This is a genomic window from Alcanivorax sediminis (assembly GCF_009601165.1).
Taxonomy (GTDB): domain Bacteria; phylum Pseudomonadota; class Gammaproteobacteria; order Pseudomonadales; family Alcanivoracaceae; genus Alcanivorax; species Alcanivorax sediminis.
The window spans coordinates 2,752,249-2,867,591 of sequence record NZ_WIRE01000001.1 but is presented as its reverse complement, the minus strand read 5'-3'; the positions used below and the strand labels follow the sequence as shown (position 1 = coordinate 2,867,591).

100 protein-coding genes and 4 tRNA genes (1 of these 104 running past the window's edge) are annotated in these 115,343 nt (G+C 57.1%); 66 read left to right on the top strand and 38 right to left on the bottom strand.

Annotated elements, in window-relative coordinates:
* From tsaB to GFN93_RS13075, 5 genes are all read left to right on the top strand, one after another.
* Positions 1-256: the end of a tRNA (adenosine(37)-N6)-threonylcarbamoyltransferase complex dimerization subunit type 1 TsaB gene (gene tsaB / locus GFN93_RS13095; RefSeq protein ID WP_153501486.1), read on the top strand. 431 nt of this gene lie to the left of the window's left edge; the window shows 256 of its 687 coding nt (coding positions 432-687); its start codon lies beyond the left edge, outside the window; it ends in the stop codon at positions 254-256.
* Positions 253-687: an acyl-CoA thioesterase gene (locus GFN93_RS13090; protein ID WP_153501485.1), complete on the top strand. Its 435-nt coding sequence runs from the start codon at positions 253-255 to the stop codon at positions 685-687. Before tsaB ends, GFN93_RS13090 begins: the two co-directional genes overlap by 4 nt.
* A 32-nt stretch (positions 688-719) precedes the next feature.
* The gene (locus GFN93_RS13085) at positions 720-1,517 is read left to right on the top strand and encodes an undecaprenyl-diphosphate phosphatase (protein ID WP_153501484.1); all 798 of its coding nucleotides are present in this window, start codon (positions 720-722) and stop codon (positions 1,515-1,517) included.
* 3 nt (positions 1,518-1,520) lie between these two features.
* Positions 1,521-2,246: a class I SAM-dependent methyltransferase gene (locus GFN93_RS13080; RefSeq protein ID WP_153501483.1), complete on the top strand. Its 726-nt coding sequence runs from the start codon at positions 1,521-1,523 to the stop codon at positions 2,244-2,246.
* A gap of 115 nt (positions 2,247-2,361) precedes the next feature.
* Entirely contained in the window at positions 2,362-3,057 is a 696-nt protein-coding gene (locus GFN93_RS13075) for an outer membrane protein (RefSeq protein WP_153501482.1), read from the top strand.
* Between the two features lie 36 nt (positions 3,058-3,093).
* Here the strand turns inward: GFN93_RS13075 and plsB are convergent, their stop codons facing one another.
* Positions 3,094-5,565: a glycerol-3-phosphate 1-O-acyltransferase PlsB gene (gene plsB, locus GFN93_RS13070; protein ID WP_153501481.1), complete on the bottom strand. Its 2,472-nt coding sequence runs from the start codon at positions 5,563-5,565 to the stop codon at positions 3,094-3,096.
* A 212-nt stretch (positions 5,566-5,777) separates the two neighbouring features.
* On the opposite strand from plsB, the gene GFN93_RS13065 reads away from it, so the two are divergent.
* Positions 5,778-6,647, top strand: coding sequence for a Dyp-type peroxidase (locus tag GFN93_RS13065; RefSeq protein ID WP_328594639.1), 870 nt, complete (start codon positions 5,778-5,780; stop codon positions 6,645-6,647).
* 111 nt (positions 6,648-6,758) lie between these two features.
* Here the strand turns inward: GFN93_RS13065 and ccoM are convergent, their stop codons facing one another.
* From ccoM to map, 11 genes are all read right to left on the bottom strand, one after another.
* A complete protein-coding gene (ccoM, locus tag GFN93_RS17630; protein ID WP_407921796.1) occupies positions 6,759-6,887 on the bottom strand; it encodes a cytochrome c oxidase subunit CcoM in 129 nt (42 codons plus the stop codon).
* Positions 6,888-7,113: 226 nt separating this feature from the next.
* Positions 7,114-8,709 (bottom strand): aldehyde dehydrogenase family protein, encoded by a 1,596-nt coding sequence (locus GFN93_RS13060; RefSeq protein WP_153501479.1) that lies wholly within the window; start codon positions 8,707-8,709, stop codon positions 7,114-7,116.
* Between the two features lie 318 nt (positions 8,710-9,027).
* Positions 9,028-11,124 (bottom strand): FUSC family protein, encoded by a 2,097-nt coding sequence (locus tag GFN93_RS13055; protein WP_153501478.1) that lies wholly within the window; start codon positions 11,122-11,124, stop codon positions 9,028-9,030.
* Positions 11,114-11,947, bottom strand: coding sequence for an HlyD family efflux transporter periplasmic adaptor subunit (locus GFN93_RS13050; RefSeq protein ID WP_153501477.1), 834 nt, complete (start codon positions 11,945-11,947; stop codon positions 11,114-11,116). Before GFN93_RS13050 ends, GFN93_RS13055 begins: the two co-directional genes overlap by 11 nt.
* 15 nt (positions 11,948-11,962) lie before the next feature.
* A complete protein-coding gene (locus GFN93_RS13045; RefSeq protein WP_153501476.1) occupies positions 11,963-12,163 on the bottom strand; it encodes a DUF1656 domain-containing protein in 201 nt (66 codons plus the stop codon).
* Positions 12,164-12,479: 316 nt separating this feature from the next.
* Entirely contained in the window at positions 12,480-13,619 is a 1,140-nt protein-coding gene (gene dapE, locus GFN93_RS13040) for a succinyl-diaminopimelate desuccinylase (RefSeq protein ID WP_153501475.1), read from the bottom strand.
* Between the two features lie 197 nt (positions 13,620-13,816).
* Positions 13,817-14,851 (bottom strand): 2,3,4,5-tetrahydropyridine-2,6-dicarboxylate N-succinyltransferase, encoded by a 1,035-nt coding sequence (gene dapD / locus GFN93_RS13035; protein WP_153501474.1) that lies wholly within the window; start codon positions 14,849-14,851, stop codon positions 13,817-13,819.
* Positions 14,852-14,886: 35 nt separating this feature from the next.
* Positions 14,887-15,234 (bottom strand): ArsC family reductase, encoded by a 348-nt coding sequence (locus GFN93_RS13030; protein ID WP_153501473.1) that lies wholly within the window; start codon positions 15,232-15,234, stop codon positions 14,887-14,889.
* A gap of 150 nt (positions 15,235-15,384) precedes the next feature.
* Complete coding sequence (gene dapC / locus GFN93_RS13025; RefSeq protein ID WP_153501472.1) at positions 15,385-16,566, bottom strand: succinyldiaminopimelate transaminase; 1,182 nt, start codon at positions 16,564-16,566, stop codon at positions 15,385-15,387.
* 3 nt (positions 16,567-16,569) lie between these two features.
* Positions 16,570-19,242, bottom strand: coding sequence for a [protein-PII] uridylyltransferase (locus GFN93_RS13020; RefSeq protein WP_153501471.1), 2,673 nt, complete (start codon positions 19,240-19,242; stop codon positions 16,570-16,572).
* Between the two features lie 80 nt (positions 19,243-19,322).
* Positions 19,323-20,099: a type I methionyl aminopeptidase gene (gene map / locus GFN93_RS13015; protein WP_153501470.1), complete on the bottom strand. Its 777-nt coding sequence runs from the start codon at positions 20,097-20,099 to the stop codon at positions 19,323-19,325.
* Between the two features lie 297 nt (positions 20,100-20,396).
* Here map and rpsB point away from each other — a divergent pair, with 297 nt between their 5' ends.
* The 36 genes from rpsB (at position 20,397) to GFN93_RS12835 (ending at position 59,727) form a co-directional block, all read left to right on the top strand.
* Entirely contained in the window at positions 20,397-21,155 is a 759-nt protein-coding gene (gene rpsB, locus GFN93_RS13010) for a 30S ribosomal protein S2 (protein WP_153501469.1), read from the top strand.
* Positions 21,156-21,217: 62 nt separating this feature from the next.
* Positions 21,218-22,096, top strand: coding sequence for a translation elongation factor Ts (tsf, locus tag GFN93_RS13005; RefSeq protein WP_153501468.1), 879 nt, complete (start codon positions 21,218-21,220; stop codon positions 22,094-22,096).
* 211 nt (positions 22,097-22,307) lie between these two features.
* Positions 22,308-23,045 carry a UMP kinase gene (gene pyrH / locus GFN93_RS13000; RefSeq protein ID WP_194285800.1) on the top strand — a complete coding sequence of 246 codons (738 nt, stop codon included), beginning with the start codon at positions 22,308-22,310 and terminating at the stop codon, positions 23,043-23,045.
* 31 nt (positions 23,046-23,076) lie between these two features.
* On the top strand, positions 23,077-23,634 hold the full coding sequence (gene frr / locus GFN93_RS12995; protein ID WP_328594636.1) for a ribosome recycling factor: 558 nt from the start codon (positions 23,077-23,079) through the stop codon (positions 23,632-23,634).
* 71 nt (positions 23,635-23,705) lie between these two features.
* Positions 23,706-24,485 (top strand): polyprenyl diphosphate synthase, encoded by a 780-nt coding sequence (gene uppS, locus GFN93_RS12990; protein WP_153501466.1) that lies wholly within the window; start codon positions 23,706-23,708, stop codon positions 24,483-24,485.
* 2 nt (positions 24,486-24,487) lie between these two features.
* Entirely contained in the window at positions 24,488-25,312 is an 825-nt protein-coding gene (locus tag GFN93_RS12985) for a phosphatidate cytidylyltransferase (protein WP_153501465.1), read from the top strand.
* On the top strand, positions 25,309-26,481 hold the full coding sequence (ispC, locus tag GFN93_RS12980) for a 1-deoxy-D-xylulose-5-phosphate reductoisomerase (protein WP_328594635.1): 1,173 nt from the start codon (positions 25,309-25,311) through the stop codon (positions 26,479-26,481). Before GFN93_RS12985 ends, ispC begins: the two co-directional genes overlap by 4 nt.
* On the top strand, positions 26,475-27,782 hold the full coding sequence (gene rseP, locus GFN93_RS12975; RefSeq protein ID WP_153501463.1) for an RIP metalloprotease RseP: 1,308 nt from the start codon (positions 26,475-26,477) through the stop codon (positions 27,780-27,782). The genes ispC and rseP overlap by 7 nt, the downstream gene beginning before the upstream one ends.
* On the top strand, positions 27,779-30,142 hold the full coding sequence (gene bamA, locus GFN93_RS12970) for an outer membrane protein assembly factor BamA (RefSeq protein ID WP_153501462.1): 2,364 nt from the start codon (positions 27,779-27,781) through the stop codon (positions 30,140-30,142). The genes rseP and bamA overlap by 4 nt, the downstream gene beginning before the upstream one ends.
* Before the next feature lie 10 nt (positions 30,143-30,152).
* The gene (locus GFN93_RS12965) at positions 30,153-30,653 is read left to right on the top strand and encodes an OmpH family outer membrane protein (RefSeq protein WP_153501461.1); all 501 of its coding nucleotides are present in this window, start codon (positions 30,153-30,155) and stop codon (positions 30,651-30,653) included.
* Positions 30,653-31,663, top strand: coding sequence for a UDP-3-O-(3-hydroxymyristoyl)glucosamine N-acyltransferase (lpxD, locus tag GFN93_RS12960; RefSeq protein ID WP_153501460.1), 1,011 nt, complete (start codon positions 30,653-30,655; stop codon positions 31,661-31,663). Before GFN93_RS12965 ends, lpxD begins: the two co-directional genes overlap by 1 nt.
* Positions 31,664-31,704: 41 nt before the next feature.
* The gene (gene fabZ / locus GFN93_RS12955; protein ID WP_456236704.1) at positions 31,705-32,139 is read left to right on the top strand and encodes a 3-hydroxyacyl-ACP dehydratase FabZ; all 435 of its coding nucleotides are present in this window, start codon (positions 31,705-31,707) and stop codon (positions 32,137-32,139) included.
* An 89-nt stretch (positions 32,140-32,228) separates the two neighbouring features.
* Positions 32,229-32,996: an acyl-ACP--UDP-N-acetylglucosamine O-acyltransferase gene (gene lpxA, locus GFN93_RS12950; RefSeq protein WP_153501458.1), complete on the top strand. Its 768-nt coding sequence runs from the start codon at positions 32,229-32,231 to the stop codon at positions 32,994-32,996.
* A 1-nt stretch (position 32,997) separates the two neighbouring features.
* Positions 32,998-34,149: a lipid-A-disaccharide synthase gene (gene lpxB / locus GFN93_RS12945; protein WP_153501457.1), complete on the top strand. Its 1,152-nt coding sequence runs from the start codon at positions 32,998-33,000 to the stop codon at positions 34,147-34,149.
* Position 34,150: 1 nt separating this feature from the next.
* The gene (gene rnhB / locus GFN93_RS12940; protein ID WP_153501456.1) at positions 34,151-34,795 is read left to right on the top strand and encodes a ribonuclease HII; all 645 of its coding nucleotides are present in this window, start codon (positions 34,151-34,153) and stop codon (positions 34,793-34,795) included.
* Complete coding sequence (gene dnaE / locus GFN93_RS12935; protein WP_153501455.1) at positions 34,792-38,310, top strand: DNA polymerase III subunit alpha; 3,519 nt, start codon at positions 34,792-34,794, stop codon at positions 38,308-38,310. Before rnhB ends, dnaE begins: the two co-directional genes overlap by 4 nt.
* Positions 38,311-38,517: 207 nt before the next feature.
* The gene (locus GFN93_RS12930) at positions 38,518-39,489 is read left to right on the top strand and encodes an acetyl-CoA carboxylase carboxyltransferase subunit alpha (RefSeq protein ID WP_153501454.1); all 972 of its coding nucleotides are present in this window, start codon (positions 38,518-38,520) and stop codon (positions 39,487-39,489) included.
* A gap of 2 nt (positions 39,490-39,491) precedes the next feature.
* On the top strand, positions 39,492-40,796 hold the full coding sequence (tilS, locus tag GFN93_RS12925; protein WP_153501453.1) for a tRNA lysidine(34) synthetase TilS: 1,305 nt from the start codon (positions 39,492-39,494) through the stop codon (positions 40,794-40,796).
* 181 nt (positions 40,797-40,977) lie between these two features.
* Complete coding sequence (locus GFN93_RS12920; protein WP_153501452.1) at positions 40,978-42,888, top strand: RecQ family ATP-dependent DNA helicase; 1,911 nt, start codon at positions 40,978-40,980, stop codon at positions 42,886-42,888.
* 357 nt (positions 42,889-43,245) lie between these two features.
* The gene (locus GFN93_RS12915) at positions 43,246-44,874 is read left to right on the top strand and encodes a CTP synthase (protein ID WP_153501451.1); all 1,629 of its coding nucleotides are present in this window, start codon (positions 43,246-43,248) and stop codon (positions 44,872-44,874) included.
* A 23-nt stretch (positions 44,875-44,897) separates the two neighbouring features.
* Positions 44,898-45,746, top strand: coding sequence for a 3-deoxy-8-phosphooctulonate synthase (kdsA, locus tag GFN93_RS12910; RefSeq protein WP_328594633.1), 849 nt, complete (start codon positions 44,898-44,900; stop codon positions 45,744-45,746).
* 20 nt (positions 45,747-45,766) lie between these two features.
* Complete coding sequence (eno, locus tag GFN93_RS12905; RefSeq protein WP_153501450.1) at positions 45,767-47,059, top strand: phosphopyruvate hydratase; 1,293 nt, start codon at positions 45,767-45,769, stop codon at positions 47,057-47,059.
* 6 nt (positions 47,060-47,065) lie between these two features.
* Positions 47,066-47,425 carry an FtsB family cell division protein gene (locus GFN93_RS12900; protein WP_153501449.1) on the top strand — a complete coding sequence of 120 codons (360 nt, stop codon included), beginning with the start codon at positions 47,066-47,068 and terminating at the stop codon, positions 47,423-47,425.
* A complete protein-coding gene (gene ispD / locus GFN93_RS12895; protein ID WP_328594631.1) occupies positions 47,422-48,132 on the top strand; it encodes a 2-C-methyl-D-erythritol 4-phosphate cytidylyltransferase in 711 nt (236 codons plus the stop codon). Before GFN93_RS12900 ends, ispD begins: the two co-directional genes overlap by 4 nt.
* Positions 48,132-48,611, top strand: coding sequence for a 2-C-methyl-D-erythritol 2,4-cyclodiphosphate synthase (ispF, locus tag GFN93_RS12890; protein WP_153501448.1), 480 nt, complete (start codon positions 48,132-48,134; stop codon positions 48,609-48,611). Before ispD ends, ispF begins: the two co-directional genes overlap by 1 nt.
* Entirely contained in the window at positions 48,608-49,636 is a 1,029-nt protein-coding gene (gene truD / locus GFN93_RS12885) for a tRNA pseudouridine(13) synthase TruD (protein WP_153501447.1), read from the top strand. The genes ispF and truD overlap by 4 nt, the downstream gene beginning before the upstream one ends.
* A 15-nt stretch (positions 49,637-49,651) precedes the next feature.
* Positions 49,652-50,314 carry a protein-L-isoaspartate(D-aspartate) O-methyltransferase gene (locus GFN93_RS12880; protein ID WP_153501446.1) on the top strand — a complete coding sequence of 221 codons (663 nt, stop codon included), beginning with the start codon at positions 49,652-49,654 and terminating at the stop codon, positions 50,312-50,314.
* A gap of 203 nt (positions 50,315-50,517) precedes the next feature.
* Complete coding sequence (locus tag GFN93_RS12875; RefSeq protein WP_235901838.1) at positions 50,518-51,447, top strand: DUF368 domain-containing protein; 930 nt, start codon at positions 50,518-50,520, stop codon at positions 51,445-51,447.
* 48 nt (positions 51,448-51,495) lie between these two features.
* A complete protein-coding gene (locus GFN93_RS12870; protein WP_328594630.1) occupies positions 51,496-52,320 on the top strand; it encodes a peptidoglycan DD-metalloendopeptidase family protein in 825 nt (274 codons plus the stop codon).
* Positions 52,321-52,341: 21 nt separating this feature from the next.
* The gene (locus GFN93_RS12865; protein ID WP_153501445.1) at positions 52,342-53,256 is read left to right on the top strand and encodes a cation diffusion facilitator family transporter; all 915 of its coding nucleotides are present in this window, start codon (positions 52,342-52,344) and stop codon (positions 53,254-53,256) included.
* Positions 53,257-53,373: 117 nt separating this feature from the next.
* On the top strand, positions 53,374-54,009 hold the full coding sequence (locus GFN93_RS12860; RefSeq protein WP_153501444.1) for a hypothetical protein: 636 nt from the start codon (positions 53,374-53,376) through the stop codon (positions 54,007-54,009).
* Positions 54,006-55,544: an FAD-dependent oxidoreductase gene (locus GFN93_RS12855; RefSeq protein WP_153501443.1), complete on the top strand. Its 1,539-nt coding sequence runs from the start codon at positions 54,006-54,008 to the stop codon at positions 55,542-55,544. The genes GFN93_RS12860 and GFN93_RS12855 overlap by 4 nt, the downstream gene beginning before the upstream one ends.
* 184 nt (positions 55,545-55,728) lie before the next feature.
* Positions 55,729-56,325, top strand: a complete 597-nt coding sequence (locus GFN93_RS12850) for a transcriptional initiation protein Tat (protein ID WP_153501442.1) — start codon at positions 55,729-55,731, stop codon at positions 56,323-56,325.
* A gap of 11 nt (positions 56,326-56,336) precedes the next feature.
* The gene (locus GFN93_RS12845; protein ID WP_153501441.1) at positions 56,337-57,935 is read left to right on the top strand and encodes an FAD-dependent oxidoreductase; all 1,599 of its coding nucleotides are present in this window, start codon (positions 56,337-56,339) and stop codon (positions 57,933-57,935) included.
* A 200-nt stretch (positions 57,936-58,135) separates the two neighbouring features.
* The gene (locus GFN93_RS12840; protein ID WP_153501440.1) at positions 58,136-59,293 is read left to right on the top strand and encodes an iron-containing alcohol dehydrogenase; all 1,158 of its coding nucleotides are present in this window, start codon (positions 58,136-58,138) and stop codon (positions 59,291-59,293) included.
* Entirely contained in the window at positions 59,293-59,727 is a 435-nt protein-coding gene (locus GFN93_RS12835) for an acyl-CoA thioesterase (RefSeq protein ID WP_153501439.1), read from the top strand. Before GFN93_RS12840 ends, GFN93_RS12835 begins: the two co-directional genes overlap by 1 nt.
* Before the next feature lie 227 nt (positions 59,728-59,954).
* Here GFN93_RS12835 and acnB read toward each other — a convergent pair whose 3' ends face one another.
* Positions 59,955-62,555, bottom strand: coding sequence for a bifunctional aconitate hydratase 2/2-methylisocitrate dehydratase (gene acnB / locus GFN93_RS12830; protein ID WP_328594628.1), 2,601 nt, complete (start codon positions 62,553-62,555; stop codon positions 59,955-59,957).
* Positions 62,556-62,736: 181 nt separating this feature from the next.
* Entirely contained in the window at positions 62,737-63,645 is a 909-nt protein-coding gene (locus tag GFN93_RS12825) for a lysophospholipid acyltransferase family protein (protein ID WP_153501438.1), read from the bottom strand.
* 120 nt (positions 63,646-63,765) lie between these two features.
* Between GFN93_RS12825 and miaE the strand changes: the two genes are divergently transcribed.
* A complete protein-coding gene (gene miaE / locus GFN93_RS12820; RefSeq protein ID WP_153502008.1) occupies positions 63,766-64,371 on the top strand; it encodes a tRNA-(ms[2]io[6]A)-hydroxylase in 606 nt (201 codons plus the stop codon).
* 148 nt (positions 64,372-64,519) lie between these two features.
* On the opposite strand, the gene GFN93_RS12815 is transcribed toward miaE, so the two are convergent.
* The 3 genes from GFN93_RS12815 to GFN93_RS12805 are packed head-to-tail and all read right to left on the bottom strand — an operon-like array spanning position 64,520 to position 66,350.
* Positions 64,520-65,251: a UDP-2,3-diacylglucosamine diphosphatase gene (locus GFN93_RS12815; protein WP_153501437.1), complete on the bottom strand. Its 732-nt coding sequence runs from the start codon at positions 65,249-65,251 to the stop codon at positions 64,520-64,522.
* Between the two features lie 5 nt (positions 65,252-65,256).
* The gene (locus GFN93_RS12810) at positions 65,257-65,847 is read right to left on the bottom strand and encodes a peptidylprolyl isomerase (protein ID WP_153501436.1); all 591 of its coding nucleotides are present in this window, start codon (positions 65,845-65,847) and stop codon (positions 65,257-65,259) included.
* 5 nt (positions 65,848-65,852) lie between these two features.
* On the bottom strand, positions 65,853-66,350 hold the full coding sequence (locus tag GFN93_RS12805; RefSeq protein WP_153501435.1) for a peptidylprolyl isomerase: 498 nt from the start codon (positions 66,348-66,350) through the stop codon (positions 65,853-65,855).
* A gap of 132 nt (positions 66,351-66,482) precedes the next feature.
* Here GFN93_RS12805 and GFN93_RS12800 point away from each other — a divergent pair, with 132 nt between their 5' ends.
* Positions 66,483-68,165 carry a glutamine--tRNA ligase/YqeY domain fusion protein gene (locus GFN93_RS12800; RefSeq protein WP_153501434.1) on the top strand — a complete coding sequence of 561 codons (1,683 nt, stop codon included), beginning with the start codon at positions 66,483-66,485 and terminating at the stop codon, positions 68,163-68,165.
* Between the two features lie 227 nt (positions 68,166-68,392).
* On the opposite strand, the gene folD is transcribed toward GFN93_RS12800, so the two are convergent.
* On the bottom strand, positions 68,393-69,238 hold the full coding sequence (gene folD, locus GFN93_RS12795) for a bifunctional methylenetetrahydrofolate dehydrogenase/methenyltetrahydrofolate cyclohydrolase FolD (RefSeq protein ID WP_153501433.1): 846 nt from the start codon (positions 69,236-69,238) through the stop codon (positions 68,393-68,395).
* Positions 69,239-69,463: 225 nt separating this feature from the next.
* Between folD and GFN93_RS12790 the strand changes: the two genes are divergently transcribed.
* The 10 genes from GFN93_RS12790 to GFN93_RS12745 all read left to right on the top strand — a co-directional run bounded on the left by GFN93_RS12790 (position 69,464) and on the right by GFN93_RS12745 (position 78,762).
* Positions 69,464-69,540, top strand: a tRNA-Pro gene (locus tag GFN93_RS12790).
* A 24-nt stretch (positions 69,541-69,564) separates the two neighbouring features.
* Positions 69,565-69,641 (top strand) — tRNA-Arg (locus tag GFN93_RS12785).
* Between the two features lie 23 nt (positions 69,642-69,664).
* Positions 69,665-69,740 (top strand) — tRNA-His (locus GFN93_RS12780).
* 193 nt (positions 69,741-69,933) lie between these two features.
* Entirely contained in the window at positions 69,934-71,247 is a 1,314-nt protein-coding gene (tig, locus tag GFN93_RS12775) for a trigger factor (protein WP_153501432.1), read from the top strand.
* 421 nt (positions 71,248-71,668) lie between these two features.
* Positions 71,669-72,325, top strand: a complete 657-nt coding sequence (clpP, locus tag GFN93_RS12770) for an ATP-dependent Clp endopeptidase proteolytic subunit ClpP (RefSeq protein WP_328594626.1) — start codon at positions 71,669-71,671, stop codon at positions 72,323-72,325.
* Between the two features lie 140 nt (positions 72,326-72,465).
* Positions 72,466-73,746, top strand: a complete 1,281-nt coding sequence (gene clpX / locus GFN93_RS12765; protein ID WP_153501431.1) for an ATP-dependent Clp protease ATP-binding subunit ClpX — start codon at positions 72,466-72,468, stop codon at positions 73,744-73,746.
* Between the two features lie 30 nt (positions 73,747-73,776).
* Positions 73,777-76,173 (top strand): endopeptidase La, encoded by a 2,397-nt coding sequence (gene lon / locus GFN93_RS12760; protein ID WP_328594625.1) that lies wholly within the window; start codon positions 73,777-73,779, stop codon positions 76,171-76,173.
* 183 nt (positions 76,174-76,356) lie between these two features.
* On the top strand, positions 76,357-76,629 hold the full coding sequence (locus tag GFN93_RS12755; protein WP_022986573.1) for an HU family DNA-binding protein: 273 nt from the start codon (positions 76,357-76,359) through the stop codon (positions 76,627-76,629).
* Positions 76,630-76,639: 10 nt separating this feature from the next.
* Positions 76,640-76,716 (top strand) — tRNA-Asp (locus GFN93_RS12750).
* Positions 76,717-76,827: 111 nt separating this feature from the next.
* Positions 76,828-78,762, top strand: a complete 1,935-nt coding sequence (locus GFN93_RS12745; RefSeq protein WP_153501430.1) for a SurA N-terminal domain-containing protein — start codon at positions 76,828-76,830, stop codon at positions 78,760-78,762.
* 241 nt (positions 78,763-79,003) lie between these two features.
* Here GFN93_RS12745 and GFN93_RS12740 read toward each other — a convergent pair whose 3' ends face one another.
* From GFN93_RS12740 to gloB, 8 genes are all read right to left on the bottom strand, one after another.
* Positions 79,004-79,804, bottom strand: a complete 801-nt coding sequence (locus GFN93_RS12740) for an enoyl-ACP reductase FabI (RefSeq protein WP_153501429.1) — start codon at positions 79,802-79,804, stop codon at positions 79,004-79,006.
* 153 nt (positions 79,805-79,957) lie between these two features.
* Positions 79,958-81,532 (bottom strand): ABC transporter ATP-binding protein, encoded by a 1,575-nt coding sequence (locus GFN93_RS12735; RefSeq protein WP_153501428.1) that lies wholly within the window; start codon positions 81,530-81,532, stop codon positions 79,958-79,960.
* Positions 81,529-82,593, bottom strand: a complete 1,065-nt coding sequence (locus GFN93_RS12730) for an ABC transporter permease (RefSeq protein WP_194285799.1) — start codon at positions 82,591-82,593, stop codon at positions 81,529-81,531. Before GFN93_RS12730 ends, GFN93_RS12735 begins: the two co-directional genes overlap by 4 nt.
* On the bottom strand, positions 82,593-83,669 hold the full coding sequence (locus tag GFN93_RS12725; RefSeq protein WP_153501427.1) for a microcin C ABC transporter permease YejB: 1,077 nt from the start codon (positions 83,667-83,669) through the stop codon (positions 82,593-82,595). Before GFN93_RS12725 ends, GFN93_RS12730 begins: the two co-directional genes overlap by 1 nt.
* Positions 83,666-85,498: an extracellular solute-binding protein gene (locus GFN93_RS12720; protein WP_153501426.1), complete on the bottom strand. Its 1,833-nt coding sequence runs from the start codon at positions 85,496-85,498 to the stop codon at positions 83,666-83,668. Before GFN93_RS12720 ends, GFN93_RS12725 begins: the two co-directional genes overlap by 4 nt.
* Before the next feature lie 12 nt (positions 85,499-85,510).
* The gene (locus GFN93_RS12715) at positions 85,511-87,361 is read right to left on the bottom strand and encodes an extracellular solute-binding protein (protein ID WP_153501425.1); all 1,851 of its coding nucleotides are present in this window, start codon (positions 87,359-87,361) and stop codon (positions 85,511-85,513) included.
* Positions 87,339-88,940 (bottom strand): lytic transglycosylase, encoded by a 1,602-nt coding sequence (locus GFN93_RS12710; RefSeq protein ID WP_153501424.1) that lies wholly within the window; start codon positions 88,938-88,940, stop codon positions 87,339-87,341. The genes GFN93_RS12715 and GFN93_RS12710 overlap by 23 nt, the downstream gene beginning before the upstream one ends.
* 69 nt (positions 88,941-89,009) lie before the next feature.
* Entirely contained in the window at positions 89,010-89,783 is a 774-nt protein-coding gene (gloB, locus tag GFN93_RS12705) for a hydroxyacylglutathione hydrolase (protein WP_153501423.1), read from the bottom strand.
* A 49-nt stretch (positions 89,784-89,832) separates the two neighbouring features.
* On the opposite strand from gloB, the gene GFN93_RS12700 reads away from it, so the two are divergent.
* From GFN93_RS12700 to dnaQ, 3 genes are read left to right on the top strand one after another with little or no spacing between them, the layout of a single operon-like run.
* Positions 89,833-90,609, top strand: a complete 777-nt coding sequence (locus GFN93_RS12700; protein ID WP_153502003.1) for a class I SAM-dependent methyltransferase — start codon at positions 89,833-89,835, stop codon at positions 90,607-90,609.
* Positions 90,610-90,613: 4 nt separating this feature from the next.
* A complete protein-coding gene (gene rnhA, locus GFN93_RS12695) occupies positions 90,614-91,075 on the top strand; it encodes a ribonuclease HI (RefSeq protein ID WP_268885548.1) in 462 nt (153 codons plus the stop codon).
* Positions 91,075-91,809: a DNA polymerase III subunit epsilon gene (gene dnaQ / locus GFN93_RS12690; protein WP_153501421.1), complete on the top strand. Its 735-nt coding sequence runs from the start codon at positions 91,075-91,077 to the stop codon at positions 91,807-91,809. The genes rnhA and dnaQ overlap by 1 nt, the downstream gene beginning before the upstream one ends.
* Positions 91,810-91,955: 146 nt before the next feature.
* Here dnaQ and nhaB read toward each other — a convergent pair whose 3' ends face one another.
* Positions 91,956-93,545 carry a sodium/proton antiporter NhaB gene (gene nhaB, locus GFN93_RS12685; RefSeq protein WP_153502002.1) on the bottom strand — a complete coding sequence of 530 codons (1,590 nt, stop codon included), beginning with the start codon at positions 93,543-93,545 and terminating at the stop codon, positions 91,956-91,958.
* Between the two features lie 399 nt (positions 93,546-93,944).
* On the opposite strand from nhaB, the gene GFN93_RS12680 reads away from it, so the two are divergent.
* From GFN93_RS12680 to GFN93_RS12655, 6 genes are all read left to right on the top strand, one after another.
* On the top strand, positions 93,945-95,624 hold the full coding sequence (locus GFN93_RS12680; RefSeq protein WP_153501420.1) for a hypothetical protein: 1,680 nt from the start codon (positions 93,945-93,947) through the stop codon (positions 95,622-95,624).
* On the top strand, positions 95,621-96,430 hold the full coding sequence (gene nudC / locus GFN93_RS12675; RefSeq protein ID WP_235901836.1) for an NAD(+) diphosphatase: 810 nt from the start codon (positions 95,621-95,623) through the stop codon (positions 96,428-96,430). Before GFN93_RS12680 ends, nudC begins: the two co-directional genes overlap by 4 nt.
* 2 nt (positions 96,431-96,432) lie before the next feature.
* Positions 96,433-97,080, top strand: a complete 648-nt coding sequence (locus GFN93_RS12670; RefSeq protein WP_153501419.1) for a hypothetical protein — start codon at positions 96,433-96,435, stop codon at positions 97,078-97,080.
* A 125-nt stretch (positions 97,081-97,205) separates the two neighbouring features.
* Positions 97,206-98,258, top strand: coding sequence for a protease SohB (sohB, locus tag GFN93_RS12665; RefSeq protein ID WP_328594621.1), 1,053 nt, complete (start codon positions 97,206-97,208; stop codon positions 98,256-98,258).
* Positions 98,259-98,283: 25 nt separating this feature from the next.
* On the top strand, positions 98,284-99,273 hold the full coding sequence (locus GFN93_RS12660) for a YhdH/YhfP family quinone oxidoreductase (RefSeq protein ID WP_153501417.1): 990 nt from the start codon (positions 98,284-98,286) through the stop codon (positions 99,271-99,273).
* A 176-nt stretch (positions 99,274-99,449) separates the two neighbouring features.
* Positions 99,450-100,406 (top strand): zinc transporter ZntB, encoded by a 957-nt coding sequence (locus GFN93_RS12655; protein ID WP_153501416.1) that lies wholly within the window; start codon positions 99,450-99,452, stop codon positions 100,404-100,406.
* Positions 100,407-100,441: 35 nt separating this feature from the next.
* Here the strand turns inward: GFN93_RS12655 and GFN93_RS12650 are convergent, their stop codons facing one another.
* From GFN93_RS12650 to GFN93_RS12640, 3 genes are all read right to left on the bottom strand, one after another.
* On the bottom strand, positions 100,442-100,930 hold the full coding sequence (locus GFN93_RS12650; protein ID WP_153501415.1) for a DUF934 domain-containing protein: 489 nt from the start codon (positions 100,928-100,930) through the stop codon (positions 100,442-100,444).
* Positions 100,923-102,572, bottom strand: a complete 1,650-nt coding sequence (locus GFN93_RS12645) for a nitrite/sulfite reductase (protein WP_153501414.1) — start codon at positions 102,570-102,572, stop codon at positions 100,923-100,925. The genes GFN93_RS12650 and GFN93_RS12645 overlap by 8 nt, the downstream gene beginning before the upstream one ends.
* 151 nt (positions 102,573-102,723) lie before the next feature.
* Positions 102,724-102,951: a DUF2970 domain-containing protein gene (locus GFN93_RS12640; RefSeq protein WP_153501413.1), complete on the bottom strand. Its 228-nt coding sequence runs from the start codon at positions 102,949-102,951 to the stop codon at positions 102,724-102,726.
* Positions 102,952-103,145: 194 nt separating this feature from the next.
* On the opposite strand from GFN93_RS12640, the gene nfuA reads away from it, so the two are divergent.
* Entirely contained in the window at positions 103,146-103,739 is a 594-nt protein-coding gene (nfuA, locus tag GFN93_RS12635; protein WP_153501412.1) for a Fe-S biogenesis protein NfuA, read from the top strand.
* Between the two features lie 126 nt (positions 103,740-103,865).
* Here the strand turns inward: nfuA and GFN93_RS12630 are convergent, their stop codons facing one another.
* Both GFN93_RS12630 and GFN93_RS12625 read right to left on the bottom strand, forming a co-directional pair.
* Positions 103,866-104,654: a M48 family metallopeptidase gene (locus tag GFN93_RS12630; protein ID WP_153501411.1), complete on the bottom strand. Its 789-nt coding sequence runs from the start codon at positions 104,652-104,654 to the stop codon at positions 103,866-103,868.
* Positions 104,655-104,658: 4 nt separating this feature from the next.
* Positions 104,659-106,311: an ABC1 kinase family protein gene (locus GFN93_RS12625; RefSeq protein ID WP_235902056.1), complete on the bottom strand. Its 1,653-nt coding sequence runs from the start codon at positions 106,309-106,311 to the stop codon at positions 104,659-104,661.
* A gap of 103 nt (positions 106,312-106,414) precedes the next feature.
* Between GFN93_RS12625 and GFN93_RS12620 the strand changes: the two genes are divergently transcribed.
* Positions 106,415-106,738 (top strand): SET domain-containing protein, encoded by a 324-nt coding sequence (locus GFN93_RS12620; RefSeq protein WP_153501410.1) that lies wholly within the window; start codon positions 106,415-106,417, stop codon positions 106,736-106,738.
* A gap of 144 nt (positions 106,739-106,882) precedes the next feature.
* Here GFN93_RS12620 and GFN93_RS12615 read toward each other — a convergent pair whose 3' ends face one another.
* The 3 genes from GFN93_RS12615 to GFN93_RS12605 are packed head-to-tail and all read right to left on the bottom strand — an operon-like array spanning position 106,883 to position 110,624.
* Positions 106,883-107,587 carry an RluA family pseudouridine synthase gene (locus GFN93_RS12615; protein WP_153501409.1) on the bottom strand — a complete coding sequence of 235 codons (705 nt, stop codon included), beginning with the start codon at positions 107,585-107,587 and terminating at the stop codon, positions 106,883-106,885.
* On the bottom strand, positions 107,562-109,931 hold the full coding sequence (lon, locus tag GFN93_RS12610) for an endopeptidase La (RefSeq protein WP_153501408.1): 2,370 nt from the start codon (positions 109,929-109,931) through the stop codon (positions 107,562-107,564). Before lon (GFN93_RS12610) ends, GFN93_RS12615 begins: the two co-directional genes overlap by 26 nt.
* 51 nt (positions 109,932-109,982) lie before the next feature.
* Positions 109,983-110,624, bottom strand: a complete 642-nt coding sequence (locus tag GFN93_RS12605; RefSeq protein WP_153501407.1) for a class I SAM-dependent methyltransferase — start codon at positions 110,622-110,624, stop codon at positions 109,983-109,985.
* 124 nt (positions 110,625-110,748) lie between these two features.
* Here GFN93_RS12605 and GFN93_RS12600 point away from each other — a divergent pair, with 124 nt between their 5' ends.
* Positions 110,749-112,011, top strand: a complete 1,263-nt coding sequence (locus GFN93_RS12600; protein WP_328594620.1) for an ABC1 kinase family protein — start codon at positions 110,749-110,751, stop codon at positions 112,009-112,011.
* Here GFN93_RS12600 and GFN93_RS12595 read toward each other — a convergent pair.
* Genes GFN93_RS12595 through rimO form a run of 3 tightly spaced genes read right to left on the bottom strand, consistent with a single transcriptional unit; the run spans position 112,008 to position 115,252 of the window.
* Complete coding sequence (locus tag GFN93_RS12595; protein ID WP_235901834.1) at positions 112,008-113,000, bottom strand: alpha/beta fold hydrolase; 993 nt, start codon at positions 112,998-113,000, stop codon at positions 112,008-112,010. The genes GFN93_RS12600 and GFN93_RS12595 overlap by 4 nt on opposite strands.
* Positions 113,001-113,059: 59 nt before the next feature.
* Positions 113,060-113,911 carry a DMT family transporter gene (locus GFN93_RS12590; protein ID WP_328594619.1) on the bottom strand — a complete coding sequence of 284 codons (852 nt, stop codon included), beginning with the start codon at positions 113,909-113,911 and terminating at the stop codon, positions 113,060-113,062.
* 3 nt (positions 113,912-113,914) lie between these two features.
* Positions 113,915-115,252, bottom strand: a complete 1,338-nt coding sequence (rimO, locus tag GFN93_RS12585; protein ID WP_153501406.1) for a 30S ribosomal protein S12 methylthiotransferase RimO — start codon at positions 115,250-115,252, stop codon at positions 113,915-113,917.
* Positions 115,253-115,343: the final 91 nt, after the last annotated feature.

Sequence of the window (115,343 nt, the reverse complement as noted above, 5' to 3'; positions counted from 1 at the left end):
GCCGGACGGCCTGTTCAAGCCGGAGGCATTGCCGCAACTTGATGGTCAATGGCTGATTGCAGGATCCGGTCTGGTTTACCGTGATGCACTGACGGCCGCTTATGACGCAAGCGCCTGTCTGCCTGACGTCCACCCCCATGCGCATGCTGTTGCGAAGCTGGCATTATCCGCTTTTCTGCGTGGAGAGGCGGTCAGTGCCGACCAGGCTCAGCCAGTGTATCTGCGTGATCAGGTTATTCAGGGAGCGGTGCGATGAACTGGGATCTTGCCAATGTCCATGTGATGGAATTTGTGGTGCCTGCTGAGTCCATCGATGTCATGGGCCATGTGAACAACACCGAATACCTGCGTTTCATGGAGCAGATTGCCTGGGATCATACTACGGTGCTGGGGCTGGGCTGGGATCTGTATCAGAAGCTTAATCGCGCCATGGTGGCGCGCCGTACCGAAGTGGATTATCTGGCCCCGGCGTTTGAAGGTGAGAAGCTGGTCATCGGTACCTGGATTGTTGAAAACGATGAGCGTCTCAGTATTACCCGACGATACCAGATCATCCGTGAATCTGACGGCGTGACGTTGTTGCGTGGTCGAACCAAGTGGGTCTGTGTTGCACTCGACTCCGGCAAGCCGCGCCGCATGCCAGCGGAATTTATCAAGGGCTACCAGATCACGGCCTCCGAGTCTTGACCCTTATCCATTTTCAGCAGTAAGGACATTCCATGGACTGGTTTCAGGCGCTGATTCTGGCGTTGATTCAGGGACTCACCGAATTCTTGCCGATTTCCAGTTCGGCCCATCTCATTCTGCCGTCAGAAGTGTTGGGTTGGCCGGATCAGGGGCTCGCCTTTGATGTGGCGGTGCACCTTGGCACCTTGCTGGCCGTGATGACCTACTATCGACGTGACATCGGCGCCATGCTCGGCGGGGCAGGGCAGGCGGTGGCTCACCGCCGCATGAATGAAGATTTGCGTCTCGGCCTGCTGGTGGTTCTGGCCACGATTCCGGCGGTTGTATTTGGCTTTCTTGGCGATGACTGGATTGAGCGAGAGCTGCGCTCGGCGCTGGTGATTGCCATTACCACCCTGGTTTTTGGTGGGTTGTTGTGGTTTGCCGATGCGTTTGGTGCGCGCTCCCGGTCACTGACCGAAATCGGTATCGCGGGTGCCTTGCTGGTGGGCTTCGCCCAGGCGCTGGCTCTGATTCCGGGTACCTCTCGCAGTGGTATTACCATTACGGCGGCGCTGGCCCTTGGGTTCCGACGGGAAGAAGCAGCACGGTTTTCTTTCCTGATGTCTATCCCGGTGATTCTCGGTGCCGGGCTGTTGAAAACCAAGGATCTGCTGGAGCTGCAGGCGCCCGTTGACTGGGGCTTGATGGCACTGGGCGCAGGGGTCAGCGCCATCACTGCCTATCTCACCATTGTGTTCTTCATCCGCCTGCTGGAGCGCGTGGGCATGCTGCCCTTTGTGGTTTACCGGCTGGTGCTGGGGATTGCCTTGCTGGCATGGCTGGCCTGAACCATGAGCGCAGAGGTAGGGCTGCTCAGCAGTTGCCCGGACGGCTTGCCTGGCTGTCCGGTGGCAAGTGAAGCCGAAGCTGAAGCGGCAGGCCTGAAGCTGGTCATGGGGCGCGTTGGAGATCACCTTAGCCTGTGGGTGCCCGGTGGTAAGGAGACGCCGCTGTCCGTTGACTTTAGCCATGGCAAGCAGGGTTATCGTCTGGATCCCGAGCGGGTGCGCCACGAGCGGCTGGTGAAGGCCTTGGGCAAGCCAAAGGATGAGCGATACCGGGTTGTCGATGCGACGGCAGGGCTGGGGCGTGATGCGGCCTTGATTGCCCAGGCGGGATTCGAGGTGATCCTCATTGAACGTTCCCCCCTGGTTCATGCGCTGCTGGCCGATGGCCTCTCTCGAGCGCCCGGAGCGCTGGCAGAGCGAATGAGGCTGCTGCCCTGCCAGGATAGCCGTGCCCTCCAGGAGCCGCACTTGCATGCGGTATACCTGGATCCCATGTTCCCTTCGCGGGAAAAAAGCGCCGCCGTAAAGAAGGATCTGCTCTGGCTGCAGTGGATCAATGATTACCCATCACTGGATGAAGAGGTGGCCATGCTCGACTGGGCACGGGCGCTGACTCCACACCGCATCGTCGTCAAACGGCCCGCCAAGGCCCCGAGCCTTGCTGGCTGTGCGCCTGGCTTTAGCCAGAAGGGCAAAGCGGTTAGGTTTGATGTCTATCCAATGGGTTAGGCCTGCCTGACCTCAAAAACCCTCTGCCGGCCAATGTTCAGGCTTCCCCCGCTTCTCCCATAGTTCGTGTGGGGCTTCACTTTGTTAACTACGTCACTTTCTCAAGGAGCGGGAAATGAAGAGTTTTGCGTTGATGAGCATCCTTTTGACGCTGTCCGGCCAGCTTGTCGCTGGACCTTTTGTTCGCTTTGGTTACGGTTACTCTGATTTCCGCAGTCAGGATATGTCGATCAAACATGAAGGGTATCCGGAAATTACACTGAGCAACTATGATCCCGGCGCTGCAGATCAGGTGTTGTTTAGCGCGGGCTATTTCGTCAATCCGCATTTTCGGGCCGAGCTGGCGCTGGACATGGGGCTGGCCAGTGAAGATACCGACAGGGTGACATATAGCCGGGACACCTCTGTGACGGGCGAGCTCTCTGCTGAGGTCTACAGCCGAATTTTTCTGGTCAACGGTTATTTCCATTTCAAGGGCGAGCGCGGTGCAGGCATGTTTGACCCCTACATGGGCGCAGGCATCGGCCTGGCGGTAAATCGCTTTGAGGGGGTCAGCAGTCAGATTCCGACCACCAGCGCAACGGTCAGTGACAGCGATGACACCGACTGGGCATTCAAGTTGGGGGGCGGGTTGATGTACTGGATGACGGACAGTTTCAGTGCGGATCTGTCGGTGTCTTACACCAATGCAGGTTCAGTCACTACGGGTGACAAGGCGTACCTGAAAGGGGTGTCGGTTCCGTTCGCGGAAGGCCTGGAGTTGGATCTGGAAACATTCAACTATGGCCTCGCGGTGCTGTACCAGTTCTGAATGAAGAAAGCCCTCCGTGGAGGAGGGCTGTCGGGTTCAGATCTGGCTTGCCACCCGGGTGACTCGCTGGATTGCATCGCTGATATCCGGACTGAGAACACGATTGGCTTCATCGTCCAGCGACTCCAGCTTGCGATCAAATACCAACGCGCCCGCGCCGTCGGTGGTAACCAGGCCTGTCCCATGGAGCTGGCTAATAAAGTTCTTTAGCACCACCTTGTCGAAAAATTCAGGGGAATTGAACTCGTACAGCAGTGACAGGCGCTGAGCGGTCTGGTGGGCCAGCTCGCCCAGCTGCTCGGCGGTCAGCATGCCGGAACCGTATTGCACCAGCAGACGGATGGTCAGATAGTAACGCTCCAGAGAGGGCATGACAGTCTGACCCAGATGCTCAAGCATATCCGCTTCATGGGTGTGGATGGCGGCACCGATAATCTTGTCCCCCTCACGGCTGATCAGCTGTCGCTCTTCGAGAACGACCAGCATGTCATCCACCGCCTTTGCCAGTTCATCGCCTTCTTGCCAGTGCAGGAAGTACTCATTACGCAGGAACGGGTAGATCAGCTGCACCATCCCTTGCAGCGCTTCCCGCGGAACCGCACGGGCGTTCATCACCAGCGAACAGATCAGGCCGGGCAGAATGAACAGGTGCACGCTGTTATTGCGCACGTAGGCCATTTGCAGGGCTGTTTGCTCGTCAGTGGTGACCACATCACCGAGCTTGTGCTGGATGCGATCGAGAAAGTCGTTTTCCAGCCCGTAATCAATAAGCGCTTGAGCATCATCATTGGCGATGGCCGCGCAGCGGCTGTACGGCGCTTGCTTGAGCAGGGCGATATAGAGCCCCAGCTGTTCGCGCAGCTGGGCGATGTCCATGGTGTGTTTGGGCGAGGCAAGCAGTGCCAGGCTAAGCAGGTTAACCGGGTTGGCTACCGCAGCCGCATTGATAGACTCCACCACTTGCTGGCCGAGCTCTTCCACCACATGCTTGAACCACGGTGGGCTGTCATTGTTGACCGGGCCTTCCTGGCGCCAGTTTTTGTGGTGCTCATCCAGAAAATCCACCAGCTTGATGGGTTCGCCGAAGTTCACATGCACCTGGCCGAAATAGCTACGCAGCACTGCCAGGGATTTCATCAGGCCGCCCACGGATTCCTTCTGTTTCTTCTCGCCGTGCAGCTCGCCAATGTACGATCCGGACTCGATGACTTTTTCATAGCCAATGTAAACGGGCACAAAGGCAATCGGCTTGCGTGAATCGCGCAGGAAGCTGCGCAGGGTCATGGCGACCATGCCGGTGCGGGGTTTGAGCATGCGCCCGCTGCGACTGCGACCACCTTCGACGAAGTATTCAATCGAAAAGCCGCGAGCTGTGATGGTATGCAGGTACTCGCTGAACACGCTGGCGTAGAGCGGATTGTCCCGGAAGCTGCGGCGCATGAAGAAAGCGCCGCCACGTCTCAGAATGGTACCCACTATCGGAAGATTCAGGTTGATGCCGGCTGCAATATGCGGGGGTACCAGCCCATTGCGATATACCAGGAACGACAACAGCAGGTAGTCAATATGGCTGCGATGACAAGGCACATAGATCACCTCGTGATCTTCGGCGACCTTGGTCAGGTTATCCATGTTGTAGACACGCAGCCCACCGTACAAACGGTTCCATACCCAGTTCAGGAACAGCTCAAGGAAGCGGATAACCGTGTGTGAGTAATCCGCTGCAATTTCCATTACATAGCTGCGTGCCTTGGCTTCCAGCTTCTCGGGGGTGGTTTCCTGGCGCTTGGCTTCTGCACGGATGGTCTCCTGAACGGAGGGGGCTTCCACCACGGTATTTGCCAGGGTGCGGCGGTGAGACAGATCCGGGCCAATGGCGGCTTCGCGCTGGCGACGGAAATGCACCCGCAAGATACGGGACGCCTTGCGCACCGCCTGCTCGTCAGTCTGGCATTGATCCACCAGGGTGCGCAGGGACATGGGCTGATTGAACTTCACATACAGCTGACGGCCCTGAGTGATAATGATGAAAAATTTCTTGATGAAGCCGGCGGGAGACCAGTTATCCGAAAACAGCAGACGCCAGAAGGAACTCTCCTTCTCAGGCCGGCGGCCCCAGAAAACGGAAACCGGCACCAGCTGAACATCGGCTTCCGGGTTTTCTCGCAACGCAGCAACCATTTTTTCAAGGCGCGGTGGAGAAATAGGCGCACTCTGGCGGCGATTGCTGAACTGACGGCGGTACAGCTGGAAATAGCTGTGACGCAAGCGGGTTTTGCCCAGTGTGAGCCCGCCAAGGGCTGACGACAGTCCAAGTTGGCGTGCAGATTGGTCCGCTGCTGCAGCATCAGAGGCTGACCGATCACGCAGCACATATACCACTGGAGTATTTGGCACCAGCTGCAACTCGTCAGGGGCGGCGGGAAACACGTTAGCACGTGTGCACAGCCGCAAAAAAATACGGATCAGGAAGAACGCCAGACGATCCAGTCCAAGCCAAGGGTTCATATCGGTTGTCAGTTAACTAATGTGTGCCAATCTTATCGGATGGACCGCTGCCGGAACACCAGCGGGTATTTCAATTTGTTTCAAAACGGCAGGAAATGACACTACCCGGTATCCGGCTTTGAGGCCGGCATTGCTTTTCAGGATAATCCTGAGGCATGAATGGCTCGGGCTGATACACTCGGGACAGGGACCAGATAACTAAGGAGTTGCAGGTGTCGACACCGCAAGAGGGTATTTTTGACCGCAGTTTCCAGTACCATCTCTTTTTTGAGTTTTGTCTGACCAGTGGACTTTCAGACAGTGCCGTGCGTGATCTGGTGCAGCGCGTTAATGCGCTGAAGCAGGCAGGCACGCCTGTCATGCTCGCCTTTGGCCCGAACCTGTGGTCGCGGCTGGACAATCGCTTCAGTTTTCCGCCATTTTCCCTGGAAGGTCATGTGCCTGCCACCCAGGGTGACCTGTGGATCTGGGTTCAGGGTAAGAGCCGCAGTGATGTCTTCGACACTGCCCTGCAAGTGCGAGAGGCAGTGGGTGACGACCTGGCGGTTCAGCTGGAACTGAATGGCTTTGTTTACCATGACATGCGTGACCTGACGGGGTTCGTGGATGGCATTGGTAACCCCACAGGGGAAAAGGCAGAGCTGGCCACCTTTATTCCGGATGCTCACCCTGGCGCCGGAGGCAGTTGGCTACTGACTCAGAAGTGGGTGCATAATCTAAAGGCATTCAACACGTTGCCTGTGGACGAGCAAGAGCGGGTTATCGGCCGCACCAAGGCAGACGCCGTGGAGTTCGAGGCCGACAAGATGCCGCCAGATGCGCATGTGGGTCGCACCGATGTGGAACGTGATGGGGTGCCTCAGAAACTGTGGCGTCGTTCAGTGCCGTATGGTGATACCGCGGAACATGGCCTGTACTTCGTGGCATTTGCCTGCGAACTGGATCGTCACGATTACTTGCTGCGTCGCATGTACGGAATCGCGGATGACACCGTCAAGGATCGCCTGCTGGAGTTCTCCCGCCCGGTGATGAGTTCCTGGTGGTATGTGCCGACGCAGGATTGGCTGGACGAGATCAGTTAATAGTTAATAATGAATAGCGCGCGGGGTTGGTCTGTGCGTGCTATTAATCATAGAGGCCGCGTTCAGGCATTGGATGCGGCCTCTTGTGTTTAAAAGATGAGAGAAAAAGAACTACTTTGGGTCGCTGATTTCTTCGTCGTTGCCAGCGTCCAGCCATATGAACAGGGCGAAACAACCTGCGAAAAGGAAAATCCCTCCAATGACGGCAAGGCTGGCAAGAACCATAGGGTCAGTGTACATAATTGCTGTCTCTCCTCAATCTGGACACCCTTAGCATAGACGTATCAACCTGTGGCCCGTAATGATCTGGGTCAAGGTTCTCCATGAGGCACCATTTCGCCTGCAGGCAGGCTGTCACAGCTGAATATCGATCATTTTTTAACGCAAGAGGCCGCGTCCAATGCCTGGGCGCGGCCTCTTGCGTATCTGTGGCACGGGGCTTCCCCGCGCGCTGTTAACTGCGTCTTTATGTTTTCCAGCGAGTGAACATCTTCCTCACCAGGAACGGAGTCAGCTTCAGTGAAGCCCCCAGCATCTGTCCGATACTTTTCGGAAACACAAAGTACAGTGCATTCTTTATGCCGTTGTAAGTCGCTTCATCGAACGGGTACCAGAAGATATTCCGCTTGGAAGGCAGGATGTCCCAGTTAATGGCTTTGGCCTGGGTCATTTCTTCCAGCCCTTCAGGGCCATGGGTACGGCCAATACCGGACTCCTTACCACCCCCCCACGGGGTTTCAGAAAGACCGTGGCTGTACAGGTGATCATTGACGGTGGTCACGCCGGACTGCAAACGGGCGCCGATAGCACGGCCACGTTTGTTGTCACGGGTCCAAACGGAAGAGGTGAGTGCCAGATGAGAATCGTTGGCCTTCTGAATGGCTTCCTCTTCGTTGGCAACGCGCTGTACCGCAACGACGGGGCCAAAAGTTTCGTCGCACACGGTGAGCATGTCATCGGTGACCTGGGTCAGCACTGTCGCGGGGAAGAAGAAGCCATTTTCCACATTACCCACGGGGCGGGACTGCGCCTCAATCCGGGCGCCCTTGGCCAGGGCGTCTTCCACGTGCTGCTGCACTGTACGTAACTGGCCTGCGGTAGTGAGGCTGCCGATATCCACATCGAACCCCTTGCAGCCGACACCGTGGCGAAGCTGGCGGGTTTTGCGGGCGAGCAAATCTACAAATTCATCATAAACCGCATCGACCACATAGATACGTTCGATTCCACCACAGCTCTGGCCCGCATTCTGGAAACCTGCCCAGGCGGCTCCATTGGTCGCCCGCTCCAGATCGGCATCTTCCAGAATGATCATGGGATCGTTACCGCCCAGCTCCAGTGAAACCGGGGTCAGGGTCTGTGCGGCTTGTGCCATAAGGGTCTTTCCTGCGGGCACACTGCCGGTAAAGAACAGCTTGTTGACGCCATTGTCGAACATGCCGGTGGCTACCTTGGAGCCGGAACCTACCACGTGGTGGAACAGCCCTTCGGGTAGTTCGCCGGCGGCAATGATCTTCTCGATAGCGCGGCCCACTGCCGGCGTCGCTGCGGCCACTTTCAGGATGATGGCGTTACCCGCCATCAACCCCATGACGATCTCGCCGAACGGGATGGAAAGCGGGTAGTTCCATGGGCTGATGATACCCACAACGCCCAGCGGTACGCGCATCACGCTGGTCCGTTTGTTAAAGAACAGGATGCTGCCGCCAGGGCGTTTCTTTTCCTTCAGGCATTTCTCGGCGTTATTTGCATACCATTTGCAGGCCAATGCACAAGGCAGGACTTCCGTCGCCAGCGCGTCGGTGAGGGTTTTGCCGTTACTTTCGCTGACCGTGCGGGCCAGGTCATCCGCGCGGTCGACAATGTATTCGCGCATCAATTGAATGTGGCGGGCACGCTCCCGGAACGATTTGGCCGCCCAGATGGCCTGGGCCTGGCGAGCTTTGGCAAAGATGTTGGGTAGTTGAGTGAGGTCGGTTTCACTCAGTTCGGCCACGGCAGTACCCGTGGCAGGGTTGGTATCGACCACGACACCGGTTTCGATTTGTTCCTGAATGGTCATGGGAGTGGGCTCCATAACGACAGGCCAACAGTGGCCTGGTGGGGTAATTGGGTCGGGCCGAGGCCCGGAATGCCCTAGAAAACCATAGAGTAGACACTCTGGCTAGGGCTGTATGGGCCGTTTTCCCTGCCGCTGCAGCAAACGGGCAGACCCGGTTGGCGGGTTGGCCGTCGGTTTGTCCCGGCGCATGAACAACTTCTCTGCCGCGCAAGCCAGCCAGCGTGCTTGATAGAGGGCGACGGGCTCCGGATTGCAAGCGTATTCACTGGATGGACATGAGCACTCGGCCAACACGTAGGCAAGCAGCCAAGGGATAGATCAGGCCATGGTTTGCGTTACCGCGGGCCCATCCTCGGGCTGCCAGTCAGGCGCCAGTCTCTCAGCCAGCCGCTGGAAGGTAAGATCAATTCGCTCAAACGCGCCGGCAATCTGTTGCCGCTGGCGGTGGGTAATGGATGGGGTAGCTTCCATGGCCGTCAGCAAGGCATCGGAGGCGTGTCTGAAGCGGTGATCAGTGCCACCAAATGCCGACAGTTGGAAGGCGGAGGCAAGCGCGTGCTGCCAGTCAGTGGCTGCCTTGCGCAGGGTATCTGAGGGCTGTGAAGGAACGCGGCTGTGTATCCAAAGTGAAACCTGCCCCAGGTTCAGGCCGGTGAGCCCGAGATCGGTGTAGTGGCGCCGGTGCAGTGGTAGCGCCTTGTCACAGACCGTCAGCCAGCGCAGCCGATCCGCCATGCGTGAATTGAGCCACTCCTCACGCAGGTTGGCAGGCTGGCCGAGCAGGGTATGCAGGTCGATGGCGGTATCCCGAATCAGCCTGCGGCGCAGCCCGGCGCCGTTGGGCGGCGTGATCAGCCGGAACATCATGAATGCCAGGAACAACCCGAGGGTGATGGCCAGCGCGTTGCTGGCCACCCGGGCAATATCGAAGTCCATCTGGATGCCGGGTTGGACCAGAATAATGAAAGGGGTACAGAAACCTAACCCGAAAGGGAGTGTTTCTTTCCGGCTGATGGCGAGCAAGGCAACGAAAATCGGGCCTGCCATGGCCAGAATCAGCAGCAGGAAACTGTGGTTGGCCATGGAGATAAGGGGCAGGGTGAGAAACAAGGCTACCGGACCGGCCAGTGCGGAAGTCAGCGTGGCTCGCTTGAGCACCTTGTCCGGCTCTGGCAGGCGCGCGAACATGATCGTAAAGATAACCGGCATGATCATCAGCATGATGGCCATGGGGCTGGCTGTGCCGATCCACAGAATACTGGCAATTAGGAACACAAGGGCACTACGTAATCCCACGGCTGCGGCAACTTGCCAGTCCCGGTAGGGCTTCAGGGTGGCCGCACGTAGCTGCATGTCTTCCGCTGAGTAGAGTGCCCGGTTGGCTTCCAGTGCCAGGATTAAATCGCTGGTCAGGTTACGGGCAACCAGAAACAGTCTTCGCTGCAGGGGCGGCGCCTCCTCGGGCTGTTGCTGTCGGGCCTGCTTGAGGTAACGGCGCAGGGCCTGGGCCTCAATCATGGCTTGCTCGGCAGACGCCGTTTCCCGCATGGCAGTGAATGAGGCACGCAGCACGCCCAGCAAGTTGCGCATCTCGTCGGTCATCAGGTCATCGTGGTAGCGCATCAGGCGCCCGATGACACGAATTCGTGCTACCAGGGAGAGGGTCTTGTGACAGATCAGGGTGGCGGCCCTGGCGCGGCCTGGGCCCTGACTGCCTTCATAGGTGACGGCAGAACTGTCATCGCTGAGGGCAAAAATATCCTGCAACAGACTGTCCACTTGCTGGTGGCGCCGGTTGTGGGTTCCGGTTGGATCCAGTTCCAGCTCGAGATAGGCCAGTGTCTGGTTCAATGCATTGCGGGCGTGGCTGCGAAGCAGGCCCTCCACTCTGGCGGGCCAGAAAAGGTTGCTGACCAGGGTAGCGCAGACAGCCCCCAGGATAATCTCGCTGACCCGGGCTGTGGCCACGTGGAAGATGCCGATACTGGAAGTGGCAACTGGGTTGGCAATGGGGATAACCACAATCAGGCTGGCGGTGATACCAGCCATGGCAAACCCGTAGATGAAGTTGGCCTGGCGTACCCAGGCAGACGCCCCTGCGTTGAAACCGATCCACAGGGTAAGCGCGGTGATGGCCAGAATGGGATAGGGCAGCAGCCAGGCGAGGATCAGCAAACCGGTCACGCCCCCTACCAGGGTTCCGCCAATCTGGCAGAGACCTTTTTCGATGACCAGCCCGGTTTCCGGGCGGATCTGCAGGAACACTGCGGAAATCAGTGCCCAGTAAGGGCGCTCAAGTTGTAGCTGCATGGCCAGAAACAGGGCCAGTGCCATACTGAGAATGCCCTTGCAGGCGAAGACCAGCGAACGCCGGTCCGGGGTCAGGACAACGGCGAGCTTCGGGTTAATCGTCATGCAGGCGAACGGTGGCGGTCATGCCGGCGGCGAGCAGAATATCGTCCGGTATCGCATCGAGCTCGATGTGGACCGGGATGCGTTGTGCCAGCCTTACCCAGTTGAAGGTTTGCTGTACCTCCGGCAGAAGTTGCTGATCAGTGCGGGTGTTGGCGTTGGCAATGGCCTGGCCCACGCTGGTGACTCTGCCGTGCAAAGTGCGGGCTCCATTCATCAATACCACGGAGGCTTTCTGGCCGATGTGCACCAGTGGCAGTTTGGTTTCTTCAAAGTAGCCAGTGACGTAGAAGCTGTCAGCCTTGACCATGGATAGCACCGGCACCCCGCGCTCGGCAAAGTTGCCTGGCTGAAGCGTGAGGTTGACCACTGTGCCATCGGCGGGAGCACGGAGTTCCGTGCGTTGCAGGTCCAATTCTGCGGCGGTGAGCCGTGCACGCGCCATCTCCAGGTCCGCATTGGCCAGTTTGACCGTCAGTGCCGCTTCTTGTTGAGCCTCTCCGGTACTTTTTTCGCGTTGCAGTTCAGCCATGGCCAGGCGGATTTGCGCCAGGTCCTGCTCGGCCCGTGCCTGTGCTACAGCGGCCTGATAACGCTGAGGGTCAATGCGCAGCAGCAGGCTGTCACGTTTGACACCCTGGTTATCAACGATCGGTAACTCTGCGACCCATCCCGAGACATCAGGCGATAAGGTAATGATTTCGGCGCGAATTTTCCCGTCCCGGGTCCAGGGGGCGTAGAGGTAATAGTTCCAGATCCAGTTGCCAGCAATCACCGCCAGCAGCACGACAGCCAAGGTTACAAGGATGCGAAGGGGGGGAGACATGGTGTGCGTCGTTCCTCAGCTTAGCAGGCCCAGCGCCAGGGCCAGGTAGCAGACAAAGAGTGAGAGATAAAACCAGGGGCCTTTCCAGATGACCCGGTGCCAACCAAGCTGACGCAGTGCCAGCCAACTGGCGGCGGTACAGGCCAGTGCTACCAGTACAAATAGCACCATGGGGCTGACCAGCAGGCCGCCAACCGGAATTTCATGCAGCCACATTGTTGTCCCCGGTGATAACACTTTCGGACATGGTAGCGGATATTGGCGGGTGGCTGTAGGTGATCCGGGCCTGGGCGAAGAATCGGTAGGAGCTTGCCTGCAAGCGATCCGAGTCTTGGCGAGGTAATGAGTTTCGAGTTGCGAGAAGCGAGTTTTGAAAGGCAAAACCAGAAGTATGGAGAGGGGTGGCTTTGGGTTCGATACGCGTTTCTGGAATCCATACCTCGCTTAGGCTCGGATCGCGAGCAGGCTCGCTCCTACAGCAGGTTGTAGTGACGCAAAAAGGCCCGCCCGGTTACGGGCGGGCCTTTTTGCGTCAGGCGTCACTTGATCCCATCAGGTTTTCCAGCAGGCGCTGGTAAATCTTCGTGAGGGTTTCCAGTTCGCTGATGCTGGTGTGCTCATCGACCTTGTGGATGGTGGCGTTGATAGGCCCCAGTTCTACTACCTGGCTACCCGTTGGCGCGATGAAGCGGCCGTCGCTGGTGCCGCCGGCAGTAGACAGCTCGGTGTCGCGGCCAGTGATATCGCGAATGGCATCCACAGCAGCATTGACCAGCGCACCCCGGTCCGTCAGGAACGGCTGGCCGGAGAGCGTCCAGGTCAGTTCATAGTCCAGGCCGTGCTTGTCGAGAATGGCTTCGGTGCGTTGGCGCAGAATGGCGTCGGTCAGCTCGGTAGAGAAGCGAAAGTTGAAGATCACTTCGCAGGTACCGGGAATCACATTGGTGGCTCCGGTGCCAGCGTTGATGTTGGAAATTTGGAAGCTGGTGGCGGGGAAGAATTCGTTGCCGTTATCCCATTCGCTGGCGGCCAGTTCGGCCAGAGCGGGCGCGGCATCATGCACCGGGTTGCGTGCCAGGTGCGGGTAAGCCACGTGGCCCTGAATGCCCTTGACGATCAGCCTCGCCCCGAGGGAGCCCCGCCGACCATTCTTGATCACATCACCCACGGTAGTGGTGGAAGAAGGCTCTCCCACCAGACAGTAATCGATGTGTTCGTTTCGCGCCTGCAGGGTTTCCACCACCTTCACGGTACCATTGATCGAAGGACCTTCCTCGTCGGCAGTAATCAGAAGCGCCAGGCTGCCGGGGTGATTCGGGTTGGCCGATACGAAATCTTCAATCGCCACCATCATGGCCGCAATGGAGCCTTTCATGTCGGCAGTGCCACGGCCGTAGAGCAGATCGCCTTCTTCGGTGGGGATAAACGGGTCGTATTTCCACGCAGAAACATCCCCGGTGGGAACCACATCGGTGTGACCGGCAAAGGCGAACACCGGAGCTTTGCTGCCCCGTCGCGCCCACAGATTACGAACTTCCTCAAACCACAGGGTTTCACACTCGAAGCCCAGGGCTTCCAGTTTCTCGATCATCCATTCCTGACAGCCTTCGTCTTGCGGTGTCACAGACGCGCGACGGATGAGTTCCTTGGTGTATTCGAGGGTGCGAGACATAGGGTTTCCAGTATCGGAGCTGACGTCTTTCGGACCGGGGCGAGAAGCGAGTAACGGGTTTCGAGTTGCGAAAGTCAAAACCGGTTTTGATCTTCGAAACTCGTGACTCGAAACTCGCCACTCAGCGCCTGTTCGATGCTTCTTGGTATCAATAGCGGACACGCCGGTGTGTTGTGTGAAGCGTGCCGCGTGTTGCGTTAATTGTGCTTATGCAGTTCTTCGTTGAGAGCGATGGCACTCTTGTTGGTGAGACACTGCACGGCGCCGTTGGTGGTGTTGCGACGGAACAGCAGGTCGGACTGACCAGCCAGATCGCGAGCCTTGACGGTTTCCACGATTTCGCCCTTGTCGTCCATCAGCTGGACCTTGGAACCTGCAGTGATGTACAGGCCCGCTTCAATGGTGCAGCGATCGCCCAGTGGGATGCCGGTGCCGGCGTTCGCACCAAGTAGACAACCCTCACCCAGGGAGATGATCATGTTACCGCCGCCGGACAGGGTTCCCATGGTGGAGGCGCCGCCACCGATATCGGAGCCCTTGCCAACGAATACACCGGCAGAGATGCGGCCTTCGATCATGCCCGGGCCTTCGGTGCCAGCGTTAAAGTTGATGAAGCCCTCGTGCATGATGGTGGTGCCTTCACCCACATAGGCGCCCAGACGCACGCGGGAGGTGTCGGCAATACGCACACCGGTCGGTACCACGTAGTCGGTCATCTTCGGGAATTTGTCCACGCTGTTCACGGACAGGACCTTGCCATTCAGACGCGCCATCAGCTGGCGCTCCTGCAGCTCTTCCAGATCCACGGCACCTTCGTTGGTCCAGGCCACGTTGGGAAGCAGCGGGAAAATGCCGGACAGGTTGACGCCGTGAGGCTTCACCAGACGGTGGGAAATCAGGTGCAGCTTCAGGTAAGCCTCGGGGGTGGAGGCGGGCTCGGCATCGGTTTCCAGCACGGTCAGTACCACCGGGCTTTCGGACTCCTGGAAGGCCACTGCATAGCTGGCTTCGTGTTCGAAACCGGCTTCACGCCATTCGCGGGCAATATGCTGGACCTGACCCCGGGTCAGTTCGATGGCGGCGTTGCCACCCTGGTAGTCCAGCTCTTCACGGATCGCTTCGATCAGCTTGTTGTCCGGGTTGATAGCCGGATCGGGGTAGTAGACTTCCAGCCAGTTGTCGTTGCGGTTCTTGGTGCCGCAGCCCAGTGCGATGGCGAAATAGTTGCTCATGAGGTCCTCTCTGTGAAATCGGTTGCGCAGGGCGCTTATTTCAAAAGTGCTTGCCACTCGTCGGCCTTGAAGCCGGCGGTGAGAATCTTGTCGTTCTGCAGAATCGGCCGTTTGATCAGGGACGGATTCTCCAGTGCCACGGCAACAGCCTTGCTGGCGTCCATGGTCTCCCTGGTCGTGTCATCCAGCTTGCGCCAGGTGGTGCCACGCTTGTTGATGACGGTCTCCCAGCCCAGCGCGTCCAGCCACTGCTGGAGGGGCGCCTCTGGCACGCCTTCCTTCTTGTAGTCATGGAAGTGATAGGCAACGCCGTTGTCATCAAGCCATTTCATGGCTTTCTTCATGGTATCGCAGTTTTTGATACCAAAGATTGTCAGTTCCATGTTCTTTCCTTTCCAAACCCGCAGTTGCGAGTAACGAGTTTCGAGTTGCGAAAACCTGGAACAATCGCCGGTTTAGCTTTTGAATTTCGAAACTCGCTTCTCGTACCTCGCAACTCTTGTATTCGTGTTGCAACCCCGTCCGGTGCTATGTCAGAGCGTATCCAGCAACGCCTTGATGCGCTTGGCACCTTCGATACATTCGTCCAGCGGAGCCACCAGCGCCATCCTTATCCGGTTTTGTCCGGGGTTCTTGCCGTCGACGGTTCGCGACAGATAGCGGCCGGGAAGGACGGTCACGTTCTGCTCGGCCTGAAGACGCTTGGCGAACTCTTCGTCGCTGACGGGCGTCTTGGGCCACAGATAGAAGCCTGCTGCCGGGGCGGATACCTTAAGGGGGCCGCCGAGAATGTCCAGCACGGCATCAAATTTTTCACGGTAGAGCGCTCGATTGGCTTCCACGTGAGTTTCATCATTCCAGGCCGCGATACTGGCCAGCTGATGATGGATGGGCATGGCACAGCCGTGGTAGGTGCGATAGCGCAGGAAGCGTTTGAGCACCTCGCTGTCCCCCGCGACAAAGCCGGAGCGAAGCCCGGGCAAGTTAGAGCGCTTGGAGAGTGAATGAAAGACCACACAACGACGATAGTCGTGGCGGCCCATTTCCGCGCAGGCTTCCAGGAGCCCGGCCGGGGGCTTGTCCCTGTAAATTTCCGAGTAGCACTCGTCCGAGGCAATGATGAAATCGTACTTGTCGGCCAGCTGAATCAGCGCCTTGAGCTGGGCCTTGCTGAGTGTTGCACCGGTGGGGTTGCCTGGGGTGCAGATGAACAATAGCTGGGTGCGAATCCAGGTGTCTTCACTGACAGCATCAAAATCAGGCTGCAGCCCGGTGCCGTCGGTACAGGGCAAATACATGGGCTCGCCACCGGCGAGCAAGGTGGCGCCTTCATAAATCTGGTAGAACGGGTTTGGCATCAACACCAGCGGCTGGCGCTGGCGATCAATCACTGCCTGGGTGAAGGCGAACAGGGCCTCACGGGTACCATTCACCGGTAGCACCTGGCTAGCGGCATCCACACCGGAGAGGTGGAAGCGACGCTTGAGCCACTGCGCGATGGCTTCGCTCAATTCCGGGATGCCGGCGGTGGTTGGGTAGTTGGACAGCCGGGCGGTGTTGTCCTTGATGACCTGTTGCACAAAATCCGGTGAAGGATGTTTGGGCTCACCAATGGACAGGGCAATGGGAGGCTTGTCAGAGGCGGGAAGGCCGCTGAACAGGGTTTTGAGTTTCTCAAACGGGTAGGGATGCAGCCGTTCCAGATCTGGGTTCATGGGTTACTGATTTCCGTTGTTCTTGTCGTCGAGCTCGCGGGTGAGGGTTTCCTGGAGTTCCTGGCACAGGGCTGGATCGGAAACCGGCTCTCCCTCGAGATCGGTAATGAAGAAGACGTCCTCGGCGCGTTCGCCAAGGGTGGCAATGCGTGCATTCTGCACCAGCAGCTCAAAGCGCATGAAGATACGACCGATGTGGGCCAACAGCCCGGGACGGTCCAGGGTCTGTATATCAACGGCGGTGCGATCGTTGACGATGTCATTGCTGATCACTACCTGGGTTGGCACATCGAAATGCTTGTTGCGACGCGGCATGCGGCGGCTCACGGTGCTGGCAAAGCGTTCCGGGTGTTTCAGGGTTTCGGTCAGGGTCTTGCGAATTTGCTCAATGCGCGCCCAGTCATCACCGATAGGAGTGCCTTGTTCGTCCAGCACGATATAGGTATCGAGACTGAAGCCATCCACGCTGGTGATAATGCGCGCGTCCATGATGGTGAGGCCCAGGGTGTCCAGCGCATTCACGGTGGCGCTGAACAGGTTGCGGGTGTCGGGAGTATAAATAAAGATCTGCGACCCACCGGCAATGGAGGTTTGGCTGGTCTCGCCAATCAGTACCAGCGGATCGTTGGGATTTTCCCGATCGAGCATGGCTTCGGTGTGCCAGGCGATATCCCGGGGAGTCTCGCGCAGAAAATATTCATCGCCAATGTTGGCCCACAGCGCCTCGACTTCAGCTGCATTGTGATCCTGACCCGTCAGCAGCTTGAGGGCCGTTTCACGGGTTTCGTCGATCCAGTCCTGCTTGTCCATCGGATTGTTAAGGCCGCGACGCAGGGCGCGCTTGGTTTCGGTATACAGCTGGCGCAGCAGGGAGGCTCGCCAGGAGTTCCACAGGGTTGGGTTGGTGGCATTGATATCGGCCACGGTAAGCACATAGAGATAATCCAGGTGCACCAGGTCGCCTACCTTGCGGGCAAACTCGTAGACCACGTCCGGGTCAGAAATATCCTTGCGCTGGGCTGTCACACTCATCACCAGATGGTTTTTCACCAGCCAGGCCACCAGCTTGCCATCCCAGGCACTGAGGCCATGTCGCTGACAGAAATCCAGCGCATCCACTTCACCGAGAGCAGAGTGGTCACCGCCACGGCCTTTGGCGATATCGTGGTACAGACCGGCGGTGTAGAGCAGCTCTGGCTTTGGTAGTCGGTAAAAAACTTCAGTGGCCAGAGGGTATTCATCGCGCATGTCCTCATAGCGCAGCCTGCGCATATGCTTGATGACCAGCAGGGTGTGCGCATCCACGGTGTAAATGTGGAACAGGTCGTACTGCATCATACCGATGATGGCACCGAATTCCGGCAGGTAACGGCCAAGAATGCTATACCGCTTCATGCGTCGCAGCTGGGTAAAAAGGGCATTGGGGCTGCGCAGCAACTGCATGAACAGGGCGGTGTTTTCCGGGTTGGCCCGGAAGGCATCATCAATTTGTCGACGGTTGTAAATCAGTGCCCGGATGGTGGTGGCGCGAATCCCCTTGAGGTCAGGGTTCTGGGCCATCAGCACAAAGGTTTCCAGCAGGGCAGAGGGGTGCTGGCTGAACACATCGGGGTGAGTGATTTCCAGGTATTCATTGCGTGCCTGGAAGCGCCTGTTCAAGGGACGGACCTGTTCAGGCTCATCGCTGCGCAAAATGGCTTCGTCAAATAGCTGCAGCAACATCTCGTTCAGTACGGACAGCGCCAGCGCCACCCGGTAGAAGCCCTTCATGAACACTTCCACCGCCAGGTTGGCGCTGGAGTCCTCGTGACCCAGGCGGGCAGCCAGTTGGCGCTGGTGATCAAACAGCAGGCGGTTTTCATTCCGGCCGGTGAGCGTATGCAACTGCCAGCGCACTTCCCACAGGTAGTCCAGACACTTGCGGAGCACCGAGTACTCTTCCTTGGTCAGGAATCCTGCATCGACCAGCGCTTCCAGGCTGTCGGCATTGAAATGACGCTTGGCAACCCAGGCAATCATCTGAACGTCACGAAGCCCGCCGGGAGCATTTTTGAGATCGGGTTCAAGATTGTATTCAGTATCATTGAAGCGTTTGTGGCGGCCGACCTGTTCTTCCCATTTGGCGGCGAAGAACTGGGCGGAATTCCACATGTGCTCCGGGCCGGTTCTCTCTTCCAGGCGAATACGCAGGGCATCGTCACCGGCCAGGGTCCGTGCTTCCATGATGTTGGTGGCAACGGTGATGTCTTCACTGGCGAGGTTGACGCACTCATCCAGTGTGCGTACCGCATGCCCAATCTCCAGCCCGATATCCCAGAGAAAGGTCACAAAGCGCTCCAGCCTATCGTAGACCGCCTGTTGCGGATCGTTAGACAGCAACACCAGCAGATCCACATCGGAGCAGGGGTGCAGCTCGCCACGACCGTAGCCCCCAACAGCGACCAAGGCACAGTCTGCCTGGTCGGCAAGGCCAAACAAGGACCAGGCCGCGACCATCACTTGGTCTACCAGCTGTGCTCGGGCATTGACAAGGTCGGTGATGTCAGCCGTTTCAAATACCTGGTTCAGGCGTTCTTGTCCCTGTTCGAGGTACTGGCGGGCGTACTGTCCAGGCTGGGGGCTCTCCTGCATTGCATCGAGGAGGGCTTGCTGGGTAAGCGCGGGGGTGAGCTGCATTAGGATCCTGTGATGGTGAGGCTGATGACCAGCGGGCCCGTTCATCATGCAGGACGCGCGCCAGTCATCGGCAGAATGTATCAGTACAGGTCGGTTTCTTCGCTGCGCGCGGTAAGCACTTCATAGCCATCTGCGGTAACGGCAATAGTGTGCTCCCACTGGGCGGACAGCTTGCGATCCTTGGTGACTACCGTCCAGCCATCGGGCAGCAGCTTGTTGGCTGCCTTGCCGGCATTGATCATTGGCTCAATGGTGAACACCATGCCTTCTTTCAGCTCAAGGCCCGTGCCCGGTTTGCCGTAATGCAGAACCTGAGGCTCTTCATGGAAGCCTTCGCCGATGCCGTGGCCACAGTATTCACGAACCACTGAAAAACGCTCGCCCTCCGCCAATTTCTGGATGCGGTGGCCAATATCACCCAGGCGCACGCCTGGCTTGACCATCTTGATACCGGCCATCATGCACTCACGGGTGGTTTCCACGAGGCGCTTGGCCAGAACCGAGGGCTCGCCCACGAAGAACATCTTGGAGGTGTCTCCGTGCCATCCATCCTTGATCACGGTGACGTCGATATTGACGATGTCGCCTTTTTTCAGTGCCTTGTTGTCAGACGGAATGCCATGACAGACAACGTGGTTTACCGAGGTACAAATGGACTTGGGGAAACCCCGGTAGCCCAGACAGGCCGGAATGGCATGCTGCCGGTTGACGATATGGTCGTGACAGATGCGGTCGAGCTCCTCGGTAGTGACCCCGGGTTTGACATGTTCGCCGATCATTTCAAGGACTTCGGCGGCAAGCTTGCCAGCCTCACGCATTTTGGCGATCTGCTCGGGGGTTTTGATGACGGCATTCATGGGATTCGAGGAAACTCCTGCGATTTCAGTGAGTTGGCTATTTATTGAGCCAATTCAGAACAGTAAAAAAGGCAGCTTTTCGTTGCCTGTGACGGGGTGCTGTGGTATAAAGCGCGCGCTTTCCCGCTCTCGGTCTGCTCTGTGGCAATGGTGCTGCATTGTAACCGTCGAAGCAGGGGAAGGAAATCACACATGCCCCGTCACATAACCCTGGGTGCCTTTACTCCTTATATTAAGGTGGTACGGGTTGGGCTTATGCGGGGGCGTGGAGGCCTAACCCAAAGTGGAGAAAAACCAATGTCCAGCGTAACTATGCGCGATATGCTGAAGGCCGGTGTGCACTTCGGCCACCAGACCCGTTACTGGAACCCGAAGATGAATACTTACATCTTTGGCGCCCGTAACAAGATTCACATCATCAATCTGGAAAAGACCCTGCCTCTGTTCAACGACGCGATGGCGTTCCTGAACAAGCTGGCTGCCAGCAACAACAAGATTCTGTTCGTAGGCACCAAGCGCGCCGCTCAGAAGGCTGTTCGTGATGAAGCCATGCGTGCGGGCATGCCCTACGTTGATCACCGTTGGTTGGGCGGTATGCTCACCAACTGGAAGACTATCCGTCAGTCCATCAAGCGTTTCCGTGATCTGGAAGCCCAGTCACTGGACGGTACTTTCGACAAGCTGACCAAGAAAGAAGCGCTGATGCGCAAGCGTGAGATGGAGAAGCTTGAGCGCTCCATCGGCGGTATCAAGGACATGGGCGGCCTGCCTGATGCCTTGTTCGTGATCGACGTTGACCACGAAGATATCGCTCTGCAGGAAGCCCGCAAGCTGGGTATTCCGGTGGTAGCGGTAGTGGATACCAACTCTAACCCTGATGGCGTTGATTACGTTATCCCGGGTAACGATGACGCGATCCGCGCTATCCAGCTGTACGTGAAAGCGGCAGCCGACACCATCCTGGAAGGCAAGCAGTACGCCCAGAACCAGACCGGTGGTGAAAGTGAATTCGTCGAGGTAGAAGGCGAAGCTGAAGGCGAAAGCGCCGAAGGCTGATCGTTTCGGGCAGGTGAGAGCCTGCCCGTCTTACCGAAACCAACCGTTTTGAGAGGATAATCATGGCTGCTGTAACTGCTGCAATGGTTAAAGAGCTTCGCGAGCGTACCGGTCTTGGCATGATGGAATGCAAGAAGGCGCTGGTAGAAGCTGAAGGTGATATCGAGCGTGCCATCGATGACATGCGTAAATCCGGTCAGGCCAAAGCGGCCAAGAAAGCCGGCCGTACCGCTGCTGAAGGCGCCGCAGTGATTGCAACCAATGCCGACAACACTGTTGCCGTCATGGTTGAAATCAACTCCGAGACCGACTTCGTTGCCCGTGACGACAACTTCCTGGGCTTTGCCAACAAGGTTGCTGCTGCTGCCCTGGCTGCCGGTGAAACCGATGCTGCCAAAATTGCAGAGCTGAAGCTGGAAGACGGTTCTACCGTTGAAGAAGCCCGTCAGGCGCTGATTCAGAAGATCGGTGAGAACATCCAGATCCGTCGTGCTGCCAAGCTGGACGCAGAAGGCGCCATCGGTGCCTACGTTCACGGCGCCAAGATCGGTGTACTGGTTGCCCTCAAGGGTGGCGATGCCGAGCTGGGCAAAGACGTGGCCATGCACGTGGCTGCTGTTAACCCGATGGTGGTTAGCGGTGACCAGGTTCCGGTTGATGTGCTGGAAAAAGAGAAAGAAATCATCCGTGCCCAGCCTGATATGGAAGGCAAGCCGGCTGAGATCGTTGAGAAAATGCTCGGCGGTCGTATCAACAAGTTCCTGAAGGAAGTGAGCCTGCTGGATCAGCCCTTCGTGAAGGATCCCAATACCACTGTCGGTGCCCTGGTTAAGGCTGCCGGCGCCGAGATCGTTGCTTTCGAGCGTCTGGTCGTTGGTGAAGGTATTGAGAAAGAAGAAGTCGACTTCGCTGCTGAGGTTCAAGCTGCGGCTAAAGGCTAAGGCTGCCTGTCGATGAGAAAATGACGCCTTGCTGGCCTGCCAGCAGGGCGTTTTTTTCGCCTGCCGGCTGGGTGCTGGAAGGCGAAACGAGGAAAGTGCTTGCAACCATCGTGCTTGGCGGTACTGTGAACATGCCCCGGCTGGATGTGCGGGCCGGAAACGGCAACCAATTGAATAATGGCGGGTATTCATGAGTGGCGGAGACTTGGACATGCCGACGAACAAGGAGCGCTCGCCGCGCTATAACCGTATTTTGCTGAAGTTGAGCGGTGAAGCGTTGGCGGGTGACGAAGGATTTGGTATTGACCCCAAAGTGCTGGACGCAATTTCCCTGGAAATTGGTCAGCTGGTCGGTATTGGTGTGCAGGTTGGTTTGGTGGTTGGCGGCGGTAACCTGTTCCGTGGCGCGGCCTTGCAAAGTGCGGGCCTGGACCGTGTTGCCGGTGACCACATGGGAATGCTGGCGACGGTCATGAATGGCCTTGCCCTGCGTGATGCGCTGGAGCGTTCCAATATTCGTACCCGTTTGATGTCTGCGATTCCCATGAGTGGCGTGGTCGAGCATTACGACCATCGTAATGCCAATCGTCATCTCAAGAACGGTGAGGTTGTGATCTTCTGTGCGGGTACCGGTAACCCGTTCTTTACTACCGACTCCGCAGCCTGCCTGCGTGGTATTGAGATCAGTGCCGACGTGGTGTTGAAGGCGACCAAGGTCGACGGCGTGTACAATGACGATCCGGAAAAGAATCCGGATGCGGTCAAGTACGACACCTTGACCTATGACGAAGTGCTGGATAAAAAACTGGGCGTAATGGATCTGACAGCAATCTGTCTGGTTCGTGACCACAATATGCCCCTGCGTGTATTTGACATGAACAAGAAGGGTGCGCTGCTCAACCTGATGTTGGGCGGCAAAGAAGGCACCCTTGTAGAGGCTGCGCAATAAGCGCACCTGAAGTGATGGTGAGGAAATACCGGTGATTGACGAAATTCGTGACGATGCGGAATCCCGCATGAAAAAGAGCCTGGCCGCGCTGGATACAGCCATGAAGCGCGTCCGTACTGGCCGGGCCCACCCCAGTCTGCTTGATAATGTGACTGTGGATTACTACGGCTCAGAAACCCCTCTCAAGCAGCTGGGTAACATTTCTGTAGAAGAAGGTCGCACGCTGACCATCTCCCCGTTCGACAAGTCCCTGATCCCGCAGATCGAAAGAGCTATCATGACGTCGGACCTTGGCCTCAATCCGTCCACGTCAGGCACCTTGATTCGTCTTCCTTTGCCGCCGCTGACGGAAGAAACCCGTCGTGATCTGGTGAAGGTAGTGCGTGGCGAGGCCGAGCAGGCGCGGGTTTCCATCCGCAGCATCCGCCGTGATGCCAACGGCGACCTGAAAGAGCTCCTCAAGGAAAAGGAAATCTCCGAGGACGAATCCCGTCGTGGCGAAGAACTGATCCAGCAGCTCACCGACAAGATGGTGGCTGAAGTGGACAAGGTTCTTAAAGAAAAGGAAGAGGAGCTGATGACCGTCTGATCCGGTTTTCAGTTTCAAATTCGATTTGGCGGGCTGTGAACCAGCCCGCTTTTGTTATTGGCGGAAGTTTTATGTCCAGTGACCAGCCTCGCTCCAGCGCGCCGGATATCGACTCTCATCAGGGGGAGCTCCCCCGTCATGTGGCCATCATTATGGATGGTAACAATCGCTGGGCGCGCAAGCGTGGCTTGCCTGGCGAAGAGGGGCATCGGGCTGGCGAACAGGCGGTGCAGACCATCATTCGCCAAGCCGCAACCCGTGGCGTCGAAGTGCTGACCCTGTTTGCGTTCAGTTCCGAAAACTGGCGTCGCCCGCCGGAAGAAGTGGCCCACCTGATGGCGCTGTTTCTCAAGGCATTAGGGGGCAGGGTAGAGGAGCTGCACAGCAAGGGTGTCAGCATCCGTTTTATTGGTGATCGCTCTGCTTTTTCCGATGAGCTCCAGGCTGGCATGACAGAAGCGGAAGCGCTGACGGCCAACAACAGCCGGATGACGGTGGTGATTGCCGTCAACTATGGTGGTCAGTGGGATATTGCCAATGCGGCCCGACGGCTTGCGGAACAGGTGGCTGCCGGTGAATTGCGGCCGGACCAGGTGAGCGCCGAGTCGCTAGCTCCGCATATCGCCATGGCAGATCTTCCCTTGCCCGATCTGTTGATTCGTACTGGTGGTGACCAGAGGATCAGTAACTTTCTGCTTTGGCAGCTGGCCTACAGTGAATTCTGTTTTTCCCCGTTGTTGTGGCCCGACTTTGGTGCCGAAGCTTTTGATGACGCGCTGCAGGATTATGCCGGCCGTCAGCGCCGATTTGGCCGTTCCGGAGAGGAAGTGGCCAGCCTGAAAGGAGAATAACAATGCTTAAACTGCGGGTGATCACCGCGCTGGTGCTGCTGCCGATCGTCCTTGGGGCAGTATTTGGTCTTGAGCGCATCCCCTTTGCGGTGGTGGCCGGAATCTTTTTCGTGCTGGCTGGGTGGGAATGGGCGGCCATGATGGGCAAGGTGTCCCAGGTCGTTCGGATACTCTGGACCGCAGTACTGGCGGGCGTCATGGTGTTGGCTGAGTTCTTTCAGCCGGCCTGGCTGCTTAACGCAATCCCGGCATGGTGGCTGCTGGCGCTGGTATTGGTGGTGGGTTACCCCGGCAATGCGGCAATCTGGTATCGCACTGGCCTGATGGCTGTAGTGGGGCTGTTACTACTGGTGCCTTCCTGGGCCGCCGTGGTGCAACTTCAGGATCAGGGTGCGCTGGGTCTGGCGGGCCCTTTCGCATTACTGTTTATCCTTTTGTGGGTATGGGCTGCAGATACCGGCGCTTATTTTGCCGGGCGGGCCCTTGGCAAGCATAAACTGGCGCCGCTAGTGAGCCCGGGTAAAACCATTGAGGGATTGATCGGCGGTGTATTGCTCGCGCTTGTTGTGGTTGGCGGGGTCTATGCCAGCGGTGTACTGCAGGCGTCGCTGATGCCGCTGATGCTGGTCGCGTTGATGACCGTACTGGCATCGGCGCTGGGTGACTTGTTCGAGAGCATGGTCAAACGTCAGCGTGGGTTCAAGGACAGTGGCACGATTCTGCCTGGCCATGGAGGCATGCTGGACCGTATCGACAGCGTCACTGCTGCCATGCCTATCGCCTTGGCCGGGTTCAACTGGTTCGGTCTGCCGGGGGGCAGCCTGTGATACAGCGGATTACGGTGCTGGGTGCAACAGGTAGTATCGGCCAGCAGACGCTGGACGTGGTTGCTCGCCACCCGGATCGCTATGAAATTTTTGCCCTTACAGCCAGTACTCGCTGGGAACGCCTGGCAGAGCAGTGCCTGGCAACCGGGGCACGTTTTGCCGCTCTGACGGATGAGCAGGCGGCGGAGAAGCTGCGGAACCATCTGCGTGACGCAGGGTCGGACACTGAGGTGTTGGCCGGAGCAGATGCGTTGTCCCAGCTGGCGGCCCATGAGCAGGCCGATACCGTGGTGGCAGCCATTGTGGGCGCTGCCGGGGTGCGCCCCACGCTGGCGGCAGTGAGGGCGGCAAAGCGCGTCTTACTGGCCAACAAGGAAGCGCTTGTAGTGACCGGTGCCCTGTTCATGGATGCAGTCCGTGATAGTGGTGCAACGCTGTTGCCGCTGGACTCCGAGCACAACGCCATTTTCCAGTGCTTGCCCCAGGAAGGGGTCAATGCCGGGGTTGAGCGGTTGTTGCTGACCGCCTCGGGTGGCCCATTTCGCGAGTTTACGGCAGAACAGCTTCAGGCGGTGACGCCGGCTCAGGCAGTGAAACACCCCAACTGGGACATGGGCCCAAAGATTTCGGTGGACTCTGCAACCCTCATGAACAAGGGGCTGGAATTCATCGAGGCCTGCTGGTTGTTTGGTGTCTCACCCAACCAGATTGATGTGGTAGTGCACCCGCAGAGTGTGGTGCATTCCATGGTGGCTTATCGGGATGGTTCAGTACTGGCCCAAATGGGGACGCCGGATATGCGCACCCCCATCGCCTGCGGCCTTTCATGGCCAGAACGAGTAGAATCAGGGGCGCAGAGACTGGATTTCTCCCAGCTGGCAGGCCTGAATTTCGAGCTGCCGGATACGTCGCGGTTTCCTTGTCTTGCCCTTGCGCGCAATGCCATGGAAACCGGAGGAACCGCGACCGCAGTGCTCAATGCCGCTAACGAAGAAGCGGTTGCCGCCTTCCTCGCCGGCAGACTGGACTTTATGGGCATACCGGCGGTGGTGGAACAGACACTGGCCAAGCAGCATGCACCCGGGTGCGTGGATGTGGAAGCCGTTATGGACATTGATCGACAGGCTCGGGAACTGGCCTGTCGTCTGATCAAGGAGCGCAGATGCTGACGGTTCTGGCTTTTGTCGTCACCATCATCATTATCGTGGCCTTCCATGAGTGGGGCCACTTCCTTGCCATGCGGGCCTTTGGCGTCCGTGTGCTGACCTTCTCTGTGGGCTTTGGCCCCAAGCTCCTCAATTTTACCGACAAGAAAGGCACTCTCTGGACCATCAGCGCGGTTCCTCTGGGTGGGTATGTGAAGCCTCTGGATGCCCGTGAAGATGAAACTGCTGAGGGGCACCCCGGCGAGTTTTCCTCCAAGCCTGCCTGGCAGCGGGTCATTACCTATGCAGCGGGGCCGGTGTTCAATTTCATCCTGGCAATGTTGATCTACTGGGTCTTGCTGGCAGGCTACGGGCAATCCGGCATGCGCGCGGTAATTGGTCCTGTGGCGCCTCAAACTGCGGCTGAGCAAGCTGGCTTTCAGCCCGGAGACCGGATTGAAGCGGTAGGTGACGTGGCACTGGAAGGCTGGAGGCCGTTCTACAACGAGATGATACTGCATCTCGGTGAAGACGCGCCGTTGGCGGTGACGGTGCGGGATGCCCGTGGTGAGAAGCACGTTCGCCAGCTGGATATCTCTCTTTGGTCGCAAGACCCGGAAAGCCCTCCGCTTGAGACGCTGGGTATCAATCAGGCGGTGGTCATTGGCACGGTCGTGGAGGGCAGTGCTGCAGAGCAGGCCGGAATGCGCAGCGCCGATCTGGTGCTGACTCTGGCTGGCCAGCCGGTCAATAACTGGCAGACGTGGCAAGAAACCATCATGAGTAGCGCGGGTGTCAGCCTGCCGTTGACCGTGATTCGTGACGGAGAGCAGGTGTCCCTGACCGTGGTGCCGGATTCTGTCACAGAACAGGGCAAGACCTTTGGGCGTATCGGGGTGGGTGCCGGCGGTATTTATCGCCAGGACTTTTCGCTGTTGTCCGCAATACCGGAAGCGGGTGGTCGGTTTGTCGAGCAGGTGGAAGTCATTCTTTCCAGCCTGGCGAAGCTGGTGACCGGTAAACTCTCGCTTGATAACCTCGGTGGTCCTATTACCATCGCCCAGGTCGCCGGTGAAAGTGCTTCTATTGGCCTTGCCAGTTTTCTGGCATTGCTGGCCTATCTGAGCATTACTCTCGGTGTTATCAACCTGCTGCCAATACCGATGCTCGACGGCGGCTGGATTTTCTTTGGAATCATTGAAATGATTCGCGGTCGCAGTTTACCTGAACGTTTTCTTTTAGCCGCTCAGGGTGTCGGGCTGACTCTGGTAGTCAGCTTCATGCTATTGGCGATCTATAACGACTTGGTGAAGCAGTTTTCATGATATTTGGGGATACTACCCGCCGCCTTTTCAAGGGCTGGCTGGCCACGATTTGCCTGTTTGCAGCGTCCCTGGCCAATGCCAATGGCATGTTGCCATTCAAGGTGCATGATATCCGCGTAGAAGGGCTGCAGCGTCTTCCTGTTGAGCGGGTTTATGCAGAGCTGCCCATTCAGGCGGGCGATACCGTCACGCGCGACAGCGTGGTGAATGCAGTACAGACTCTCTTTGCCACCGGTAATTTTGAGGATGTGCAGTTGGGTCGTGATGGTGATGATCTGGTTGTGGTGGTGGCTGAGCGCCCCAGCATTGCGCGTATCGAATTGTCAGGCAACAAGTCCATCGATGAAGAAAATCTTCGCAAGGGCCTCACCGAAGCTGGACTGGCAGAAGGTGAAGTGTTTCAGCGTTCCACCCTGGAAGCGATTGCCGGCGAACTGGAACGCCAGTATGTGAGTCAGGGCCGCTACGGCGCCAGCATCAAGACGGAATCCATTGCGTTACCCCGTAACCGGGTCGCCCTGAAAATTGATATTTATGAGGGCAAGGCCGCCCGTATTCGCGATATCAACGTGGTCGGTAACCAGCTGTTTGATGATGAAGAGTTGCTCAAGGACTTTGAGCTACATTCCACTGGTTTCTGGTCGTTCATCAAGGGCGATGACAAGTATTCCCGGGAGAAGCTCAGCGGTGATCTCGAGCGTCTGCGCTCTTACTACCTTGACCGCGGTTATATCAACTTTTCCATTGAGTCCACCCAGGTGTCAGTCACCCCTGACCGACGTAGTGTCTTCGTCACCATCAATGTGGTGGAAGGTGAGCAGTACACGGTCAATGAAGTGAAACTGGCAGGCGATCTGGTGGTCGAGGAAGACCAGCTCAAGCCGCTGCTGATCGTCAAGAAAGGGCAGGTGTTCAGCCAGCAGCTGGTCACTTATACCAACGACCTGATCAAGCGCCGGCTTGGTAATGAAGGTTATACCTTCGCGGAGGTGCGTGGTCAGGAGCACAATGCGGATGATGAAAACAATACCGTCGATGTGACGTTCTATGTGGAGCCCGGCCGCAAGGTATACGTGCGGCGCATTAACTTCTCTGGCAATGCCAAGACCTCTGATGAGGTGGTGCGCCGTGAGTTGCGTCAGTTTGAAAATGCGCCTGCCAACACGTCTCTCGTGGACCTGTCTCGCCAGCGCTTGCAGCGTCTCGGTTATTTCAGTGTTGTGCAGGCAGATACTCCGCGTGTACCCAATACCGATGATCTGGTGGATGTGGAATACAAGGTGGAAGAACAGCCCTCTGGTTCCATCGGTGCCAACGTGGGCTACTCCGATGCATCCGGCTTTATCTTCGGCGCCAACGTGACCCAGAATAACTGGCGAGGCAGTGGTAACCGGGTGTCATTTGCGCTGAGCCGTTCTGATGTGCGTGATTCTTACAGCTTTTCGCACTACAACCCCTATTACACGCTGGATGGTGTAAGCCGTGGTTTCAGCCTGTTCTTCTCCGAAATTGACTATGACCAAACCTCGGTAGCCTCCTATGCGGCAGATCGTTTGGGCGGCTCGGTGACGTTTGGTTATCCGATCTCTGAATACTCGCGTCTGAGCTTTGGTGGCACCTACGAGCGTACGGATATTACTACCGGTGATTTCGTGGCAGTGGATATCTTCAACTTCCTGGTGACAGAAGGCACCAAGTTTGACGAGTACAAGCTGAACGCCTCGTTGTCCACCAGCACCCTGAACCGGGGTATTTTTCCTGATCGTGGCTGGTCCAGCACACTGGGGCTGGAAGTGGCCGTGCCGGGCTCTGATTATGGTTTCTACCGTGCCAACTGGACGGGACAAAAGTACTTCCCGATCAGCCAGCGTTGGACATTGCGCATGCGCAGTGATGTAGCCTACGGTGATGGCTACGGTGACGATGAAGTATTGCCGTTCTTTGAAAACTATTATTCAGGTGGTATTGGGTCGGTTCGTGGCTATGAATCGCGCTCTCTGGGCCCTCGGTCTGAAGGTCTCAGCTATTTCCTCAATGGCACCATTGATCCTGATCCGGACCCTATCGGGGGCAACTTGCTCACCGAAGCCAGTCTTGAACTGATTTTTCCGACGCCGTTCGCGCCGGAATCCAGAAGTGTGCGTACCTTCCTGTTCGTGGATGCAGGTAACGTATTTGAAACCGAGCGGGATGATATCTTTGCGGACTTTGAGCCACAGGATATTCGTACCTCTGCGGGTATCGGCCTGAGCTGGCTGACCGCTATCGGCCCGCTCAGTTTCAACCTGGCCAAGGCGCTTAATGACCAGCCAGGTGATGACACTGAAGTATTTCAATTTTCTTTGGGACAGACTTTCTAGGAGTTTAATAATGATGAAAAAATGCCTTCTCGCCGCTGCGCTGCTTTTTCCTGCCCTGGCACTTGCTGAAAGCAACATCGGTATCGTATACCCGCTCAAGGCCCTGCAGGAGACCACTGCAGTAAAGGGTAAAATGTCTGCGCTGGAGAAAGAGCTGGCACCGGATGAAGAGAAGCTGAACAAGCTGGGTATGGAAGTGCAGGAACTGCAGGCCAAGATGCAAAAAGAGGCCATGACCCTGTCTCCGGACCAGCAGGAAGAAATGAGCACCCGCGGCAAACAGAAGATGCTGGAAATCCAGAGTCTGCAGCGCAAGCTTCAAGGTCGTGCCGAAGCCGCCCAGCGCGAAGTGATGGAAGATATGGGGCCCAAGTTCCAGCAAGCCATCGAGCAGGTTGCCAAGGACAAGAAGCTGGATCTGGTGATTAATGCCCAGGCAGCTGTGTATGTTGGTGAAAATGCTGTCGATGTGACTGAGGCTGTCAGTCAGCAACTGAACAAGATGAAGTAATGCATACTCTCGGAGAACTCGCCCGAATCCTGGATGCCGAGCTGGTTGGTGATCCCGACCGGCCAGTGGATGGCATGGGCACGATTCAATCGGCTACCGGTACCCAGATGACATTTCTGGCGAACCCGCGTTATCGCAGCTACCTGGAGCAGACCCGTGCTGCGGTCGTCCTGTTGCAGGAAGACCAGCGCGAGTTCTGTCCGGTGGCGGCACTGATCGTGAAGGACCCTTATCTGTCCTTCGCAAAGGCCAGCGCCCTGTTCGACGTGGCTCCCCAGGCTCAGCCCGGTGTCCATCCCTCTGCGGTAGTGGACGCGTCTGTGACGATTCCGGCTACCGCCAGCATTGGTCCCAATGCGGTGATTGATGCGGGTGTGAAGATCGGTGAAGGTGCGGTGGTCATGGCCAATTCGGTGATCGGAGCAGGCTCGGTCATCGGTGATCAGTGTCGTATCTGGCCAAATGTTACAATTTACCATGGTGTCACAGTCGGTCCGCGCACTATCATACACGCCAACAGTGTGCTGGGTGCAGACGGGTTTGGCTTTGCCTTTAACGGGGCAGGGTGGACCAAGGTGCATCAGGTGGGCGGTGTCCGGATTGGCGCGGATGTAGAAATCGGCGCAGGGACCACGATCGATCGGGGTGCAATCGACGACACCGTCATTGGCAATGGCGCGATTCTGGATAACCAGATCCAGGTAGCCCATAACGTCGTTATTGGTGACCATACTGCTCTGGCAGGAAAGGTCGGCATTGCCGGTTCTTCCAAAATTGGCTCCTACTGTCTTTTGGGGGGCGCCGTTGGGGTGGCAGGTCACATTGAAATCTGTGACAAGGTGCAGGTACTGGGCATGACCCTGGTATCCAGTTCCATTACCCAGCCAGGAACCTATGGCTCGGCTTTGCCTGCGGATGAACAACGTCGCTATCAAAAGAATGTGGCTCGTTTCCGCAATCTTGATGAACTCGCCCGCCGCGTACGCAAACTGGAACGTTTGAGTGATTAACGGCCGCTGATTGCGGCCCTGCCTGTGTGGAACACAAGATGATGGATATCCTAGAGGTCAGGGAGTACCTGCCCCACCGTTACCCTTTTTTGCTGGTTGACCGTGTGCTGGATCTGGAGCCGGGCAAGCGCGTAGAGGCGATCAAGAATGTGACGATCAATGAACCGTTCTTTAACGGTCATTTTCCGCACGAACCGATTATGCCAGGCGTATTGATTATCGAAGCCATGGCTCAGGCAGCAGGTATCCTGGGTTTTGTGACTGAGAACAAGAAGCCTGCCGACGGTTTCAACTACCTGCTGGTCGGTACTGACAAGACCCGTTTCAAACGTCAGGTTTTGCCGGGTGATACCTTGCATCTGTTTGCAGAGCACGTCACCACCAAGCGCAATATTCTCAAATTTGTCTGTCACGCCAAGGTCGACGGCAGGATCGTTGCCAGTACCGAGATGCTGGTCGCCGAGCACAAGAGCTGATTGTTGATGCGGCCGTGAACTAACGGTCGGATCAGGCCACGGACTAACGTATACTTGGCTGACTCAAACCAAGAACAAGTGATAATTACATGATTCACCCGACCGCCATTATTGATCCGGCCGCGGAGCTTGCAGAGGACGTGCAGGTCGGCCCGTATTCCATCATCGGTCCCGACGTGAAAATCGGGGCTGGTACCGTGATTGGTCCCCATGTGGTTGTCAACGGACCGACAACTATTGGCAAGAACAATCGCATCTTCCAGTTCGCGTCTGTGGGCGAAGAATGCCAGGACAAGAAATACAAGGGTGAACCTACCCGGCTGGAAATCGGTGACGACAATGTTATTCGTGAGTCCGTTACCATTCACCGTGGCACCATTCAGGATAACTCCCTGACGAAGATTGGTAGTCGTAACCTGCTTATGGCCTATGTCCACGTAGCGCACGATTGCATGATTGGCGATGATTGTATTTTCGCCAACAACGCATCGGTTGCGGGGCATGCTCATGTGGGCAATGGTGTGATCCTGGGCGGCATGACGGGCGTCCATCAGTTCTGCAAGATTGGCTCCTACGCCATGACATCGGGTTGTTCGCTGGTGCTCAAGGATATTCCTGCCTATGTGATGGTGTCAGGTAACCCGGCTCAGGCTCGCAGCATGAACTTCGAGGGCATGAAGCGTCGTGGTTGGTCCAGGGAAATCATTGCCACCCTGCGTAATGCCTACAAGGTAATCTACCGCCAGGGGCTCACTCTCGAGCAGGCACTGGGGGAGCTGGAGTCCATGCCTGCCAGTGACGAGTTGCAGATTTTGATCGACTCCCTCAAGGCATCCGAGCGCGGCATCACACGCTGACATGGAGTTTCGCAAGGACGCTCCGCTGATTGCCCTGATCGCCGGTGAAGCGTCCGGCGACATTCTGGGTGCAGGCCTCATGCAGTCTCTGCAATCTCGCTATCCCGGCGCGCGCTTCATTGGCGTCGGGGGAAGTGAGATGGCTGAGGCCGGTCTGGATAGTCTTTTCCCCATGGAGAAGCTCTCGGTGATGGGTATCACCGAAGTGCTTGCCCACCTCCCCGAATTATTGCGCCTGCGGAAACAGCTGGTTCGCTTCTTGCTGGAACAGAAGCCGGATGTGGTGATCGGTATCGATTCACCGGACTTCACGCTGCCCATTGAGCGTCGTCTGCACGAGCAGGGCCTGAAGACGGTCCATTATGTCAGCCCTTCCGTATGGGCCTGGCGACAGGGGCGTATCAAGGGAATCAAGAAAAGCATTGATCTGATGCTGTGCCTGCTGCCGTTTGAAGCGCGGTTCTATGAAGAGCATCAGGTACCCGTGGCGTTTGTTGGGCATCCGTTGGCAGATCGCGTGCCGTTGCAAACTGATACTTTTGCAGCAAGGCAGGCGCTGGATCTCAGTCCGCAAGCCACACTGATTGCGGTGCTCCCCGGAAGTCGCGGCGGCGAAGTCGGGCAACTGATGCCGATATTTATTGAAGCCATGGTTGCGCTTAGTGCCAGCCGTCCAGAACTGCATTATGTGATCCCCGCAGCCAACGCCGCCCGGCGTGAACAGATCGAAGCCTTGCTTGAGCACACTCCGGGTTTGCCTGTCACGCTGGTCGATGGCGAAAGCCGAACCGTCATGGCGGCGGCAGACGTGATACTGATGTCCTCTGGTACTGCCACGTTGGAAGGCCTGCTGGTCGGCAAGCCCATGGTGGTGGGCTATCGGGTGGGCAAGGTGACCTATGCCATTGCGAGCCGGCTGGTAAAGAGTGAGTTCGTGTCGTTGCCGAACCTGCTGTGCCGAGAGGCCATGGTGCCCGAGCTGATTCAGGATGATCTGACCTGTGAGGCTATTGTTACCGAGGTGAAGCGCTGGCTGGATAACCCGGACAAGGCCCAGGCGTTGATCTCCCGTTTTCAGGCGGTCCATGAGCAACTTCGTGGTGGAGCCAGCGAAAAGGCCGCCGATGCGGTAAGCCAGTTACTGGAGCGGTGAGATGGACCCCTTTTCCGAGTATGGGCTGGCTGAGCCTTTCATTCCGTCCCGTTTCAACTGGTCTCCGGGAATGCGGGTGGCGGGTGTTGATGAAGTGGGCCGAGGCCCGCTGGTGGGGGCGGTGGTGACCGCCGCGGTGATTCTTGACCCCGAGCAGCCGATAGTCGGGCTTGCTGATTCGAAGAAGCTCACAGAAAAGAAACGTTTGCTGCTGGAAGAAGAGATCAAATCCAAGGCGCTGTGCTGGGCCCTGGGGCGCGCGGAACCGGCAGAAATCGATCAACTCAATATCCTCCACGCCACCATGCTGGCGATGCAACGGGCTGTGCAGGCGTTGTCGCTTGACGCCCATGCCGTCCTGGTAGACGGTAACCGGGTGCCGGCACTGCCGTGTCCGGCCGAGGCCGTGGTGAAAGGGGATGGCAGAGTTCCGGCTATTTCGGCAGCATCGATTCTGGCGAAAGTAGCCCGTGACCGTGAAATGGCCCTGCTTCACCAGCAATATCCCCAATATGGTTTCGACCGCCACAAGGGCTATCCCACCAAGGCCCACCTGGCGGCCCTGAATGAACATGGCGCCCTGGCCGAGCATCGACGCTCCTTTGGCCCGGTGTCTGCCGCAATAGCACAAGGTAAGTTGTTTTGAGCCAACCGCGTTTTGTCCATCTGCGCCTGCACACCGATTACTCCCTGTCTGACGGGGTGGTTCGGGTAAAGGAGCTGATCAAGAGCTGTGTCGAGAAGTCCATGCCGGCGGTGGCTGTCACGGATGACTCCAACCTGTTTTCGCTGATCAAGTTCTACAAAAATGCCATGGGTGCCGGGATCAAACCGATCATGGGGGCTGACCTTTGGGTGGAATCTACGCACCTGGAAGCCCCGGCCCGGCTGTCCTTCCTGGTCCAGAACGAGGCGGGATACCAGAATCTTACCTTGCTGATCAGCCGCGCCTGGCAAACCAATCAGGACCGGGGGCTGGCGCTGGTCAAGCCGGAATGGCTGGCAGAATTGAATGAAGGGTTGATCGTTCTGTCGGCCGCCACCCATGGGGAAATCGGCCAGTTACTGCTGGCAGAGAAAGCGGACCTGGCTTCCCAGCAGGCCTCATGGCTGGCCTCCCTGTATGGCGATCGCTTTTATCTGGAGGTGCAGCGAACTTCCCGCCCTGGTGATGAAGACTGCCTGCATGCCTCTGTGGCGCTGGCGTCACAGCTGGGTTTGCCGGTGGTTGCCACCAATGATGTACGCTTTATCCGCCGTGAGGATTTCGAGGCCCATGAGGCCCGGGTGTGCATTCATGATGGCAATACACTTGAAGATCCCCGCCGGCCCAAAAAATATTCGGAACAGCAATACCTGAAATCCGAAGATGAAATGCTGGAGCTGTTTTCCGATCTGCCGGAAGCGTTGGAAAACACCGTAGAAATTGCGCGTCGTTGCACGCTGGACATCCGTCTCGGCAAGAACTTCCTGCCAGACTTTCCTATCCCGGAAGGAATGACCATTGAGCAGTATTTTGAGAAGGTCTCACAGGAAGGACTGGAGGACCGTCTCAAGGTGTTGCTGGACGAGAGTGACCCCGAATACGCCGAGAAACGGAAGGAGTATGACGACCGCCTCAGGTTTGAACTGGATATCATCAATCAGATGGGCTTTCCGGGTTACTTCCTGATCGTTGCCGACTTTATCCAGTGGGGCAAGGACAACGAAGTGCCGGTTGGCCCCGGTCGGGGGTCCGGTGCCGGTTCCCTGGTGGCCTATGCGCTGAAAATTACTGATCTCGATCCTATCGGTTACGACTTGCTGTTCGAGCGATTCCTGAACCCGGAACGGGTCTCCATGCCTGACTTCGATGTGGATTTCTGCATGGAGAAGCGGGACCGGGTGATCAACTATGTGGCCGACAAATATGGCCGTGACGCGGTAAGCCAGATCATTACCTTCGGTACCATGGCCGCCAAGGCGGTGGTGCGTGACGTGGCGCGGGTGCAGGGCAAACCCTATGGGCTTGCCGATCGGCTTTCCAAGATGATTCCGGGAGTGCCCGGGATGACTCTGGCCAAGGCACTGGAGCAGGAGGAAACCCTGCGAGAGTTTCTTGAAAGCGACGAGAACTCTGACAAGGATTCTGCCAACGAGATCTGGGAAATGGCCCGCAAGCTGGAGGGCCTGACCCGAAATGTGGGCAAGCACGCTGGCGGCGTGGTGATCGCGCCGGGCAAGCTGACTGATTTCGCACCGCTGTACTGTGAAGAAGACGGTACCAACCTGGTTACCCAGTACGACAAGGACGATGTGGAAGCCGCAGGTCTGGTGAAGTTCGACTTCCTCGGCCTGAAAACCCTGACCATCATCGACTGGGCGGTGAAAGCGGCCAATGTGAAGCGCCAGCGTGAAGGACTGGACGATCTGGTGATCGATCATATCCCGCTGGATGATACGGGCAGCTTTGAGTTGCTCAAGCGCGGTGATACCACGGCGGTATTCCAGCTTGAAAGTCAGGGCATGAAAGAGCTGATCAAAAAGCTCAAACCGGACGTTTTCGAAGATATTATCGCGCTGGTGGCCCTGTACCGACCGGGGCCGCTGGAGTCCGGCATGGTGGACAACTTCGTAAACCGAAAGCACGGGCGCGAACCACTGGCTTACCCCGATCCCCAATATCAGCATGAGTGGCTGGAACCGATCCTGAAGCCGTCCTACGGGGTTATCCTTTATCAGGAACAGGTCATGCAGATTGCCCAGGTGCTGGCCGGCTACACGCTGGGCGGCGCGGACATGCTGCGCCGGGCAATGGGTAAGAAGAAACCTGAGGAGATGGCAAAGCAGCGTGCCATCTTCGAGGAAGGCGCCAAGGGGCAGGGCGTCGACCCGAACCTGGCCATGAAGATCTTTGACCTGGTAGAAAAGTTCGCCGGCTACGGTTTTAACAAATCTCATTCTGCCGCCTATGCGCTGGTGGCTTACCAGACCGCCTGGCTAAAGGTGCATTACCCGGCCGAGTTCATGGCCGCCACCATTTCTGCGGATATGCAGAACACCGACAAGGTGGTGACCTTCATCGATGAGTGCAAGACCATGGGCCTGAAGGTGTTGCCACCGGATGTGAACTCCTGTGGCTATCGCTTCACGGTGAATGTGGAAGGCGACATCGTTTATGGTTTGGGTGCCATCAAGGGCCTGGGTGAAGGGCCCATCGACGCGATTGTGGCGGCACGGGATGACGGTAAGGGCGAGTTCAAGGACCTGTTCGACTTCTGCCGTCGCATTGATCTGAAAAAGATCAACCGCCGTTCCCTGGAGGCGATGGTACGTGCGGGTGTGCTCGACAAGCTTGGTCCGACGCCGGAGTCCGAAGCCGAAAGCTTCCATGACCGTGCCTCTATTCTTGCCACTTTGCCTGACGCCATTGCTGCCGCCGATCAGGACGCTCGTAATGAAGCCGCCGGGATCATGGACATGTTTGGTGCCGTGGAGGAGTCACCGGCCACGGCAGTGGACTGGAAGCTGGCACGCCCATGGAATGATGACACCCGCCTCAACGGCGAGCGTGACACCCTGGGACTGTTCCTCACTGGCCACCCCATTGATCAGTACGAAGGCGAGGTGCGCCAGTTTGTCTCTTCCCGGTTAAACGCCCTGCAACCCACCGCCAAGGGCGAAGCCGCCATGGTCGCAGGCCTGGTGGTAGCGCTACGGATCACGCGCAGCAAGCGCAGCGGCGAGCGCATGGCCTTTGTCTCTCTCGACGACAAGACGGGTCGGGTGGAAGTGTCCGTGTTCGGCAAGACGTTTGCCCAATATGGCGACCTGGTACAGAAAGATGCCCTGCTGATCTTCAAGGGCGGGGTACGCAATGACGAATACTCCGGAGGCTTCAATCTGGTAGCCGATGAAGTGATGGATATGCGTCAGGCCCGGGAAACCTTTGCTCGGCGGCTGCGTGTGGCGGTACCAGTGCAGGAGTCGCTTCCGGAGCGCCTCCAGCAGACCCTGTCTCCCTATCAGGGTGGCACAACGCCGGTACTACTGGACCTCGATCACCAGGTGGCAGCGGCCAGTTTCTGGCTGGGGGATACCTGGAAGGTGAGCCCCCATGACTCCCTGGTGGAGGAGCTGCGGGTGCAGTTTGGTGATGATGCGGTGCGGGTAGAGTACTAGTACCCAGTTTGACGCATCACGCCAAATGCAACACCAGGCTAACCGCGGGCAGCATGTTCCGTCTCCCGCTGAAACAGTTTGCAACCTTCAGTCCGGCGGCTTTTCTCGACCTTTTTGTCCGGTTGCCGCTACACTTGGTCGGCATAAACAGGGTGTGGGCCCCGGGAACGGGCCCGACCATGACAAATTGAACACACAGGCTCAGATATGAACCCGAACTTCCTCGAATTTGAACAACCTATCGCAGACCTGGAAGCGAAGATCGAGGAGTTGCGGTTGGTAGGCAGCGGCAGCGAAGTCAATATCTCTGAAGAAGTGGGCAAGCTGCAGGAAAAGAGCATTAGCCTCACCGAGTCGATCTTCAAGAACCTGTCCTCCTGGCAGATCTCCCAGCTTTCCCGTCACCCCCAGCGTCCGTACATGCTGGACTACATCAAGCGCATTTTCGCCGACTTCGATGAATTGCATGGCGACCGTGCCTTCGCTGATGACCCGGCTATTGTGGGGGGCGTAACCCGTCTGGATGACCAGCCGGTGATGGTGATCGGCCACCAGAAAGGCCGCGAGGTGAAGGAAAAGGTGCGCCGCAACTTTGGCATGCCGAAGCCGGAAGGCTATCGCAAGGCGCTGCGTTTGATGGAAATGGCAGAGCGCTTCAAGATGCCGATCCTGACCTTTATCGACACCCCGGGCGCCTTTCCCGGTATTGATGCGGAAGAGCGCGGCCAGTCAGAAGCCATTGCGCGTAATCTGCGTGTCATGTCCCAGCTGAAAACGCCCATTATCGCCACCGTGATTGGTGAGGGCGGCTCCGGTGGCGCTCTGGCGATCGGTGTCTGTGACCACCTGCAGATGCTGGAATTCTCTACCTATTCGGTGATCTCCCCGGAGGGGTGTGCCTCCATTCTGTGGCGTAGCGCGGACAAGGCCCCGGATGCGGCAGAAGCCATGGGGCTGACCGCCGGTCGTCTGCACGAGCTGGGTATCGTCGATCTGGTGATCAAGGAGCCGCTGGGCGGCGCTCATCGGGATTACGACATGGCCGCCGACTCCATTCGCAAGTCCTTTGTTAAACAGCTGGCGACCCTCAGCGCTATGGACACGGACGCCTTGATTGAGCGCCGTTATGAGCGACTGATGAGCTACGGCAACTTTACCACCGAGTCTGCCGACAGCTGATCATGAATGATTTAGCCGGGTTTTGCCGAGAGCTGGCAGAACAGGCGCCTGAAGGGCCCTTGCTGCTGGCACTCAGTGGCGGGCTCGACTCCTCCCTGCTGCTACACCTTATGATTCGGGCCGGTTTCGGCCCGCGTTTATCTGTGGTTCATGTAGACCATCAGCTCCAGGCGGACAGTCATCAATGGTCCCGCTTCTGTCAGTCTCTTGCCGAAAACCATGGCGTGCCCTTTTTCATAAGGCAGGTCAGAGTGGATAGCTCCGAGGGACTGGAAGCGGGAGCGCGGGAGGCCCGCTACGGTGTCTTGTTGCCGCTTGCCACTGAGCTGGGGGCGACGTTGGTGACTGCCCATCACCGCTCCGATCAGGCGGAAACCCTGCTGCTGCGCTTGCTGCGAGGGGCGGGTGTTCAGGGTTTGTCGGCCATGCGGGCGTTGACGCTACGAGATGGCGTTGTCATCTGGCGGCCGTTGCTGAGCCTGGATCGACACCTGTTGAAGCGCTGGGCTGACGATGAGCAGCTCCGCTGGCTGGACGACCCGAGTAATCAGGACCTTGGGCTGCGCCGCAACCTGCTCCGTCATCGAGTTATGCCGCAGCTGCGTCAGCAGTGGCAAGGAGCTGACGCGACCCTGGCGAGGGCGGCCGATCATATGGCAGAAGCGGCCGGCTTGCTGGAGGAAATTGCTCTGTCGGATGCCGCTAGCCTGGGCGTTTCCGGTCGCAAGCTGCCGCTGAGCGAATTGCACCGGCTGTCTCCATCGCGGCAACGCAATCTATTTCGCTGGTGGCTGCAGGCCAATGGCGCCACGGCTCCCAGTCAGGCCGTTTTGGCAGAATTGCTGGCCATGCAGCAGGCTGCCGATGACAGCCAGGCCCGGGTGGAGTGGGGTTGCTGGGGGGTACGTCTGTATCGCGGTGCCTTGTATCTTTCTGAGCGCAATGGCTTTGCTCCCTGGTCTGGGACGGCCCTATGGCAGGACGGTAATGCCCCTCCGGCACTGCCGAACTGGCGATGGAGCCGAACAGATGAAGAGGGTGCGGTACCGGTGCTGCGGCCGGCAGGCGATCTGGTATTGAAAGGGCTTGGAGGCGCCAGCAAGATCCAGCGCAATGGAATGCACCAGCAGGTAAAGGAGTTGTGGCGAGCGGCAGGAGTGCCGCCCTGGCATCGTAAGCAATGGCCGCTGCTGTATCGAGATAATGACCTGGTGTCGGTGCCGCAGGTGGGGCTTGCTGAAGGTGAGGATGCCCGCGCTTGCGAACAGTGGTACCTGATTCCTGAGATCAATGCAGAAAGGGGTTGATCGCTGCGATCCAGTGCTTTTTGTGCTCAATTTCACTCTGTAAGTCATCGCCGACAGAAAAATACGTCCCCAGCCCTCGTGTTGCGCTTTCTGGTCTGCCACACTCAGGCCGTCTATAAGTACTGTTCAAAAGATCAGTTGAGATGGGCGCAGGTCATTACGATGCGTGAGAGGGACACGAATGTTGGAAGCCATACAGCAACGGTTACAGGACACCTTTCAGCTCCAGGCGTTTCGTCCCGGCCAACAGCAGGTCATTGAAACCTTGCTGGCAGGGCGCTCAGCCCTGGCGGTGTTTCCCACTGGTGGCGGCAAGAGCCTCTGCTATCAACTCCCTGCATTGATGCTGGACGGCCTGACATTGGTGGTGTCGCCCCTGATTGCCTTGATGAAAGATCAGGTGGATCAGCTCAATGCACTCAACATTCCTGCCGCACGGCTGGATTCCAGTGTGGATGGTGATCAGCTCAAGGTCATTTACCGGGGCATGGAAGAAGGCAGCATCAAGCTGTTGTATGTGGCACCTGAGAGGCTGGCCAACGAGCGCTTTCTGGCCAGGCTCAAGCGCCTGTCGATCAGCATGATGGCGGTGGATGAAGCTCACTGTGTATCGGAATGGGGGCATAACTTTCGTCCCGATTATCTCAAGCTCGCGCAGTTGGCCAGTGATCTGAACGTGGGCCGAGTGCTGGCGTTGACGGCCACGGCAACGCCCCAGGTGGCAGAGCAGATCCGGGACAGCTTTGCCATCGATCAAGCGGACCACATACAGACCGGCTTCTTCCGCCCGAATCTGGCGATAACGGTCTCTCCCTGCGCCCAACAGCAGAGGGATGAGCACCTGTTCAAGCTGATCAGCTCAGGGCCTGCCGGGGCTGCCATTGTCTATGTGACACTGCAGAACACCGCTGAGCAGGTTGCCGCCTTTCTCAAGCGAAAGGGGCTGTCAGCGATTGCCTACCATGCTGGCCTGAAAGACGAGGTGCGCCACCAGGCCCAGGAAGCCTTCATGACCGGGGCGGTGGATATTGTGGTGGCCACTATTGCCTTTGGGATGGGTATCGACAAGGCGGATATTCGAGCCATCTACCATTACAACCTGCCCAAATCCCTTGAAAACTATATGCAGGAGATTGGCCGGGCAGGGCGGGATGGCAAGCCCTCGCAGTGTACCCTGGTGGCTAGTCTGGATGACCTGACGGTGCTGGAAAATTTCAGCTATGGAGACACCCCGGATGACGAGTCGTTGGCCGGGCTGATTCACTGGCTGCTACGTCAGCCAGAGCAGTTTGACCTTTCCGTTCATGAGCTGTCCGGGTTGTTTGATGTGCGCCCCCTGGTGATCAACACCCTGCTGACCTACCTGGAACTCGAGGGCGTCATCCGGGCGACGTCTCCTTTCTATACTGAATACAAGGTGGGGTTTATTACACCGCAGGATGGTGTCATCGCTCAGTTCGATGGCGAAAGGGCCGCGTTTCTGGCTGCCCTGTTTGCAACCGGCAAGCAAGGCAGAACCTGGCTCACACTAAAGCCTATCGAGGCTGCAGAGTCGCTTCAGGTTGAACGTTTGCGCATTCTGAATGCGCTGGGGTATCTGGAGCAGCAAGGCAGCGTGGAACTCAGGGTGGCAGGCGTCCGCCAGGGTTACCGGATGGTGGCTCCCCCGGCTTCTGCGGATGCATTGATAGAGCGACTGCAGGCCCAGTTTCGGCGTCGTGAACAACGAGACATCGAGCGGTTGCAACAGGTGGCTGACTGGGCACAGCACAGTCGATGCTACCAGCAGGGACTGGTGGCCTATTTTGGTGAGACGCTCCCGAAACCCTGCGGGCATTGCAGTGCCTGCCTTGGCAAGCATGCTGCCATGCCGCCCCGGCACCGCAGTGAAGTGGACATGACTGTGATCAAGAAGATGCAGGAAGAGGGGCACAAGGCACTGGCTTCTCCTCGCCAGTTGGCCCGGTTTCTCTGTGGTATTAGCAGCCCGAAAGCCAGCCGGGCGAGGTTGGGGCGTCATTCTGCCTTTGCTTCGCTGGTGGATGCGCCGTTTTCGGAGGTGCTGGCTCTGTGCGGACGGCCGCAACCCTGAACCGTGGCGGCAGCGAACCCGGAGTGGGGCAGGGAAACACGGAGCAGCAAAAAAGAACCGTAAATTATTCGCCCAACGGGCGTATTCCCGATTGAGGCGAGCCAGCGCTTCTGTTAACATTTTCTCCCGTCCTGATGTAGCGCAAGCCCCTGAAATTTCAGGTGTTCATCCATCACTTGCGTAACTGGCCAACCCGATTCAAGAGCAACCCTTGCCCGCGATGCCGCGAGCAGGGTGTTTTTTTTATTGGGGCCGGTTCACACTTGATGGCGCGCTACTAACCCATTAGGGAATTCGAGGTTTAGCCCCTGCAGCCGGTGGCCCTACCTGCGGAATCCCAAGCAATCTGGTGAGTGCATGTCACGTTTCATCTTTGTCACTGGCGGTGTGGTGTCTTCCCTGGGTAAGGGGATTACCTCTGCTTCTCTGGCTACGTTGCTGGAGGCTCGCGGCCTCAAGGTCACCCTGATCAAAATGGATCCCTACATCAACGTGGATCCCGGCACCATGAGCCCTTACCAGCACGGTGAGGTGTTTGTGACTGAGGATGGCGCCGAGACGGATCTGGATCTGGGTCACTATGAGCGTTTCATTCGCACTCGCCTGAGCCGCCGTAACAGCTTTACTACTGGCCGTGTCTATCAGGACGTACTGGACAAGGAACGCCGTGGCGAATACCTGGGTGCCACCGTGCAGGTCATTCCGCATATCACTGACGAGATCAAACTCAAGATCCGTCAGGGGGCAGGGGATGCCGACGTGGCCATCGTCGAGATCGGCGGTACCGCCGGCGACATCGAGTCCCTTCCGTTCCTGGAAGCTGCGCGCCAGATGCGTGTGGAACTGGGTTCCAGTCAGTCCCTGCTGGTACACCTTACGCTGGTGCCCTATATCGCAACGGCAGGCGAGATCAAGACCAAGCCCACCCAGCATTCTGTGAAAGAGCTGCGTTCCATCGGTTTGCAGCCGGATATTCTGGTTTGTCGTGCGGATGATCCGATTCCGCAGAGCGCCCGTGAAAAAATTGCCCTGTTCACCAATGTGGAAGCCCGTGCGGTGATCTCCTCGCCGGACTGCAAGACCATCTACCAGGTGCCGCGTGGCATGCATGAGCAAGGCCTGGATGCCATCGTGGTGGAGAAGTTTGGTCTTGATCTGCCCGAGCCGGATCTGAGCGAGTGGGATCGTGTTGTCGAGGCGCAGCTGAACCCGGAAGCGGAAGTGACCGTGGGGATGGTGGGCAAGTACATCGAGCTGGTTGATGCCTACAAGTCGCTTAACGAAGCACTGATTCATGCCGGTATCAGTAATCGCGCCAAGGTCAACATCCTTTATCTGGATGCGGAAGACATTGAGCGTGACGGCACCGGTGTGCTGGAGAATCTGGATGCCATTCTGGTGCCTGGTGGTTTTGGTGATCGCGGTACCGAGGGCAAGATTGCGGCTATTCGCTATGCCCGAGAGAACAAGGTGCCTTATCTGGGCATCTGTCTGGGCATGCAGCTGGCCGTGATCGAATACGCTCGCGATGTGGCCGGCATCAAGCAGGCTCATTCTTCAGAGCTGAAGCCCGACACGCCGGATCCGGTAGTGGGCCTGATTACCGAATGGACCACGGAAGATGGTCGCAAGGAGCAGCGCTCTGCCGAATCTGATATGGGCGGCACCATGCGTCTGGGTGGTCAGGAGTGTGTTCTTGAGGCCGGAAGCCGTGCTGCTGAGTGCTATGGCGAAACGCACATCGTCGAGCGTCATCGTCATCGGTACGAAGTGAACAATAATTACTTGCCTGTTCTGGAAGAGGCCGGCCTGAAGATTGTGGGTCGCTCTGTAGATGGCGAGTTGGTGGAAGTGATTGAGGTGGCTGATCATCCGTGGTTTGTGGCCTGTCAGTTCCATCCGGAATTTACCTCCACGCCCCGCGATGGACATGGCCTGTTCAAGGGTTATGTGGCGGCAGCCCTGTCTCAAAAGGCTGCGCAATAAGCGCACACAAGGAGTAGTTACCTGTGAGTGAGCAGAAAGTCATTCGCCTCGGCGAACTGGAATTTGGTAACGACAAGCCCATGGCGTTGTTTGGCGGCATGAACGTGCTGGAATCCCGGGATATGGCCATGCAGGTTGCCGAGGCCTATGCCGAGGTGACCAGCAAACTGAATATTCCGTGGGTGTTCAAGGCGAGCTTTGACAAGGCCAACCGGTCCTCGCTCAATTCCTACCGTGGGCCGGGCATGGAAGAGGGGCTGAAGATCTTCGAAGAAGTGAAGAAGACTTTCAATTGCCCGGTGATTACCGATGTCCATGAGCCCTACCAGGCGGCTCCGGTGGCGGAGGTCTGCGATATCATTCAGCTGCCGGCTTTCCTGGCACGACAGACAGACCTGGTGGTGGCCATGGCCAAGACCCAGGCCATCATCAACATCAAGAAGCCTCAGTTTCTGGCGCCCCATGAAATGGGGCATATTCTGCACAAGTGTGAGGATGCCGGGAACGACCAGCTGATCCTGTGCGAGCGTGGCTCCAGCTTTGGTTACAACAACCTGGTGGTGGACATGCTTGGTTTCGGCATCATGAAGACGTTCAATTACCCGGTGTTTTTCGATGTGACCCACGCGCTGCAGAAGCCGGGTGGTCGTGCCGACAGCGCCGATGGCCGTCGTGCCCAGGTGGCCGAATTGGGCCGTGCGGGAATCAGTCAGGGCATCGCCGGACTGTTTCTGGAAGCCCATCCTGACCCGGACAACGCCAAATGCGATGGCCCCTGCGCCCTTCGCCTGGACCGTCTGGAGCCATTCCTCGCCCAGATGCAAACCCTGGATAATACCGTCAAGGCACTGCCTGCCTTTGAAAACAACTGATTGAAGAGAGATTGACTGTCATGTCCAAGATCGTTGACATCAAAGCCCGCGAAATTCTCGATTCCCGCGGCAACCCGACCATTGAAGCCGATGTGATTCTCGAGTCTGGCGCCAGCGGCAGTGCCTGCGCCCCCAGCGGCGCATCCACCGGTTCCCGTGAAGCGCTGGAACTGCGTGACGGTGACAAGAGCCGTTACCTGGGCAAGGGTGTGACCAAGGCAGTGGGCAACGTGAATTCCGAAATTCGCGAGCTGCTGATCGGTATGGAAGCGTCCGACCAGAAGGGTATCGACAAGGCCATGATCGATGCCGATGGGACCGAGAACAAAGGCAAGCTGGGTGCCAACGCCATCCTGGCTGTGTCTCTGGCGGTGGCCAAGGCCGCGGCTGCCGATCAGGGCAAGCCTCTGTATGAGTACATCTCTGATCTGCAGGATGACGACAACGAATACTCCCTGCCAGTACCGATGATGAACATCATCAACGGTGGTGAGCACGCGGATAATAACGTGGACATCCAGGAGTTCATGGTTCAGCCGGTGGGAGCCTCCACGGTGGCTGAAGCGATCCGCTACGGCGCGGAAATTTTCCACGCTCTGAAAGGTGTTTTGAAAAAGCGTGGTCTGAACACCGCCGTGGGTGATGAGGGTGGTTTCGCGCCGGACCTGCCGAGCAACGAAGCTGCTCTGGAAGCGATCATGGAAGCCATCGAGATCGCTGGCTACAAAGCCGGTGAAGACGTGACCCTGGCTCTGGATTGCGCCTCCAGCGAATTCTACAAGGATGGCAAGTATGTGCTCGCCGGCGAAGGCCGCAGCATGACCTCTGCCGAGTTCGCCGACTACCTGGCCGAGCTGTGCGACCGTTACCCGATCATCTCCATCGAAGACGGCATGGACGAGTCTGACTGGGAAGGCTGGAAGATCCTCACCGAGAAGCTGGGCAACAAGGTACAGCTGGTGGGCGACGATCTGTTCGTGACCAATACCAAGATCCTCAAGAAGGGGATCGATGAAGGTGTGGCCAACTCCATCCTCATCAAGTTCAACCAGATTGGTTCACTGACCGAGACCCTGGACGCGATCAAGATGGCCAAGGATGCCGGTTATACCGCGGTGATTTCCCACCGTAGTGGTGAGACGGCCGACAGCACCATCGCTGACCTGGCCGTGGCGACTGCCGCAGGCCAGATCAAGACCGGCTCCCTGTGTCGTTCCGACCGTGTTGCCAAGTACAACCGTCTGATTCGCATCGAGCAGGAACTGGGTCGTGCTGCCTACCATGGCCGCAAAGAGTTCAAGTTCCTCGGTTAATCCCTGATGACAGGCACCCGGGCCAGCAAGGCGTCAACCCTGGAGGGCAAGCGGGCAGCACTGAAGCTGTCGCCCGCTCGCCAGGTGGTTTTCGCCGTGCTGGCCTTGGTGTTTCTGGGCCTGCAGGCGCGGCTGTGGTTTGGTGAAGGGAGTGTTCGGCATGTGGCCAGCCTCAAGCAGGAAGTGGCCGCCCTCAAACAGACCAACGCCAAACTGACTGAGCGTAACCGGCTGATGGCTGCTGACGTGAAGGACCTTAAACAGGGCACGGAAGCGGTGGAAGAAATCGCGCGCAAGGACCTGGGTATGATCCGTAAGGGTGAAACCTTTTTTCTGATCCTCGAACAACCAGGGAGTACCGAGTGAATCCGGTAATCCGTGGCCCTCTTTATGCTGTTGTTCCCGCTGCCGGTGTCGGCGAACGCATGCAGGCAGGCATCCCCAAGCAATATCTGACGCTGGCTGGCAAAACCATCACCGAGCATACCCTGCAACGGTTGTTGTCGTTTGCACCGATTGAAAGTGTGGTGGTGGCCGTTTCTGCTGATGATCCCTGGTGGCCAACCTTGCCGGTGGCCACCCATCGCCGCATTCATGCAGTGACGGGGGGAGAAAGCCGCGCTCAGTCAGTTCGCAATGCGCTGGCTCAGGTGCTCATGGACGGCGGGGAAGAGGCCTGGGTGCTGGTGCATGACATGGCGCGCCCACTGGTCCGTCTCTCTGATATCCACAGTCTGCTGGCTTCTACACAGGAGCAGGGCGCTATCCTTGGCCTTCCGGTGGTGGATACCATCAAGCAGGCGGCGGACGACCAGTGCATCGACACCACGCTGAACCGCGAAACTATCTGGCGTGCCTTGACGCCCCAGTTATTCCCGGCCGCAGCACTCTATGAAGCGCTCAGTGGTGATCTGGCCTCAGTCACCGATGAGGCCTCTGCCATGGAGCGTCAGGGCTGGCGTCCGGCACTGGTGGCAGGCCACAGCGATAACATCAAGATTACGGTGCCGGAGGATTTGCCGCTGGCCCGCTTTTACCTGGCCCGCCAATTCGAAGAGCAGGGAGGCATGTAATGGCGATTCGTATTGGTCAGGGTTTTGATGTCCATGCCTTTGACGAGGGTGACCACGTGATGCTGTGTGGTGTGGCGATCCCCCATAGCCATGGTCTCAAGGCGCATTCAGATGGTGACGTGGCGTTGCATGCGCTATCTGATGCACTGCTCGGTGCTCTCGCACTGGGTGACATCGGGCATTACTTCCCGGATACCGATCCACAGTGGAAAGGGGCGGACTCCGGCAAGCTGTTGCAGGCAATCTATCAGGACGTTGTGACTGGCGGCTGGCGGCTGGGCAACGCAGATCTGATCATCATCTGTCAGGCGCCGAAACTGGCTCCGCATATTCTCACCATGCGTGAACGCATTGCCGGGTTACTGGACTGTCAGCTAGGCCAGGTCTCCGTGAAGGCCACCACTACAGAGCAACTCGGGTTTACCGGTCGCAAGGAAGGCATTGCTGTACAGGCAGCAGTGCTGCTGGAAACGCCATGAGTCTGCCCCATGCCCACGGCGGGCCGGTGGCAGAAGCCAAACTCAAGGCGATACCGGCCGATTTCCAGGTGTTTGAATGCATGCACGTGGTTCCGGAAGAGGAAGGCGAGCACCTGTGGCTGGAAATCGAGAAGACCGGCTGGAACACAGAAGATGTGGCCATGTGGCTGGCAAAGACCGCAGCTATTCATCGTTTGTCCGTGGGCTATAGCGGCTTGAAGGACAAGCATGCCGTGACCCGGCAGTGGTTCAGCTTGCATCTGCCCGGCAAGGCAGACCCGGATTTTGACTGGCCTGAAGGGGTTCGCCTGGTTCAGGCCGTGCGTCATCGTCGCAAACTCAACCGTGGCACCCATCGAGCCAATCGTTTTGTCATTCGCGCCACGGGTTTTCGTGGCGACGAAATGCTGCTTGCGGAGCGAATGGCGGCCATCACGGCACAGGGCATCCCCAATTATTTTGGTGAGCAACGTTTTGGTCGTGGGGCAGGCAACCTGGTCCGAGGCAGGGAGTGGCTCACTGGCGGTGAGGCGCCGCGCAAAAAGGCGTTACGCAGTATCTGGTTATCTGCAGTGCGAAGCGATCTGTTTAACCAGGTGCTGGCCGAGCGCGTGTCACGGGGCATCTGGAATCGGGTGCTGGCTGGCGACATTCTCCAGCCGGAGGGTAGTCGTGGCCTGTTCCATGCCGATGATGACGTTGAAGCGGCCGCACGGGTGATAAGTGGCGAGGTCCATCCTACCGCCCCTATGCCGGGTGTGCCGGGCATGGCATCATCTGGCCCTTGCCGGGAAATGGAGCACCAGATCCTGGCACCCAGTCAGGCGGTGATCGACGGCCTCTGCCGGGAAGGTGTGGACGAAATTCGTCGTGCTACCCGGTTACCGGTACAGGACTTGCAGTGGTCCTTGCAGCAGGAAAGGGAAGGGGAAAACACCCTCGAGGTGGCATTCAGGCTACCCGCAGGTGCGTTTGCAACAACAGTCATGGCAGAGCTGGTGACCACACCGGAACCCTCTGCATAGAGAACGAAGTACAACATGGATATCCAACTCAGCGGCATCGGCATGACCTCTGCACGGACCCGGGATCGTCTGGTGCAGCGGCTTCGTGAGGCCGGTATTCAGGACGATCGGGTGCTGGATACGATCCGCAACACGCCGCGTCACTTTTTCATTGAAGAGGCCCTGGCGCATCAGGCGTATGACGATACCGCCTTGCCCATCGGTCACGGGCAAACAATCTCCCAGCCTTGGGTGGTGGCGCGCATGACCGAGCTGCTCATGGACGGAGGCAAACGCAGTAAGGTGCTGGAAATTGGCACCGGTTGCGGCTACCAGACCGCGGTGTTGGCGCCATTTTGTGATGAACTTTATTCCGTGGAACGTATCCGACCTCTACAGGAGCAGGCCCGTAAGCGGCTGATCCGGCTGGGGCTGGCCAAAGTCCAGCTCAAGCATGCCGATGGCGGTTTCGGTTGGAAAAGCGAAGCGCCTTTCGACGGCATCCTTGCCGCCTGTGCACGACCGGATATCCCGTCGGACTTGCTGGAGCAGCTGGCCGATGGTGGGCGGTTGGTCATGCCGGTGGGCGATGACCGGAAACAGATTCTCACGGTGGTCGATCGAGAAGGTGATCAGTTCCATACCCAGTCGCTGGATGCGGTGCGGTTTGTGCCATTTCAGCGCGGGGTGATGCGGTAGCAAGCCACAAGCTTCAAGCTGCAAGGGGCGGTCAGGGAGATCAAATTTCCCGTGCCATGCCCGCGGTCAATGGTTTGGGCGCGGCTGCAACGTTCAAGACATAACCATGCGTGACTCGCGTTGTAGCTTGCAGCTTGAAGCTTGCTCTTCCTGCGCTTGAGAATAACAAATCCGAATTCACGCTGAGACGCTTGGCGCGAAACATGAGGCTGATAATGATTCGTCCCGGTATTTTCTTTCGTGGTATGGCCATGGGCGCAGCGGATGTTGTGCCGGGGGTCTCCGGTGGCACGCTGGCGCTCATTACCGGGATTTACGAAGAGCTTATCGATACCCTGGGTGGTATCACCCCGCGACTACTTGGCGTATGGCGCCGTGAAGGATTTGCGGCTTTCTGGCAGCAGGCCAATCTGACGTTTCTGATGACGCTGCTGGCCGGAATTTTTACCAGTATTGCGTTACTGGCTCGTCTGATCACCTGGTTACTGGCGACTCATCCTGTACCTGTCTGGGCCTTTTTCAGTGGTCTGATTCTGGCCAGCATCCTTATGGTGTTGTCTCCACTCCGCCAGCGTGGGCTGGTGCAGGGAATGGCGTTTGCGTTGGGCACCCTGACTGCTGTGCTGATCGCGTTCGCGCCGGCCATGTCTGGTGGCGCAGGAGCCCTGGTGTTTTTTCTCAGTGGCATGCTGGCCATCTGTGCCATGATCCTGCCAGGCATTTCCGGCAGTTTTATCCTTCTTTTACTGGGCATGTACCAGCCTGTGCTGGAAGCTGTAAAAGAAGTACAGGTTCCTCTCTTGCTAGCCTTTCTCAGTGGCTGCGCGATAGGTCTGCTCAGCTTTGTCCACATTCTCAAGTGGACACTGCATCATTATCACGACACGGTCATGGCTTTGCTGGCTGGTTTCATGGCCGGCTCGCTGGTCAAGCTGTGGCCCTGGCGAGTAGCGGATGCGGCTGGACTGCAGGATCAGTGGTTTACCCCGGCGGGGTATGCTGCCACCACGGGGCAGAGTGCGCAGACGCTATTGGCATTGTCTACTGCCGTCATGGCGGTGGCGTTGGTGTGGCTACTGCACAGGCTGGCTCCTGTGCATAATAGCGCCATGGCCAACAGGAAAGATGGCTGAATACACTGGGTCTCGAGGGCGATTGGTATCAGTAACCGCAGCAGGAAAGTGACAGAGCTGGTTCGCACGGTGGCAGCGACAGTTTTTCTGGTGCTGATGAGTGGCTGCAGCGCCAGCCTCGCTCCTGTGGTGGATATCTACGGGCAAGATACCCGACAGCGGAAAGTGACCTCCGGTACACACCATGTGCGCGAAGGGGAGACTCTTTACTCCATCGCCTGGCGTTACGGTTGGGATTACCGTGAGCTGGGGGCGGCCAACAATATTCCCGCCCCATACACTATCTATCCCGGGCAGCGCATTTCACTCGCCCTGAAGCAAACGTCAACGGCGCCGGTCAGCAGGCCCAGGCCGGTCACGTCCGGTTCGACTTCCTCATCAACGACAAGCAAACCCGTCAGCAAACCGAGTAGCACACCGGCCCCGAGCCCTGCACCGGTGACAAAACCAGCGGCGAGCAAACCAGCGGTATCGTCAGACAGTGGCTCTCGTACGGTGGGGCCCGTGACCTGGCGTTGGCCTGCAGGGGGGACAGTGGTGGAGTCGTTTTCGGCGTCCTCATCGGGGCGCAAGGGGATTGCCATCAGTGGCAGGACAAAGAGTCCGGTCATCGCGGCGGCAGATGGCCGCGTTGTGTATCGCGGCAGTGGCCTGACCGGTTATGGCAATCTCTTGATCCTCAAGCATAATGATCGTTGGCTCAGTGCTTATGCCCATAATGATGCGATGCTGGTGAAGGAGGGCGATGTGGTCAAGGCCGGTCAGAAAATTGCGACCATGGGCGCTACGGGTACCTTCCGAACCCAGCTTCATTTTGAAATTCGCCGGGATGGCAAACCCGTCGACCCGATGCAGTACCTGCCCAAACAGTAATTCCATAAGGCGTACCGATTCATGAGTGATGGCACTAATAGAGAGCACCGCCTGCTGCTTCTGGCTGCACTGTCGTCTGTGGCGACAGCTCTGGTACTCATTGCTGCCAAGTCGGTTGCCTGGGTGATGACTGGATCGGTGAGTATGTTGGCCTCACTAGTGGATTCGGTGATGGATTCCATGGCGTCGTTGATCAATTTCGTCGCCATTCGCTATTCGCTGGTTCCCGCCGATGAGGAGCATCGCTTTGGGCATGGCAAGGCAGAAGCCTTGGCTGGGCTTGGCCAGGCGGTGTTTATTGCCGGTTCATCCGTGTTCCTGATTCACCAGTCTACGCTCAAACTAATGAACCCCACGCCGATTGAAGCCAGTGCAGTGGGTATCGGAGTGATGGTGCTGTCCATCGCGCTGACGTTTGGACTCCTGCTAATCCAGCGCTACGTGATTCGCCGCACCGGCTCCACCGCTATCGAAGCGGACTCGCTGCACTATGTCTCTGATCTGGCCGTCAATGTGGGCATCATCACGGTTCTGGCGCTGAGCAGCATGGGCTGGTTGTGGCTGGATGGTGCAGTGGGCCTGGCTATTGCGCTGTTTATCCTGCGCAGTGCCTGGCAGATTGCTTCAGAGTCAGTCCAGCTATTACTGGATCGTGAGATGCCTGGTGATGTTCGTACTCGCATCAGCGCTATTGTCTCTTCCCATCACGACGCCCTCGGTTTCCATGACCTTCGCACCCGTCAGAGCGGACGCACCTGCTTCATTCAACTTCACCTGGATATGGACCAGAACCTGACTCTACGGATGGCCCACGATCTGGCAGACCGTGTCGAGAGGGACATCAAGAGGGACTTTCCCAGCGCTGACGTGATTATCCACCTTGATCCGGTTGCGGTAGGTCCCAAGGTGAGGGTTGAGCCACCGCAGGCACCGTGAGGTAGCGACGTCTTTGAGTTGTTCTGTCAGGTCAATCTTCCCTGTCCGGTAAACATATTGTATTCATCTGGCCTTTTCTTTAGCTTGAATGGCACGTCTTCAGGTTAAGGAATGGCAATGAATAGCCAGTTTCAGGCACGGCAGATCAAGCAGATCTGGCAGCGGGGAGTAGCCAGGCGACAATTCCTCAAATGGGGCCTCGGTGGTGTGGCTGCTGCGACGGCGATCGCCGCTGGTGGCTTTGCCCTGTTACGCCGCTCCCCCCATGATGAACTCCCCACCCCGGATTGGGTAACCGGCCTCTCCGCGGCCGAATACCACCTATTTGACCGTGCCCGTGTGGTGCTCCTGCCCGTTGAAGGCACACCTCTGGTCGACAGTGAGGCTGTCCCGGTGGTGGCCAATGTTCAGACCACCCTCAGTTACCTTGATCCAGCGACTCGTAAGGAGCTGGGTGCAGGCCTTTCCCTGTTCGATAACGTGGTGGTGTTCAGTCACGGCTGTCGTTTTGTGGACCTGGAGGATGCCCAGGCACGGGCATTGTTCGATCGTTGGGGGGAGGGCAGTGTGCTGCAGCGCACCCTGACTACTGTGATCAAGCAATTGGTGTATAGCGCCTACTGGCAGGAGCCCGCTACCTGGCCGCCAACAGAGTTCGATGGGCCGGTGAGTGAGAAATGGGGGCTGGAGTACCTGGGCAATGCGCCCATGCCCCAGCAACCTACTATTGATGTAGAGCAGGAGCAGGCATGAGTCAGGTCAAGTGGCAGGCCAGTGGCTTGCAGGTGCATCAGGCCAGCGATGTGACCAGTGAGCACATTGCGCTGGAAGCGGATGTGGTAGTCGTGGGTTCCGGTGCTGGAGGGGCGGTCACGGCTTACGAGCTGGCCCGTATGGGGAAGCGTGTGATCGTGCTTGAAGCCGGGCCTTACGTGCCTTCACAGGCATTTACAGAAGATTTCACCGAAAGCCTCCATGCCCTGTATCAGGACAAAGGTGGGCAGGCCAACAGCAGTGGCGATTTACTGGTGTTACAAGGCGCCTGTGTCGGTGGGTCCACAGTGGTGAATGGCTGCGTCTGCTTCCGTACACCGGATTTTATTCTGCAAGACTGGCAACGGGATTTTGGACTCAGTGAACTGACCGAAGCCGAACTGGCGCCGTATTTCGATGAGGTGGAGCAGAACCTCTCCGTCCATGACAATGGCGAACATGAAATTGCCCGCCATGGGCAGGTGATACGTGCCGGCGCCAACAAGTTGGGTTGGTCGGTGAAGCCCTTGCGTCGCAACATTCGCCAGTGTGGCCTGACGGGTCATTGCCTGTCAGGCTGCAAGACCGAGCGCAAGCAGTCCATGTTGGTCACCTATTTGCCCTGGGCACAGGCCCATGGCGCCCGGATTTACTCCGATACCCGGGTTGAAAAGGTCGTCACGGAGGGCGGAGTGGCCAGCGGTGTGGAGGCGGTAGTCACTCGCCATGACGGTACGGTGGCTGCGACCATGACGGTCAAGGCTCCGCGAGTAGTGTTGGCCGCCGGTGCGGTTCAAACGCCGGTGCTGCTGCTCAAGAGTGGCCTGGCCAATCGCTCCGGGCTGGTGGGCAAGAATTTTGCCTGCCACCCGTCACTGTTGGTGGCCGGTCGCTACCCGGAGCCGATCCACCCTTGGCGTGGGGCCATGCTGGGTGTGCATGTGGATGAGTTCATGCACCCGGACAAAGGCGGCTTCATCCTCGAGGATGGCGGGTTTGGTTTGGTTGAAATGACCATGTTGGCCGAGCCCGGTACCGGCAAGCCGTTTATGGAGTATATGGAGAACGCCCGTTATCTGGCGGGGCTTGTGACGCTGATCCATGATCACAATGTGGGTGCCATCGAATGGGATGGGGAGCGCAAGGCGATCAACTATCAGCTCAGTGACGCGGATTTCCCGTCCATGAAACGGGCCATCAAGGCTGCCGCCAAACTGCATCTGGCCTCAGGCGCTACCGAGGTGTATGTGCCTGCCAGTGATAAACGGGTGATTCGCTCAGAGGCGGATATTGACCTGCAGGTGGATTCACTGGAAAACGACCCACAACACTTGCGCATGGTCAGCTATCACCCCCAGGGTACCTGCCACATGGGCGCTGACCCTGACCACAGTGTGGTCAAGGCCAATGGCGAAACCCATGATGTGCCGGGCCTCTATGTGGCTGATGCCAGCTTGTTACCCACTTCCATCATCGTCAACCCGCAGATCACTGTTTACGCTCTGGCTACCCGAATCGCGCGGCATATGAGTTGATTTGCTTAGCAGGGCGACCGCGCTGTCGCCCTGCGGGTTTACAATCCCTTACCCAACTGACTGAAAGGCTTGTCCTCCCGGCCATGACAGGCTTTGGCGTTTGTTACGGTTTGTTATAGACTCAGTCTGAAATCTCCACCAATAACAACAAGGGCCACAGAGGCCTGCCCAGGAGAGGGTGTTGATGAAGAATAACAACCGTGCGCCCTTGCCCGGCCATTTGGCCGGTCTCGAGCCGCTCAGCCGTCGCGGCTTTTTGCGTGCCTCCGTCCTAGCCGGCGCCGCACTTACCAGCGGCTGTGCCAGCCTTTTCGGGCGTAAGGATGCTCCGGAAACGCTGCAGTACTACAGCCTCAAGCCTGATGAAGTCGACGTAATTACCCGGTTGACTGAGATCATGTTGCCTACAGAGCGCTATGGCTTGCCCTCAAGCACTACGGTAGTGCCCACCGTCAAGAATATCGACATCATGGCCCAACGTTTTCCTGAGCAGACTCGTGAGCTGCTTGGGCTGGGCATCTGGGTGTTCAATAATCGCCCGATGATGAGTTTCAAGTTCAAGAAGTTCACCTCCTTGTCCGATGCAAAAGCGCTCGAATATGTGAATGCCATGCAGGAGGGGGCTTTTTTTGAGCGTGGACTGATGACGACCCTCAAGGCCTTGATTGCACTGAATTACTGGCGGGATGAGCGTACCTGGCCGGGCCTTGAATACCATGGCCCCGTGACTGAAACCTGGGGTGTTCGTCGCCTCGGAAATGCGCCGTTGCCGAGAGCCTGACAGGGGGAATTATGGCTTTTGTACGTGTACCAAGAGACGGGGTTCCGGTCACCCAGGCCAAGGATGTGGCTCTGGACCCTAGCCTCGGCAAGCGGTTTACGCTGAAAACTGATGTAGTGGTCGTGGGCTCCGGTGCTGCCGGCTCCATGGTGGCCTATGAGATGGCCAAGGCCGGTCGGGATGTGCTTGTTCTTGAGTCTGGCCGATACTACCCGAGTTCAGAGTTCACTGAGCACCTGGGTGACACCATGACCAAGATCTATCAGGATCAGGTGGGTCAGGTGAACACGACGGCAGACATCATTTTTGTGCAGGGTGCCTGTGTTGGCGGCTCCACCGTGGTTGGCGCCTGCGTAATGGAGGAGCCCGGAGACAAGGTGCTGGATGGCTGGGCTGAGAAGTACGGCCTCGACGCGCTGTCGGCTGAAAAATTCCGCCCATACCTGGATAAGGTGGCGGAAGAATTGCAGATTCACACCAACGAAGCCCACGAGATCAATGCCTGTGCACACAAGGTGATTCAGGGCTGTGAGAAAATGCAGTTTTCCTGGAAACCGGCACAGCGCAACGTCAAACAGTGTGCCTTGACTGGCCATTGCCTGGCGGGCTGTCCCTCTGATCGCAAGATGAGTTCGCTGGTTACCCATCTCCCCTGGGCTTCGGCCTATGGGGCTCGTATCTTTTCTGACACCGAAGTCATCAGGGTTAAAACCCTTGATGGTCGTGCCCGTGGTGTTGAGGCCCGAATTGTTGATCCGGATAGCGGTGCCCATGTTGCTGACATGAACGTTGATGCTGACATGGTGGTCCTGGCAGCGGGTGGTATCCACACCCCTTTGATTCTGCAGCGTAGCCAGGTGCCTGATCGCAGCGGTCAGCTGGGACGCAATCTGGCGATCCAGCCTTTCACCCAGGTACTTGGCAAGTTCAAGGAGCCCTTGTATGGATTCCGTGGGGCGCTGGTGGGAGTGCAGGTCGATGAGTTTACTCACACTGATGGCTACACCATTTTCTCCGGTCTGGCGGAACCGGAGTCCCTTCTGGCTCAGGGGGACATGAAAGCAGGCCAGGCTCATATTGAATTCATGAAGGACTACAAGTACTACGCGGGTGTGAATGCCTTCAGCAAGGATCTCGGCAACGGTTACGTGAAGTGGGATGGTGATGCCTACAGCGGCAGCAAGACCATTCATTACAATCCCAGCCGGGAAGAGTTCGAGAACATGAAGGCGTCTGCCGCGCTGGCAGCACGCATCTTCTTTTCAGGTGGTGCTGAAAAAGTATATTTGCCCACGTTCCAGAGCCTTCAAGCCAACTCCGTTTTTGAGCTGGATGAGAAAATGGACAAGGTGGATTACGGCATCAAGGGCATGTATACCTTCCGGTCTAACAGCTTCTCACCCCACGGTACTTGTCGCATGGGGGCGGATCCCTATGAATCAGTGGTTTCTCCTACGGGTGAGATGCACGACACTCCCGGATTGTTCGTGGCCGATGCCAGTCTGCTACCTGAGTCCATGAGTGCGCCTATCCAGTGGACAGTGCATGCGTTGGCAAAGTATGTAAGTGACCAGATCAATAATAACGCCAGTAACTATTTCATCAGTTGATTTGCTGCCTGGCGCCTGATCCTTGAAGCGAAAATGCCGCGGCTCCTTGCCTGTCCTGGAGCCGCTTTTCGTAGCGTGAAACTCGCGATGCTGTCCTGCTTTTTCGTCCTGATATTTGTCTCAATTGGCATCCATGATGGCGTCATTTGCCTCCTGTGGCTGTGATAGCATCAGTGGCTAGTGACCTTGGAGATTGCAGCATGTCAGGTTTTGAATTTGCCACTACCCACCGTGTACTGGTGGAGGCGGGTGCCGCGGGCCGGCTCCCTCAGCTTTGCAGGGAGCTGGGTGCCAGCCACGTCATGCTGGTGACTGACCCCGGTATTCGTAGCACCCCGTTGCTGGGCCCAGTGGAACAGCGCTTTCAGGACGAAGGTTTGCCGCTTAGTGTGTTTGATCAGGTGAGTGCAGACCCGGCAGATCGCATCGTGCTGGATGCCGCCGCCCAGGCCAAAGAGGTGGGCGCGAACCTGGTGATCGGGTTCGGTGGAGGCTCATCCATGGATGTTGCCAAATTGGTGGCGTTGCTGGCTCACCCCGCTGCCACCCAGAAGCTGGCTGATATTTATGGCGTCGGGCTGGCAACCGGCCCTCGCTTGCCACTGGTGCAGGTGCCGACAACGGCGGGTACGGGCTCAGAGGTAACGCCAGTTGCGATTGTCACCACCGGTGAAACCACCAAAGCGGGTGTGGTTGCTCCTTCGTTATTACCCGATCTCGCTGTTCTGGATGCGGAGCTCACCCTGGGATTGCCAGCTCATGTGACGGCCGCTACAGGTGTGGATGCCATGGTGCATGCCATTGAGGCTTATACCAGCGCCCACAAGAAAAATCCTTACTCCGACATGCTGGCCCGCGAAGCGCTTCGGTTGCTGGGCTGTAATCTCGTCACTGCAGTGAATGAGGGCAGCAATCTGGCAGCCAGGGAGGCCTGTTTGCTGGGCGCCATGATGGCAGGGCAGGCGTTTGCCAATGCTCCTGTGGCAGCCGTTCATGCTCTGGCCTATCCACTGGGTGGCCACTTCCACATACCCCATGGCCTGAGTAATTCCCTGGTGCTTCCAGAGGTGCTTCGTTTCAATGCCCGTGATGCCGCGCCGCTGTATGCGCAGCTGGCCCCTATTTTGAGTGACCGCCCGTTTGCCGACCATGAGGATGGAGCAGGGGTGCTGATCGCTGCGTTGGAAAAGTTAATCAGGGATGTTGGGTTGCCCACACGGTTGCGCGATGCCGGTGTGACTGAAGACAGTCTGGAAACCCTGGCCTCTGACGCCATGCTGCAGCAGCGATTGCTGGTGAACAATCCAAGAGAAGTCAGCGAGGCGGATGCTCTCGCTATCTACAAGGCAGTCTTTTAATGAGTGATAAGGCCCCGCGTCCGCAACGAGAGGAGTACGGCTATCTTTGCCCTGTGGATACCCGTTGGCGTGACAATGATATCTACGGTCACATCAACAACGTGGTGTATTACAGCTACTTCGACTCCACCATCAATCGTTACCTTATTGATGAAGGTGGGCTGGATATTCACGAGGGCGAGCATATTGCCTATGTGGTCAGCTCTGGGTGTGACTATCTGGAAGCGGCGGCTTATCCGGACAAGCTGGTTATCGGAATGAAGGTAGACAAGCTGGGCAGCAGTTCCGTGCGTTACGGCCTGGCTCTGTTCGGAGAAACCGGCTTGGCAAAGGCGACCGGTTTTGTGGTGCATGTATTTGTAAATCGTGAAAGTGGAAGACCCGTTCCCATACCAGAGCGGCTCAGGAAAGCATTGGCAGTACTGGAATCGTAGTTACGACGTGCTGCGGGTTTCGAGTGACGAGTCTCGAAAGGCAAAACAAAGAATCAATGCAGTTCCTCGATGATAATGGTTGAGAGCGAAGGCGCAGAGTTTTTTGCTCTTCGAAACTCGAAACGATGGTCTTGGAAGGTCGTATGATGCGCGCAGCTGCCGCGGAGTGGCCCACAAAAAAGCCCGGCATAAGCCGGGCTTTTTTGTGGTGAAGCGATTACCAGGTCTTAGACAGACTGGGCAACCGGGATCTTCACGCTGTCTGCCACTTCCTGGTACTCCGGCAGCTTGTCGAAGTTCAGGTAACGGTAGATTTCAGTGGACATGGAGTCGATGGTGTTCGCGTATTCCATGTACTCTTCCGTGCTCGGCAGTTTGCCAAGGATGGAAGCCACGGACGCCAGCTCGGCAGACGCCAGGTACACATCCGCACCCTGACCCAGACGGTTCGGGAAGTTACGGGTGGAGGTGGATACCGCAGTGGACTTCGGCGCGATGCGAGCCTGGTTACCCATACACAGGGAGCAGCCCGGCATCTCGGTACGCGCACCGGCGCTGCCGAAGATGTTGTAGTAGCCTTCTTCGGTCAGCTGGTGCTGATCCATCTTGGTCGGCGGAGCGATCCACAGACGGGTCGGCATGGTGCCGCTCTCCACTTTCTGCAGGAGTTTACCGGCAGCGCGGAAGTGACCGATGTTGGTCATACAGGAACCGATGAACACTTCGTCGATCTTGGCGCCAGCCACGTCGGACAGGGTCTTGGCATCGTCCGGATCGTTCGGGCAGCACAGTACCGGCTCTTTGATCTCATCCATGTTGATTTCGATGACGGTGTGGTACTCGGCATCGGCGTCAGCACGCATCAGGCTCGGGCTGGCCAGCCACTCTTCCATGCCATTGATACGACGCTCAATGGTACGGGCGTCGCCGTAACCGTTGGCAATCATCCACTTCAGCATGGTGATGTTGGACTTCAGGTACTCAGCCACGCTGTCTTCGGACAAGGTGATGGTACAGCCAGCAGCGGAACGCTCTGCAGAGGCGTCAGACAGTTCGAATGCCTGTTCCACGGTCAGCTCTTCCAGACCTTCGATTTCCAGGATTCGACCGTTGAATACGTTAACCTTGCCCGCTTTCGCTACGGTCAGGTGACCTTCTTTGATGGCCTGCAGCGGAATGGCGTGTACCAGATCACGCAGGGTAATGCCAGGCTGGCGCTTGCCCGTGAAGCGAACCAGTACGGATTCCGGCATATCCAGCGGCATCACACCGGTGGCAGCAGCAAATGCAACCAGACCAGAACCGGCCGGGAAGGAGATGCCCATGGGGAAGCGGGTGTGGGAGTCACCACCGGTACCGACGGTGTCAGGCAGCAGCATGCGGTTCAGCCAGGAGTGGATGATGCCATCACCCGGACGCAGGGAAACACCGCCACGGTTCATGATGAAATCAGGCAGGGTGTGCTGGGTCTCAACATCAACCGGCTTGGGGTAAGCGGCGGTGTGACAGAAAGACTGCATGACCAGGTCAGCCTGGAAGCCCAGACAGGCCAGATCTTTCAGTTCGTCACGGGTCATCGGGCCGGTGGTGTCCTGGGAACCCACGGTGGTCATCTTGGGTTCGCAGTAAGTGCCAGGACGTACGCCGTCCATGCCACAGGCCTTGCCAACCATTTTCTGGGCGAGGGTGAAGCCCTTGCCTGAATCATTGGGCTGCTCAGGCTTACGGAACAGAGTGCTCGGCTCCAGGCCCAGTGCTTCGCGCGCCTTGGTGGTCAGTCCACGGCCAATGATGAGGTTGATACGGCCGCCAGCGCGGACTTCGTCCAGCAGTACCTGGGAGCGCAGATCGAATTCAGCGATGACTTCGCCGTTTTTCTCAACCTTGCCCGCAAACGGGTATACGTCGATCTGGTCGCCGGTTTCCATTTGGGAAACGTCGCACTCGAAGGGCAGGGCGCCGGAATCTTCCATGGTGTTGAAGAAGATCGGAGCAATCTTGCCACCGATACAAATACCGCCAGCACGCTTGTTCGGTACGAACGGAATGTCGTCACCGAAGTGCCACAGTACGGAGTTGGTAGCTGACTTACGGGAAGAACCGGTACCCACAACGTCGCCCACGTAGGCAACCGGCAGGCCCTTGGCCTTCAGTTCTTCCATCTGCTTCAGAGGACCGATCTCGCCATCTTTCTCAGGGAAGATGCCTTCACGGGCGTTCTTCAGCATGGCGTTGGCGTGCAGGGGGATGTCGGGGCGGCTCCAGGCGTCCTGTGCGGGAGACAGGTCGTCGGTGTTGGTTTCGCCGGTGACCTTGAATACGGTCAGGGACATTTTCTCAGCCAGGTCTTCACGCTGAGTGAACCACTCGGCTTCAGCCCAGGACTCGATCACTTCCTTGGCTTTGGCGTTGCCGGCTTTCATCTTGTCTTCCACATCGTGGAACGCATCGAAAACCAGCAGGGTGTGCTTGAGCTGCTCGCCAGCTTCTTCGGCGAGGTCTGCATCATCCAGGGCATCGACCAGCGGAGCGACGTTGTAGCCACCCTGCATGGTGCCCAGCAGCTGAACAGCACGCTTCTTGTCGATCAGGGGGGAGCTGGCGTCGCCTTTCACAATCGCGGTCAGGAAAGCAGCTTTAACGTAAGCGGCCTGGTCCACGCCCGGCGGAACGCGGTTAACGAACAGATCCTGAATGAATTCTTCTTCACCAGCCGGCGGGTTCTTGAGCAGCTCAACCAGGTCAGCGACCTGCTGCTCGTTCAACGGCTTCGGCGGCACGCCTTCGGCAGCGCGCTCTTCAACATGTTTGCGATAGGCTTCTAGCACAGCGTTTCCCTCTTGCTCGATTTGGCTGCTTTCTTTTGGAAATCAGTCTTTTAGGGTGTAACTGGGGGTTGGAATTGCGCGCGGAGTATAGCGGATCCGACATCAACTGTTAAGCAAAACGGCGGCCCCAGCCATTCATGAGATGAATACTCATAATCACCTGAGGTACGCATTTGCCCGCTCAATACGGTGCGCGTTGCCCGACAGGGGGCCTGCGAAAGCGTTTGTAGCTCCACAGGTATTGCTCCGGGCCTTCGTCAATCAGATTGGCAATGGAATGATTGAGTGCGCGCAGGGAAGTATCCAGGTCCGGGTCGGCGGTGGCTTCATCGGCGGGTCGGAAGCGCAGCTCAAAACCCTGGGTACCCGGCAGGCGACGAGCCCATGCCATGAATGGGCGGGCGCCGGTTTGTTGAATCAATTTGCAGGCCAGGGTGCCGGTATAGGCAGGGTGGCCAAAAAAATCAGCATGGCGTCCACTGCGGCGATCAGGTACTTGATCCGGAAGAATAGCCGTCATGGCACCTTTACGCATGGCCCTGACCAGACCGGCCACTCCGCGGGCGGTGGTGGGGTACATGGTGGAGCCAAAATGCTCCCGGCCCTGACGGACCAGGTCATCCACTTCCGGGAGCCCGGAAGGCGCAAACATGACATGCAGGTCATAGCGGTCGGCGAGCCAGAAGTTGAGCACCTCCCAGCAGCCCAGGTGGGGTGCCAGAATCATTACGGGATGACCCGCATCGACCGCTGCCTGCAGGGCCTCGCCACCATCCACAGACGTAATGCGGGTCATGCCGCTGGCCGGGCGAGACCAGAACAGGGCTATTTCAAAGGTGTTCTTGATGCTCTCGATCAGAGACTGGCGGGCCAGCTTTCGCCTTTCATCGTTGGCAAGGTTGGGGTAGCAGAGCGCCAGATTGATTTCTGATACCCGTCGCGCCTCGGATGGAAACAGTGCGATCAAGTGGCCAAGCAGTGTTGCCAGCCAGCGATTAAGCACAAACGGCAGGCAGCCAATCAGGCGCAGCATGAAAACGGCGGCGCGGCCCTTGAAGGTCTGAATGCTTGGATTGGTTCGTCTTCCCATGGCAGGAGAGTATAAGGGCCCTGAAGCAGGACGCCAGATGCCGCCCGTAAAAACCGCGAAAGTTCCGGGATGCCGAAGAAGGCTGCGATGGCTATAATGCGCGCCGACCCAGAGGATGCCATGCACGATATTTCCCACATTCAGCAGTTTCTTCCCTGTCCGACACCGCAAGCCTGGATTGACTGGGCGCTGCAGCACCCGGACATCCTGCTGATAGACCATGCCCACTGTGAAAAGAAGGCGGCCAGTACGGCATTGAACCTGATGTTCCGTTACGTTGACCGGCCGGATCTGCTGGATGCGTTGAGCCAGTTGGCGCGGGAAGAGCTACTCCACTTTGAGCAGGTCATCCAGATCATGCGCGAGCGCGGGGTGACCTATGATCACCTTTCTCCGGCACGCTATGCCCAGGGTTTGCGGCAACATGTTAGAACATCAGAGCCGGGACGCCTGGTGGACACGCTGATTGTCGGTGCGTTGATTGAAGCGCGTAGCTGCGAACGCTTTGCCGCCCTGGCACCCCACGTGGATGAGGAGCTGGGCCGCTACTATAGCTATCTGCTCAAGAGCGAGTCCCGCCATTACGAGGACTACCTGCGCCTGGCGGAACAATACGCAGGTGGGTCGATTGAGGAGCGGGTGGCGTTTTTCAAGGAGACGGAGCGGGATTTAATTGAGTCGCCTGATGAGGAATTCCGGTTTCACTCCGGCGTTCCAGGGCAGTGAACAGTTAACAGTGAATAGTGAACAGCGCGCGTTCAGCGCAGGATGTTCATAAACGCATGAGGCCGCGTCCAGAGTATGGGCGCAGCCTCATGCGTTAAAGATCAAAACAACCTGTCTCGCGACGCTGTTAACTGTTCACTATTCACTGTTAACTCATCTCAAAGCTCTCCAACCGCAACCCCCGCTCACTATCCGCCACAATCTGCCAGCCAAGCTTGCCCCAGTCGCCCAGCACCCAGCGCTTGCCGGTGCCATCAGACAAGGGGACATCGTGTACATCCGGGCGATGGGTGTGGCCGTGGATCAGGTGATGAACGCCTGCGGCTTCCATGGTCTTGACCACTTCTTCCGGCGTTACATCCATGATGTTCTCCGCCTTGTTGGCATTCTTTCCCTGGCTTTGCATGCGCATGCCCTGGGCGATCATGCGGCGTTGTTCCAGTGGCTGGGACAGCATGCCCTGTTGCCACTGGGGGCTACGTGCCATGGCGCGGAACTGTTGGTACTCGGTATCCAGGGTGCACAGGCTGTCGCCATGCATCAGCTGGGCTTGGGTGCCGTAGAGATCGACCACGGTACCTTCATCCAGCAGGGTGCCACCACAGGCGGTAGCGAAACCCTCACCCAGGAGGAAGTCACGGTTACCGTGCATGAAGTAGAGCTTGCTGCCACTGTCAGCGAATTGGCGGAAGGCAGCAATGGTAGCCTGGTTGAACGGGGTGTCATCGTCGTCGCCAATCCAGGCTTCAAAGAGGTCACCCAGAACATAAAGGGCATCAGCCTTGCCGGCATGCTCGGCCAGCAGGGCCTTGAGCGCGTCGAGGTGCTCGGGCCGCTCCGGATCCAGATGCAGATCGGAAATAAACAGGGAGTACGCCATGGTAATTACTGGCCTTCCTGTTCTTCGTTCTCTTCACCGAGGCGATAGGCCTTGATGATCAGGATCGGCACTTCCGGCACGTCACGGGCCATCATCCCGCTGAGGCGCTGGGTGGTGGTGCGCTCGCGGGCAATGTTGTCGACCACGTTCATGCCTTCAGTGACCTTGCCGAAGACGGCGTAGCCCCAGCCGCGCTGGTTCTTGCCCGTGAAGTCAAGATTGCGGTTATCCACCAGGTTGATAAAGAACTGTGCGGTGGCTGAATGAGGATTGCCCGTTCGTGCCATGGCAAGGGTGCCGCGGCTGTTGCTCAGGCCGTTGTCCGCCTCATTCTGGATCGGGGGCTGGGTAGCCTTGCGCTGCCCGTCCTTGTCGAAGCCACCACCCTGAATCATGAACCCCTTGATCACGCGGTGAAACTGGGTGCCATTATAGAAGCCACTGTCCACGTACTGGAGAAAGTTGGCGACGGTTTTGGGGGCCTGGTCTTCGAACAGCTCCACCGTGACCGGGCCGGCAGTAGTGTCCAGGCGGACAACCGGATTGGCCAGCAGCAGGCCGGGAAGCAGGGCAATCAGGGCAACGACAAGGCGCATGAGGCTTACTCCTCGATCAGCTCGGCAGACTCGATCATCACCGGTTCAACCGGCACGTCCTGGTGGAAACCGGAGTTGCCAGTGGCAACACCGCGGATTTTCTCGACCACGTCCATGCCATCAGAAACGGCACCGAATACAGCATAACCCCAGCCGTCCTGGCTGCGTTCCTTGTCCAGGAAGTGGTTATCGGCCACATTGATGAAAAACTGGGCAGAGGCCGAGTGCGGGTCCGGGGTGCGGGCCATGGCAATGGTGCCAACCTTGTTGGACAGGCCGTTGCCAGCTTCATTCTGAATCGGAGCGCGGGTGGGTTTCTGCTGCATGTCTTCGGTGAAACCGCCGCCCTGGATCATGAAGTTGCTGATCACGCGGTGGAAAATGGTGCCGTCAAAATGGCCGTCCTTGACGTATTGCACGAAGTTTTCTGTGGTAACAGGCGCTTTTTCTGCGTCCAGTTGCAGGGTGATTTTGCCGTAGGTTGTATTCAGCACCACTTTCATTGGGTATTTCTCCACTGGTCGAGCTTGTAAGCCATGGCGGAAATTGCCGATGTGCAGGCCCGGAGTCTTTGACTGAAGGGGGCTGCACTGTACACTAGCGCACCTTTATTTTCACTGTATCCGGCGAAGGCAATGAGCGAAACCAAAGCGCCAAGCAATTTTATCAGACAGATCATCGATCGCGACCTTGCAGAAGGAAAAAATGACGGTCAGGTGGTGACTCGTTTTCCGCCTGAGCCCAATGGCTACCTGCATATTGGTCACGCCAAGTCCATTTGTCTGAATTTCGGCATCGCCGAGAGCTATCAGGGCGCCTGCAACCTGCGTTTTGATGACACCAACCCCGAAAAGGAAGAGGACGAGTACATTCAGTCCATTCAGCGGGATGTGGAGTGGCTCGGCTTTGAATGGTCCGGCGAAGTTCGTTTTGCCAGCAACTATTTCGATCGCCTCTACGAGCTGGCGGTGGAACTCATCGAGAAAGGACTGGCCTATGTGGACAGCCTGAGCCCGGAACAGATCGCTGAGTACCGCGGCAACTTCACCACCCCGGGCAAGGAAAGTCCTTATCGTGAGCGCAGCGTTGAGGAGAATCTGGCACTGTTCGAGAAGATGCGTGCCAATGAAATGGACGAGGGTGAGGCGGTTTTGCGTGCCAAAATCGACATGCAAAGCCCCAACATCAACTTGCGTGACCCGATTCTCTACCGGATTCGCAAAAAGGTGCACCACCAGACGGGTGACAAGTGGGTGATCTATCCCATGTACGACTTCACCCACCCGCTGTCCGATGCCATCGAAGGCATCACCCACAGCCTGTGCACCCTGGAGTTTGAGGATCATCGTCCTTTCTATGACTGGGTGGTGGCGAATACCTCTGTGGGGGCGACGCCGCGCCAGTACGAGTTCGCTCGTCTCAACCTGAACTACACCGTGACCAGCAAGCGCAAGCTGAAGCAACTGGTGGATGAAGGGCATGTGGATGGCTGGGATGATCCTCGCATGCCGACGATTTCCGGCCTGCGTCGCCGCGGCTATACCCCGGCCTCCATTCGTCATTTCTGTGAATCGGTTGGTGTGAGCCGGGCGGATTCCGTGGTGGATATGGCCATGCTCGAGGCGGCCATTCGTGACGATCTGAACCAGCACGCCCCGCGGGCCATGTGTGTGATGAATCCGCTCAGGTTGGTCATTGAGAACTGGGAGGAGGGCAAGGAAGAGTCCTTGACTGCCCCGGTGCATCCGCAGAATGAAACCATGGGGTCCCGTCAGGTCCCGATGACCCGTGAGGTGTTCATCGATCAGGACGACTTCCGCGAAGAGGCCAACAAGAAGTTCAAGCGTCTGGTGCTGGGTGATCGTGTGCGCCTGCGCTATGGCTATGTGGTGCGGGCCACCGATGTGGTCAAGGACGAGAAAGGCGAGGTGGTTGAAGTTCGCTGTGTCTATGATCCGGAAACCCTTGGCAAGAACCCGGAAAATGACGAAGGGCAAGGCAAGTTGCGCGGTGTTATTCACTGGGTCAGCGCCAGTAAGGGCCTGCCCTGCGAGGTGCGTCTGTACGACCGCTTGTTCACGGTGGCTAATCCGGGCAAGACGGAGGAGGGCCAGACTTTCCAGGACAACATCAACCCTGAGTCTCTGAAAGTGCTCAATGGTTGCTGGGTGGAGCCTGGCCTGCGCGGAGTGCTGCCCGAGATTCGCTACCAGTTCGAGCGCGAGGGCTACTTCTGCGTGGACAAGAGCAGCAGCGAAGACATGCTGGTATTTAACCAGACTGTAGGGCTGCGAGAGTCGTGGCCGAAAGACAACTGATAACAGCAGTTAATAGTTAGCAGTGAATAGTGAATAGCTGCGCGATTTCGCGTGGTGGTTTGCCGAGAACAGAGAGGCCGTGCCCGGGTGTGGGGTGCGGCCTTTTTGTTGTAGGGCAGAATGGATGGATGCAGGAGCGTGCCTGCAAGCGATCCGGGCCTTGGCGAGGGCACACAAAAAAGCCGCGAGCAGCATCTGCTGGTCGCGGCTTTCGGCTAGAGCTGGGATTAGCCCAGGGCTTTTTCACCGGACTGGAGTGTCTGGAAGATCAGGGTGTTGATGGTCATGGGGCCAACACCGCCGGGCACGGGAGTGTAGGCTGCGACGCGGTCGGCCAGCGGGGCTAGCTCAATGTCGCCACACTGCTCGGGGTGGTAGCCGGCATCAACGACCACCGCGCCATCTTTGATCCAGTCCGCCTTGATGAACTCCGGCTTGCCCACGGCGCCCACAACGATATCGGCCTGTTTGACCAGGTCGGCCAGGTTCCGGGTGCGGCTGTGGCAGATAGTCACGGTGGCATTGGCTTCCAGCAGCATCATCGCCATAGGCTTGCCGAGGATGGCGCTTCGGCCCACGACCACCGCGTGCTTGCCTTCCATCTCTACCTGGTAATGCTCCAGCAGACGCATGATGCCCTTGGGGGTGGCGCAGCCGTAGGCGGCTTCGCCCATGCTCATGCGGCCGAAACCCAGACAGGTGACTCCATCCACATCCTTCTCAAGGCTGATGGCGTCAAAACAGGCCCGCTCGTCAATTTGGGCAGGCACGGGGTGTTGCAGCAGGATGCCATGCACGTCCGGATTGTTGTTCAGCTCGTCGATCTTGGCCAGCAGCTCTTCCGTCGTCGTGCTTTCGGCCATTTCGATGGCTTCCGACTCCATGCCCACACGGCGACAGGCATTACCCTTCATCTTTACATAGGTGGCAGAGGCGGGATCAGCGCCCACCAGGATGGTGGCCAGAATGGGGGTGCGGCCATCAGCCTTGGCTTTCAGGGCCTCAACACGTTGGCGCATCTCTTCTTCGAACTGCTGGGCCAGGGCCTTGCCATCGAGAATCTGGGCGGTCATGAAGTCTCTCTCTGAGGTAAAGATAGTGGTTTGTCGGGGCGCGGGATTTTCGCACGGGTGGGCTACCGGCGCAAAAGAAGTGGGGGCCTAATTGCCGCTTATCCGCACAAGTTGTTTAAAATCTGTGCGTTAGAGATTTTTTTGTTCCCGGGTGCGTTGACGCTACCCGGGGTGCCGAGTATTATGCGCGCCTCGCTTTCAAGCACTGTTGGCGTGACTGATAAACGGGGTGTAGCGCAGCCTGGTAGCGCGCCTGCTTTGGGAGCAGGATGTCGGGGGTTCGAATCCCTCCACCCCGACCATCAGTATTGAGCAGAACCTGCAATGCGCCTGTAGCTCAACCGGATAGAGCAACGGCCTTCTAAGCCGTCGGTTGCAGGTTCGAGTCCTGCCAGGCGTGCCAGGCAGGGAAGCGACAAGTTTATGGTGACTGTAGCTCAGTTGGTAGAGCCCCGGATTGTGACTCCGGTGGTCGGGGGTTCAAATCCCCTCAGTCACCCCATAATTCAATACCGAAAAAGCCTCCGGGAGTTCCCGGAGGCTTTTTCGTATGTGGCTTGCGCAATACCGGCCCTAAGCCGCCGGGTTTTGTAGGCATTCGGGGCGCGTTTGATTATAATCTGCGCCCTTGGAATTCAGGTCGTCACGCGTTATGTCGACGGCGAGCAGCAAAAAGTCTTTTTAAAGAGGATGTTATGCAGGTTTCTGTTGAAACGACTTCAGGTCTTGAGCGCCGTCTGACGGTGGGTGTTCCGGCGGAGAAGGTGGACTCTGCAGTAGAAAGCAAACTGCAAGAAGCCAAAAAGAATATCCGTCTGGACGGTTTCCGCCCGGGCAAGGTGCCCATGGGTGAAGTGAAGCGTCGCTTCGGTAGCGCCGTGCGTAACGAAGTGCTGGCCGACGTCATGCGAGAAGCCTTCATCGAAGCCGTGGAGCAGGAAAAGCTCCAGCCGGCCGGTATGCCGGGCTTTGAAGCAAAGACCAACGAAGCAGGAAAAGACCTGGAATTCGTTGCGACTTTCGAGATTTATCCGGAAGTTGAGCTGGCAGCGTTTGACGGTGTGGCTGTCGAAAAGCCGGTGGCTGAAGTATCCGACGAAGACGTGGACACCATGATCGAGACCCTGCGTCAGCAGCGTGCCCAGTTCGTGGAAGTGGATCGTGCTTCTGAGGAAGGCGACCGCGTCAATATTGACTATAAGGGTATCAAGGGCGACGAAGCGTTCGAAGGTGGTACCGCTCAAGGCCAGAACCTGGAGCTGGGTTCAGGTCAGATGATTCCGGGCTTCGAAGACGGCATCGTGGGCATGAAGGCTGGTGAAGAGAAAGATATCAATGTGACCTTCCCGGAAGAGTATCACTCTGAAGAGTTGAAAGGTCAGGCCGTGGTCTTCCAGATCAAGGTCAACAAGGTTGAAGGCAAGCAGCTGCCGGAAGTTGATGCTGAGTTCATGAAGGCGTTCGGTGTTGAAGATGGCGACGAAGCCAAATTCAAAGCTGAAGTTCGCAAGAACATGGAGCGTGAGCTCAAAAATGCCGTTGCCGGCAAGGTAAAAGAGCAGGTAATGGAAGGCCTGGGTGAGTTGCACCAGTTTGACCTGCCGTCTGCCCTGGTAACTCAGGAAGTGCAGCGCATGCGTCAGCAGATGGTTCAGCAGTTCGGTGGTGGTCAGCAGTTTGATGCTTCCATCCTGCCGGACGACCTGTTCACCGAGCAGGCACAGCGTTCTGTGCGTTTGGGCCTCATCATCCGTGCCATTCTGGATCAGAACGAGCTCAAGGCTGACGCTGACAAGGTGAAGGCGCGCGTAGAAGAAATCGCTGAACAGTATGAGAAGCCGGAAGAAGTGGTGAACTGGGTGTACGGTAACCCTCAGCAGCTTCAGCAGATCGAAGGCGCTGTACTGGAAGAGCAGGTCGTTGAGCTGGTGCTGGCTTCCGCCAAGGTGGAAGAGAAGACCATGTCCTACCAGGACGCTGTGAAACCTCGCGAGCAGGCTGAAGCCTGATTCCGGATTTCAAAGCCAGAAAAAAGGGGCCTTCGGGCCCCTTTTTTTGTGCTGCTGCAAGGCGAACCCCGGACCTGCTTCGCCCGCGGGGTAAGAAAGAAGGTGTGATTCCTCCTGCATAGCGACCGATTTTGTTCTTTCTGAACGGGTTTTTTCACCGTTTTCGACCTGAATTGACCTATTAATGCACAATTTGGCCAAGAATTGCGCACTTGAACCCCTCCCTTGCCCACTTTTATAGACGCCCCTCTGGTGCCGTCATAAGATGCGGGAAGACTTATTTTTCCTGAACGCCTTGTTTTGCGCCTGATTGGGCCCCATAGCAGCATCAGGAGAGGGCCGTAGCGGCGGCGTAATACCGCTCAACGCACCCACATAAACAAGAGCGTCCGCGGACGATCGAAGAGAAGGAAAGCGCTGCATGATCGACTTGAGCCGTATCCAGTCCATGACCCCGGAAATGAACCAGCTGATCAAGGACCCGACTAACCTGGGTCTTGTACCGGTGGTGATTGAACAGACTGCCCGTGGTGAACGTTCCTTTGATATTTATTCCCGCCTACTCAAAGAGCGGGTGATTTTCATGGTTGGCCAGGTTGAAGACCATATGGCCAATCTGATCGTGGCGCAGCTGCTGTTCCTTGAGTCTGAAAATCCGGATAAGGATATTCACCTGTACATCAACAGCCCGGGTGGCTCGGTAACGGCCGGCATGTCTATCTACGACACCATGCAGTTTATCAAGCCCGACGTCTCTACCATGTGTGTAGGACAGGCGGCCAGCATGGGGGCTTTCCTGCTGGCAGCGGGGGCAGCGGGCAAGCGTTACGCGCTGCCGAACGCCCGAGTGATGATCCATCAGCCGTTGGGCGGTTTCCAGGGCCAGGCTTCTGACATTGAGATCCACGCCAAGGAAATCCTCAAGATCAAGGGACAACTGAACAGTCTGCTGGCGCATCATACTGGCCAGCCGCTGGAGCGCCTGGAGCGAGACACGGACCGCGACAACTTCATGGGCGCGGATGAAGCGCAGGAATACGGCATCATTGACGCTGTCCTGAAGCAGCGCCCGGTCTAATTCAGACTCTTTCGTATCATTTCGTATAAAAAGTGTCCTAACGGAGGGGCTGGGAGGCCCGGCGGACTTGAAAAAGCCCCGGTCTCCCTGCATCTTCAAAGAGAACCCGATATCCAATACACAGGTTTAGAGGCAATTCGATGACCGATTCCACTGGCAAGAGCGATGACGGCAAGCTGCTGTACTGCTCATTTTGCGGCAAAAGCCAGCATGAGGTTCGTAAGCTGATTGCGGGGCCCTCGGTCTTTATCTGCGATGAGTGCGTGGATCTGTGTAACGACATCATCCGCGAAGAAGTGCAGGAAGACGCTGCCGACACGGGTGGCGAGCGTTTGCCCAAGCCTGACGAGATCAAGGCGACCCTTGATGAGTATGTCATTGGTCAGGAGCGCGCCAAGAAGGTTCTGGCGGTTGCGGTATACAACCACTACAAACGTTTGCGCAGCAGTGGCAAGGGGCGTGACGAGGTTGAGCTGGGCAAGAGTAATATCCTGCTGATTGGTCCTACGGGTAGCGGTAAAACCCTGCTGGCCGAGACGCTTGCTCGTCTGCTGAATGTTCCTTTCACCATTGCTGATGCGACCACGCTCACAGAAGCGGGTTACGTGGGTGAGGATGTTGAAAATATCATCCAGAAACTTCTGCAAAAATGTGACTATGATGTGGAGAAGGCCCAGCGCGGCATTGTCTATATCGATGAAATTGACAAGATTTCCCGCAAATCTGACAACCCTTCCATTACCCGTGATGTGAGCGGGGAGGGCGTTCAGCAGGCCTTGCTGAAACTGATCGAAGGCACTGTTGCGTCAGTGCCCCCACAGGGGGGGCGCAAGCACCCCCAGCAGGAATTCCTGCAGGTGGATACCTCCAATATGCTGTTCATCTGCGGCGGCGCCTTTGCCGGTCTCGACAAGGTTATCCGGGATCGCTCCGAGAAGGGCGGTATTGGCTTTTCCGCCGAAGTGAAGAGCAAGGACGACGCCCGCAACCTGGGTGAGCTGTTGGTGGATGTGGAGCCAGAAGATCTGGTGAAGTATGGTCTGATCCCTGAGTTCATTGGTCGTCTGCCGGTAATTGCTACGCTGGAAGAGCTGAGCGAGGACGCGCTGGTTCAGATCCTCACCGAACCGCGCAACGCGCTGACCAAGCAGTATGGCCGTCTGTTCGAGATGGAAGGTGTAGAGCTGGACTTCCGTGAAGATGCCCTGCGTGCGGTGGCCAACAAGGCCATGGAACGCAAGACGGGTGCCCGTGGCCTGCGCTCTATTCTGGAGAGCGTGCTGCTGGAGACGATGTACCAGGTCCCGTCCATGGATGGCGTGGCGAAGGTGGTTATCGACAGCCCTACCATCAAAGGCGAATCCGATCCGCTGTTGATCTATGAAAACAGCGAACAGTCTTCCAAAGTGGCGCCTGACTAAGGCGCCACCCCTGGTTATTAGAGGCAATACGTGCTGAAAGATATTCCGCTGTTACCACTGCGTGATGTGGTGGTGTACCCGCACATGGTGATCCCTCTTTTTGTCGGGCGGGAAAAATCCATTGCGGCTCTTGAAGCTGCCATGGCAGCTGACAAACAAATCATGCTGGTCGCCCAGCGAAATGCCTCAGATGATGATCCCGGTGTCGACGAGATTTACCGCGTCGGTACAGTGTCCACTATTCTTCAACTGCTCAAACTGCCCGATGGCACCGTCAAGGTGTTGGTGGAGGGTGGTCAGCGTGCGCATCTGATCAAGGCAGAGTTTGGTGACGATGGCGCCGTGGCCGATGTTCGCGAATTGGAAGAAGGTCTGCCTGGCGAGTCCGAGCAGGACGCGCTAGCCAAGTCGCTGCTTTCGCAGTTTGAAGACTACGTTAAGCTCTCCAAGAAAGTCGCACCTGAAGTGACCGGATCTGTGTCGTCCATTGATGAGGTGAGCCGCCTGGCCGATACCATCGCGGCTCATTTGCAACTCAAGCTTGAAGAGAAGCAGGACGTGCTGGAGATGGTTGACGTGCAAGAGCGCGTTGAGCATCTGATTGCGCTGATGGAATCTGACATTGACGTGCTGAAGGTCGAAAAGCGCATCCGTGGTCGCGTCAAGAAGCAGATGGAAAAGAGCCAGCGCGAGTACTATCTGAACGAACAGATGAAGGCGATCCAGAAGGAGCTAGGCGATCTCGACGAGACCGGCAACGATCTGGATGAGCTGGAAAAGAAACTCGACAATGTGGGCATGCCCAAGGAAGCCCGTGACAAGGCGCAGGGTGAATTCAACAAGCTCAAGATGATGTCCCCCATGTCCGCGGAAGCGACGGTGGTGCGCGGTTATCTTGACTGGATGACCTCGGTGCCATGGAAAAAACGCAGCCGTGTGAAGCATGACCTTGTTAATGCCAAGGAAGTGCTGGACAGTGACCACTACGGTCTGGAAGAGGTCAAGGACCGTATCCTGGAATTCCTGGCAGTACAAAGCCGGGTAGGGAAGGTGAAGGGTCCGGTGTTGTGCCTGGTTGGGCCTCCGGGTGTGGGTAAAACCTCGCTTGGGCAGTCTATCGCCAAGGCCACCAATCGCAAGTTCGTGCGGATGGCGCTGGGCGGCGTGCGGGATGAAGCCGAGATTCGTGGTCATCGTCGTACCTACATTGGCTCCATGCCGGGTAAGGTGATTCAGAAACTGGCAAAAGTCGGTGTTCGCAACCCGCTGTTCCTGCTCGACGAAGTCGACAAGATGGGTATGGATAATCGTGGCGATCCAGCCTCTGCCTTGCTGGAAGTGCTTGATCCGGAACAGAACGACACCTTTAGCGACCACTATCTTGAAGTGGACTACAACCTCTCAGAGACGTTGTTTATCTGTACGTCTAACTCCATGAATATCCCCGGCCCGCTACTGGACCGTATGGAAGTGATCCGTATCCCGGGTTACACCGAGGATGAGAAGGTCAATATCGCCCAGCAGTATTTGATGCCCAAGCAGATCAAGAATAATGGTCTGAAGAAGGATGAGCTGGAAATCGGTGTTGAGGTGATGCGCTATATCGTTCGTCACTACACCCGTGAAGCAGGGGTTCGTGGCCTTGAACGTGAAATCAGCAAGGTCTGCCGGAAGGTGGTGAAAGAAAACCTGCTGGCGGGTAGCACTGAAACCATCAAGCTGACTGAGGATCAGGTAGAGCACTACCTGGGTGTCCGCAAGTTCAGCTTTGGCCGCGCTGAAGACAAGGATCAGGTTGGGCAGGTAACAGGACTTGCCTGGACGTCCGTCGGAGGAGAGCTGCTGACCATTGAAAGTGTTTCCACTCCTGGCAAGGGGCGGGTAATCTCTACCGGCTCACTCGGTGATGTGATGCAGGAGTCCATTCAGGCTGCCTGGACAGTGGTGAAAAGCCGGGCCGGTAGCCTTGGTATCCGCCGTCGCTCTCTGGAGCGGAATGATCTGCACATGCATGTGCCTGAGGGGGCAACCCCGAAAGATGGTCCCAGCGCCGGTATTGGCATGTGTACTGCAATGGTCTCGGTGTTGACGGGTATTCCGGTGCGCGCTGATGTTGCCATGACAGGTGAAATCACACTGCGTGGTCAGGTGTTACCCATCGGTGGCCTCAAGGAGAAGCTTCTTGCGGCGCATCGCGGCGGAATCAAGACGGTATTGATTCCGGAAGAAAATGAAAGGGATCTGAAAGAGATTCCTGAGAATATCAAGGCATCCCTGGATATCAAACCGGTAAAATGGATTGACCAGGTGCTTGATGTAGCGTTGACTCATCAGCCCAGCCCGCTCTCCCAGGCGGAGCAGGACGAGGATTTAGCGCTTTCAGAAGAGAAAAACCAGGAAGGTAACAAACGACCCAGTACACACTGATGGATCATATTTAAAGTAATTTAACGTATTGATCTGTTTGGTTTTTCAACTTTTTAAACTTGGGTGAGATTGCATTTTTCCTTCCTTGACGCCCCCTATACCCATTGGTATAAAGTCGGCTTCGCTTAGGAGAGTGCATCCGCCTCGACCATAAAACCGGGAAAAAACAGAAAGGGGAACTTTGTGAATAAGTCAGAGTTGATTGATGCGATTGCCGCTAGCGCGGACATTTCCAAAGCAGACGCAGGTCGCGCTTTGGACGCTACTTTGGAAGCGGTAACTGGCGCCCTGAAAAACGGCGATAGCGTTTCTCTGGTAGGTTTCGGTACTTTCGCTGTTAAAGAGCGTGCCGCTCGTGAAGGTCGTAACCCGCAGACTGGCCAGACCATCCAGATCAAAGCTGCCAAGGTACCGGGCTTCAAGGCCGGCAAGGCGCTGAAAGACGCGGTAAACTAAACTGATTGCAGGAGCGGTAGTTCAGCTGGTTAGAATACCGGCCTGTCACGCCGGGGGTCGCGGGTTCGAGTCCCGTCCGCTCCGCCAGTTTGAGAAAGCGCACCCGTTCGCGGATGCGCTTTTTTCAGTTTCAAGGGGCATCCCCAAGATGACCCTCAAGAATAAAATTATTTGAGAATGTCCTGACGGAGTAGAGTCATGCAGGAGTTCCGACGGTTTATCCGCGGTCCCGTTGGCAAGTTGTTGCTTGCCGCAATCGTCATCCCATTTGTCGCCGTTCCGTTCCTGGACTATTTCTCCGGCAGCAGTTCTGCAGATACTGTTGCGGAGGTGGAAGGCAATTCCATCACCCGTGGTGCTGTCAATCAGCGTGTCGAACGGGTCCGGGACATGCTGCGTCAGCAAAGCCCGAACATGAATCCCGCCATGCTGGATTCGTTTGTGCGCCCGGAAATGGTGCTGGATGGTCTGGTTAATGAGCAGTTGATCCTCAGTGCCGCAGAGAATGCCGGCATGGTTTACAGCATTTCACAGCTCAACCCGATGATCCAAAGCCAGCCCCTGTTCCAGGAAGATGGCAAGTTTTCCAATGATCGTTTTGAGCGAGAGCTGCGTGCTCGAGGCATGACTCCACAGAGTTACCTGAGAGGCTTGCGTCAGGACTTGATCAAGGAGCAGTACCGTTCAGGTTTCATGGCAACGGATTTTGCTTTGCCCGCCGAACTCGAAGAGCAACGTCGTCTCGGCGAGCAGGTTCGTGACATCCGTTATGCCCAGCTGGACCTGAATGAGTTGCGCAATAGCTTCACTGTCACCGATGAAGAAGTCCGGTCTTTCTACAACGATAATCAGGATGAATTCATGCGTCCTGAAGAGTTTCGTATTGCCTATGTGGAATTGGCGACAGCGGACTATGCCGACAAAGTTACCGTCAGTGACGAAGACGTAGCGGCAGAGTACCAGGTTCGCAAATCCATCATGGAAGATTCCACAGCCAACACTGCTCGCCATGTGTCGCACATTCTGATCGAGGTGGGTGGTGATCGTGATCTGAACGCGGCCAAGCAGCGTGCAACCGAAGCTGCGTCTGCCATTGCTGCGGGCATGAGCTTTGCGGATGCTGCTGCTGAGTATTCCGATGATCCTGGTTCTGCTAATTCTGGTGGTGATCTGGGTGTAGTCTCAAAGGGAGCCCTTCCCGAAGAGATGGAGACAGCTATTGCCAGTCTTGAGCCCAACGTGGTGTCCGAGCCTGTGGTCAGTGACGCGGGCGTTCACTTGATCAAAGTGACTGATGTGGCAGAGAAGCGCGATATGCCTCCGTTGGAGCAGATGGCTGGCCAGATCCGTGCGGATCTCAAGCAAGCCCGTGCAGAAGCCATGTTGGCCGATGATGTAGCGGCTCTCGAAGAGCTGCTTTATGAGCATGGGGATCTTCAAACCCCGGCTGAAGAAGTGAATGCTCAGGTTCAGACCACTGACTGGGTCCCGCTTTCCTCCCTGCCAGCGCCGTTGGCAAATCCGCAGGTCCAGCAGGCACTCAGCACAGATGAGGTTCGTCGTGATGGACACAACAGTGAACTGATTGAGGTGAACCCCGGCCAGTATCTTGCTGTTCGCATTGCCGAAGAAAAGCCTGCCGAGCCTCTGCCACTTGAAGAAGTCACCTTCGTCATTCGTGAGCGACTGAAAGGGGACATGGCTGCTGACAAGGTGCAGAGCCTGTTCGCTGAAGCAGAAGCCAAGATTGCTGAAGGCGCTGATCTTGAGGCTCTGGCTGACTTGTTTGATACCGAAGTAGAAGAGCAGGACGGATTACAGCGCGGTGGCGCAGAGCCCTCCATGGAAGTGGTTAACGGTGTTTTCGCTCTGCCTCGTCCTGCTGAGGGTGAGTCCTCTGCCGTTGCAATGATTCGCACCGGCAATGGCTCTCTCGTTGCTTATCAGCTGACCCGTGTTGAAGACGGTAATGTTGAAGCGCTCAGTGCTGCACAGCAAATGGCTGCTCTGGGTGAGCTGAGCAATGTGGAAGGGCAGCGTAATTTCCGTCAGGTGCTTGCCATGTTGCGTGAAGAAGGTGATGTGGAACTGTTCCCGTCACGTCTCAGCCCGAATGCGGATGACGCCCAGTAACACTGGCGTTGCCCAAACCCGGTTGAAAAAAGCCCACCAATTGGTGGGCTTTTTTATTATGGGAATCATTCTCTGCAAGCTCAGCCTCTGCTTGGGGGCTGTGCTGAGCGTCGTAAATACGTAGCGTCGTTAGCCAGATGCCGAACCAGTGCCACAAAAAAAGCCCGCCGGGTGCTCCCTGGCGGGCTTTCTTTTATTTGTATGGGAAGAGCGGCTTATGCCACGGCTCCCGACGATCCAGTTATTCGGCTTCCAGCTCGAAGGGCATGGATACGGTGCTGGCACCGGCATCCACGTAGGTGATCTCACCGGTGATCCCGGAGGCCAGATCAGAGCACAGGAAGGCCGCGGTGTTGCCCACCTCTTCGATGGTGACGTTACGACGAAGCGGTGCCTTGGCGGCGTTGTAATCCAGCATGGAGCGGAATTTCTTGATGCCGGAGGCCGCCAGGGTACGGATCGGGCCGGCAGAAATACCGTTAACGCGGATACCTTCCGGGCCCATGCTGGCCGCCAGGTAGCGCACGGAAGCTTCCAGGCTGGCCTTGGCGAGACCCATGACATTGTAGTTGGGCACCGACTGGCGGGCAGCATGGTAGCTGAGCGTCAGCAGGGCTGCATTGCGGCCTTTCATCATTTCATGGCCTGCCTGGGCCAGAGCCACAAAGCTGTAGCTGGAGATGTCGTGGGCAATCTTGAAGCCTTCACGGGTGGCCACGTCAACGAAGTTGCCATCCAGCTCATGGGCCGGGGCAAAGCCCACGGCGTGGATGATGCCGTCGAGGCCGTCCCATTTCTGGCTCAACCCTGCGAACACTGCTTTGATCTCGTCATCATTGACCACATCACAGGGAAAGCAGAACTCCGCACTGCTTCCATAACGCACTGCGGCTTTTTCCACGCGGCTCTTCAGCTTGTCGTTCTGGTAGGTAAAGGCCAGCTCGGCACCTTCGCGGTGCATGGCTTCGGCAATACCGGTGGCGATGGAACGGTCGCTGGCGATACCAACGATCAGATAGCGTTTACCTGCAAGAAATCCCATGATTTTCCCTCAAATCGTGTAATGGTTTCCCGGTGAGTCTGGTCAGGGTCTTTTGCGGCCAAGTATAGGCAATTTCGCCGTCCGTGACGTGATCCGGGCCTGATTGAAATGCAACGGTGTGTTTCCTGATTCTGTGCTCTTTGCCGCCAGCATTCAGGCAAACGCCGCGGCAATCAGCCGTTGGGTATAGGCCTTGGCCGGAGCATCAAAGATAGCTTGTACATCGCCTTCTTCAACGACTTTGCCGTCTTTCATGACCATCACCCGGTGACAAATGGCACGAATCACCTTGAGGTCATGGCTGATGAACAGGTAGCTCAGGCCATGGCGCTGCTGCAGCGATTTCAATAGCTCCAGTATCTGGAACTGTACGCTACGGTCCAAAGCCGAAGTGGGTTCGTCCAGAATCAATAGGTCAGGGTTCAGGATCAGGGCCCTGGCAATGGCAATCCGCTGGCGCTGCCCACCGGAAAATTCATGGGGGTAGCGATGTCGGGTCTCGGGAGGAAGGTCCACTTCCCGAAGCAGCTCGGAGACCCGTTCCTCGCGTTTCTCCCTGGCCATGGAAGGTTCGTGAACGGCAAGACCTTCAGCAATGATCTGCCCAATTGTCATGCGTGGATTGAGGCTGCCAAAGGGGTCCTGAAAGACAACCTGCATGCGCCTGCGCCACGGGCGCAATTGGCCCTGGCTGAGATCATGCAGCGTCTGCCCGTCCAGGGAGATAATGCCTTTGCTTCCGATCAGGCGCAGCAGAGCCAGCGCCAGAGTGGATTTACCCGAGCCGGATTCGCCAACGATGCCAAGGGTTTCTCCCTTGCGCAGGGAAAGGCTGATGTTATCCACTGCCCGGAATACGGGTGCTGGCTGAAACAGCTGGGCACGCTTGCCTTTGAAAGCAACCTCGATTTCACTGGCTTGAAGAAGGATCGGGCTGTCCTTGGCAATCGGCGACATGCGACCGCTGGGCTCGGAGCTGAGCAGGTGCCGGGTGTAGTCTTCCTTCGGATTGGCCAATACCTCATGGGTGGGGCCGGCCTCCACCGGTTTGCCTTTGTGCATGACGATGATGTCATCGGCAAACCGGCTCACCACACCCAGATCGTGGCTGATCAGCAGGATAGACAGGCCCAGCTCGGTTTGCAGCCGCTTGATCAGTTTGAGGATGGTCTCCTGCACCGTCACGTCCAGCGCGGTAGTGGGCTCATCCGCAATCAGGATTTCCGGATTGTTGGCCAGGGCCATGGCGATCATGACCCGCTGCCTCTGGCCACCACTGAGCTGGTGGGGGTAACGGCGCAGCATGTCTTCAGTGGCTGGCAGTTCAACCTGCTCCAGCAGTTCCAGACAGCGCTCGCGGGCTTTGCCCTGGCTCATACCCTGGTGCACAAACAGGCTCTCGCTGATCTGTTTTTCTACCGTGTGCAGCGGGTTGAGCGCGGTGAGAGGCTCCTGAAAGATCATTCCGATACGCCCGCCCCGAAGGGTGCGCTTCTGCTTGTGATCCAGCCGCAACAAGTCTTGATCGGCCAGCGTCATATGTTCTGCAGACCAATGCGCCGCCTCCGGTAACAGATCCAGCAGCGACAGTGCCGTCAGCGATTTACCGGATCCGGATTCACCCACCAGAGCCAACATGCGACCGGCATCCAGTTGCAACTCCATGTTGTCGACAGCGGTTTGCTCACCAAAGCGAATGGTCAGCCCGCGAATACTGAGCAGACTCATTGCAGGAACTTCCTCGTGTCAAAAGCATCACGGATTGCCTCACCGATATACACCAGCAGGGTAAGCATGATAGTCAGGGTGGCGAACACACTGATCCCAATCCAGGGCGCATGCAGGTTCGCCTTGCCCTGGCCAACCAGACGACCAAGAGAAGGCGCATCCGGCGGCAGCCCGAAGCCAATAAAATCCAGAGAGGTGAGGGTGACCACTGCGCTATTGAGGATAAAGGGCAGGAAGGTGAGGGTGGCCACCATGGCATTCGGTAGCATGTGGCGGAACATGATCATGGGAGCCTTGACCCCCATAGCCCTGGCGGACCGCACATAATCCATGTTGCGGCCGCGCAGAAATTCGGCGCGTACCAGATCCACCAGCGTCATCCAGGAAAACAGCAGCATGATCACCAGCAGAGTCCAGAAACTGGGGATGACAAAGCTGGAAATGATGATGATCAGGAACAGGGTTGGCATGCTTGACCAGATTTCGATGAAGCGTTGCCCAAACAGATCCAGTTTGCCACCGTAATAGCCCTGCATCGCTCCGACGATAATCCCGACAATACTGGAGAGCACGGTAAGCATGAGCCCGAACAAAACGGAAATTCGGAAGCCATAGATCAGGCCAGCCAGGATATCGCGGCCCTGGTCATCGGTACCCAGCCAATTTTCCGGAGAGGGGGGCGCAGGGGCGGGTACTTCCAGATCATAATTGATGGTGTTGTAGCTGAAACGAATCGGCGGCCAGATCATCCAGCCTTTATCGTTGATCAGTTCGGCTACAACGGGATCCCGGTAATTGGCTTCGGATTCGAAGAAGCCACCAAAGGTCGTCTCCGGATAGCTGGTAATCACGGGGACATACAGATTACCGTCATAACTGAGCAGCAGGGGCTTTTCGTTGGCGACCAGCTCAGCACCGAGGCTGAGCCCGAACAGAGCCAGGAATATCCACAGTGACCAATAACCGCGGCGATTGCTGCGGAAGGCACGCCATTGTCGAGCCCAGACCGGGTTGTTCTTGAGTGGATTCCTGTCGAGCAGTTTACGAAGCGGGGATCCCATTAATGATCCCTCCGTTCGAAGTCGATGCGCGGGTCCACCCACATATAAGTGAGGTCACTGACCAGTTTCATCACCAGGCTCAACAGCGTGAAGATAAACAGGGTGCCAAACACCACAGGATAATCCCGACTGATGACAGCCTCAAAACCGAGTAAGCCAAGCCCGTCCAGGGAAAAGATGAATTCGATCAGCAGAACACCGGTAAAGAACATGCTGATAAACGCGGCAGGGAATCCCGCGATGATGATCAACATGGCATTACGGAAGACGTGCCCATAGAGAACCTGTTTTTCTGCCAGCCCTTTTGCCCGGGCGGTTTGAACATATTGCTTGCGGATCTCATCCATGAACGAGTTCTTGGTCAACATGGTGAGGGCTGCGAAGTTTCCAGCGACAATGGCGATAGTGGGCAGGGTGATGTGCCACAGATAATCGCCAATCTTGCCCAGCATGCTCAGTTCTTCAAAGTTGTCTGAGGTGAGGCCTCGAAGCGGAAACCACTCAAAATATGAGCCTCCGGAAAACACCACAATCAACAAAAGCCCGAGCAGAAAGCTGGGGATGGCAAAGCCGATGATGATGGCGGTGCTGCTCCAGATATCAAAACGGGAGCCATCATTTACCGCTTTGCGGATACCCAGGGGGATCGACACCAGATAAGCAATCAGAGTGCTCCAAAGGCCAAGAGAGATGGAGACCGGGAGGCGCTCAAGAATCAACTCTGTGACAGAACGATCTCGATAGTAGGATTCGCCGAAATTTCCGGTGAAGTAGTTTTTCACCATCAGCCAGAATCGCTCATGGGCAGGCTTGTCAAAGCCGTACATTTTCTCGATGCGCTCTACCAGTTCCGGCGGCAACCCTCTGGCATTCTGATAATTGCTGGTACTCATGGTGTCGGCACTGCTGCCGGCAAAGCTACTGCCTGCACCGCCCGTGCCGATGCCCTGGAGTTCAGCCAGTGTCTTCTCCACAGGGCCGCCGGGGGCGGCCTGAATAACCACAAAATTGAGCAGTAGAATGCCAAACAGGGTCGGCAGTACCAGTAACAGGCGTTTGCCTATGTAGAGTTTCATTTCGCGGTGCTGTCCCACCAGGTATCAAGGGCGGTGCCCGGGTCCACGTAGCGCCCGAACTGTGGGTGCTCAAGGCGGGATTGATAGGCAATCCGGTAGGTATCGGTATACCAGTTGAGCACGCTGTAGTAGTTCCACTGCAGCACGCGATCCAGTGCCCGGCAGGCAACGATCAGCGCGTCTCGATCCGGGGCAGCAATAATTTTGTCCACCAGGGCGTCTACTACCGGGTTCTTGATGCCGATCAGGTTGCGGCTGTTAGGCCGGTCGGCGGCTTCAGAGCTCCAGTATTCTTTCTGTTCATTACCCGGCGAGCTGGACTGGCCCATGCTTCCTACCATCATGTCGAACTCAAAGTTCCGCAGGCGTTCGATGTATTGGGCCGAGTCCAGAGTGACCACATTGGCATTGATACCCAGCGCTTTAAGATTGCGCGTGAAGGGCAAAACAACACGCTCAAATGCAGGTGAAATCAGCATGATCTCGAATTTCACCGGCTTGCCATCGCGGGTAAACAGGTTGCTGTCACGGAATTGGTAGCCCGCTTCCTTGAGCATGCGCTGGGCTTCGCGAAGGTTTTCACGGGGACGGCCGGTACCGTCACTTTTGGGAGGCTGGTATTCGCGGGTAAAAACCTCCTCGGGAAGCTGATCCCGGAAGGGCGCCAGCAAGGCAAGTTCGGCCTTCGAGGGCAGCCCTGTGGCTGCCATCTCGGAATTCTCAAAGTAGCTGCGGGTACGCTTGTACTGACCGTAGAAAAGATTGGCATTGGACCATTCAAAATCGAAGGCATAGCCGATGGCTTTACGCAGAACCATGTCCTGGAATAGCGGTTTGCGGATGTTAAAAAGGAATCCTTGTGCGCCCGCTGGGTTCTGGTGGGTCACCACTTCCGTCTTGATTTTGCCACTTTCGAAGGCTGGACCTTTGTAGGCGGTTGCCCACTCCTTGGAATTGGTTTCGCTTCTCCAGTCGTAGTTACCGCCCTTGAATGCGATCAAGGCGGCTTTTTCATCTAGAAAATAATCGTAGCTGATGGTGCCAAAATTGTTGCGGCCCTTCATTACCGGCAAATCTTTTGCCCAGTAATCGTCACGGAGCTGGTAAACGATTTGCTTGCCCGGATCCGCTTTGAGAATGCGGTAGGGGCCAGACCCCACCGGCATGGTCATGCCTGCCTTGGCAAATTCCTTGCCGTCCCACACGTGTTTGGGAAGTATCGGAAGCTGGCCAATGATCAGAGGCAGCTCCTTGTTGATGCTGTTCCTGGTGAAATGGAAAGTGACGGTGAGCGGGTCGTTAATTTCAACCCGCTCGACTTCCCCATAGTAAAAGCTATAGAACGGGCGCCCTTCCTTGATCAGGGTGTTAAAGGTCCAGGCGACATCATCAGCCTGAACCGGTTCGCCATCGGAAAATCGGGCTTTCTCATTCAGATGGTAACGAACCCAGCTGCGATCGTCGGGCCACTCAATGGTTTTCGCCAGCAGTCCGTATTGCGTAAAAGGTTCGTCCTCGCCGCGAAGGGTGAGGGAGTCGTACAGATAAGAGTTATCCGTAGCACCCATGCCCACAGCAGGTCGGCCCTTGGCAACGAACGGGTTGAGCGTATCGAAACTGCCAACCACCTGCAGTTTCAGGCTGCCGCCCTTGGGAGCGTTGGGATTGGTATAACGGAAATGGGTAAAGTCAGCGGTATAGAGTGGCTCGCCATGCATGGCGATGGCGTGACTCTTGTTGACTCCGGCATCTGCCAGGCCCGTGCAAAGGCACAGACCAATGAACAGCCCACGCATCATTCGTGTGTGAATGGCGCCGTGAAAGGCCATATCGACTCCTTGTTATTTTTTCATCCACCAAGTGTCCAGACCCAACCCGTAGGGGATTGGTTCCGCTGGACGGGCGAACTTGTCCCACCAGGCAACCCTGTGATGGCGGATATGATAATTCAGTACCCCGTAATGCTGGTAGCGTAACCGACGATCCAGGGCCTGCAGGGCAAGTGTATAGTCCGCTTCGCTAGATGCTGACAGTGCCTCACCGACGAGAAAATCCACCACCGGATCACTAATGCCCGCCAGGTTTCGGCTGCCAGGAATTGTGGCGCTCGAGGAAAGGAAATAATCCTTCAGTTCCGGCCCGGGGTAATCTCGCATGGGTAGCACAAACAGCACCACATCGTATTCGAAATTATCCAGTTTTTGCTTGTAGGCGGCGGGATCCACTTCGCGATAATCCGCTTCAATACCTAGTCGCTTCAGGTTCTTGAACCAGGGTGCAAGGATCCGATATATGCCCGGGTTATGGTAATTGAGTACGGTAAATTTCAGGGGCTGGCCCTGTTTGTTGACCAGAACATTGTTCTTTAGCTGCCAACCACTTTCTTTCAGCAGGGCAAGCGCCTCACGCATACGGTTACGGATCTGCCCGGTTCCGTCGTTAACCGGTGGAGTGATGCTGGCCGAGAAATACTGTTCTGGCAGCTGTTTGGTGAAGTCCTTGAGCAGGGATTGTTCAGCTTCACTGGCAGGCACCGGGGCGGTGAAAGGGCTATTGGGAAACCAGCTCACGGTCCGTGTGTAGGCATCGGCAAACAGATTGCGGTTAGACCATTCGAAGTCAAACAAGAGGCTGGCGGCTTCACGAACGCGCGGATCGTCGAAGGGCGCATGCCGGGTATTGAAGAAGAACGCCTGAACGGGCCTGGGCACCTTGTGGGCAATCTCCTCACGCTTTACCCGGCCATCTTTAAGGGCGGCAAAATCGAATTGGGTTGCCCAGCGTTTGGAGCTGTAGGTGTAGTGGAGATCGTATCCGCCGGATTTGAAGGCTTCAAAACCTACATCGGCGTCCCGATAAAATTCGAATACCACCTTGTCGAAGTTATGCCGACCGAGATTCACGGGCAAGTCTTTCGCCCAGTAATCTTTCACCCGCTCAAAGGTAACCTGTTTACCGCCCTTGATATCGGTGACCCGGTAGGGGCCGCTGGAGACAGGGGGTTCCAGGGTAGTGCGTTCGAAGTCGTGGGTTTGCCAATAATGACTGGGCAGGATCGGAATGGCTCCGACTACCAGAGGGAGGTCCCGGCGACCTTCTATAAACGTGAATTTCACTGTTTGCGCATCCAGCGCCTCAACGGCTTTCACATCGGAAAGCCGTAAGCTGTATTCAGGATGCCCTTTATCGCGAAGGATATTGAAAGAAAATACCACGTCATCGGCGCGGATGGCCTCTCCGTCGTGGAAGCGGGCTTTGTCGCGAATATGGAAGATGCACCAGCTACGGTCTTCAGGGTATTCAATCCAGTCCGCAATCAGTCCGTAGGCGGCGCCAGCTTCATCTCCGAGCGGATTATGTGGCTGGCTGCCCATCAGCAGGCTGTCAGCAATTTCGGTGACGCCATACATTTGTATGCCCGGTGTGTCGGCCGGGCTGATGCCTTTGAGAATATAGGGATTCAGGCTGTCGAAGGTGCCACTACCGAACAGGGTGATGGTGCCGCCCTTGGGGGCATTCGGATTCACATAATCAAAATGCGGGAAGCCAGCAGGGTATTTCAGGTCACCAAAAGGGTGATAGCCGTGGCTGCGGGTGATGTTGGGCTCTTCCGCCTGTGCCAGCGAAGTGAGGCTGAAGCACAGGCAGAAAAGGGAGGCAAAAAACGTTTTAGTAGGATTGGCGAATATCAACGTAAAGTGTCAGCCGTTGCCCGGGTTGAATGTATCGTTTGCTGGCAACCTTGCTGTTCCAGCTACGGATGTCGTTCACCGATACATTAAAGCGGTCTGCAATGGCATACAAGGAATCTCCGTTACGTACGGAATAGCGAACCTGACGAACCATGTTGTTGTCGCCGCGGCTCGCCACCGTGGTGGTGCCAGTGCCTTTGCTCCACACCGCCAGGGTTTGGCCAATACTGAGTTTGTCGCCGGGGGCCATATTGTTCCATCGGGCAAGTTCCTTGACCCCCACCTTGTACTGACGGGAAATCTCCCAGAGGGTATCGCCGGAGCGAACCGTATGGTCGATCTTCTGGCGGCCATCGCGTTGACGATTCTGGTTGTCGGCAAGGCGGGAGTCAGCACTCAGGGTGTAGCTGTCACTACCGGCAGCCGGACCCGGGATCAGCAGGGTGCGGCCAGCGATAATGGTGTTGTTCTTGAGATGATTGATGCTGCGCAGCACCTCCGGGGTGGTGCGGTTGCGGCGGGCAATGGCGCCCAGGTTGTCACCGGGACGAATCTCATAGCGAGCCCACTGCATGCGTTGATCCACCGGTAGCTCAGCCAGGGCAAGGCTGAAACGCTCAGCACGGTCAGCGGGCACCAGCAGGCGGTGCGGGCCATCCGGGGAGGTTGCCCAGCGATTATATGACGGGTTCAGCAGATACAGCTCTTCGATGGAAATGTCAGCCAGTTTGGCAGCCTGGGCCAGGTCTATCTGACCCCCCGTATCCACTTCGGCAAAATAGGGCTCGTTGCGAATCGGCTGAAGAGGGATATCGTATTTATCCGGGTCCTGAACAATCTGGGCAATGGCGATTAGCTTGGGAACGTAGGCTTTGGTTTCGCGCGGGAGTTTCAGGCTCCAGAAATCGGTCGGCTTGCCCGCTTCTTCATTCTTGCGTATGGCACGAGAAACGGTGCCACCACCAGCATTGTAGGACGCCAAGGCCAGCAGCCAGTCTCCGTCGAAGCGGTTCGCCAGTTTTTGCAGGTAATCCAGGGCGGCATTGGTGGATTTGATCACGTCACGGCGTTGATCTTCCCACCAGGTACGGTGGAGGCCGAAGTAATCACCGGTAGAGGGGATGAACTGCCAGGGACCTGCGGCGCGGCCATGAGAATAAGCGAAGGGGTCAAAGGCACTTTCAACGACGGGGAGTAAAGCCAGTTCCAGCGGCATGTTGCGGGCTTCAGCCTGCTCGACGATGTAGTGAAGGTAACGCTCTGAACGGGTAGTCACGCGCTCGAAATACTTGGGGTGACGAGCATACCAGTCCCGCTGGACCCGGATACGGTCGTTCTCCACCGACAGGTCCAGGCCGTAACCGGCGCGGAGCCGGACCCAAAGGTCCTCGTTGTCGATAGAGGCTACCGAGTCAACTTCAACCGGGGCCGGTTCGTCCATGCCATTGGCCAGATCCATGTCATCTACAGAAGGGTCCGCAGCCTGCATGGGGGGGAGTTCGTCCACTGAGTGGTGTGAGGCACAGCCGGACATGATGCCCATGCTGACCAAAACGGCCACGGTAAAAAGTCTTTTCATATCAATAAGTACAGCAATTATTTTCGTTTAGTTTAGAGAATAGGATCCGTGGCCAGCAAGCTGAAAAAGCTAGAAGTTATCTTTCCAGCGACGCAAGGATGCAAAGCATTGCACATTGTTATCTGAGGCGCCCGGATCACGGGCTTCGCAGGCTGCCTGAACCGACGCTTCCCCGACCCTCAGGAACGGGTTGGTGCGGCGTTCTTCTGCCACCGTGGTTGGCAGGGTGATCTGATCGTTCTCCCGAGCTGAAATGACTGCCGCCAGCCTGGCCTGGACCCGCTGATCGTCCGGGGTGACGGCTACGGCAAACTTCAGGTTGGCCAGTGTGTATTCATGGGTGCAGTAGACCAGGGTCTGTTCAGGGAGTTCGGCCAGCCGCTGCAGTGAGCTGTACATTTGTGACGGGGTTCCCTCAAATAGCCTGCCGCAGCCGCCGGCAAACAGGGTATCACCACAGAACAGCCAGCTGTTCTCGGCGTCATAATAGGCGATATGGCCCAGCGTGTGACCGGGGATTTCCATGACCCGCAGGGATATTCCCAGTGAATCGAGGGTAATCGACTGGCCTTCGCCAAGCGGATTCGTCATGCAGGGGATGGTTTCCCCGGCCGGTCCGTACACAGGGATATCCCGGTCGCGGGTAAGCGCGGCAATACCAGCCACATGATCAGGGTGATGATGTGTCACCAGAATGGCGCTCAGGGTGAGGCCTTTTTCTGCCAGAAACCGCTCAACCGGAGCGGCATCGCCGGGATCAACCACCACGCATGTGCCTTCGTGGCAGATCGTCCAGATGTAATTGTCACTAAAAGCGGGCAGGGCAATGGGGCTGGGTAACATGTCGTGTTACGCTCCTGAAATACGCCTTGGATATAGAGGTATTGTGCTGATGCAGCTGCCACCACTCAACCGTAACTCGTTCAGTGCCGGTAACAATGATCTGGAAAAGCACTTCGATGCCTGGCTGGACAGCGAGCCCGGGCAGGCCTTGCTGGAGGCAGAGCGTACCATGCTCGCCGACTGGATGCGCAGGCAGGTTGGCCAGCGGGCTGTCGCTATCTACTCCTCCCGCGAGCAGGACTTGCTGCGCGAGTCCCCGTTGCGCTGGAAAATGTCGGTGGGGCCCATGGGATTCCCTGGAGTCACTGTACAGAGCCGGCTGGACTCCCTGCCATTGGCCAAAAGCAGCGTGGATGTGGTGATGTTGCACCATGTACTCGATTTTGCGCGCGATCCTCACCAGGTACTGCGGGAGGCCTGTCGTTCTATTGCCCCGGGAGGGCAAGTGGCTATTGTCGGTTTTCATCCCGTGAGCATGATGGGGTTGGCGCGCTGGTTCTATTGGCGGGGCCGACCGGGTTGGTCCGGGCGGTTCTATCGCCCCAACCGCGTCACAGATTGGTTGCAGGTGCTGGGATTTGAGGTCGATGGCATGGCCAGCGGCTTCTATACTATGCCCTTTCGCCAGCAGGGTCGGCAGCGCTTGCGGTTGCTCGAATGGCTGGGCAGCATGCTCTGGCCTCGCCATGGCAGCACCTATTTGCTGGTCGCGCGTAAACGCGCCGGGGTGATACGGCCGCTGCCGTCCCGGCAGAGCCGGGTGCCACGCAATACCGTGGTGCCTGTGCCGGTGGCTCGTTGGGGTCAACAGAATCGGGAGTCGTGAATTTTTGAAGCAAGTAAAGAAAGTCGCCATGTTTACTGACGGCGCTTGTCGTGGGAATCCCGGGCCGGGTGGCTGGGGGGTGGTGCTTCGCTACGGCGACAAGGAAAAAGAAATGCACGGTGGTGAGCCAGAGACCACCAATAATCGCATGGAATTGATGGCAGCTATCGCCGGCCTTGAGGCGCTTCGCCAGCCATGCCAGGTGGTGTTGACCACGGATTCTCGCTATGTGATGGATGGTGTGACCCAGTGGATGCCCAACTGGAAGAAACGGGGCTGGAAAACAGCCTCGAAGCAACCGGTCAAGAATGTGGACCTGTGGCAACGTCTGGATGCCGCCGTCCAGCCCCATGAAATTGACTGGCAGTGGGTGAAGGGGCATAGCGGCCACCCTGAGAACGAACGGGCAGATGCACTGGCCAACAAGGGTATTGATGAAATGAATAAACAGAAAGGGATCGCCTAATGCGTCAGGTGGTACTGGATACCGAAACGACGGGTCTTGAGCCCAATGATGGCCATCGGGTTATCGAGATTGGTTGTGTGGAAGTGATCAACCGCAGGATAACCGGCAACAACCTGCACCTTTATCTGAACCCAGAACGAGACATTGATGAAGGGGCGCTGGCTGTACACGGTATTTCGACCGAGTTTCTGGCAGACAAGCCCACCTTCGACAAGGTTGTGGACCAGTTTCTTGCCTTTGTGGATGGGGCAGAGCTGGTAATTCACAACGCGCCCTTTGATGTGGGCTTTCTCAACCATGAGTTGAAGCGTCTGGGTGCCGCTTACGGCACCATCGAGCAGCGCTGTGGTGTGCTCGATACCCTGGTCATGGCACGTCAGAAGCATCCGGGTCAGAAGAACAATCTGGATGCTCTCTGCCGTCGTTACGATGTGGAAAACGGCCACCGGGAATTGCACGGTGCCTTGCTGGATGCCGAGATTCTCGCCGATGTGTATCTGGCCATGACCGGTGGCCAGACACGACTGTCTCTTGGCGGAAGTGATGCTTCAGATCAGGGCGGCGCTGCGGTCGCGGAAGCCATTCGGCGTCTGCAAGGTGGCCGGGAAGCCCTGAAAGTGGTGCGCGCTTCCGAGTCGGAGGTCTCCCGCCATAACGACAAAATCAGTGCCATTGGCAGCAGCAACGGTGAGCCGACGCTCTGGGAGAAATTGGAGAAGGGCGAGCTGCACTAGGCGCGCCCGTGGCGCAATAGCAGCGAAAAGCGGCTGTTTTAACCCCGCGTATACTGAACATAAAGAGGCCGCCCCCGGAACATCCGGGGGCGGCCTCTTTGTATCCGGGATCAATCGCGCCCCAGTGTTTGCGTGCCGCGTTTGTCTTAGTGACCTTGCTCCGGCGTCTCAGTGTACTCGCTGGCAGAGTGGTGCGTGATCCAGCCTCTCTCGTACATGGCGTCAGTGGCGGGCTCCAGCACGGTAGCGGTCATGATCAGGCCGGTGATGGACATGACGATGGTGTAGGGCAGGGCCATGACGACCATGCGGCCGTAGGACAGGCGCACCAACGGGGCCAAGGCGGAGGTCAGCAGGAACAGGAAGGCTGCCTGTCCGTTGGGGGTTGCCACGGAAGGGATGTTGGTGCCGGTATTGATAGCCACCGCCAGCAAGTCAAAGGTATCGCGGTTGATTTCGCCCTTCAGCAGAGCCTGACCAACTTCATCCACGTACACCGTTGCCACGAAGACGTTATCCGAGACGGCAGAGAGGATGCCGTTGGCCATGTAGAACGCGGGCCCTTGCACCGACTTCTCCAGGCTCAGCACGTATTCGATCACAGGGGCGAACAGCTGCTGGTCGGCAATGACCGCCACCACCGCAAAGAATACGGTGAGCAGGGCGGTAAAGGGCAGCGCTTCCTCAAACGCCGCGCCAAGGCGGTGTTCTTCGATAATGCCGGTGAAGGAGGTAGCCAGAATGATCACGGTGAGGCCCACCAGGCCGACGGACGCGGCGTGGGTTGCCAGGCCAATGACCAGCCATACCGCGGTGAGTGCCTGAATGACCAGGGCGGCGCGGTTCTGCGGGGTGCGCTTGCGGTCTTGCTCCAGCGCGTACTGGCGCATGATGCCCCGGACTTTCTCCGGGATATCCTCGCCGTAGCCAAAGCTGCCACTGATTTCCAGGAACACACAGGTCAGCAGCCCGATGAACAGTACCGGGATGGTGATCGGTGCCATGCGCAGGAAGAATTCACCGAATTCCCAGCCCGCCTTGTTGGCGATCAGCAAGTTCTGAGGCTCGCCCACCAGGGTGCAGACGCCCCCGAGTGCGGTGCCCACGGCCGCGTGCATCAGCAGGCTGCGCAGGAAAGAGCGAAAACGACGCAGATCTTCACGGTGCAGGTCTTCAACAGCGGTATCGTCGCCGTGGTCATGCTTTTGCTGGAACGTTTTTCCGGAGGCCACCTTGTGGTAAATGCCATAGAAGCCAGTGCAAACCGCAATCACAACCGCGGTGACGGTCAAGGCATCAAGGAAGGCGGATAGCAGGGCGGCAGCGATACAGAACAGCAGGCTCAGTCGCACCTTGGATTTCACGCCGAGCAAAATGCGGGTGAACATGAACAGCAGCAGGTCTTTGAGGAAGAAAATCCCCGCCACCATGAAGATCAGCAGCAGCATCACTTCCAGATTGCTTTCTACCTTGTGCAGTACGGTATCTGCGGAGGTCAGGCCAATCAGAACCGCCTCAATGGCCAGCAGGCCGCCCGGTTGCAGCGGGTAGCACTTCAGCGCCATGGCCAGAGTGAAGATGAATTCGCCCAGCAGTAGCCAGCCGGCAGCTACCGGCCCAAGCGTCAAGGCGATCAGAGGGTTGATCACCAGAAAGCCTATGATGGTGTATTTGTACCAGGCAGGAGCCTGACCCAGAAAGTTTTGCAAGAAAGCACGGCCAAAGGACGCGGGCATCATCATTACCTGCTGACGTCGGATGTGTATGTGGGAGGAGGCGGCGCAATGATAAGGACTTGGCGTGAACCAGTACAGTGCAAAGGTGGGACATATTGTCCTAGATCAAGGTCTTATTGCGGGCAATCGGTATGCAGGTTACCGGGAGGTAATAATAGGGGGAGGCAGACTGTGGTAAGGTTAACAAAAATCCAATAAATCAGTTGCTTACCAATGAAAGTTGACGCATTGTTTAATCGCATGCCAAAGTTGATACGCCTTGTCTGACCATCGGGGAGCCCACATATCGCCCCCGCACAGGCGATTGGATGTGCTGTGGGAGGCTGGTTTTTTACAGTTTCTCATGCATTTGGGGAAAGGTTCTGAAGATAATAACAGCTTGGTGCTTGCGGAGAGTCCATGGTTGCCATAACAAATACCACCTCCCTGACGTTTCTGAAGGAAGCGATCGATAGCACTTTGACCGAGGCGGAAAACCGTCTCGAAGCATTTTCCGAAAATCACAGCCTGCACGAAGAACTGACGTACATCGCCGACTCCTTTCAGCAGTTGCGAGGTATCTGTCAGGTTGTCGAATTGCCGGCAGCAGCGTTGATGAGTGAGGAAATGGGGCTGGCAGCCCGTGAGTTACGCGACAAAGTGTCCGATGCCCGCATTCAGGCTCTGGGCAATGCGATTGTGCTGCTAACCCGCTATTTCGATTACGTTCAACTCAAGAATCGTACCTTGCCGGCCCTGTTGATTCAGGGGCTGAACGACCTGCGTCAGGCCAACGGCAAGGCTCTGATTCAGGAGAGCCATTTTTTCAGCGCAGACCTGTCCGTTGCCCGCACACCGCCGGCCAAGGTCAGCGAACTAAAGCGCTCAGAAATGCCAGCATTGGCTCGCCGTTTGCGCCACATGTATCAGGTGGGGCTGCTGGGCATTCTTCGAAATCAAAGTGCCAAGCCAAACCTCAAGCTTATGGCGCGGGCCCTGGCTCGACTCGACAAGGCGGCCGGCCCCTGTGGGATGAGTCGCTTCCTGTGGGTGGCACAGGGCGTACTGACCGCCATGTTCAGCGATGACATGGCCATTACTTCAGCCCGTAAGGCGCTGCTTTCACAGTACGACAGGCAATTAAAAGGTCTGGTTTATGGGGGTGAGCAGGCCTTTGATGCCGAGCCGCCGCTACTACTGGTCAAGGAGAGCCTCTATGTGGTGTCCCTGAGCCAGCAGCAGAGTGGTGTGGTCGATGAGATCAAGACGGCGTTCTCTCTCAAGAACAGCATTACCGATGAAGAGCTGCAACGTGAACTGGCGCTGATGACAGGTGCCAGCGGTTCGGTGATTCGCTCTGTGGCCAGCGCCATGCGTGAGGAGATTGCTGAACTCAAGCACAGCCTCGATATGGCCTCCCAGGGGGTGGCGGATACCAACTACCAGCAAGTGGGCGAGAGCCTGCAGCGCCTGGGTAGCACCCTGTCCATGATCGGCAAGGATGAAGACGCCGCTGCCATCAAGCAGCGAGGGGCTGAGGTGGGCAAATGGAGTGCGGATCAAAGCGTGGAGGGTGAGGCGTTCCATGCCCTGGTTGACGACTTGCTGACTATTGAAAATGTAGCGGCTAACCTGGAACGTAGTCTGGCGCCGGAGGACGATGTCCATCGCGCTGCCTCAAATTCGTCCATCTCACTTTACCAGCTTGATGAAGCACGCATGACCGTCGTCGGTGAGTGCCGGGCGGGTTTGGCGCTGGCCAAGCGCTCTGTCAGTTCCTTCATGGATAATAACTGGGACGCCATGCACCTCTCCAATCTGCCCGGGACTTTTGCCTCCATTGCCGGCGGCCTCATGTTCCTGGAACTGGAAAGAGCCAAGAGCGTTACTGAATCTTGCCACAAATACATCGTGAAGCAGTTGATCGAAGGCACGTCCAACCCGACGCGGGAGGATATGGAAACCCTCGCCGATGCGCTCACCGGGGTTGATTACTACCTGGAAAGCATGGAAGAGCAGAAACCCATCGGTGACGGCGTGCTGGAAGTTGCTGAAGAAAGTATGAAGGCCCTGGGGTACCCCGTTAACAAGGTTGCATGATGATAGATCTGTCTCGCCTGGAAAGTGGCGATGCCGAAAATGCTCGCTGTTACGTGATTCACGATCAGAGCATTCTGCTCAACGCTGAATTACAGGTGCCATCTTTGCCGGCGTTTCTGCTCCGGCAACATCCGGATTACCATTTTCTTGGTTGGCTGAACGGTGAGCCTTGCTACGTCTGCGAGCTGGCCCGCCACGAGCTGGATGATGGCAGCCTGCAGCCGGTTCCCCAGCGCCATATGCTGGCCGGAGGCCTGGATGAAGCGGGCTTCTCCATGTTCAGCCGTGCCCTGCAGTTTCTCAGCTGGCAGAAAAACCACCGCTATTGCAGCCGTTGCGGCAGCCCCACGGAAGCGCACGGCAAAGAGCTTTGCATGCAATGCCCGCAATGTGGCTACACCCAGTATCCGCGCATTACGCCTTGCATCATTACGTTGGTGACGCGGGGCGAGTACGCCCTGCTGGGTCAGTCTGCACGCTTCCCTAACGGTATGTTCTCCTGTCTTGCGGGATTCATGGAGGCAGGGGAGAGTGCAGAGCAGGCGCTGGTGCGTGAAGTCCGGGAAGAAACCGGTGTAGAGGTGGGGCAACTATCCTATCTCGGTAGCCAGTCCTGGCCGTTTCCCCACTCGTTAATGCTTGCCTTCCATGCCGACTATGCCAGCGGCGATATCGTCATCGACGATGACGAGATCGTCGCTGCGGACTGGTTCCATTACCAGTCTCTACCCAAGATACCTCCCCGCGGTAGTATCGCCCGCACCCTGATCGAGAGCTGGATAACCGGCCTGGAGTCAAAGGACTAACCATGAATTACACCCTCGCTCCGCTAATCCTGTTCGGGTTTAGCTTGCTGTTCGTACTCGCTGGTGCCTGGATTTTGCTGCGCCAGAAGTGGTTGTTGCAGTGGCTCAAGGGCACTGGAGGCCTGCTATTGGTGGGCGTAGCTATTTACTTGAGTATTTTTGCGCTCAACATCTATGGCTACCGTGAATATGCCCAGGAAGTGCCCGTGGCCACGGTCAGCTTCCGTCAATCCGGTGAGCAATCGTTTATTGCCACGGTGACTCGCACCGACGGTATCGCTGAGGACTTTCGTCTTAAGGGAGACCAGTGGCAGCTGGATGCGCGGATCATCAAGTGGAAGATGCCGTTCGCTCTCATGGGGCTGAAGCCAGGCTATCAACTGGACCGCATTTCCGGCCGATACTACGCCTTGGAAGACGAACGCTCCCAAGACCGCACAGTCTACAACCTCCATCGTGACCCGGTAGGGCTGGATGTGTGGAAAATGGCCAAGGATGGATGGAGCCTGCTAATTGATGCCCGTTACGGTAGCGCCGCCTATCTGCCGATGGCCGATGGCGCCCTTTTTGAAGTGACTGCAGGTCAGACAGGCCTGGTGGCCCGCCCCATGAATGGCAGTGCCCAGCAGGCTATTTCAGGCTGGAACTGATTTCACACCGGGCCAATCGCCGCAGGTTGGCCCGCCCTCAAGTATCCCCGGCCGTCTCGCTTAGGTAGAATCTTGCGGATTCTGCCTGTGAGACAGGCATCCATTTTCAATCAAGCAGGTACATCGTGATCGCGTTTCTTTCTGAGTACGGCATGTTTCTTGCCAAAGTGGCCACCCTGGTGGTGGCGCTGTTGTTCATTATTGGGGGTATTGCTGCCTCTGCTTCCCGCGGGCGCCACAAGGGAGGTGAAGATGGCGAACTGAAGGTCCGCCACCTGAATGATGAGTTTGAAGACCTGAAAGATGCGCTGGAAGCCGAAATTCTTCCTGAAGCTCAGCGCAAGAAAGCTCATAAAGAGAAGCAAAAGCAGGAAAAGCGCGAGGCGAAGCAAAAGAAAAAGGCAGGAACGGAAGACAAGATTCCGCCACGCCTTTTCGTTCTGGATTTCGATGGCGATGTACAGGCCAGCGATGTGGAAACCCTGCGTCGTGAGATCAGCGCAATCCTGCAGGTAGCCAACCAGAATGATGAAGTGCTGGTTCGCCTGGAGAGCCCGGGTGGGCTGGTGCACAGCTATGGGTTGGCGTCATCCCAGCTGCGCCGCATCCGCAATGCCGGGATCAAATTGACGGTCGCTGTGGATCGTGTGGCTGCCAGTGGCGGCTACATGATGGCTTGTATTGCGGATCGCATTGTCGCTGCCCCATTTTCCATCATCGGCTCCATTGGCGTCGTCGCCCAGATCCCCAACTTCCATCGGTTACTGAAGAAAAATGATATCGATGTGGAGCTTATGACAGCGGGTGAATACAAGCGTACCCTGACCATGCTGGGCGAGAACACCGACAAAGGCCGGGCCAAGTTTCAGGAAGAGCTGGAAGACACCCATCGCCTCTTCAAGGACTTTGTCCGTGATAATCGCCGCGGACTTGATCTCGACAAGGTGGCCACCGGGGAGCACTGGTTTGGGCTTCAGGCCAAGGAGCTGGGGCTGGTGGATGAGATTATGACCAGCGATGAGTTACTGCAGCAGCGCAAGGACTCCGTCACCCTCTATCAGGTGAACTGGGAAGTGAAACGCAAGCTGGGCGAGCGACTGGGTTTCTCCATGGAAGCCACGTTGCAGCGCGTTATCGAGAAACTCTGGCATCGCGGTAGCCAGCGCCAGATACATTGATCCTCTTACGTTCAGGAGAAGAGCTATGACATTCCAGGCATTGCAGACCCGAGAAGTTGACGGGGGGTTCCAGACGGACCTGGTTGAACGGGATCTGTCAGAACTTGGCAGCGAAGGTGTGCTGGTCCGGGTGCAGTGGTCTTCTCTGAACTTCAAGGACGCGCTGTCTGCCACTGGTAACAAGGGCGTAACGCGTAATTTTCCTCATACCCCCGGCATTGATGCTGTGGGCGTGGTGGAAGAGGCCGGGGATGGGCCTTTCTCCAAAGGGGATGCGGTGATCTGTACCGGCTACGACCTGGGTATGAATACCGATGGCGGTTATGCCGAGTACATTCGTGTGCCTGCGGAATGGCTGGTGCCACTGCCTGAAGGTTTGAGCCCTCGCGATGCCATGGTACTCGGCACCGCCGGGCTCACAGCGGCCCTGTGTGTAGAATCCCTGCTGGATACCGGCGTCAATCCTGAGCAGGGGCCGGTGCTGGTGACTGGTGCTACCGGTGGTGTAGGCAGTATCAGCGTGGCGATTCTGGCCAAATTGGGTTTTCAGGTTGCGGCGGTGTCTGGCAAACAGGATGCCGTGGACTGGCTGAAACAGCTGGGTGCCAGCGAAGTGATCAGCCGTGATGCGTTTCTCGAGAATGCCGGCAAGCCCATGCTCAAGGAGCAATGGGCGGGTGCTATCGATTGTGTGGGGGGGGACGCGCTGACCACCGCACTGAAGAGTGTCAAATACGGCGGCAGTGTGGCGTGCTGCGGTCTGGCCGGCTCCCCGGAGCTGAACATGACTGTGTTTCCGTTCATTCTACGCGGCGTCAATCTGCTCGGCGTGGACAGCGTGGAATTGCCGGTAGAGATCAAGCAGCAAATGTGGCAGCTGCTCGCAGACGAATGGATCCCGGGTGGCATGAGCCAACTGGAAGCCGCCGAAATTACTCTTGAAGACGTGAATGAATGGGTGGCGAAGATCCTAAAGGGGGGCGTGCGCGGCCGTGTGGTGGTGCGTTTGCCCTGATGGATTAGTGGATGATCAGACGCTTGTCTTGTTTGTTCAAGATCGGATAAAAAGGCGGAAATACCCGGAAGGTATTTCCGCCTTTTTGCATTCTGGCGCTACATCTTTGCTATGGATTCATCTGACGGGAATGGGGCATCATCCTGAAAATAACCCCGGCCTGACAAGGAATGCGAATGGACAAGAATAACTGGCTGAAAATTGGGTGCTACCTGAATGATGAGGGGGGGAGTATCCCTTTTGCGGCTTCTGACACGCTCCAGTCCGACCGTACCCATTGGGTTCATCTTGATTACACTCAGCCACAGAGTCTTGCGTGGTTGCAGTCCAACGGTATTCCGGATCGTGTTGTCGATGCACTCACGGCTGCAGAAACCCGCCCGCGTGCCACAGAAGTGGCTGGAGGCCTGCTGGTGTATCTTCGGGGCGTCAATTTGCAGCCTGGGGCACGTCCGGAAGACATGATTGCACTGCGACTGTGGCTGGGGCCGCACGGTGTGATCAGCACCCAGAAGCGCACGCTGGTGTCCGTAGAGACCGTTGAGGAATCTCTTTCGGTCGGGGAGGGGCCGCAGTCCGCCACCGAACTGGTGGCCGCGCTGGTGGACGAGTTGACCTGGCGAATGGAAGACGTTATCGAAAATCTGGAAACGGAAGTGGAGGGCTGTGCGGAGCAGCTTGACGCGTCACCAACCGCATCATTGACCTCACAGTTGGGTTTGCTGCGACGGCGGGCGATTACCCTGCGTCGTTACCTCACGCCGCAGCGTGAGGCGCTGGTGAAGTTGCAGACGGATCGATTCTTTCCGGAAAGTGATGTGGTACAGATTCGCGAGGCTACGGATCGTTTGCTGCGGTTGGTCGAAGACCTGGACGCGGCCCGGGAGCATGCTACCTTGCTGCAGGAAGAAGTGTTTGCGGTACAAAACGAGGCGATCAATGATCGTATGTACTTGTTGGCCATTATCTCTGCATTGTTCCTGCCCCTGGGCTTCCTGACCGGCCTGTTCGGGATCAATGTGGGCGGTCTGCCTGGAGTGGAGAATGACCGAGCATTCTGGTGGTTCTGTGGCGTGATGACTGTCATCGCGATTGGCGTGATGATCTGGATGCGAAAACGCCGCTGGTTCTAGCAGCGGCGTTTTCGTTTCGAGGGAAATGTTTCTGATCAGGCGCGACGGTAAATCGGTCGCGGGTCAGTCACATCCCCTTGATAGGTCACGGTGAAATCCTGCAGCCCGGCGATGGCTTCTTCTATGCTGCGGTCCGCACGTACTTCAAAGGCATTGAAGCCGCAGCGTTGCAGGTAGAACAACTGGTCGCGCAGCACATCCCCGGTGGCACGAATTTCCCCCTGGAACTTGTAGCGGGTGCGCAGCTCGCGTGCGTAGGAGTAACCTCGCCCATCCTTGAATGCCGGGAAGTGGATGGCAATCAGTTCAAACCTTTCCAGATCGTCTTCCAGGTCGCGAGGCTCTTCACCCGGCGCAAGCCAAACAGCCACGTCGCCACGGCTGATTAGCTCGTCACGGTTGCTCTGCCAGTAGGCGAGGGGAACAATGACCTTGCCTTCCGGCAGACCATTCTCCAGTGATTCCGCTTCCAGACGCTGCCACTGGTTGTCCACGATGGCACCATCAACGATGACCTTACCCATAGATGCGCTCCTTGAACGTGTCCATACCAATGCGTTCGTAGGTGTCGATGAAGGGCTCGTTTTCGTGACGCTTTTCCACGTAGAGGTTGATGATTTTTTCAACCACATCAGTGACTTCGTCGGCCTCGAATGACGGACCCAGCTTCTCGCCTACGCGAGTAAATTTGTCACCACGGCCACCCAGAGTGATCTGGTAGAACTCTTTACCTTTCTTGTCCACACCCAGGATACCGATATGACCAATGTGATGGTGCCCACAGGCGTTCATGCAGCCGGAAATGTTCAGGTCCAGCGTGCCAAGGTCATGCAGGTAATCCAGGTCCGAGAAGCGATGCTGGATGGACTCGGCAATCGGGATGGACTTGGCGTTGGCCAAGGCACACAGGTCGCCACCGGGGCAGCAGACCATATCGGTGAGCAGACCGAGGTTGGGTGTAGCAAAGCCCAGCGCGTCCAGCTTCTGCCAGAGGGTAAACAGGTCGCTGGCAGCAACATCCGCGAGCACCATGTTCTGCTGGTGGCTGTTGCGGATCTCTCCAAAGCTGTAGCTGTCAGCCAGCTCAGCCACTGCGTCCAGTTGCTCGTGGGTAATGTCGCCCGGCACCCGGGAAGTCTTTTTCAGGGTGAGGGTAACGGCACGGTAACCCGCCTGCTTGTGGGCATGGGTATTGGTGTGATACCAGCGGTTAAACGCCTTGTTATCGGCAAGACGAGCTTCCAGTTCGCTGCTGTCCACATCGCTGCGGTAATCCTGAGCGGTGAAGCATTGCTGGATACGTTGAACCTCTTGTTCGGTGAGGGTCATCGGACCGTCTTTCAATTCGGCGAACTCTTGCTCAACCAGTTCCCGATATTTGTCCGCGCCCAGAGCCTTGACCAGAATCTTGATGCGCGCCTTGTACTTGTTGTCCCGGTTACCGTACTTGTTATACACACGCAGCACGGATTCCAGATAGGAGAGCAAGTGTTGCCAAGGCACGAATTCGCCAATGACCGCTCCGGTCATGGGGGTACGGCCGAGACCGCCGCCGGCCCAGACTTCGAAGCCGGTTTCACCGGCATCATTGTGGACTACCTTAACGCCGATATCGTGTACCCCGATAATGGCCGGATCTTCATCCTGCACGGCATTAACCGCAATCTTGAATTTGCGCGGAAGGTAGGCAAATTCAGGGTTGAAGGTCGACCACTGGCGAATAATCTCGCACCAGGGGCGAGGATCCTCGATCTCTTTAGGGTTCACGCCAGCCAGTTCGTCCGTGGTGGTATTACGGATACAGTTACCACTGGTCTGAATGCCATGCATCTGAACTTCGGCCAGCTCGGCGAGAATGTCAGGTACGTCTTCAAGCGCGGGCCAATTGAGCTGAATGTTCTGCCGGGTACTTACGTGGCAAAAGCCCTTGTCGTAGGTACGGGTGATATGTGCCAGCCGACGTAGCTGGGCACTGGACAGCAGCCCATAGGGAACCGCGATGCGCATCATTGGCGCATAACGTTGAACGTAAAGGCCGTTTTGCAGGCGCAGGGCGAGAAACTCGTCTTCGCTAAGTTCGCCGGCCAGATAACGGCGGGTTTGGTCACGATACTGTGCCACCCGTTCTTCCAGCAATCGCTGATCGTGCTCCTGATAAACGTACATGGGACCGTATACCGTCCTTAATGCTTGAGAATTCAATAAGTAAGCGCCGCGCGCAGGGGGCTAGTGCGGCACTCTAGCAAAGCCCCCTTATAGTGAAAAGAAATATCTTGGCATATCTCTATAACAGAGGGCGCTTAAAAATGGCGGGAAATTACTTGGCTGCAGCGTCCAGAACCAGGTTAACGGTGATCACCATGCCGATGACCAGACCAATGACCAGAATCACATAGACGCCAAGATAATTGCCGGCATCACCCTTGGTGAAATCGCGCTCGCGGTTCTTCCCGCTCTGTACGCCAATCAGCGCCGCCAGAATACTGTGAATAGTCTGGATCAGGGTGGGTTTGTCCTGTTTGTCTTGGTCGTTTTGCTCTGTCATCGCTATCCCGCCGCTGCTACCTAATGCCGGTTCGAAGTGGGGCATATTCTACGCTTCCGTGTCGCGGACTTATACCCTGAAGTAAAACTGACCTTTGATCATTTGCAACTGCCGAGTACCTGACTAAAATAGTCGGGATAGTTCCGCTGGCATCAATGCTTGCCTGCGGTCACTCACCCGGATCAGGAAGCGTAATGTCAGAGCAGTTGATCAAGATTACTGAGCCCGCCCAGGAATACCTGCGCGACTTGCTCAGCAAACAGGACCAGGAAGACATCGCGGTTCGCATCTTTGTGGAGCGTCCTGGCACCCCCCATGCCGAGTGCTGCATGGCCTACTGTCCGGAGGGTGAGCAGGAAGAGGGCGATGTGCGCCTTGATTTCGAAGGGTTTTACGCCTGGATCGAAGGCAAGAGTGTGCGTTACCTGGAAGATGCGGTCATCGATTACAAAAAAGACAGCATGGGAGGCCAGCTGACTTTCCGCGCTCCGAAATCCCGCGTGCCGGACATCAGTGAAGATGCTTCTGTGGAAGAGAAGATCAACTATGTGCTGTATGCCGAAATCAACCCGAACCTGGCGGCCCATGGTGGCAGCGTGCAGCTGCTTGAGTTAACCGAAGATATGGTTGCAGTGCTGGAGTTTGGTGGTGGCTGTCAGGGTTGCTCCGTGGTGGATGTCACCCTGCGCGATGGTGTGGAAAAGACGCTGAAAGAACGTATTCCGGAACTGACTGGCGTGCGTGACAAGACCGATCACACGGTAACGGATAACGCATACTACAACTAAGATCCGGCCACGAGTTACAGGCTAAAAAAACCGCGCCCTCACAGGCGCGGTTTTTTTGTTCTTGGCTATAAGCGGGTTCAGCCTTGCTTGGCGCTTCCCGCGTTGTAGCTTGAAGCCTGCGACTTTTTAACCGCAGCTCGGATTCCGGCCAGCCGCCTTGGCTTGGTTATAAAGCGGCATCACTTCCGGCAGACGAGACTGCAGCCCTTGTATGCGGGTCTCGTTGGAGGGGTGGGTGGACATGAACTCCGGTGGCTCGCCGCCATTGGCTGCAGCCATGTTGACCCACAGGTTGACGCTTTCACGCGGGTCGAAACCGGCTTTGGCCATCAACTGCAGGCCAACAATATCGGCTTCCGCTTCATGCTTGCGGCTGAAGGGCAGGGCCACACCATACTGCGCGCCAAGTCCCATGGCGGCGAAAATACCCTGTTTGACGGCCGTATCCTGCCCGGCGATGGCGCCGATCAGGCCCAGGCCATTCTGGGTGGCGTATTCCAGCGACATGCGCTCATTGGAGTGATGGGCCTGCACATGGCCAATTTCATGGCCGATAACGGTGGCCAGCTGTGACTGGTTCTTGGCGACTTTCAGCAAGCCGGTGTTCACGCCAATCTTGCCGCCCGGCAGAGCAAAGGCATTGGCAGAATTATCTTCGAACAGGTTCACCTCCCAGGACTGCTTGTCTGGCAGGGTTGAGGTAATGGCATTGGCCACGCAACGGATGTAGGCGGTCTGGCTCTGGTCCTTGCTGACCGGCGTTTCCTGCTTGATCTGTTGGTAGGCTGTGGCGCCCATTTCATTCATCTGATCTTCCGGCATCAGCAGGAACTGGTTGCGCCCCAGAGGAGACGTGGCGCAGGCAGCCAGTGAGCCCGCCAATACAGTGATCAGGATTTTTCCGTGTAGATTCATTTAACTACTCCCATTCCCTCAGGAAACGCCGGGAAACAAACATCAGCCAGCTGGCCCAGCCAGCACTGCCCAAAAATACCAGTAACCCCAGCACAGAGATTCCCCATGGCGCCGGTGCCACCTTGCCCGCCAACAGGATACTGCCGCCGATAAAGCCTGCAAGTACTATCAGTGCCTGAACTTGACGATACTGGCCTCGTTCCAGCCGTGTCACCAGCCTTTCCAGGTGACGAGGGTCTATGCCGCTGTCCTGATGGGGCCCCTGGCCCGGTACAGATGGCGGCGCATACACCTTGTCGACCACATCCAGCGCTCTCAAACTCAGGCTCTTTGCCAGCCTGACTGGCGAGTAGCGGGTTCGAATTACCCTCTTCAGTAGTGGCTCGGCCTCAGTCATCAAGTCGAAATCCGGATTCAGCAACCGACCGAAGCCCTCAAGAGTGATGATGGCCTTGATCAGCAAGGCGATATCGCTGGGCAGTACCAGATTATGGTTGCGCACCATGGCGGTGACATCGGCGAGTAGCGCAGTAATGTCCAACTGAGCCAGGGACACGCCGTGATATTGACTGATGACGTCTTCAACATCTGACACCAGCTGATCGAATTTGATCGGTTGGCCATCCGACCAGTTGGCAAGTACGCCTGCGCACTGTTCTGCCTCGCGTAGAACCACCGATCGGGTCAACTGCAAGATCTGCTCACGGCGGTTGTGGCTCAGCTTCCCCACCATGCCGAAATCCAGCATGGCAATGCGGTTGCCTGACAGGATGATGAAGTTTCCGGGGTGTGGGTCAGCATGGAAGAAGCCGTCTTCCAGGACCATTTTCCAGGCTGCCAGCGCGCCTCTGCGCGCAACCAGTTCACGATCCAGGCCGGCCTGCTCTATCTGTTCAACCGCACGGGCGGGAATCCCCTGAATCAGGTCCTGAACCTGAACAGTTGGTGAGGACAGGTCCCAATGCACCCGGGGTATCGTCAACCATTTAAGGGAACGCATATTCTTGCGGATGCGGTCTGCATTACGGGCCTCAATGGTGAAATCCAGCTCACGCAACAGAGAACGGCGAAACTCTCTCACCAGTTCTACTGGCCGGTAGCGACGTAGCTCGACTGAGTTATCCGAGGCAATTTTGGCCAGTTGATCCAACAACCGCAGGTCGGATTCAATTTTGTCCCGGATACCTGGCTTCTGGATCTTGATCACCACCTTCTGGCCACGGCGGGTCAGGGCACTGTGTACCTGGCCGATGGAGGCGACACCAACAGGCTCAGGGTCAATTCGGGCAAAGAGATTATCGATAGGTTTGCCGAGCGCGGCTTCTACTATGGGAGATAGATCGGCAAAGGGAATAGGGGAGGCCTGATCCTGGAGCTTTTCAAATTCACTGATCCAGTCCATTGGAAACAGATCGACCCGGGTGGCCAACACCTGGCCAAGCTTGACGAAGGTGGGGCCCATTTCTTCCATGGAGTGACGCAGTCGTTCTGCCGTACCCATTCGCAGCATATCGCTTTTGACTGGACTTCGGACCAGCTTGCCGGCTTGTTCTATCGGTGTTGCCAGTCCTAACCGGCGAATCACATCAGCAAAACCGTAACGAAAAAGAATGGCGGCCAACTCGTTCATGCGCAGCAGGTCTTTGCCCGTATGCATCAGATTCACAAACGTATCCCTGTCATAAAAAAGTGATTCCCTGAAGACTGTGACATTCTCTGGCAAAATGCCAGAGCGACAACTGACAGGAATACGGAACACTATGTCCAAGCCATACCTACGTGATGACCTGGTGGATGTGCGAGAAAGCAAACTGCATGGTCGTGGTCTGTTTGCTGCACAACCCATCGCAAAGGGGACCGAGCTGGGCCTCTGCAAGGCCCGCCGTACCAAAGAGGAAGGTCCCCATGTGCTGTGGATTGATGATCACGGAGAAGAAAAGTACCAGGTGCAATGTGACCTCAAGTACATCAATCACAGCAAGAAACCCAATGTGGCCTACTATGATGACCTCACCGTGGTGGCGTTGAAGAAGATCAAGGCCGGCGATGAGCTGCTGCACGACTACGGTGAGGAGTGGGAGTGAAAGAGCAGTTAATAATTAACAGTGAATAGTTAATAGCTAAAACCCAAATTCAAAACCGCTCGAATTACCCCGAGTTGCCCTGTAGGAGCGCCGCTTTTGGGGGGAACCCTCGCGGAGCGAGGCTACCGCAGGCTCTTTGCCAGCCTAGAACGGGCAGGGTGAGCTGAATTCGCACCACAGGCCGGTGACGGGATGGTTGAAGCCCAGCCATTCGGCGTGAAGCAGAAGGCGCGGGCTAAGCGCTTCCACCGCTGGCGGTGCGTACATGTCACAGCCGATGATGGGGTGCCCCAACTCTCTGCAATGAATGCGCAACTGATGGCTGCGGCCAGTAACCGGGCTCAAGGCCAGTCGGGTGCGATGATGGACTTCATCCCTCTCCAGTACCTGGTAGTGGGTCAGCGCGTGTTTGCCATGCTCATGGCACACCTTCTGCAGCGGCCTGTTTGGCCAATCAGCAATGAGGGGCAGTTCAACGCTTCCTTCATCCTCGGCAACGATGCCATGGACTACTGCCTGGTAGCGTTTCTTGACGGTGCGCAGCTGAAACAATCGGCTCAGGCGGCTCTGGCCCTCACGGCTGAGTGCGAACACCATGATGCCTGAGGTATCCAGATCAAGACGATGAATCAGGCGAACATCCTCGAACTGCTGCTGCAGGCGGGTGATGGCGCAATCCTTGTTTTCCGGCGCTCTGCCGGGAACGCTCAGCAGATACGCCGGCTTGTTGATGAGCAGGATATCCGCATCCTGATAAACGATACCCACCCGCTCATGGCAGGTGGGCACGATGTAGTAGGACGGATTATCGGTCACAGAGGAATCAGCCCCAGAGAATGTGGAAGACATCGCTGTACTGCTCGGCAAAATGCACAGTCAAACCTTCCTTGAGATAGGCGGGAAGTTCATCAAAGTCTCGCTGGCATGCATCTGGAAGGATCAACTCACGAATGCCCACCCGGCGTGCAGCAATCACCTTCTCGCGAATGCCGCCCACCGCCAGCACCTGGCCAGTCAGTGTGAGCTCGCCCGTCATGGCAACTTTACGCGGCAGGCGCTTCTTCATCAGCAGTGACAGCAGGGCAGAGGCCATGGTGATGCCCGCGCTGGGGCCATCCTTTGGTGTTGCTCCCTCAGGGACGTGCAGATGGATGAACGCATTATCGAGAACATCTTCCACCAAGCCGTAATCCTGCAAATGGCTGGCCACATAGCTATAGGCAATTTCGGCGGACTCTTTCATCACATCGCCTAGCTGGCCGGTGAGCTTGAAGCCTCGCTGCCGGCTGTGAACCAGGCTGGCTTCAACGGACAGCGTGGCACCGCCCATGCTGGTCCAGGCCAGACCGGTAACGACACCGATGCCTCGCTGTGTTTTTTCGGTCTGGAAGTAGGGCTGACCCAGAAAGTCCGAAAGGTTCTTGCCGCTGATACTGATCTTCTTCTCACCATCGAGCAGCTGCACAGCGGATTTGCGGATGATCTTGTTCAGTTGCTTTTCAAGGTTCCGTACCCCGGCTTCGCGGGCATAGCCCTCAATCACCTGACGCAGTGCGCTGTCACTGATCTTGAGCTGGGACGCCTTGACGCCGGCGCGGTCCAGAGCCCGAGGCCACAGGTGCTTGCGGGCAATATTCACCTTTTCCTCGGTGATGTAGCCTGAAAGGCGAATGACCTCCATGCGGTCCAGCAAGGGGCTTGGAATACTGTCCAGTGTGTTGGCAGTGCAGACGAACAGCGCATGGCTGAGGTCCATCCGTTCATCCAGGTAGTGATCCAGAAAATCCTGGTTCTGCTCTGGATCCAGCACCTCCAGCAGTGCAGATGCCGGGTCTCCCTGAAATGACTGACCCAGCTTGTCGATTTCGTCGAGCATGATGACCGGGTTGGCGGTGCCGGCCTCCTTGAATGATTGCACCAGCTTGCCCGGCATGGCGCCGATATAGGTGCGGCGATGACCCTTGATCTCTGCCTCATCACGCATGCCGCCCAGACTGAAGCGGTAGAACTGTCTCCCCAGTGCCTCAGCGATGGATTTGCCGATGCTGGTCTTGCCAACGCCGGGAGGTCCGACCAGCAGAATGATGGAACCTTTGACTTCACCGCGCAGTGCGCCCACGGCCAGGAATTCGACGATCCTGTCCTTCACATCATCCAGGCCACTGTGGTGTTGCTCGAGTACGCCCTTGGCGTGCTTGAGATCCAGGTTGTCGTCACTGTACTGCCCCCAGGGCACGCTGGTCAGCCAGTCCAGATAATTGCGGGTGACGCCGTACTCCGGTGATCCTGTTTCCAGTACGGATAGTTTATGCAGCTCATCCTCAAAGCGTTTGAGGACTGGCGCAGGCGGCTCAAGGGCAGCCATGCGCTCACGAAATTCGTCGGCTTCTGCCGTTTTGTCGTCCTTGCTCAAGCCAAGTTCGCGCTGGATGATCTTGAGCTGTTCACGGAGGAAAAACTCCCGCTGATGCTTGCTGACCTTCTCATTCACCTCTTCGGTGATTTCGCTTTGCAGCCTGGCCACCTCCAGTTCCTTCTTTACCAGCGTCAGCACTTTTTCCATGCGCGGCCGCAGCGGTACAGTTTCCAGAATGGACTGAAGCTCGTCTCCACTGGCGCTGGTCAGCGCGGCGGCAAAGTCGGTCAGCGGAGATGGGTCCGTGGGGGAGAAGTTTTGCAGGTAGTGGCGCAGGCCCTCATTGTAGAGAGGGTTGAGCGGCAGCAACTCCTTGATGGTATTGATGATCGCCATGCCATAGGCACGAATCGTTTCGTTCGCATCCTTGGCCGGTTGCGGGTAACTGACTTCCGCCATGAAGGGGCGCTTGCGATTGAGCCAGCCCTCCACATGGAAACGGGCGGCACCTTGAGCGACCAGCTGAAAGTGATCATTCTCTTCATTGAGGGCGTGCACCTTGACCAGGCAGCCGTACTCGGGGAAATCGTCTGCCTCAATGGTGTCGGGATCCTTGTCACCCACATACACCAGTCCCAGTGACTGATGCGGGGTCTGGCTGACGCGCTCGAGAGTCTGCTCCCAGGTGTCCCTGTCGAGCATGACCGGCTGTACCAGCCCCGGCATAAAGGGGCGGTAACGCACGGGAATGATATAGATGCGTTGAGGCTTGAGCTGGTCAGGCAGGGCAAGGGTGCCCTTGGCGATCTGGTCGGTATTCTGGGTATTGTCTGTCATGGTGTCACTTCCAGGCTACGTGGAAACAACATGGTGTCGCTGTTGGAAATTTCAATTGTTGATGATCAGCAAATCCGCACAAAGCGCCTTGGGGGTCTTGGTGCGACGTTCAACTACACGGGAATCCATGCCGGCTTTCTCGCAGCGCTCGGCCAGAGCATAAAACGGACTGCGGCCCGGATCAGCGATAATGATCTCTTTCACGCCAGCGCGGAGGGCGCGGCGGATCAGGTTATACAGAACCGGGGTGAGTTCGTCCCAGAAGCAGATGTCAGCACCCGCCATGATATGGATATCAGCAAGCATCTTCTGTGAAATTTTCTCGAAGCGCATGACCTTCTGCTGGATCGCCACCTTGTTGATCTGGGCATGAAGATCCAGGTAGGGGAATACATCCTCATCGGCATCCACGGCGGTCACCGAACAGCCAAAACGTTTGGCAGAAAAGACGGAGAGAGGCCCCCAGCCGCAGCCGATATCAAGCAGGTGCTGATCTGGCGTGACTTTCCGGCGCGTCAGGTGATCCATGATCAGGAAGCTGGAATTCCAGACCTTGTTGCCATGGATAGAGGGGGTGTGATTGGCCCGCTTGAGACGCCGTATTTCCTTGTGGCCGGAGCGCAGCAGTGTGATGCCACGGGTGCGAATGGTGTTTGGTTCTCCTGCCCGTATAACTACCCCTGAAGCTGACATAATCGCTCACTGCCGTAAAAGCCTGAAACAGTACGGTCAAGGCCGGCGCGATTCAAGTCCGGAAAGCGAATTGAAAAGAATGCATAATCATTCGGGTTGTGTGGTTAGAACTGGGTGATCATCAGTGATTAAAGAAAGCGTCATCGGGCTTTCAGCTATTGCGGCAGGACGAACACGCTATGTTCGTGCTGTAGCCGCCATGAGTCAGTTGGCGGCGCTGTATGCAGCTGGAACGCTGGGGGACAAGAAAGCCAGCCATAGACGGGGCGCAGAGGTGCTTTCCAGCCTGTGCCGTCGTAATGGTGGCTTCTGGGTGAAAGCTGCCCAGTTTTTCAGTTGCCGCCCTGACGTATTACCCCGGGAATACATTGAGGCCTTTCAGCAATTGCAGAATGATGCCCAGCCCGTACCGTTTGCGGCTATTTCCAGGGTGCTCTCCCGAGCCTGGGGCCGGGACTGGCGTGACCAGTTTGTCTGGGTTCAGGAGCAGCCGACAGCTGTCGCCTCCATCGCCCAGGTGCACCGGGCCAGGCTCAAGGATGGCCATGAAGTGGCGATCAAGGTTCGTCTTCCGAAGGTGAAGCGTTTGTTTGAGCAGGATGCACGTGTGTTTCGTGCTCTGTCTGTGCTTGCGGCGCCCCGGTTTCAGGAGTTTGACCTGCGCCAGGCGATTGAGCAGCTACTCGCCATGACGGCGATTGAGCTGGATTTCCGTAATGAAGCGGCAAACATGCAGCGCTTTGCCCGGCAGCAACATCACCCTCGAATTCGTATCCCCGAGCTTCTGCCATCGCTGAGTAACGAGCGTATTCTGGTGACCAGCTGGGAAGGGGAGACCCGTCTCAGGGATTATCTCGACGAGAACCGTGACAAGGCAGCAGATCTGCTTGGGGTGCTCCTGACCAGTTATTTGCAGCAGGTGACGCGCTTTGGTGTTTACCAGGCGGATCCTCATCCCGGGAATTTTCTGGTCAATGAAGATGGCCAGGTCGTTATCCTGGATTTTGGTGCCATCGGGATTCTTACCCCGGATGAGGTGCGCCGTTATTCGCGGCTGTTATACGGCCTGATGGGGTTTGAAGGGAAAGTCGATATTGGTGAGTTGTTTGTCCAGGCAGGGTTCAAGGGGGGATCCCCGGAAACACTCAAGGCACTGGCGTTGTATGTGTTGACCGATCAGCTGCGTCATCAGGGACCGGTGGCCGCAATGGGGGACTTGATGGAGCGGTTTCGGGAGGAGCGCATATCGATTCCGGACTCCTACATCGGGATATCCCGGGTGCTGATTACGCTGGGCGGCTTTCTGATGAATTACGATGTGCCGTTCGACTGGACTCCGCCGGAACAACGCAAGGCGGTTGCTCCGGCAGAAACCATGGAAAGCTAAGGGTTACGTGCTTCCTGCCAGAAGGTTCTGAACAGGTCCGCTGTTTTACCCGGTGCTTCGGCCATTGGCACATGACCGATGTCGTCGAGAATGGCGGAGCGGGCGTGGGGCAGTTCTTCCAGAAACGTCTTCACATTATCCAGTCCCAACAAGCGGTCTTTCTGGCCCCACACCACCAGTGTCGGGGTAGACACACTAGCCAGCTTGCCGGTGCCCTCCAGATTCATGCCCGGGTCTTCATCCAGTTGCTCGAAAATGTGCTGCGCCACTGCAGAATTACGAGCCTTTTCCTGCCCCATGATATCGACGAAGAATTCAGGCATGTAAGGGGGCTCTTCCATGGCCCATTCCAGGGTGGTTGTGAAATCATCCGGGGTGCGCGGAATCAGGGGGTTGGATGCTGAGTTTTCCAGCAGTGTCTTGAACTCCGGGGTTTGTCGGGTCAGTCCGGCGGAGTTGATGAGTCCCATGGACAGAACGCGCTGAGGTGCCTGACGTGCCATCGAGATAGAGATGGCTCCGCCCATGGAATTACCAGCCACATGAAATGTGTCTACGCCGAGGGTGTCCATCAAGGTCAGCAGGCGACGGGATTGCGCGGCCATGCGGTAATTCAGATCAAGGCCACGAGTGCTGTCACCATGGCCTGGCAGGTCGGGTACCACGAAATAAAAGTCACCATCCAGTTCCGAAACGAATCGCAACCAGTTTCCGGAGTCGCCACCAAACCCATGGATCAGTAGCACCACGGGTTTGTTGATCTCACCCTCGGAAGTCAGAAGGTGCCAGCGGATGCCATCGTCTGTTTCAAGCGCTTTGTCCTGAAGCCCTGCGCGGGATTTTTCAAAGTTGATGCCCATTTCATAGGCTCGCTTGGCGGCATCGTCACAGCCAGCAAGCAGTGTCGTGAAAAGCATGAAGATCATGACGACAGGAAAGCGGAAAGGGTGGGCCATGTGTATTACTCGATCCATCAGTGGGTTGAGCATTCTATTATTCTCATTCATTAGCTATGTTGATTTTGTTAAAGGGAATGTCAGTGGTTTCGTTACCGCGGTTTCCCTTTTAGGTTCCACACTCCTGCGGCAACAATCAACAGGGTGCCGAGTATGGTGGTGATGACCAGCGTTTCCCCCCAGAACAGCCAGCCCAGCAGTGCTGCCCAGACCACCGCAGAATAGTTGTAAACCCCTACCTGTCCCGGGCTTGCCATCTGGTAGGCATTGGTCATGGCAAACTGTCCGCCTGTGGCCACCAGACCAATCCCCATCAGCCAAAGATAATCGCTGCCTTCGGGCAGAGTGTGGACCCAGATGAGGGGTATTGCAGAGAACAGCGTGGCGAAGAGTGCAAAATAGAAAACCACTCGCTGTGCCGGCTCAGTGATGGCCATACGACGTATGCTGACCTTGGCCACACTCATGATTGCGGCGCCAGCCAATGCTACCCACATGACGGGATCGATGGTTCCCGTGCCGGCACGCATGATGATGGCGACGCCAACAAAGCCCACCAGGATAGCGATCCAGGTACGGGTACGTATGGTTTCCTTCAACCATAGCCAGCCAACCACCGGCAGGAAGAACGGCACCGTCATTTTCACCAGCACCGCCTCGGCCAGAGCAATGTGGCCAATGGTATAAAAGAAGCAGAACATGGCGGTTACGCCGGTAAACGCGCGGATCAAATGAAGGTGGAGGTTTCGGGTTTTGAGCTGCCCGAAGCCACCGCGATGCATGATGATGGGGAGCAGAAACAGCAGCCCGAACAGGTTGCGGGCAAACACGATCACCTCGGTGTCGAGGTGATCGGACAGGTTTTTGATCATGGCCGCCATGATGGCCAGGAGGCCTTCACCGAGTACCAGCAGCAGGGCGCCTTTTAGCGGTTGGTCATTCACGCGTCAGGCGTTGCCGGGTACCGGGGTACCCCAAAGATCGTGCTCGTCGGCATGCTCGATGGTGACGTTGAGTCGCTGGCCGGGTTTCAGCCCGGTTTCACCGTTGATGTAAACCAGACCATCGATTTCCGGAGCGTCGGCCTTGGAACGGGCAATAGCGCCTTCTTCGTCGACTTCATCCACCAGTACTTCCAGGGTCTTGCCAATCTTCCTTTGCAGTTTGTCTGCGCTGATTCGGGCCTGCACGTTCATGAAACGCTCACGTCGCTCTTCGGCAATGTCCGGGTCCACGTGGTCTGCAAGAGCATTAGCGGGGGCACCGTCCACCGGGGAATAGGTGAAGCAGCCAACACGATCCAGTTGAGCTTCTTCCAGCCAGTCCAGCAGCATCTCGAAGTCGTCGTTGGTTTCACCGGGGAAACCGGTGATGAAGGTGCTGCGCAGGGTGATATCCGGGCAGATTTCGCGCCAGCGACGAATGCGCTCGAGGGTGTTTTCCGCATGGGCGGGGCGCTTCATGGCCTTCAATACCGACGGGCTGGCATGCTGGAACGGGATATCCAGGTAAGGAAGGATATGCCCCTCGGCCATCATTGGAATGATGTCGTCCACGTGGGGGTAGGGGTAGACGTAGTGCAGGCGCACCCAGGCACCCATCTGGCCCAGAGCCTGACACATTTCCAGCATGCGGGTTTTCACCGGCATACCCTGCCAGAAACCGGTCTGGTATTTGCGGTCTACACCATAGGCACTGGTGTCCTGGCTGATCACGAGCAGTTCTTGCACGCCCGCTTTCACGAGTCGGTCTGCCTCATCCAGCACATCGCCAATAGGGCGGGAATCCAGCTTGCCGCGCATGGAGGGGATAATGCAGAAGCTGCACTTGTGGTTGCAGCCCTCGGAAATCTTCAGGTACGCATAGTGACGCGGAGTCAGCTTGATACCTTGTGGTGGTACCAGATCCAGGAATGGGTCGTGGTTCTGGCTGGGCGGGATCACTTCGTGTACGGCGTTGACCACTTGCTCGTATTGCTGGGGGCCACTGACAGACAGCACTGACGGGTGCACCTTACGGATAGTGTCTTCTTCCACGCCCATGCAGCCAGTCACGATGACCTTACCGTTTTCATTGAGTGCTTCGCCAATGGCATCCAGAGACTCTGCCTTGGCATCGTCGATGAAGCCACAGGTATTCACCACTACCACATCGGCATCTTCATAGCTTGGGCTCACCTGATAGCCTTCCGTACGCAGCTGAGTAAGAATGCGTTCGGAGTCGACCAGGGCCTTGGGGCAACCCAGACTGATAAAACCGACTTTACCGGACTTGTGGTCGGACATAGTGCACCTCACGGTTGGCTGACGTATTCGCTGGCGGGCAGGGTAGTGGGGGCGCAATTCTACCGGTGTCACTGCCGTGAAGCCATGCCTG

Bases quoted from the DNA above. Each gene is read 5' to 3' on its own strand.
- GFN93_RS13090 (WP_153501485.1), top strand. From the start codon at position 253: ATGAACTGGGATCTTGCCAATGTCCATGTGATGGAATTTGTGGTGCCT.
- GFN93_RS13085 (WP_153501484.1), top strand. From the start codon at position 720: ATGGACTGGTTTCAGGCGCTGATTCTGGCGTTGATTCAGGGACTCACC.
- GFN93_RS13080 (WP_153501483.1), top strand. From the start codon at position 1,521: ATGAGCGCAGAGGTAGGGCTGCTCAGCAGTTGCCCGGACGGCTTGCCT.
- GFN93_RS13075 (WP_153501482.1), top strand. From the start codon at position 2,362: ATGAAGAGTTTTGCGTTGATGAGCATCCTTTTGACGCTGTCCGGCCAG.
- plsB (WP_153501481.1), bottom strand. From the start codon at position 5,565: ATGAACCCTTGGCTTGGACTGGATCGTCTGGCGTTCTTCCTGATCCGT.
- ccoM (WP_407921796.1), bottom strand. From the start codon at position 6,887: ATGTACACTGACCCTATGGTTCTTGCCAGCCTTGCCGTCATTGGAGGG.
- GFN93_RS13060 (WP_153501479.1), bottom strand. From the start codon at position 8,709: ATGACCATTCAGGAACAAATCGAAACCGGTGTCGTGGTCGATACCAAC.
- GFN93_RS13055 (WP_153501478.1), bottom strand. From the start codon at position 11,124: ATGACGATTAACCCGAAGCTCGCCGTTGTCCTGACCCCGGACCGGCGT.
- GFN93_RS13050 (WP_153501477.1), bottom strand. From the start codon at position 11,947: ATGTCTCCCCCCCTTCGCATCCTTGTAACCTTGGCTGTCGTGCTGCTG.
- GFN93_RS13045 (WP_153501476.1), bottom strand. From the start codon at position 12,163: ATGTGGCTGCATGAAATTCCGGTTGGCGGCCTGCTGGTCAGCCCCATG.
- dapE (WP_153501475.1), bottom strand. From the start codon at position 13,619: ATGTCTCGCACCCTCGAATACACCAAGGAACTCATCCGTCGCGCGTCT.
- dapD (WP_153501474.1), bottom strand. From the start codon at position 14,851: ATGAGCAACTATTTCGCCATCGCACTGGGCTGCGGCACCAAGAACCGC.
- GFN93_RS13030 (WP_153501473.1), bottom strand. From the start codon at position 15,234: ATGGAACTGACAATCTTTGGTATCAAAAACTGCGATACCATGAAGAAA.
- dapC (WP_153501472.1), bottom strand. From the start codon at position 16,566: ATGAACCCAGATCTGGAACGGCTGCATCCCTACCCGTTTGAGAAACTC.
- GFN93_RS13020 (WP_153501471.1), bottom strand. From the start codon at position 19,242: ATGCAGCTCACCCCCGCGCTTACCCAGCAAGCCCTCCTCGATGCAATG.
- map (WP_153501470.1), bottom strand. From the start codon at position 20,099: ATGAATGCCGTCATCAAAACCCCCGAGCAGATCGCCAAAATGCGTGAG.
- rpsB (WP_153501469.1), top strand. From the start codon at position 20,397: ATGTCCAGCGTAACTATGCGCGATATGCTGAAGGCCGGTGTGCACTTC.
- tsf (WP_153501468.1), top strand. From the start codon at position 21,218: ATGGCTGCTGTAACTGCTGCAATGGTTAAAGAGCTTCGCGAGCGTACC.
- pyrH (WP_194285800.1), top strand. From the start codon at position 22,308: ATGCCGACGAACAAGGAGCGCTCGCCGCGCTATAACCGTATTTTGCTG.
- uppS (WP_153501466.1), top strand. From the start codon at position 23,706: ATGTCCAGTGACCAGCCTCGCTCCAGCGCGCCGGATATCGACTCTCAT.
- GFN93_RS12985 (WP_153501465.1), top strand. From the start codon at position 24,488: ATGCTTAAACTGCGGGTGATCACCGCGCTGGTGCTGCTGCCGATCGTC.
- rseP (WP_153501463.1), top strand. From the start codon at position 26,475: ATGCTGACGGTTCTGGCTTTTGTCGTCACCATCATCATTATCGTGGCC.
- bamA (WP_153501462.1), top strand. From the start codon at position 27,779: ATGATATTTGGGGATACTACCCGCCGCCTTTTCAAGGGCTGGCTGGCC.
- GFN93_RS12965 (WP_153501461.1), top strand. From the start codon at position 30,153: ATGATGAAAAAATGCCTTCTCGCCGCTGCGCTGCTTTTTCCTGCCCTG.
- lpxD (WP_153501460.1), top strand. From the start codon at position 30,653: ATGCATACTCTCGGAGAACTCGCCCGAATCCTGGATGCCGAGCTGGTT.
- fabZ (WP_456236704.1), top strand. From the start codon at position 31,705: ATGGATATCCTAGAGGTCAGGGAGTACCTGCCCCACCGTTACCCTTTT.
- lpxA (WP_153501458.1), top strand. From the start codon at position 32,229: ATGATTCACCCGACCGCCATTATTGATCCGGCCGCGGAGCTTGCAGAG.
- lpxB (WP_153501457.1), top strand. From the start codon at position 32,998: ATGGAGTTTCGCAAGGACGCTCCGCTGATTGCCCTGATCGCCGGTGAA.
- rnhB (WP_153501456.1), top strand. From the start codon at position 34,151: ATGGACCCCTTTTCCGAGTATGGGCTGGCTGAGCCTTTCATTCCGTCC.
- GFN93_RS12930 (WP_153501454.1), top strand. From the start codon at position 38,518: ATGAACCCGAACTTCCTCGAATTTGAACAACCTATCGCAGACCTGGAA.
- tilS (WP_153501453.1), top strand. From the start codon at position 39,492: ATGAATGATTTAGCCGGGTTTTGCCGAGAGCTGGCAGAACAGGCGCCT.
- GFN93_RS12920 (WP_153501452.1), top strand. From the start codon at position 40,978: ATGTTGGAAGCCATACAGCAACGGTTACAGGACACCTTTCAGCTCCAG.
- GFN93_RS12915 (WP_153501451.1), top strand. From the start codon at position 43,246: ATGTCACGTTTCATCTTTGTCACTGGCGGTGTGGTGTCTTCCCTGGGT.
- eno (WP_153501450.1), top strand. From the start codon at position 45,767: ATGTCCAAGATCGTTGACATCAAAGCCCGCGAAATTCTCGATTCCCGC.
- GFN93_RS12900 (WP_153501449.1), top strand. From the start codon at position 47,066: ATGACAGGCACCCGGGCCAGCAAGGCGTCAACCCTGGAGGGCAAGCGG.
- ispF (WP_153501448.1), top strand. From the start codon at position 48,132: ATGGCGATTCGTATTGGTCAGGGTTTTGATGTCCATGCCTTTGACGAG.
- truD (WP_153501447.1), top strand. From the start codon at position 48,608: ATGAGTCTGCCCCATGCCCACGGCGGGCCGGTGGCAGAAGCCAAACTC.
- GFN93_RS12880 (WP_153501446.1), top strand. From the start codon at position 49,652: ATGGATATCCAACTCAGCGGCATCGGCATGACCTCTGCACGGACCCGG.
- GFN93_RS12875 (WP_235901838.1), top strand. From the start codon at position 50,518: ATGAGGCTGATAATGATTCGTCCCGGTATTTTCTTTCGTGGTATGGCC.
- GFN93_RS12865 (WP_153501445.1), top strand. From the start codon at position 52,342: ATGAGTGATGGCACTAATAGAGAGCACCGCCTGCTGCTTCTGGCTGCA.
- GFN93_RS12860 (WP_153501444.1), top strand. From the start codon at position 53,374: ATGAATAGCCAGTTTCAGGCACGGCAGATCAAGCAGATCTGGCAGCGG.
- GFN93_RS12855 (WP_153501443.1), top strand. From the start codon at position 54,006: ATGAGTCAGGTCAAGTGGCAGGCCAGTGGCTTGCAGGTGCATCAGGCC.
- GFN93_RS12850 (WP_153501442.1), top strand. From the start codon at position 55,729: ATGAAGAATAACAACCGTGCGCCCTTGCCCGGCCATTTGGCCGGTCTC.
- GFN93_RS12845 (WP_153501441.1), top strand. From the start codon at position 56,337: ATGGCTTTTGTACGTGTACCAAGAGACGGGGTTCCGGTCACCCAGGCC.
- GFN93_RS12840 (WP_153501440.1), top strand. From the start codon at position 58,136: ATGTCAGGTTTTGAATTTGCCACTACCCACCGTGTACTGGTGGAGGCG.
- GFN93_RS12835 (WP_153501439.1), top strand. From the start codon at position 59,293: ATGAGTGATAAGGCCCCGCGTCCGCAACGAGAGGAGTACGGCTATCTT.
- GFN93_RS12825 (WP_153501438.1), bottom strand. From the start codon at position 63,645: ATGGGAAGACGAACCAATCCAAGCATTCAGACCTTCAAGGGCCGCGCC.
- miaE (WP_153502008.1), top strand. From the start codon at position 63,766: ATGCACGATATTTCCCACATTCAGCAGTTTCTTCCCTGTCCGACACCG.
- GFN93_RS12815 (WP_153501437.1), bottom strand. From the start codon at position 65,251: ATGGCGTACTCCCTGTTTATTTCCGATCTGCATCTGGATCCGGAGCGG.
- GFN93_RS12810 (WP_153501436.1), bottom strand. From the start codon at position 65,847: ATGCGCCTTGTCGTTGCCCTGATTGCCCTGCTTCCCGGCCTGCTGCTG.
- GFN93_RS12805 (WP_153501435.1), bottom strand. From the start codon at position 66,350: ATGAAAGTGGTGCTGAATACAACCTACGGCAAAATCACCCTGCAACTG.
- GFN93_RS12800 (WP_153501434.1), top strand. From the start codon at position 66,483: ATGAGCGAAACCAAAGCGCCAAGCAATTTTATCAGACAGATCATCGAT.
- folD (WP_153501433.1), bottom strand. From the start codon at position 69,238: ATGACCGCCCAGATTCTCGATGGCAAGGCCCTGGCCCAGCAGTTCGAA.
- tig (WP_153501432.1), top strand. From the start codon at position 69,934: ATGCAGGTTTCTGTTGAAACGACTTCAGGTCTTGAGCGCCGTCTGACG.
- clpP (WP_328594626.1), top strand. From the start codon at position 71,669: ATGATCGACTTGAGCCGTATCCAGTCCATGACCCCGGAAATGAACCAG.
- clpX (WP_153501431.1), top strand. From the start codon at position 72,466: ATGACCGATTCCACTGGCAAGAGCGATGACGGCAAGCTGCTGTACTGC.
- GFN93_RS12745 (WP_153501430.1), top strand. From the start codon at position 76,828: ATGCAGGAGTTCCGACGGTTTATCCGCGGTCCCGTTGGCAAGTTGTTG.
- GFN93_RS12740 (WP_153501429.1), bottom strand. From the start codon at position 79,804: ATGGGATTTCTTGCAGGTAAACGCTATCTGATCGTTGGTATCGCCAGC.
- GFN93_RS12735 (WP_153501428.1), bottom strand. From the start codon at position 81,532: ATGAGTCTGCTCAGTATTCGCGGGCTGACCATTCGCTTTGGTGAGCAA.
- GFN93_RS12730 (WP_194285799.1), bottom strand. From the start codon at position 82,593: ATGGGATCCCCGCTTCGTAAACTGCTCGACAGGAATCCACTCAAGAAC.
- GFN93_RS12725 (WP_153501427.1), bottom strand. From the start codon at position 83,669: ATGAAACTCTACATAGGCAAACGCCTGTTACTGGTACTGCCGACCCTG.
- GFN93_RS12720 (WP_153501426.1), bottom strand. From the start codon at position 85,498: ATGGCCTTTCACGGCGCCATTCACACACGAATGATGCGTGGGCTGTTC.
- GFN93_RS12710 (WP_153501424.1), bottom strand. From the start codon at position 88,940: ATGAAAAGACTTTTTACCGTGGCCGTTTTGGTCAGCATGGGCATCATG.
- gloB (WP_153501423.1), bottom strand. From the start codon at position 89,783: ATGTTACCCAGCCCCATTGCCCTGCCCGCTTTTAGTGACAATTACATC.
- GFN93_RS12700 (WP_153502003.1), top strand. From the start codon at position 89,833: ATGCAGCTGCCACCACTCAACCGTAACTCGTTCAGTGCCGGTAACAAT.
- dnaQ (WP_153501421.1), top strand. From the start codon at position 91,075: ATGCGTCAGGTGGTACTGGATACCGAAACGACGGGTCTTGAGCCCAAT.
- nhaB (WP_153502002.1), bottom strand. From the start codon at position 93,545: ATGCCCGCGTCCTTTGGCCGTGCTTTCTTGCAAAACTTTCTGGGTCAG.
- GFN93_RS12680 (WP_153501420.1), top strand. From the start codon at position 93,945: ATGGTTGCCATAACAAATACCACCTCCCTGACGTTTCTGAAGGAAGCG.
- nudC (WP_235901836.1), top strand. From the start codon at position 95,621: ATGATGATAGATCTGTCTCGCCTGGAAAGTGGCGATGCCGAAAATGCT.
- GFN93_RS12670 (WP_153501419.1), top strand. From the start codon at position 96,433: ATGAATTACACCCTCGCTCCGCTAATCCTGTTCGGGTTTAGCTTGCTG.
- GFN93_RS12660 (WP_153501417.1), top strand. From the start codon at position 98,284: ATGACATTCCAGGCATTGCAGACCCGAGAAGTTGACGGGGGGTTCCAG.
- GFN93_RS12655 (WP_153501416.1), top strand. From the start codon at position 99,450: ATGGACAAGAATAACTGGCTGAAAATTGGGTGCTACCTGAATGATGAG.
- GFN93_RS12650 (WP_153501415.1), bottom strand. From the start codon at position 100,930: ATGGGTAAGGTCATCGTTGATGGTGCCATCGTGGACAACCAGTGGCAG.
- GFN93_RS12645 (WP_153501414.1), bottom strand. From the start codon at position 102,572: ATGTACGTTTATCAGGAGCACGATCAGCGATTGCTGGAAGAACGGGTG.
- GFN93_RS12640 (WP_153501413.1), bottom strand. From the start codon at position 102,951: ATGACAGAGCAAAACGACCAAGACAAACAGGACAAACCCACCCTGATC.
- nfuA (WP_153501412.1), top strand. From the start codon at position 103,146: ATGTCAGAGCAGTTGATCAAGATTACTGAGCCCGCCCAGGAATACCTG.
- GFN93_RS12630 (WP_153501411.1), bottom strand. From the start codon at position 104,654: ATGAATCTACACGGAAAAATCCTGATCACTGTATTGGCGGGCTCACTG.
- GFN93_RS12625 (WP_235902056.1), bottom strand. From the start codon at position 106,311: ATGCATACGGGCAAAGACCTGCTGCGCATGAACGAGTTGGCCGCCATT.
- GFN93_RS12620 (WP_153501410.1), top strand. From the start codon at position 106,415: ATGTCCAAGCCATACCTACGTGATGACCTGGTGGATGTGCGAGAAAGC.
- GFN93_RS12615 (WP_153501409.1), bottom strand. From the start codon at position 107,587: ATGTCTTCCACATTCTCTGGGGCTGATTCCTCTGTGACCGATAATCCG.
- lon (WP_153501408.1), bottom strand. From the start codon at position 109,931: ATGACAGACAATACCCAGAATACCGACCAGATCGCCAAGGGCACCCTT.
- GFN93_RS12605 (WP_153501407.1), bottom strand. From the start codon at position 110,624: ATGTCAGCTTCAGGGGTAGTTATACGGGCAGGAGAACCAAACACCATT.
- GFN93_RS12595 (WP_235901834.1), bottom strand. From the start codon at position 113,000: ATGCTCAACCCACTGATGGATCGAGTAATACACATGGCCCACCCTTTC.
- rimO (WP_153501406.1), bottom strand. From the start codon at position 115,252: ATGTCCGACCACAAGTCCGGTAAAGTCGGTTTTATCAGTCTGGGTTGC.